Source organism: Amycolatopsis sp. NPDC001319, assembly GCF_042896185.1.
Taxonomy (GTDB): Bacteria; Actinomycetota; Actinomycetes; order Mycobacteriales; family Pseudonocardiaceae; genus Amycolatopsis.
The window spans coordinates 352,643-466,441 of sequence record NZ_JBIAWY010000008.1 but is presented as its reverse complement, the minus strand read 5'-3'; the positions used below and the strand labels follow the sequence as shown (position 1 = coordinate 466,441).

Sequence of the window (113,799 nt, the reverse complement as noted above, 5' to 3'; positions counted from 1 at the left end):
CCACGGATCGGCGACCGGGACCGTGTCGATCAGCCCCCGCGTGTACGGGTGCCGCGGACGGCCGTGCACCTCCGCGGCGGGGCCGACCTCCACGAGCTTGCCCAGGTACATCACGCCGATGCGCTGCGCCAGGTACCGCACCACGGACAGGTCGTGGGAGATGAACACGTACGTGAGCCCGTGGCGCTCGCGCAGGTCGTTCATCAGGTTCAGGATCTGCGCCTGCACGGACACGTCCAGCGCCGACACCGGCTCGTCGGCCACGATCAGCTTCGGCTCCAGCGCCAGGGCCCGCGCGAGCCCGACGCGCTGGCGCTGCCCGCCGGAGAACTCGTGCGGGTACCGCTGCGCCGCGTCGGCGGGCAGCCCCACCTCGCCCAGCAGCTCGCGGACCCGCGCGCTGCGCTGCGCCCGGGTGCCGGCGCCGTGGATCTCCAACGGCTCGGCCAGGATCGCGCCGACGCGCATGCGCGGGTCGAGCGAGGCGTACGGATCCTGGAACACCAGGTGCGTGTCGCGGTGGCGCTGCCGCAACTCGGCGCCACGCAAGGAAGTCAGCTCCGTGCCGCCGATCCGGATGTGGCCCGACGTCGGTTCGTCGAGCCCGACCACGGCCCGGCCCACGGTCGTCTTGCCGCAGCCCGACTCCCCGACGAGCCCGAACGTCTCCCCCTCCGCCACGGAGAAACTCACCCCGGCGACGGCGGACACCGTGCCTGTGCGGCGCCGCAGCACCGCGCCCTTGGTGACGGGGAAGTCCTTCACCAGGTTCTCGACTTCCAGCAGCGGCGCGCCCGTCGTCGGCTCCGAAGCCGGCGCGCCCGCCCGCTCGTGTACGCGGACCACGGCCGACGGTTCCTCGACCCGCGCCGAACCGACCGGGTGGAAACACGCGTACTCGTGCCCGGCCACGTCGGCGCGCAGCTCCGGGTCCTTCTCGACGCACTCCTCGGTCGCGTAGCGGCAACGCGGCGCGAAGCGGCAGCCGGCCGGCGGTTCGCGCAGGTCGGGCGGCAGGCCGGGGATGCTGTAGAGCTTCTCCCCCGACTCGGCCGAGTTCTCCGGCAGCGCCTCGAACAACGCCTCGGTGTACGGGTGGCGCGGGTTGCCGAACAGCCGGCGCGTGTCCGTGAGCTCGGCGATCTTCCCGGCGTACATCACGGCGACGCGGTCGGCGCGGCCCGCGACCACGCCGAGGTCGTGCGTCACGAGGATCACGGCCATGCCCAGGCGGAGGCGCAGGTCGTCGATCAGCTCCAGGATCTGGTGCTGCACGGTCACGTCGAGCGCGGTGGTCGGCTCGTCGGCGATGAGCAGCTCCGGCTCGCACACCAGCGCGCGGGCGATCATCACGCGCTGGCGCATGCCGCCCGAGAGCTGGTGCGGGTAGTCCTCGGCGCGCTTGCGCGCGTCCGGCAGCCGCACCAGATCGAGCATCGCGACGGCGCGCTCGTGCAGCTCGCGCCGGGACAGCGTCGAGTGCAGCTCCAGTGGTTCGCTCACCTGGCGCCCGATGGGCAGCGACGGATTGAGCGAGGTCATCGGGTCCTGGAACACCGTGCCGATGCGCTTGCCGCGGACCTCACGCAGCTCGGCGGGGGTCATGGCCGCGAGGTCGTCGTCGCCGAGCAGGATCCGGCCCGACGCGATGCGCCCGCCGGGCGGGAGCAGCCGCAGGATCGACAGGGCCGTCATCGTCTTGCCGCTGCCGGACTCGCCGACGAGCCCGAGCAGCTCGCCGCGGCCGACTTCCAGCGTCACACCGTCGACGGGGCGGACGACGCCGTCGCGGACGTCGATGGTGGTGTGCAGTTCTTCCAGGCGCAGAACGGGTTCCATGGGGTTCAGCGCCTCCGCAGCCGCACTTCGAGCGCGTCGCGCAGGGCGTCGCCGAGCAGGTTGAACGCCACGACCACGAGCATGATCGCGATGCCGGGCGGCAGGATCATCCACCAGTAGCCGTTCTGCACGAACTCGGTGCCGTTGGACAGCATGTTGCCCCAGTCGGCGTGCGGCGGCGCGATGCCGAGGCCGAGGTAGCTCAGCGCGGCCACGAGCAGGATCGCGTCGGCGACCTGGAAGGTCGCGTTGACCACGATGGTGCCGATCGCGTTGGGCATGATGTGGCGCAGCACCACGCGTTTCCCGCCGCCGCCCATCATCCGCACGGCCTGCACGTACTCGCGGGTACGCAGTGAAAGCGTCTCGCCGCGCACGAGCCGGGCCGGGCTGAGCCACGCGCCGAACGACACCACGACGATCAGCAGCCCCAGCGTCGGCGTGAAGATCGCGGCGAGGATCAGCAGCAGGAACAGCGTGGGGATGGCCAGCAGGGTGTCGACGATGCGCATCATCACCGCGTCGACGAACCCGCCGACGTAACCCGCGATGGCACCCCAGAACGTGCCGAACACGGTCGCGAGCACCGCCGCCGCGACGCCGATTTCGAGCGACGACCGGCCGCCGACCATGAGCCGGCCGAGCTCGTCGTAGCCCACGTCGTCGGTGCCCAGCGGGTGGCCCGCGCCCGGTGGCTGGTTGGCGCCCGAGAGGTTCGTCGCGATCTGCTCGGTGTGGTAGACGAGCGGGCCGAAGAAGCAGAACAGCACGAACAAGACGATCAACACGAGTCCCGCGACCGCCAGGCGGTTCTCGAGGAAGGCCCGCAGGGTCGCCCGCGCCGTGGAGCGCGGGGGTGCCACCGGAGCCGCGGCTTGGTCGGTCATCAGTACTTCACCCTCGGGTCGAGCACGGCGTAGCCGATGTCGGCGAGCAGGGAGCCGGCCACCGTCGCGAGCGCGACGACGAGCCCGATCCCCAGCAGCACCGGGTAGTCGTGCACCTGGGCACCCTGGATGAACGTGAAGCCCATGCCCGGGTAGTTGAACACCTGCTCGGTGATGAGCGCGCCCGCGAACAGCTGCGGCAGCGAAAGCCCCAGCAGCGTGACGATCGGGATCAGCGAGTTGCGCAGCACGTGGCGCGTGAGCACCTTGCCCTCGCTCGCCCCGCCCGCCAGCGCGGTGCGCACGTAGTCCTGGCTGAGGTTCTCCATCACCGACGAGCGCGCGTAACGGCTGAACGACGCGATGGTGATCAGCGCCAGCGTGAGCACGGGCAGCACGAGCGCCGGTGCCTGCGACAGGATCTCGCCCAGCGAGTCGCCGCTCGGTCCGAGTGGGGAGAACCACTGCAGCTGCACCGCGAACAGCAGCACGAGGATCTCGCCGAGGAAGAAGCTCGGCATCGAGTAGAACGCGAACGACAGGCCGGTCGCCACGTAGTCGCCCAGGGTGTTGCGCTTGCGCGCCTGGTACACGCCCAGCGGCACCGCCACCACGAGAGCGACCAAAGTGGACAGTGTCATGAGCAGGATCGTCTTGGGCAGGTGATCGGCGATCACGTCGGTCACCGGCTGGTTGAGCTTGTACGAGTAACCGAGATCACCGTGCAGCACGCGCCCGGCCCACGTGAGGAACTGCGTGACCAGCGGACGGTCGTAGCCGTTGTCGTGGAGGAACGTCCGGATCTGCAGCTGCGTGGCCTTCGGCCCGAGGATCGCGCGGGCCGGCCCGCCCGGCAGCAGCTGGAGCAGCACGAACGTGAGCACCGCGACCAGCACCACCACCACGACCGACTGCAGGACGCGGCGCGCCAGGTACCCCGCCATCAACCGTCCCCAGGATCGTTCCAGTACTTGCCCGATGCATAGACCTACACGGCGGAAGCTCACGTGTCCACGGCGCCCACGGAAACTGACGTGCCGTTGTCCCACCTGGTGATCTTCCTACTTTCGGCGCTACCGCCGCCGCAGTGTCCGATGTAGATGATCGGCAAACCGGACAATCCGGGGCACACCGTGATACACGGCCGGGCGTCCGCGTTGTACGGATCGTGTACGGATCGCGCACAGACTCCTCACCGTTCGCGACGGACGAGTGAAGGAGTTGGGTGTCGTGCTGGGGAAGACAGTCGGGAAGACAACGGCCCGCCGCGTGGTCGCGGCGGTCCTGGCCGCAGGCGCGGTCACCACGGGCGGGGTGGCGCTGGCGGCGCCCGCGAGCGCCGCGCCGGCCGGGTCCTGGCGCGCCGACCTGTCCCACGTCGACGGCGACGACGTCAACGTCGAGGCGGCGGGCGGAGCGCTGACGCTGAAGGATTCCGCTTGGCACAGAACGGATCTGCTCACCGCCGGCAGCCAGGGCTACCTGGTCTCCGCCGCGCAGCAGCTCGCCTCGCCGGTGAATCGCGTGACGACGAACGTCGCCGCGGACCTGCCGAAGGGCACCGACGTGCAGATCGACGTGCGCGGCCGCACCGGCGCCGACGACTGGACCGAGTGGACGCCGGCCGGCGCGCAGGCCGCCTCGTTCGGCCGCGCGGTGAGCGTGGTGCAGGCGCGGATCTCCCTGTCCAGCACCACCGACGGCGTGCGCCCGACCGTGCGCGAGGTCGACCTGACCGGCACCCTGGCCCCGCAGGCCAACGCGCTGGCGGCCACGACCCCGCTGACCTACACGATCTACGCCACCCGCGAGGGCCTCACCGGCCACACCACCGCCAACGGCCACGTGATCACCGCCAACGACCACTTCGTCGCGCTGCCCTCGGGCAAGGCGACCTCGCCCAAGGGCACCGGGAACTACACGGTGAAGGTGTGCCGCACCGACGGAAGCCGCTGCGAGTACGCGCCGGTGTGGGACGTCGGCCCGTGGAACACCAAGGACGACTACTGGAACCCGGCCTCGGTCCGCTCGGAGTACAAGGACCTGCCGCAGGGCCAGCCGGAGGCGTATGCCGCCTACCACAACCACTACAACGGCGGTAAGGACGACCTCGGCTACACCGTGGGCAACCCGGCCGGCATCGACCTCGCCGACGGCGTGTTCAACTCCGGCCTCGGGCTCGCCGACAACGGCAACGTGAAGGTGACCTACCTGTGGACCGGTTCGGCCGCCGCGACCGGGGTCGTGAGCACCGCCGGCGACCCGATGAACGTGCGGGCGAGCGCGAGCACCACGGCCGCCGTCAAGGGCCTCGCGGCGAACTACGCCAAGGTCAACATCGAGTGCTACGTCAACGGTTCTTCGGTGACCGGAACATTCGGCACCAGCACGATCTGGGACCGCATCGGCCCGGACAACTTCATCTCCGACGCCTACGTGAAGACCGGGTCCGACCTCCCCGTCGCCCCGCTCTGCTCCTGAGCTCGACGGTGAACGGTCCGGCGGGGACACTCCGCCGGACCGTTCACCTTTGCCCGCAACGCTTTTTTCCACCCGGTTCAGCGACATCGGTTTCCCCTCGGCCCGGCTATCGTGTCTGCCATCGTTTTCTTTGCGCCGAGGGGGTTTTCATGCCGAAGATACGACTGCCCGGAAGACGTCCGAACGCGGTGCTCGCCGCGGCGGTGTGGGCCACGGCGATGGTCGGCGCGGCGGCACTGACCACTGTGGCCACCGGACCGGAAGCGGCCGCGCAGGGCGCGATCGTCGGCGGGGAAAAGGCCTCACTGGCCGATCACCCGTACGCGGTGTACCTCGTGGACGACGCCGGCACGCAGTTCTGCGGCGGCGTGATCGTGGGCAGCTCGGCGGTCGCGACCGCGGCCCACTGCGCGGAAGCGGTGTCCACGAAGGACATCCGCGTCGTCGTCGGCCGCGAGGACAAGCGCACGGACGAGGGCAGCACGCTCTCCGTCACGAAAGCCTGGGTGCACCCGGACTTCGAGAAGGCCGAAGAGGGCGACGACATCGCGGTGCTGACCGTGCGCGGCCGCCTGCCGGGCCGTGCGGCGTCGATCGCCCGCGACACCGACGTGTACGCCGCCGGAACGAAGGCCACCGTGCTCGGCTGGGGCCGCGTCGCCGACGGCGGCGACCGCTCCGACTACCTGCGCAGCGCCGTGGTGCCGATGGTGAGCGACTCGACGTGCAAGCAGGCCTACGACTCCTACGACCCGGCGAGCATGGTGTGCGCGGGGTACCAGCAGGGCGGCGTCGACGCCTGCAAGGGCGACTCCGGCGGCCCGCTCGTCATCGGGGACACGCTCGTCGGGATCGTGTCCTTCGGCGACGGCTGCGCGAAACCCGGCAAGCCCGGCGTCTACACGCGGGTGACCACGTTCGCCGGCGCGATCGCGCAGCAGACCCGCGGCCGCTGACCGTCCACAGCGGACTTACCCGGCGCCGGCCGACGAGCGCAGTACCTCCAGGAAATCCGCCACCGGCTTCGACCGCTGCGCCTCGGGCAGCGTGACCGCAGCGACGCGCCGGGCGAAGCCGCGGCCGGCCAGCGGACGGTCGGCGAGGTCCTTGCGGTGCGCGGCCAGCGACAGCCGCGGCACGAGGCTCACACCCATGCCCGCGGCCACGAGTCCCTGCAGCGACTGGTAATCCGCCGCGCGGAAGGTGATCTGCGGTTCGAACCCGGCGATGCGGCACATCGTCTCGTACGCCTGCTCGTACGGCGCTCGGTGCGTGCGCGTCACCCACTGCTCGCCGGACAGGTCGGCCAGCGCCACCTCTTCGGCGTCGACGAGCGGGTGGTCCAGCGGCAGCACGACGTGCAGCGGGTCGTCCGGCAGCGCCACGTGGTGCAGCCCGCGGTCCACCGGCTGCGGCGCGAAGTCGTAGCCCCACACCAGGACCACGTGCGCGGCGCCCTCGCGCAGCCGGCTGAACGCGTCGTCGCCGTGGGTGGCCGACAGGCGCAGGCGCACGCCGGGGTGCTGTTCGCGGAACGCCTTCACCACCGGCGGCAGCAGCTCGACACCGGCGGTCGCGAACGCCTCGATCCGCAGCTCCGCCGGCTCGGTGCCGGACGAGCGCACCTCCTGCTCGATCGCCGAGAGCTCGCCGAACAGGCTCTTCGCGTGCGCGGCCAGCACCTCACCCGCCGGGGTCAGCTCGACCCCGCGCGGCAGCCGTTTGAGCAGCGACATGCCGACCTCGCGCTCGATCACCGACATCTGCTGCGAGACCGCCGACTGCGTGAGCTGCAGCCGGTGCGCGGCCGCGGTGAACGAACCCCCTTCGACCACCGCGACGAGGATCCGCAGGCGCCTGACGTCCAGCACCGGCGCCTACTCGCCCGTGACGGCGTACTGCGGTGCCCGCCCGCCGAGGGTCGCGTCCACGAACGCGACGGCCGCCCGCGCGTTCTCGATCCGGAAGGTGAGCAGCACGGTGTCGAACCCGTCGGAGGAGCGCTGCTGCTTCTCGAGCCCGTCGACGATCCGGTCCAGCACCCGCCGCTGCTCGCCGAGCAACGGCGCCGGGTCGGCGCCGCGCCGCTCCAGCAGCGCGAGCTTCACCAGCAGCTCCGAACGCACGTCACGCACGTGCCGGGCCGGGCGGGCGAGCCACTCGCCGACGGCGGCGTGGCCTTCGGGCGTGGCCTGCACGAGCGCGCGCGGCGGGCCGGAGTCGCCGGGCTCGGTGCCCGCGCCGACGACGAACCCGCGGGCCAGCAGCCGATCGACAGCCCGGTAGACGACGGGCTTCGGCAGCCGCCAGACCCGGCCGACCTCGCCGGCCTCCGACGTGAGCCGCACGAGGGCGAAACCGTGCGTCGGGGACTCCGCCACCAGGCAGAGCACGATCCACTCGCTCAGTGACAACCCAGCCGACAACCCGGCCGACAACCCGGCTCCGTCTTCCACGTCCGACACTGTAGCTCGTGAGTAGTCTCGGTGAGACTAGTCGCGGAAGATCGGGCCGGGCCGCCCGTCGCCATCGGGTCCTGCCAGGCCTTTTCAGCCCCGCAGCGTGGCGCGGCCCGCGTACCGGGCCTCGGTGCCGAGCTCCTCCTCGATGCGCAGGAGCTGGTTGTACTTCGCCGTGCGGTCCGAGCGCGACAGCGAACCGGTCTTGATCTGGCCGCAGTTGGTGGCCACGGCGAGGTCGGCGATCGTGGTGTCCTCGGTCTCGCCCGAGCGGTGCGACATGACGGCGGAGTAGCCGGCCTTGTGCGCGGTCTCGACGGCGGCGAGCGTCTCCGTGAGCGTGCCGATCTGGTTGACCTTGATGAGGATCGAGTTCGCGATGCCGCGCTCGATGCCGTCCTTCAGGATCTCGACGTTGGTGCAGAACAGGTCGTCGCCCACGAGCTGCACGCGGTCGCCGATGGTGTCGGTGAGCTGCTTCCAGCCGGTGTAGTCGTCCTGGGCCAGACCGTCCTCGATGGACACGATGGGGAAGCGCCGCGTGAGGTCTTCGAGGTAGGCCACGTGCTCTTCGATGCTGCGCTTGCGGCCTTCGCCGGCGTAGTCGTAGACCTCGCCGGTGTAGAACTCCGACGCGGCCGGGTCGAGCAGCAGCGCGATGTCCTCGCCCGGCGTGTAGCCGGTCTGCTCGATCGCGCGCACCACGAACTCGAGCGCCTCGTCGGCCGAGCCGAGCTGCGGCGCGAAGCCGCCTTCGTCGCCGACGTTGGTGTTGTGCCCGGCCTCGTGCAGCGACTTGCGCAGCGTGTGGAAGACCTCGGAGCCCATGCGCACGGCGTCGGCGAACGTCTCGGCGCCGACCGGGCCGATCATGAACTCCTGGAAGTCGATCGGGTTGTCGGCGTGGGCGCCGCCGTTGATGATGTTCATCATCGGCATCGGCAGCAGGTGCGCGTAGACCCCGCCGACGTAGCGGTAGAGCGGCAGGTGGTTGGCGGCCGCGGCGGCCTTCACCACGGCCAGCGACACGCCGAGCGTCGCGTTGGCGCCGAGACGGGCCTTGTTCGCGGTGCCGTCGAGCGCGATCAGCGCGCGGTCGACGTCGGCCTGCGCCTCGGCCGCCAGGCCGGTCACGGCTTCGGCGATCTCGCCGTTCACCGCGTCGACGGCCTTGCGGACGCCCTTGCCGTGGTAGCGGGACTTGTCGCCGTCACGCAGCTCCACGGCTTCGCGCGTACCCGTGGACGCCCCCGACGGCACGGCCGCGCGCCCGCGCGACCCGTCGGCCAGCTCCACGTCGACCTCGACCGTCGGGTTCCCGCGGCTGTCCAGCACCTCGCGGCCCTTGACCCGGACGATGCGTGTCATGTCACTCCTTGCGAAGGTCTGGCCGGAGCGCGTTCGACGAGAACCGTGGGCACTGCGGCGGCAGCGGCACCACGGTGAGCCGCGAATCACGGGGAGGCTAGCAGAAAGCACTGAATCGATCCTGAACTCCGGGCGACGACTCGAGCGTCGTACCGCTGAGCGGCACAGGATCAGAACTTGGCGGTCTCGCGGACGAACTCGAACAGCTCCGCGTCCCCCGTCACGGTCAGCCCCGCTTCGGCCGCGGATCGCCGGCCGTAGAGCACGAGCGCGAGGTCGGCGGCCGGGCCGTGCACCGTCACGGCGGGCGGCTCGGCCGGCTGCTCGTGCGTCATGGTGAGGCCCTCGGGCGTGCGCGTGAGCAGCCACTCGCCCGCGCCGTCGGTCGCCGACAGGTGCAGCACTTCCCCCGCGCCGGCCAGCTGCCCCACCGGCGAAGCGGGGTTGTACCGGATGCGGTCGGGCAGCAGCTCGACGAACTCGGTGATCGCGTCGGCGGCGAGGTCGGGCTCGACGGTGAACGGCACGCCGAGCGCGGCGGCCGCGTCGGCGCGGTGCACCACCAGCTCGTGGGTCATGCGGCGCAGCCAGAACCCGGCCCGCAGGTCACTGCTCCACGTCCACGTGTCCCGCTCGGCGCCGATCCCGGCGACGGCCGCGACGAGCGTCTCCCCCGCCGAGCGCACCCACTGCGCCGGCTCGGCGGGCACCGCCGCCTCCGGCACCAGCCGCGGCGGCACGAACTCGCCCTTCGCCGTCACGGCGGCGGCCCAGCGCACCGCTTGCCCGACGTGCCCCACAAGTTCACCGAGTGTCCACTCGGGACAGGTGGGAACCGTTACCGCCGGGTCGGCACCGTCGACGAGTGCCGCGAAAGCGTCGCTCTGCGCGAGAACTTCACGGGCGTAGCGGTCGGTCCCCAGGTTCATGGTCCCGATGCAACCACGAACCGCGGCACGATCACCACGGCTTTTGGCGGAGATCCACACGCGGGGCGAGGTCCCGGTCACCGGTACGGCACTCCTCCGACCGGGTTGAGCCAAGGGACGTACGGAGTTCTACTCAGCGTAACCGCGGCTTCTCCTCACCTGCATCGACCGGAACGACTCTCAGGGCGTCAACACCATGCCGCCCTACCCGGGCGAAAAAAAGGAGAGTCCCCGATGTCCCGTCTCCCCCGGCGCACGGCCGCGGCCGTCCTCGGCGTGGCCGCCGCCTTCCTGCTGGCCGCGTGCGGCCAGAGCGCGGCGACGAACACCGGCAACGCAGCCGATGGTGGTGGTCGCAACCCCGACGAACTCACGTTCTCGGCGGTTCCGTCCGAAAACGCGCAGAGCCTCCAGCAGTCCTTCCAGCCGGTGATCAACCTCCTCGAGAAGGAAACCGGCAAGAAGATCAAGTTCCAGCCGGCCACCGACTACGCCGCGGTGATCGAGGCGCAGCGCAGCGGCAAGGTCGACATCGCCAACTACGGCCCGCTCTCCTACGTGCTCGCCAAGAACAGCGGCGTGAAGGCCAGCCCGGTCGCCGCCGGCATCACGACCAAGGGCGAAACGCCCGGCTACAAGTCCTACGGCATCACCAAGGCGGGCTCGCCGATCAAGAGCATCGCCGACTTCAAGGGCAAGAAGATCTGCTTCGTCGACCCGGCGTCGACCTCGGGCTACCTGTACCCGAAGGCGGCGCTGCTGCAGGCCGGCATCGACCCGGTCAAGGACATCACCCCGGTGATGACCGGTGGTCATGACGCGTCCGTGCTCGCCGTCAACAGCGGCCAGTGCGACGCCGGCTTCGCCGAGGACGTCATGGTCGACAAGATCCTGATCGACAAGGGCCAGCTGAAGCAGGGCGACATCAACACCGTCTGGAAGTCCGACATCATCGCCGGCTCGCCGGTCGCGATCGACGACGACCTCTCCGCCGACCTCAAGGCGAAGATCACCGACGTGTTCCAGAACAAGGCCAACGTCGACTACCTCAACGCCAACGGCTTCTGCTCCACCACCTGCAAGGCGGTCGACGACGCCGGCGACTGGGGCTACGCGAAGGTCGACGACGCGTTCTACGCCGGTGTCCGCAAGGTCTGCGCGACCACCAAGGACAAGCAGTGCACCGCGTCGTGACCGACGAACCGGTCATCGTCTTCGACGGCGTCAGCAAGCACTTCGGGCCGGAGGTCCGGGCGCTGGACGAGGTGTCGCTGAAGGTTCACCCCGGTGAGGTCGTGGTGCTGCTCGGGCTTTCGGGCTCGGGCAAGTCCACGCTGCTGCGCCACGTCGACGGGCTGCAGCGGCCCACCGGCGGCTCGGTCACGGTGCTCGGCACCGACGTCGGCCGGGCGCGCGGCGGTGAGCTGCGGCGCCTGCGCCGGCGGATCGGGTTCGTGTTCCAGCAGTTCCACCTCATCGGCAGCCTCACGGTGCTGGAGAACGTGTGCGCGGGTGCCCTCGGGCGCCTGCGCGGCCCCCGGCTGGGCCTGTTCACCTACCCGAAGGCGGTACGGCTCGAAGCGCTGGGCCACCTCGAGCGCGTGGGGCTGCTGGACCGCGCGTTCCAGCGGGCCGACACGCTCTCGGGCGGCCAGCAGCAGCGCGTCGCCGTGGCGCGGGCGCTGATGCAGCGCCCGGAGATCCTGCTCGCCGACGAGCCGGTGGCCTCGCTCGACCCCGAGTCGTCGGCTCAGGTCATGGCCCTGATCCGGGAGATCGGGGCCGAGCAGAAGCTCACGGTGCTCTGCAGCCTGCACCAGGTCGACCTGGCGCTGAGCTGGGGCGACCGCGTGGTCGGGCTGCGCGGCGGCCAGGCGGTGCTCGACACCCCGGTCGCCGGCCTGGACCGCGACGCGGCCATGGGTCTGTACGCCAAGGTGGCCGCGGCCCCGCTGCCCGTGCCCGCGGCCGTCGGATGACCGCCGCGCCGCCGCTGTCCGCCAACCGCGTGGCGCAGCGGACCCTGGCCCGGCCGCGCGCCGGTGGCACGGCGGCGTGGCTCGTCCTCGCCGCGATCGTCGCCGTCGGCGTGTGGGCCGTGGCGGACCTGAAGATCAACGTCGCCACGTTCGTCGACAGCGCCGACAACGCCGTCGACTTTGCGGGCCGGATGTTCCCGCTCGACTTCCCGCCCGTGGGCGAGCTGCTGGAGCTGTGCGGGAAAACGCTGGCGATCGTGGTGTCCGCGACGGTGCTGTCGGTGATCATCAGCGTGCCGCTGGCGATCCTCGCGGCGGTGAACACGACGCCGCACCGCGCGGTGCGCGCCGGGGCCCGCACGCTCATCGTGCTGGCCCGGGCGGTGCCCGACGTGGTGCTCGCCATCGTGTTCTTCCGCATCTTCGGCCTCGGCGCCATGACCGGCGTGCTGGCGATGGGCCTGCACTCGGTCGGCATGGTGGGCAAGCTGTACGCCGACGCGGTCGAGCAGATCGACGAAGGCGCCCGTTCCGCCGTGCGGGCGGGCGGCGCCGGGACGTTCCAGGAGCTCGTGACCGGCGTGCTCCCGCAGGTGCTGCCGGCGTTCGTCGCGACCGCGCTGCACCGGCTCGACATCAACCTGCGGGTCTCGGTGGTGCTCGGGTTCGTCGGCGTCGACGGGCTCGGCTACGCGATCGCCACGGCGTTCCAGCAGCTCGACTACCCGCGCGGGATGGCACTCGCGCTCGTGGTGCTGCTGCTGTGCGTGGCGGTGGAGCTGCTCTCGGGCGCCATCCGCCGCGCGCTGCTGCGCGGGCAGGACACCCGCAAGACCGTGGCGATCCCCGTGCAGCGGGGGAACCAGGTCAGTCCCGGGTGGACGTTCCGCCGGGTCCGCCAGGCCGCCTACGCGCTGGTGACCGTGCTGGCGATCGCGGCGTCCGCGTGGGGTGCCGACCTCGACCCCGCGCAGTTCTTCGGCGCGCTGGGCAACCTCGGGCAGACGGCGGGGTTGTTCTGGCCGCCGGAAACGTCCGGGATCTTCGGGCAGCTGCTCGACGACCTGTGGGTCACCGTGCAGATCGCGCTGGGCGCCACGGTGCTCGGCGCGGTGCTGGCGGTGCCGATCGGGTCGCTGGCCGCGCGCAACGTGGCGCCGGCCGCCTGGGTCGCGCGCACGTTCCGGATGATCCTCGTGCTGATCCGCGGCATCCCGGAGCTGGTGCTGGCGATCGTGTTCGTGGTGATCACCGGCCTCGGCGCGGTGGCAGGCACGCTCGCGCTCGCCGTGGGCGCGATCGGGCTGCTGGGCAAGCTCGTGGCCGACTCGCTGGAGGAGGTCGACCCGGGCGTCGAGCAGGCGGTCCGGGCCACCGGGGCCGGGCGGTGGCAGGTGTTCTTCACCGGCACGCTGCCGCAGGCCGCGCCCGCGTTCGTGGCCCACGTGCTCTACCAGCTCGACACGAACATCCGCTCGGCGACGCTGCTGGGCATCGTCGGGGCGGGCGGGATCGGGTTCGACCTGCTCAGCGCTTCCCGGGTGATCGAGTTCGGCGTGGTCACCACCGTGCTGCTGCTGGTGTTCGCCACGGTGCTGCTCGTAGAACTGCTCTCGGTCTGGCTCCGGCACGTCGTGCGCTGAGCCGCGGGCAACAACTGTCGCTGATGTTCACCTTCGGGCGTGCGGGCGTTGGCCACGGCGCAGTTGTCCGGACAAGCCCGGCGAGCACTGTGGGTGACATGACCTCGACGAGGTACCTCGACATCGCCGACCAGCTGGCCGCCGAGCTGGTGGCCTACGCACCCGGGACGCGGGTGGCGAGCGAGCCGGAGCTCGCCACCCGCTTCGGGGTCGGCCGGGCGGCCGCCCGCTCGGCCCTGCAGGAGCTGGAACGGCGGCTGCTCGTGCGCCGCGTGCAGGGCGCCGGCACGTTCGTGAGCCGGCGGATCGACTACGTGATCTCGCACAGCCGGCCGCCCTCCTGGCACGCCACGGTGGCCGCGGCCGGAGCCACGCCCCGGTCTCAGATCAAGGACGTGGAGCGCGTCGAGGCCTGCGAGGCGGCGGCCCGGAAGCTGGAACGGCCGCTGGGCTCGCCCGTGCACCGGGTGATCCGCCACTTCTACATCGACGACCTGCTCGCCTCCTGGACCGAGGAGCTGATCCCGGTCGACGTGGCCCCGAACCTCGACCTCGCGCTGCACAGCGTGGAGTCGGTGGACCTGGTGCTGCGGCAGCTGGGCGGCGTGCAGCCGGTGCGCGCGTGGTTCCGGGCGAGTGTGGACATCCCGCCCGCCGAGGTGCTGCGCGGCCTGCAGATCGAAGCCAGGGTCCCGGTGTGGTGCATCGAAAGCGTCAACCGGGACGCCGAATCCGGCCGGGTCCTCATGACCAGCACCGCGTGGACGCGCATGGACGCCGTCCGCGTCGTGGTGGAGCTGGAAGACCCCGCCTTCCCCCCGAAACGTGAAGGAGAACAGGGTGACTGACCCCTTGGGCCGGGAGGAGCGCTGCGGCCTGCTGGCCGAAGCCGAACCCGGCGAACTGCGGGCGCTCGCCGACGCCTGCCTCGCCGACGGCGCCGACGTGCGCGTGCTGCTCGCGCCGGAGGTCGGCACCGTGCAGACACAGGTGCGGGAACCCGTGGCGGGTGAACGGTTCCTGCTCGGCGACGTGCTCGCGTGCCGCGCCGAGGTGGAGCTCGCCGGCCACCGCGGCTGGGCCATGCGCCTCGGCGACGACCGCGCGGCCGTGCTCGCCGCCGCGGTGCTCGACGCCGAGGTCGAGGCCGGCCGGGCCCGTGCGGCCGAAGTGGACGAGCTGTGCCGGGAGGTCGCCCGCCGTCTCGTCGAGCGGGAAGAACGCGAATGGGCCGAGCTGGCCCCGACCGTCGTCGAGTTCGAGGAGCTGACGTGATCGCCATGACGTCCACCGCCACCGCACCCGCCGCGGTCCTGCGCCCCGCGGAGTCGCAGCAGGTGTTCCGCACCGTGCTGGAAGCGCTTTCCCGGCCAGGCGCGCCGCAGGATCTTCCGCAGGATCTGGTGCACCGCACGGATCCCGCGGTGCTGCCGGTCCTCGCGCTGGCCGACCTCGGCACCGGCGTCTGCGTGCTCGAAGAAAGCACGAAGTGGGCCGACGCCGTCGCGCTGGCGACGTCCGCGCCGATGCGGCCGCTCGAGCTCGCCCGGCTGGTCGCCGCCGTGCGCCCGGTGACCGCAGATGAGATCACGCGCCTGTGCCGCGGCACCGCCCCGGCCCCGGAGGACGCCGCACTGGCCGCCCTCGCGGTGTCCGATGTGGACGGTGGCGACCGCCGCTGGCGGATCTCCGGACCGGGTGTGCCCGGCGAACTGACTCTGGCCCCGCGCGGCCTGCCCGAGGGCTTCGTCGCCGCGCGCGCCGAAGCCGTGGCCGGCTACCCGGCGGGGATCGACGTGCTGCTGGTGACGGACGACGGCCGCGTCGTCGGCCTGCCCCGCACCACCACGATCATCGAGGAGGACTGATGGGGTACTCGGGAGCCCGGGGCGGGCTCGAAGCCATCCTCGCGGCCGAAGACCTGGTGCGCCGCGCCCGTGACCACGCGCCGGTGGCGTGGGCCGACACCGAGCAGATCGTCGCGCGGTTCCGGCTCGCGGTCGACCGCGTGATGGGCGAGGCCGGCCTGTTCGACGAGGACACCGCCGCCGCGGCGTTCCGCCAGGCCGAAGGCGACCCGCTGGAGGCGTCACACCTGCTGCGCGCCTACCGCTCCACGTTGCCGCGCCTGGCCGTCGGCGAGCCGGTGGACCCGGACGACATGCTGATCCTGCGCCGCATCGTGCCGGCGTTCCGCGAGCCGGACGGCCCGCAGCTGCTGGGCCGCACCACCGACTACACCGGGCGCCTGCTGGAGAAGCCGGCCGGGCAGCCCGGGGCCGACGAGCACGTGGCCGGCACTCCGAAGCCGCGCACCGACGAGCAGCGCCGGCCGCGGCGATTCCTCGACCTGCTGCGTGAGCTCGACCTCGCCGTGGACCACCGTGGTGAGGCCGAGGACGCCGAGCCGTTCGACCTCACGCGCAAGCCCGCCCGGCCGCCGGCCCCGCGCTCGGCCGCGCTGGCCGCCATGGCGCGCGCGGAGACCGGCGCGCTGGTGTCGCTGTGGTACCGCTCGATCCTCGGCCCCGACGGCAACCTCCACGAGGTTACGCTCGGCGAGGTCCGCCACGGCCGGCTGCCGCTGCGCGTGAAGCACCCGCACACCGGAAACCCCGTGTCCGTCGGGAACTTCCGCGTGACCGAGGCCGAGGCCATCGAGGACCTCAACGGCGCCGAGGAGGACCGCAGCCGCTTCGACGTGGGTTACGGCCTGTGCTTCGGCCACAACGAGCGCAAGGCCATCGCGATGGCGAACCTCGACATCGCCAACCGCCGCTTCGGCAAGTCCGGCCCGCTGGAGCAGCTGCTGCTGCTGACCACCGACGGGCTCGACTCCGGCGGTTTCCTGGAGCACCTCAAGCTCCCGCACTACGTCACGTTCCGCTCGATGGTGGAACGCAAGCGGGCTCTGCAGGCCGCGGCCGCCGCCGGTGAAGGACCGGCGCCCCGGCAGTCCGAGCCCTTCGGAGGAGAATGCTGATGAGCACGACCGAACAACTGCTCACCGACCTGGAAGCCGTCGCCGAACCGGCGGGCATCCTCGACGAGGGCGGCAAGCGCGAGGTCCGCCGCGCCGCGCTCACCGCGGTGTGCGTGCCCGGCTACCAGGTGCCCTTCGGCTCGCGCGAGATGCCGGTGGCCCGCGGCTGGGGCTCGGGCGGCCTGCAGGTGACGCTCGCCGTCGTCGGCACGGCCGACACGGTGAAGGTGATCGACCAGGGTGACGACGCCGGTGTCAACGCCACCAACCTGCGCCGGATGATCGCCGCCACCACGGGCGCGACGGAGACGGCCGACACGCGCGAGGCGACGATCGTCCAAACGCGACACCGCGTGCCCGAGGAGGCGTTGTCGGAGGGCGACGTGCTCGTGTACCAGGTGCCGGTGCCGGAACCCTTGCGAGGCGTCGAGAAGTCCATGGCCGAGTGCGGCCGGATGCACGCCGAGGGCGACTACTCGGCGATGTGGGTGAGCCTGTACGAGGACATCGTCCGCAACGGCATGATCACCCGCACCACCGGCTACCCCGTGCTCGTCGGCGGCCGGTACGTGATGGCCACGACGCCGATCCCGCGCTGGGACGTGCCTCGGCTGCACCAGTCGCCGCACCTGAACCTCTTCGGCGCGGGCCGCGAGAAGCGCATCTACGCCGTGCCGCCCAACACCGACGTGACCCCGCTGACGTTCGACGACGTGCCGTTCGAGGTCGAGTACACGCCCGGCGCGGTGTGCAAGCTGTGCGGCCGCGACGATTCGTTCCTCGTCGCGGCGGGCACCAAGGGCGACTACGCCTGCAGCGACACCGAATGGTGCGCCCGGGTGCGCGCCGGCGACGCCGACGTGAGCGCCCACTACCACCGCGCACCGCTGAGCCTGCTGCCGGATCCGAGCCGACGCGCCCGTGCCGCCGTGACGGCGGAACACCGCGAGATGCCGCGGCGCGAGATCGCCGCGGACGCACCCGAGTGGGCGCTGAAGGTCACCGGCATCGGCAAGGTGCACGGCGCGGGTGGCGCGGGCGCCGTGCCCGGGACCGGCCCGGAGCACGGCACCGCGGTCAGCCCCGCGACGGGCGCGATCGTGGCGGCCTGGGACGTGTCCTTCGACGTCGCGCCGGGCGAGGCGCTGGGCGTGATCGGCGAGTCGGGCTCGGGCAAGTCGACCGTGCTGGCGTGCGTGATCGGCGACGAGCGCGCCACCGCCGGCGAGGTGCGGCTGGCCACTGTGGACGGCGGCCGCACCGACCTGCTGACCCTGCCGGACGCGCAGCGGCGCGGCCTGCGCGTGGACTCGATGGCCGTGGTGCACCAGAACCCGGCCGACGGGCTCGACCTGCGCGTGAGCGCGGGCGGCAACATCGCCGAGCGCCTCACGGCGGCGGGCTGGCGCGGCTACCACGACATCCGCCGCCGCGCGGCCGAGCTGCTCGACCGCGTCGAGGTGCCTCTGTCGCGAATGGACGACCCGGTGGGCACGTTCTCCGGCGGCATGCGCCAGCGCGTGCAGATCGCCAAGGCCCTGGCCACCGAACCGCCGGTGGTGCTGCTCGACGAGCCGACCACCGGGCTCGACGCGTCGGTGGCCGCGGGTGTGCTCGACCTGCTGCGCGGCCTGCTGTCCGAACGCGACATCGCGGCCGTGGTGGTGAGCCACGACTTCTCCGTGATCGACGCGCTCACCGACCGCACGATCGTGATGCAGCTCGGCCGCGTGGTCGAGCGCGGCCTGACCGACCAGCTCTTCCACGACCCCCACCACCCCTACACCCAGCGGCTCGTCGCCGCGGCCCGGAGGTGACCCCCGTGTCCCCCGTCCTGTCCCTGCGCGGCCTGCGCAAGTCGTTCACGCTGCACACGATCGACGGCCGCACCGTGCACTCGCTGCACGGCGTCGACCTCGACGTGCGTGCCGGCGAGCACGTGGCGCTCGCCGGGCCCAGCGGGGCCGGCAAGTCGTCGCTGCTGCGCTGCGTGAACCGCACCTACCTGCCCGACTCCGGTTCGGTCGGGCTGCGCACCGCCGACGGCACCGAGCTCGAGCTGACGGAGCTGCCCGACCGGGCGATGGCGCGGGTGCGCGGCCGCGAATTCGGGTACGTGTCCCAGTTCCTGGCCGCGCCCCCGCGCACCGGGCCGCTCGAGGTCGTGGCCGCGACGGCCCGGCGCCGGGGTGTGGACCGCGCCGAGGCGCGGGAAGCTGCGGCCGAAGCGCTGAAGCGGCTCAACCTCGACGAGGCGCTGTGGGACGTCGACTGCTCGGTGCTCTCGGGCGGCGAACGCCAGCGCGTGAACCTCGCGGCGGGCACGGTCCGCCCGCCGCGGCTGCTGCTGCTCGACGAGCCGGTGTCGGCGTTGGACCCGGCCAACCGCGAGTCCGCCCTGGAGCTCATCGCCTCGCTCACCGCGCAGGGCGTGGCCGTGCTGGCGGTGTTCCACGACCTCGACGCCATGCGGCGACTGGCTTCCCGCGTCGTGCTGATGAGCGACGGCCGCATCGCTCGCGACGGCGCGCCCGATGAAATCCTGGAGGAAGTGGCATGACGACGCCGGTTTTCGAGTCCAGAATGGACCAATGGACGCTCGGCGCGCCACCGCCGAGCTACGTACTCGGGCACGTGCGTGCGGTACTGGCAGACCGGGTGCTCGACGACGCACTGGTGGCGGTGCGCGACGGCGTGGTCGCCGCCGTGGAGCCGCACGCGCCCGGCGTCGAGGCCGACGTGGACGGTCAGGGCCTGCTGTGCATCCCCGGTCTCGTCGACGTGCACAGCGACGGCCTGGAGAAGGAACGCCTGCCACGCCCCGGCGCCGAGCTGCCGATGGAGTTCGCGTTGCTGTCCTTCGAGGGCAAGCTGCGCGCGGCGGCCGTGACGACCGCGTTCCACGGGGCCGGTTTCGAGCAGAGCCACGGCCGCGGGCTGGCCCGCACCGTCGAGCGTGCGCACGACGTGTGCCACGCGGTGGACGAGCGCTCGGCGAGCCTGGTCGACCACCGGATCCTGTACCGGCTCGACGTCCGCTCCCCCGAAGGCCTGCAGGCGTTGCAAGAGCGGATCGCGGTGGCCCCGGACACCGGCGTCGCGCCGCTCGTGTCGCACGAAGACCACACGCCGGGTCAGGGCCAGTACGCCGACCGCAGCTACTACGAGCGGTACCTCATGGGCGTGCGCGGGCTCTCGCAGCAGGAAGCGGCCGACCACGTGACCAACCTGATCACCGAGCGCGACGGTCGGCTCGGCGTGCGCGAGGACGCCATGGCGTGGCTGGGCGAGCAGGCCCGCGCGGGCCGGATCCGGTTGCTGGGCCACGATCCCGCGTCGGCGAAGGAGATCGGCGAGCTGGTGGACCGCGGCGGGTCCGTCGCCGAGTTCCCGACCACGGTCGAGGCGGCGCAGGAGGCGCGCGACCGCGGGCTGCCCGTGGTGATGGGCGCGCCGAACGTGCTGCGCGGTGGTTCTCACAACGGCAACGCCTCCGGGCGGGACCTCGTGGCGCTGGGCCTGGTCACGGCGCTGGCGTCGGACTACCTGCCTTCAGGGCTGCTCGCGGCGGCGTTCGCGCTCGTCGAAGACGACCTGGTGTCGCTGCCCGAAGCCATCGGGCTCGTCACGAGCGGTCCCGCGGCCGTCGCGGGGCTCGACGACCGCGGCCGGCTCGAACCCGGCCGGCGCGCCGACCTCGCCCTCATCGCGGCGGGCCCGCGGTGGCCGGTCGTCCACACCACCCTGGTGAGTGCCGCATGAGCTTCATCGGCTGGCCCGTGCCCGAGCCCGTGATCCCCGAGGGCACCCACCCCGCGCTCGCCGACGCCACGCGCGCGGCCGTCGCCGCGTTCGCCGCGGCCCGCGCGAAGCACACCCGCGCGGAACTGGCCGAAAAGGTGCAGATCGGCGCCGACGGCACACCGACGATGCGGCTGGACATCCTCGTCGACACCGCCGTCGCCGAGGTCGTGGACAAGCACCGCGTGAACCTGCTGAGCGAAGAGATCGGCGTGATCGACCACGGTTCGTCGGTGACGCTCGTGGTCGACCCGGTCGACGGCACCGCCAACGCGGCCGCCGGCGTGCCGCTCTCGGCGTTCGCCGGGGTCGTGGCCGTGGACGGGGTCGCGACCGAGGCCCTGACCTGCTGGCTCGACACCGGCCGCTGCTGGCACGCCGTCGCCGGGCAGCGCACGCCGTACCGCACCACCGGCCGCCGCGAGCTCGACGGCGCGGCCGTGAGCCTGCTGCGCCCGCACGGTTCCGACGACGACGCGTGGTGGCGGGTGGCCAAGCGCGCCGCGCGCGTGCGGATCCTGTCCACCAGCTGCCTGGAGGCGGCCCTGGTCGCCGAGGGCTCCACCGACGCGTTCGCCGACGCGGGCTCCGACACCCACCGGATCATGGACCTCGCCGCGGCGATGGTCATGGTCCCCGCCGCCGGCGGCGCCGTGCTCGACGTCAACGGCCGTCCGCTGGAGATCGACCCCGATCTGACGCGCCGCTGGTCCGGTGTCGTCGCCGCCACCCGCGAGCTCGCGGAAGAGCTCGCGAGCACCCTGAAGGAGAAGCCGTGACCCTCACCCGAGAAGCGCTGGCCGGGCTCGTCGACGGGCTCGCCGGCCTGCCGTACGGCGGCGAGGCGGTGGACCAGCGCACCCACGCCCTGCAGGCCGGCTGGTTCGCCGCGCAGCACGGCGGGGACGACGAGCTCGTGCTCGCCGCGACGCTGCACGACATCGGCCGCGCCCGCGCCGTCCGCGAGGAGTGGCCGGGCCTGCCGCACGAGCTGTCCGGCGCCGAGTTCGCCCGCCGCCACCTCGGCGAGCGCGCCGCGTGGATCATCGCGCAGCACGTGCCGGCCAAGCGCTACCTCGTCGCCACCGACGCCGAGTACCACGACCACCTCTCCCCCGCGTCCGTCGCGTCGCTCAAGGTCCAGGGCGGCCCGATGACCCCCGAGGAGGTCGCCGAGTTCGCGTCCCACCCGAACGCCGAGGAGGCCGTGCTCGTCCGCCGCTGGGACGACGACGCCAAGGACCCGGACGGCCCGGCTTTGGACACCGAGGACGTGCTCGCCGCGTACGACCGGTTCCTCGCGAGCCGCTGACGCGGTTCGCCGCCTATGCCCGAAAGTTCCGGTGCGCGGGTGTCCTGATTGGACCGTCCGGCCCAGCACGGACACCCGCGCTTCGGACACTTCACGCGGCTGACAGGTCTCGTTCATCGCCGCGTCGGGCGGCACGCCTAGGTTCTGCTGGCCGAAGCCGAGGAGGGTCATGTCCGAGACCAGCAAACACACCGTCAGCCGCAGAGGGGCTCTGGGCCTGCTGGGCGCGGGCGCCGCCGTGCCCCTGCTGGGCACCGGGGTGGCCGCCGCCGCGCCGCAGAGCGCCGCGTTCGTGCCGCAGGTCGGGTCCGGCACCACGCCGGTGCAGGGCCTGCACCTCACGTTCGGCCGCGACCCCGCGCGCCAGATGGTGGTCTCGTGGATCACCGAGGCCTCCGTGCGCAAGCCGCGCGTGCTGTACGGGACGCTCGACGGTGGCTTCGGCGCCGTGGCGCAGGCCGACACGCGCACGTACGTCGACGGCACGTCCGGCCGCACCGTGTGGGTCCACCACGCGATGCTCGACCGGCTGCGTCCCGGCACCGAGTACATCTACGCCGCGCAGCACGACGGCGCGACGCCCGACGCGGCCACCTTCCGCACCGCCCCGAGCGGCCGCTCGGCCTTCACGTTCACGAGCTTCGGCGACCAGTCGGCGCCGCAGGTCACCTGGAACGCCGCGGGTGCCGTGGGCCTCGACGCGAACTCCACGCCGGCGACCAAGGACATCGTCACCGGCATCGAGACGGTCGCGCCGCTGTTCCACCTGCTCAACGGCGACCTGTGCTACGCGAACCTCGACGTGGACCGCGTGCGCACGTGGAACAACTTCTTCACCAACAACACCCGCTCCGCGCGCTACCGGCCCTGGATGCCCGCCGCGGGCAACCACGAGATCGAGAAGCTCAACGGCGAGATCGGCCTCGGCGCGTACCAGGCCTACTTCCAGCTGCCCTCCACCGAGACCGACCGTGAGCTGGCCGGCCTCTGGTACGGCTTCACCGTCGGCTCGGTGCGCGTGATCGTGTTGCAGAACGACGACAACGCCCTGCAGGACGGCGGCGACGTCTACATCAACGGCTACTCCGGCGGCCGCCAGCTCGCGTGGCTGAAGAAGGAGCTGGCCGCGGCCCGCGCGTCGCACGACATCGACTGGATCGTCGTCGCGATGCACCAGGTCATGATCAGCACCTCGGACGCCAACGGCGCCGACCTCGGCCTGCGCGAGAAGTACGGGCCGCTGTTCGACCAGTACGGCGTGGACCTGGTGCTGTGCGGCCACGAGCACGACTACGAGCGTTCGCTGGCCGTGCACGGCGTGGTGTCCGGCAGCGAGACGCTCACGCCGAACCCGGTGTCGAGCGCCACCGACAACATCGACGCCTCGCACGGCACCGTGCACATGATCCTCGGCGGCGGCGGGGTCTCCGGCACGACCAACGGCAGCTTCTTCAAGGACGGCACGGGCAAGGTCATCACCGCCGTCTCCGCGAAGGCCGACCCGGGCACGGGCAAGCGCGTGTCGACCTACGTGAAGGAGCAGGCCGTGTGGAGCGCGGTCCGCGACGAGGAGCACCCGTACGGCTTCGCGTCCTTCACCGTGGACCCGGGCCGCCACCGCGGCGACACGACGACCATGCACGTGACCTACTACAACGTGAACAAGCCGCACGGCGAGCTGTCGGTGTTCGAGAAGTTCTCGCTGCACCGCCGCCGTTCCGACGGCTGAGCGGAAATTCCAGGGCGGGGCGCCATCCGGGTGGGCCGGGATGGCGCCCTTTCCGCGTTCACGGCCGGGTCAACCCCTCTTGCCGCGCTTCACCCGGAATGATCATCCGCACCCCTTCCCGGGGCCCGGTCCGGGCCGGGCGCGCGCTACGGTTCCCGGGACCGGTGCCCGGCGAGGACAACCGTCCTCTGTGGACACACCGGCCAGCGAGGAGCGCCCGCCGATGGACCACACCGCGACCCCCTTCCCGCTCGACCCCGCCGCGCGCGACGTGCACGGCGAAGGCGCGCGGCTGCGCGAACGCGGGCCGCTGACGCCGGTCGAGCTGCCGGGCGGCGTGCGGGCGTGGGCGGTCACGAGCCCCGCGGTGTTGAAACAGCTGCTCACCGACCCGCGCGTGTCCAAGGACCCGCGGCGGCACTGGCCCGCCTACCGCGCCGGCGAGATCCCCGAAGACTGGCCGCTGCACATCTGGGTGTCCGTGCAGAACATGTTCACCGCGTACGGCAGCGAGCACCGCCGGCTGCGTTCGCTGGTGTCGCAGGCCTTCACGCCGCGGCGCATCGAGAGCATGCGCCCACGGATCGAAGAGCTCACCAAAGCCCTGCTCGACGACCTCGCCGCCGGGCCCGCGCACACGGACCTGCGCGAGAACTACTGCTACTCGCTGCCGATCGAGGTGATCTGCCGGCTCGTGGGCGTGCCGGAGGAGTCACGGCCGGGGTTGCGCGAGGGCGTGGCGGGACTGTTCGCGACGTCGGCCACGGCGGAGGAGGCGACTGCCAACGTCACGCGGCTGTACGAGCTGCTGGGCGACCTCGTCGAGGCGCGCCGCACCGAACCCGGCGACGACCTGGCCACCGTCCTCATCTCCGCCCGCGACGACGACGGCTCCGCCCTGACCGACGCGGAACTGCTCGACTCGCTGATGCTCGTGATCACGGCCGGGCACGAGACCACGGTCAACCTCCTCGACCAGTCCGTGACCGCGCTGCTCACCCACCCCGCGCAGCTGCGCCTCGTGCTCGACGGCGACCGCGGCTGGCCCGACGTGATCGACGAAACCCTGCGCTGGCAGTCGCCCGTCTCCCACCTGCCGCTGCGCTACGCCCTGGCCGAGCTCGACGTCGCCGGCACCACCATCCACGCCGGCGACCCGATCCTGGCGTCGTTCGGCCCATCCGGCCGCGACGAGGCGTGCCACGGCCCCGATGCCGCGGTTTTCGACGTGACGCGGGAGAACAAGTCGTCACTGGCGTTCGGCCACGGCGTGCACTACTGCCTGGGCGCCCCGCTGGCCCGGATGGAGGCCGAGATCGCGCTGCCCGCGCTTTTCGCCCGGTTCCCGGAGCTGGCGCTGGCCGTGCCCCCCGAAGACCTGCGCCCGGTGGCCTCGTTCATCACCAACGGGCACGAGTCGTTGCCGGTGCGGCTGTTCTAGTCCGCGTCTTCGAGAGTGGTGATGACCGGCGAGAGGAGAGGCTCGCGGTGTTCGGTGAGGATCCCGCGAGCCAGCCGGTAAACGCGGAACTCGTCGGCGTGGAGGGGATCCTCGTCGTCGTGGACGTGGAGGAGCCCGTACGAACCGGGGGCGAGCCGGCCAACCTTCCTGAACAGGTCGAGGATTGCCGGGCCGTGCGTACCTCGATGGTTCGGTTTGCCCCCGAGGTGGATGGAGTACTGCCCGTTGAGCGGCTGGAGATCGAGCAGCGCGTAGCCGGCGAGCTCGTCGGTCGCAGCCCGGATCTCGGGCAAGCGCAGGGGCGGTTCGTCGTCGACCGCTTCGGCGGTGGAGCGCAGCGAGATCCAGCCGTGGTACTCGAACATGCCCGGGAGGCTAGGTCAGGCCGCCGGGCCGTGCAGCCGAGTTTCTCGCCGACGGCCCACCGAGCGGCTGCGTCAGCCCATCGAGCCGATGTGCTCCGCCTCGATGCGCAGGATCAGCCGCACCTGGTCACGGCCGCCGTACCAGGGATAGGGGCGGCCGGTGTAGCGGTGGGCGAGCTTGTCGATGTGCTCGGCCGCGCCTTCGGTGGTCGTGTCGAGCACGCGGCCGCGGACGGTGAAGTAGCGGAACGGGTGCGTCGCGTCGGCGATGTTCAGCGCCACGCGGGGGTCGCGCGCGATGTTGCGCACCTTGCGGAAACCCTCGACCGTGTTGACGAGGATGTGCTTGCCGTCGGTGTCCACCCACGTCTGCGTCAGCTGCGGCGAGCCGTCGGGCATGGTCGTGGCGATGAAGCAGAGGCTCGGCTGTTCGAGCAGAGCGCGCAGGTCGTCGGGGAGATCCATGGGTCTCACGCTAGCCGCCGGTGGCGGGGGTGACCGAATCAGGTTCGGCGCTGGTTTCCCGGGTTCCGGGGACCAGGAGCAACGGGACGCTGAGGACACAAAGGACACCCGCGGCGGCGATCGCGACGCGGACGTCGCTGACGCTCGCGAGGATGCCCGCGGCGACGATGAACAGCGGCCGGACCAGGCGGCCGCCGGCGGACCAGCCGGCGAGGACGCGCGCCGTCATGTCCTCGCGCGTCAACGTCATGCGGTGGGCGCTGAACAGCGGGTTGAACACCCCGGCGGCGAGCAGCAGCAGGGTGTCGATCACGAGGAACGCGAGCACGCCCCCGAGGCCACGCGGCACGAACGGGATGGCCAGCACCCATGGCGTCCGGGCGATCCCGGCCCAGATCAGCACCCGGCGCGTGCCGAAGCGGGCCGCCAGGCGGGGTGCGAGGGCGGCGCCCAGGACGCCGCCGAGGCAGGGCAGGCCGATGACGAGTCCGTACTGCCACGGGGCGAAACCCAGGTCGTCGAGCATGAACACGGTTTCGAGCGGCGAGATGGCCAGCACGGCGGAGCCGAAGAGCAGCGCGTTGGCGAACAGCAGCGCGAGTTCGCGGCTGTGCAGCACGTAGCGCAAGCCGTCGAGCAGGTCGCGGCCGGCGTGCGCCGGGGTGGTGCGCGCGGGTGGCGGGGGCTCCGGGGCGCGGAGCGAGCGCACGCCGAGCGCGGAGGCGAGGTAGGAGACGGCGTCGATCAGCGTCGTCACAGCCGGGCCGGTCAGCGAGACCAGCACGCCGCCGACGGGTGGGCCGGCGGAGTTCACCGTCCAGCTGGCGGCCTCGAACCGGCTGGCGGCTTCGGCGCGTTGGCGGACGGTGACCAGCGCGCGCAGGTGCGCTCCGCTGGCGGCGGTGAAGGCGACGAGCGCGACCGTCTGCACGACCCCGACCACGTACAGCTGGGCCAGCGACACCACGCCGAACCCGATGGCCGCCGGCACGCTCGCGAGGGCGGCGAACCGCACGACGTCGGCGGTGATCATGACCGGCCGCTTGCGCCGGAACTCCACGAACCCGCCGATCGGCAGCGAGATCAGCGCGCCGGCGAGGCCGGGGATCGCGGCGAGCAGCGACACCTCGGCGGCGGACGCGTGCAGGATCAGCACCGCCACGAGGGGCATCGCGCCGTAGCCGATCGCCGAGCCCGTCTCGCTCGCGGTGAACGCCCACCACAGCCGTCGGAAATCCGCCCCCAGCCCCCGCATCCGGTTGACGATAACGGGATCGGGCCGCCGAAATGACCATCGGGGCAGCGGCACCGGTACTTTCGGACCCGTCTCCCACATCGCCCGGCACTTCCATCGCCACTGGTGGAACGACATCCCGCACGACCAGGCCGAAAACGTGACATTCGCAGCGACATCCGTCACCTCGGCCCTCGGCGGATAATCGGACGGGTGGACGACGGACGCGCCGGCAAGGTCACTTTCGCGGACCTGGAGCTGCTGCTGAGTTTCGCCGACACCGAGCACTTCGGGCAGACCGCCGCGGAGCTCGGCGTGAGCGTGGCGACGGTCCAGCGCGGGATCCGCGCGCTGGAGCGGAAGCTGGAGATCCGCCTGGTGGAGCAGGACGGCCGCCGCGTGCGCATGCTGCCGGCGGGACACGTGCTGGTGCGCGAGGCCCACGCCGTGCTGCGCGCGCGGTCCGACGCCGTCGGCGCGGCGCTCGCGGACGCCGGCGAGCCGCACCGGCTCCTGCGCATCGCGCACACGTACTCGCTCGGGCTGGGGTTCGTGCCGTGCGTGCTGGCCGATCTGCTCGCCGAACGCCCCGAGCTGCGCCTGCGCTGCACGCAGAGCCCGGCCACGGGTGTCGTCGAGATGCTGCTGCGCGGAGACGCCGACGCCGGCTTCTCGTCGGTGGCACCGACCGAGACGGACCTCGTGGTGGAGCCGCTGTTCACCGAGTCGCTGCTGCTGGCCGTCCCGGTCGGCGACGCCCTCGCCGGGCGCGAGCGTGTGTCCCTGCGGGAGGTGAGCGAGCGGCCGTTCGTCGCGATGGAACCGGGGTCCAGCAGCCGCACGCACATGGTGAACGCGTGCGCGCGGGCCGGCTTCGTCCCGCGGATCACGGTGGAGGGCAACGACCTGTTCGTCGTCGAATCCATGGTCGGCGCGGGGATCGGCGTGTCGGTGGTGCCCGAGGGCATGAACGACCACCAGCACCCCCGCATCACCCGCATCCCCATCGACGACCCGTCGTTCTCCGGCCGCACGATCTTCCTGGCGCGCCACCGCAGCTCCACCGTCGCCGACAGCGTGCAGACCCTCGCGCGCCTCGCCCGCGCCCACGGCCAACGCATGTCCCGACCGTTGCGTCGCGCGCAATGATCCCGCCGCGCGATGGCGTTGTTCGCCGCCAGACGTCTCCCTACGCTTCGTGATCATGGTCGCCGGTTTCGTTCACCCGAGGGCTCCCGAGTCCTCCGCACGGGTGCGCGTGACCCCTTCCGAGGCAACCCTGCGCAGCCTGCGGTCCGCCGACGGACTCCTCGCGGGAGTGCCCGACGTTCTCGGCCCCGGGGCGACACGGCGGTCCACCGCCGCGCGGGGCCAGGGCGCGGTACCCGATCGTGCGGTGCTGCTCGTGGCGGACCCGGCCGGCCGAGGGGGCCGACCGGTGACCGCGGGCAGGGCCGACGGGCGCGTGCCGCGGCCATGCCACCGTCTCCACCTCCCGCTCCGAGCTTCCCGATCGCGAGTTCTCCCTCGGGGAGACGCTGGTTCCGAACCCTGCGCACTGTCCCCGGGGAAACCGCTGATCCCGAGAGCGCCCTTTCCGACACCTCGCTTTCGGAGACCTCAGCATCCGAGACCCCGCACCGCCCGCACCTTCCACACCGAGACTTCCCCTCTCCCCGCTCGTGCCCCATCCGCCGATCGAGCAAAGGAGCCTGTCCCGTGACGACGAACCTCATTTCCTCCGCCCGCAAGGCCGACTGGTGAACCCGCCGGCTCAACCCCGCGAGGCCGCCGAGCTCGCCGCTCTAGCGTGCGCGCTCGGGGCCGAGACCACGCCGCCCGTCGAGGTGGTGTCCGGCGCCGATTGGTGACCCCACCACCGCGCCCGGTCAGGTGCCGCCCCGCCACCACCCTCGGCGGGGCGGTGCCGCGGTAACCGAAGCGGCCCCGGCACTTCCGCTTCGCACTGAGGTCCGAAAGGGACTGACGTGACGCTGCCCGCCCGGCTCGGCCACCTCCCGTGGACGCGCTACCACCGGAAAGTGGCCGGCACCCTCGCGCTGTGCTTCGCGTTCGAGCTGGCTGACATCAACTCCTTCGCCTACGTCGCCCCGGCCGTCCACCACGCGCTGAACCTCGGCCTGCGCGGGATCTCCGTCGTGACGGCGGCGGGGTTCCTCGGCATGTTCGCCGGCGCCACGGCCGGCGGCCGGGTGGCCGAGCGAGCCGGACGCAAGCGCGCGCTGCGCGGCTCCGTGCTGTGGTTCTCCGTCTGTTCCCTGACCACCGCGGGCGCTTTCGACACGGTCAGCCTGCTGGCCACCCGTTTCCTCACCGGCTGCGGGCTCGGCGCGATGACCGTCGTCGCGGTCACCTACCTGACGGAGCTCATCCCCGAGCACCAGCGCGGCCGGGTCCAGGCCGGCACGCTCGCCGTGGGGCTGCTCGGCATCCCGGCCGTGGCGTTCTTCGCGAGAGCCGTGGTCGGGCTGGGCCCGCAGAGCTGGCGGCTGGTGTTCGTCTTCGGCGCGCTCGGTGTCGTCCCGCTGGTGATCACTCGGTGGCTGCCGGAATCACCGGCGCCGCGGCGCGTCCCCGGCGCACCGCTGCGGCTGTTGCGTGGCAGCTTCGCCCGCCGCACGATCATGCTCGCGAGCGTCTGGATCTTCCTCACCCTCAGCTACTACGGGTTCGCCTCGTTCGCGCCGGCCCTGTTGCACGAACACGGTTTCACCGTCACCCACAGCGTCGGCTACACCGCGCTGACCGCCCTCGGCGCGGTCCCCGGCGCGCTCCTCGCCTGGCCCGTCGCCGACCGCTTCGGGCTGCGCGGCCCCGTCACGGTGTTCAGCCTGATGTTCGCCGGTGCGGGTGTCGCGTATGGACTGACGTTCGCCCCCGCCGCCATCGTGGTCTTCGGCTTCCTCGTGGCCGCGCTGAACCAGACGCTCGTCGCGCTCCTCTACTCCCACACGCCGCGCCTGTTCCCCGGGGAGATCCGCGCGCGGGCCACCGGCCTCTGCTACGGGGCCGGCCGCCTGGCCAATGCGTTCGGCCCGCTGCTGGTCGGCCAGATCTCCCTGTCGCTGGGCTACACCGCGGTGTTCGTCTTCGTCGGCACGTGCGGCGCCGCGATCGCGGTGGCCGTGCTGACGCTGGCCCCGCGACGCAGCGAGGAACCGGTCACACTCCCCAGTCGGCGATGACCGCTTCCGTGTCGGCGCCCGGCTTCGGCGGCGAGGACGGCAGATCCGGTGCCGTCCGCGAAAACCGCGGCGCCGGAGCCGGCTGCAGGATCCCGTCCAGCTCGACCAGGCCGGCGCGCGCCGCGATGTGCGGGTGCGCGGCGACCTCGTCCGGCTCCAGCACCGGGGTGACACACGCGTCGACACCGCCGAACACCTCGGCCCACTCGTCGCGGGTGCGCGAGAGGAACGCCTTGGTGAACTCGGCCCGCAGCGTCGGCCAGCTCGTTTTCTCCAGCTGCGGCGGGAGATCCGCGGCCTCCAGGCCGAGCCCGGCGAGCAGCGCCGCGTAGAACTGCGGCTCCAGCGCGCCGACGGCGACGTAGCGGCCGTCCGCGCACACGTAGGTGTCGTAGAACGGCGCGCCGCCGTCGAGCAGGTTCACGCCGCGCTCGTCGGACCACACGCCGAGGCCGCGCAAGGACCACACCATGAGCGCGAGCACGCTCGTGCCGTCGACCATCGCGGCGTCCACGACCTGGCCCAGGCCCGTGCGTTCGCGTTCCCACAGCGCGGAAAGCACGCCGACGAGCAGGAACATCGACCCGCCGCCGAAGTCGCCCACGAGGTTGAGCGGCGGCACCGGCCGCTCGCCCGCGCGGCCGATCGCGTTGAGCACGCCGACGAGCCCGATGTAGTTGATGTCGTGCCCGGCGCGCTGCGCGAGCGGGCCGTCCTGGCCCCAGCCGGTCATGCGGCCGTAGACCAGCCGCGGGTTGAGCGCGTGGCAGTCGGCCGGGCCGACGCCGAGCCGCTCGGTGACGCCCGGACGCAGGCCTTCCACGAGCACGTCGGCCTTCGCCGCGAGCCGCAGCACGAGGTCGCGGCCCTCGGGCGTCTTCAGGTCGGCCGCGACGGAACGCCGGCCGCGCAGCAGCGGGTCCGCCTTGCCGCCGGTGAGGTCGAGCGAGCCCGACGGGCGCTCCACGCGCACGACGTCGGCACCCAGGTCGGCGAGCACCATGCACGCGTGCGGACCCGGGCCGATCCCGGCCAGCTCCACGACCTTCAGTCCGCTCAGCGGTCCCGCCACGTGCCCTCCTCAGCTCCGGTGCCGATCGCCCGACCCTACCGGGCCTCAGATCGCCAATTTGGTGAGCAGCGCCACCAGCTGACGGCGTTCGTCGTCGTCCAGCGGGGCGAGCATCGACTCGTTCACCCGATCGACGACGGGCATCGCCGCGGCGAGCAGTTCCTCCCCCGCCGGCGTGAGCCGCAGCTCGCGGCGGCGCCGGTCGGTGCCCACCGTACGGGTGATCAACCCGCGTTCTTCCAGGCGCAGCAGCAGGTTCGCGAGCGTCGCCTTGTCCGTCGCCGCCCGCTGCCCCGCCGCGCCCTGATCGAGGCCCGGCGTCTCCGAGATCGCCACCAGCACGGCGTACTGGGGCTTCGTGAGCCCCGGCAGCTTCGCCTGCCAACGGGCGCCGTGCTCCTGCATCGCGCGCCGCAGCGCGTGGAAGACCGACTCGTCCATCCGGCTCGTCATGATCGCCATGTTAGTATGAATGCGAACGGTTCGTATACGAACTTATTGAGCCGGGGAACCGGAGGAGCCGCCGCCGATGCCGGCCTTCTCCCACCACCCGCAGGAGGACCCATGCCGCACGACGACCTCAGGTCGTTCCTGACCAAGCTCGACAAGGAGGGTCAGCTGGTTCGGGTGACCGAGCCGGTCTCCCCCGAGCCGGACCTCGCCGCGGCCGCCAACGCCGCGCCGAAGCTCGGTGACGCCGCCCCCGCGTTGTACTTCGACAACCTCGAAGGCTTCACCGACGCCCGCGTCGCCCTCAACGTCCACGGCTCCTGGGCCAACCACGCGCTCGCGCTCGGGCTGCCCGCCGGCACGGGCGTGAAGGACCAGGTCGCGGAGTTCATCCGCCGCTGGGAGACGTTCCCGGTGCCCGTGGAGCGCCGCGAAAACCCGCCGTGGGCGGAAAACGTGCTCGAAGGCGACGACGTCGACCTGTTCTCCGTGCTGCCCTTGTTCCGCCTCAACGACGGCGACGGCGGCTTCTACCTCGACAAGGCCGCCGTCGTCTCGCGCGACCCCGAGGACCCCGGCAACGACGGCAAGCAGAACGTCGGCATCTACCGCCTGCAGGTGAAAGGCCGCGCCGAGCTGGGCATCCAGCCCGTGCCGATGCACGACATCGCGCTGCAGCTGGCCAAGGCCGAGCGCGCGGGCGAGGACCTGCCGGTGGCGATCGCGCTGGGCAACGACCCGGTGATCCCCATCGTCGCCGCCACGCCCCTGGCCTACGACCAGAACGAGTACGAGCTGGCCGGCGCCCTGCGCGGCGCGCCCGCCCCGGTCACGGCCGCGCCGCTGACCGGCCTCGACGTGCCGTGGGGCGCGGAAGTGGTGGCCGAAGGCGTGATCGTCGGCCGCCGACGTGAGCTGGAAGGCCCGTTCGGCGAGTTCACCGGCCACTACTCGGGCGGACGCAGCATGCCCGTGATCCGCATCGACCGGATCTCGTACCGCACGAACCCGGTGTTCGAGTCGCTCTACCTCGGCATGCCGTGGACCGAGATCGACTTCCTCATGGCCGCCAACACCTGCGTGCCCGTCCACCAGCAGCTCACGGCGGAGTTCCCCGAGGTGCAGGCCGTCAACGCGATGTACACCCACGGCCTGCTCGCGATCATCTCGACGAAGTCGCGCTACGGCGGTTTCGCGAAAAGCGTCGCCATGCGCGCCATGACCACGCCGCACGGCCTCGGATACCTCAAGACGGTGATCGTGGTCGACGAGGACGTGGACCCGTTCGACCTGCCCCGCGTGATGTGGGCGGTCTCCACGAAGGTCAACCCGGCCGGCGACGTGATGGTGCTGCCGAACCTGCCCGTGGTCGCCCTCGATCCGGCGGCCGACCCCGCGGGCATCACCCACAAGATGATCATCGACGCGACCACCCCCGTCGCGCCGGACGCGCGCGGCCACTTCAGCCAGCCGGTGAAGGACCTGCCGGAAACCGCCGCGTGGGTGGACAAACTGCGCAGGCTGGCCGCCCGATGACCGCCCCGGAAGGAGCCCCGCCCGTGACCTGCCCCCGGTGTGACCACCCCGACATCCCGAAGCTCGCCGACTCCCCCGTGGCCGGCGTGTGGACCGTGCACCAGTGCGCGCGCTGCCGCTACACCTGGCGCAGCACGGAACCGGCCCGCCGCACCGAGCGTGAGCACTACCCCGAAGCGTTCCGCCTGACCGCCGAGGACATCGCGTCGGCCACTGCCGTGCCCGCGGTGCCGCCGTTGCTGATCCGGCCGGAAGCAAGCCGGTCCCCGCGCGGCACGTAACCGTTGCTGCGAAGCCATTCGGCCGTGACTGCGGTCGAATCGGCGACGATCGGCGCAGTAGAGTCGCGGCCATGAGCGACACACTGATGTGGGAAGTCCGCGCCGCGCCGGGCCGCCAGCAGGACCTGCTGGCGTGGGTCGAGGCCACCGCCGTGCCGGAACTCACCGCCACGGAGCACTTCGCCGGCGCCGACGTCTACCTGGGCGGCCAGGACCGCGTCGTGGTCATCGCGCGCTGGAACGCCACTCCCCCGCGGCTGCCCGACCCGCCCGAGGAGCTGCTGGCGCGTCCGGTGGCGCAATGGCCCTTCCAACACCACAGCACCGTGAAGCCCTGAACCCAGTAGGTTTGACGAGCCGGGAACACCCTCGTCTTGGAGGTCAGGAATGACAGTCGCGCAGATCGCCTACATCCGTCCCAAAGCGGGCAAAGAGGCGGAGGTGGAGCAGCTGCTGCGCGGGCTCGTCGACGCGGCTCGGCAGGAAGAGGGCACGCTGCTCTACCTGCTGAACAAGCGTGAGGACGAGTTCGTCTTCTACGAGATGTTCGCCGACCTCGACGCATTGAAGGTCCACAGTGGCAATGACGCGCTGCGTGGCCTGGTCGCGCGGGCCGACGAGCTGCTCGAAGGCGGGATCACCGTCGAAAAGGTGTCCTACCTCGACGGAGCCGGTCGCTTCAACTGAAAAACCTTCCGCTCCCATCTCACCCGATGAGGGGACAATGGGGCTGACCCGGTGAACTGCTGGGTACTCCTCGGAACGTCCACCCGAATTCGGCACGACGGAAGGGAGCGCGAGATGGACGGCATGTTCGACAAGGCCAAGGAGAAGCTGCAGGAGTTCGCGGGCCAGCACCCGGACAAGGTCGGCCAGGGCGTCGACAAGGCCGCCGACTTCGCCGACGAAAAGACCGGCGGCAAGCACGGCGACCAGATTCACCAGGGTGCCGACAAGCTGAAGGAACGCTTCGGCGGCGACGACCAGCAGCAACAGTAGTCGCGGCCGCACCACAGAGGGGCCTCCCCGCCGGTATCCCGAGCCGGCCTGGGGAGGCCCCTCGTGGTCATTTCCCGAGGTTTTTCAACGCCTCTTCGACATTCACGACGTCGGCGTACTTCGCGTCGAGATCCACCAGATTGTTGTCGTGCACGGCTTCCGTGCGGTCCGCACACGCCTGGCGCACCACCTTGGGCCGGAACCCGTGGTTGAGTGCGTCCATTGCGGACGCTCGCACGCAGCCGGAGGTGGAAACCCCGGTGACGACGAGAGTGTCCACACCGGACGCGTGCAAAGTGGACGCAAGCGAGGTGCCGAAGAACGCCGACGCGTACTGCTTGGTCACGACGGCTTCCCCCGGTTCGGGTTTCAGCGGGCCGATCTCGCCCCACCCGCCTTCGGCGCCTTCCTCGAACGCTTTGAGCGCCGGGACTTTCTCCACGAACAGCCCACCGTCGGCGAGGCCGCGCGTGTAGACCACCGATGTCCACACCACCGGGTGCCCGGCCGTGCGCGCGGCTTCGAGCAACGCGCGGGTCGCCTCGATCGCGGGCCCCGGGCTGGGGAGTTCGAAAGGACCGCCGGCTTCGGTGTACGCGCGCACGAGGTCGATCACGAGCAGCGCGGGCCGCGCCCCCCAGCCGAGCCGGCCGGAGAACGCGGACCCGTGCGGCCCGCTCACGACGCCGACCAGACCGGGCGCTGCGGCGCCGGCAGGCCGGTCTCCGCCTCGCAGTTGGCCAGCAGCTCCTCGATCGGCGGGCCCATGTCGAACACCGGCAGCTCCGCCGGCCGCGAGGCGCGCAGCTGATCACGCAACGTCTTCGTCGCGTCGGCGTCCACCGTGCCGTCCGCCGCGACGACCACGCCGTAGGCGCGGGCACCGTCGGGCGTCACGAGGCCGCGTTCGACCTCCAGGCCCACCAGCGCGGGGTCGCGCTCCAACGGGTCGCCCCAGCCGCCGCCACCCCAGGTGACGAAGTGCAGCACGTCGCCGGTGTGCACCGGGACGTCGTGGCACTTGCTGGGCAGGACTTCCCTGGTGCCGTCGGCGCGGTCGATCCACTTCGTCCCGCGCGCGCCGGGTGCGCCGCCGTTGACGCCCCACGGGTAGGTGAGCCAGCGGTCGTCGTGGATGGCGATGGTGCCGGGTTCTTCGAAGACGTAGGTCACGTCGACACCGTTGCCGCCGCGGTGCAGCCCCGCGCCACCGGTGTCGGCGACGGTCTCCCAGCGTTCGATGCGCAGCGGGTAGTAGGACTCCAGGTACTCGCACGGGATGTTCACGAAGCTCGGCCACAGCGAGTGCCCGTCGGGCCCGTCGCCCAGCGGCCGGCCGGGGATGCCGCCGAAGCCGATCGAGTACAGCTGGAACCACTCGCCCTTGCGCTCGCCGCTCGAGTAGTTGCCGGAGTACATGAAGTGCGGGCTGGACGAGAAGCCGGCCGCGTTGAGCAGAGCCGGGTTCGTCTGGCCGAGCAGGCCGCCGAACAGGTCGAACACGCGGCCGATGCCGTGGTTGCGGCCGTTGAGCGACGCCGGGTGCTTCGGCTTCCAGTAGGAACCGTCCGGAATGGTCACGTCGACCAGCGGGTAGAACCCGTCGTTCCACAGGATCTGAGGGTCGGCCACGGTGATCATGTAGATCCCGAAGAACATCCGGGTGAGGTTCTCGTTGATGTAGTAGTTGATCGGCCCCGCGGCCTGCGGCGAGCTGCCCGTGAAATCCAGGTGCACCTTCTCGCCGGTGCGGGTGAGCGAGAGTTTCAGCTCGTACGGGCCGAAACCCACGCCGTCGTCGCAGATGTAGTCGGTGAAGCTGATCGTCTTGCCGTCTTCGAACACCGTCTGCAGCAGGATCTTCATGGCGTCGTAGTTGCGCTGCAGCAAAGCGTCCAAAGCGGACAGGTAGGTCGCCGTGCCGAACCGGTCGCACATCTCCACCACGCGGCGCGACGCCGTGCGGCAGGCGGCGACGAGCCCGTTGAGGTCGGCGCGGTTCCAGTCGGGCATGCGGACCTGGTTGAGGATGATCCGCAGGGCGTCCTCGTTGAGCTTTCCCTTGCGGTACAGCTTGAACGGCGGGACGACCACACCTTCCTCGTAGATCGTGCGTGCGTCGGTGGGCATCGACGACGGGGTCTTGCCGCCGACGTCGGACATGTGCCCGAACATCGAGGCCCAGCCGACGAGCCGGCCCTCGTGGTAGATCGGCATCACGATCAGCCAGTCGTTGGCGTGGCTGATCGCCGCGCCGCAGGCGTACGGGTCCGACGTCATCAGCACGTCGCCCTCTTCGATGGTGTCGTCGAAGCCCTCGAGGAAGTCCGGGATGGACAGTCCGAACTGGCCGACCACCATCTTGCCGCTCGGGTCGCCGATGAGCGGGAACTCGTCGTGCTGCTCGCGGATGCCGGGCGAGAGCGCGGTGCGGAAGAGCACCTCGTCCATCTCATAGCGGGCGTTGCGCAGCCCGTTCTCGATGAGGTCGAGGGTGACGGGGTCCACTTCGGACTTGGTGATCGCGCCGGTGGCGGTCTCGATGATCTCAGCCAAGGTTCAGCCCTCCAGCGGGGTGATCAGCAGGCTGCCGGACGCGTGCACGGTGGCGGCGTGCTCGGGCAGCACGAGGGTCGTGGAGTCCATTTCGGTCACGATGGCGGGCCCGGCGACGACGTCACCGGCGAGAAGCTTCGCGCGGTCGTAGACCTTCGCGTCGAGCTGTTTGCCCGACACGTGGATCGGGTGCGTGTCCACCAGCGCGGCCGCCGGGTCGCCGGTGCCCTCGGCCAGCGTCACGGCCGCCACCGACGGGCGCGGGCCGGTGACGGTGGCGCGCGCGTTGACCAGCTCGTGGTCCACGTTGAGCAGGAAGGAGAACAGCCGGTCGTGCTCGGCGTCGAAGTGCTTGGCCAGCAGGTCGAGCGCGGTGCCGGGCGCGTCCAGCGACGCCGGGTCGACCTCGACCGGGATCTCGAAGCCCTGGCCGTGGTAGCGCACGTCGACCTGGAACCCGAGGGTCTGGTCGGCGCGGTCGAGCCCCTGCTCCACGAGCCGGCCGCCGGCCTCGTCGCCGAGCTCGCGCAGGATCTGCACGAGCTCGGCGCCGGTGAGGTCGGCGAAGCGGCGCAGCACCGTGCGGGCCGACACGTCACGCAGGCTCGTGGTCGCGTCGCCCAGCGCGCACAGCACGCCCGGCGACGGCGGCACGATCACGGGCCACGCGCCGGTGAGCTTGCCGAGGGCGTTGGCGTGCAGGGGACCCGCGCCGCCGAACGTGACGAGCGCGAAGTCGCGCGGGTCGAAGCCCTGCTGCACCGAGACCAGGCGCAGGCCGCCGAGCATGTTCTCGTTGACGATGTCGATGATCCCGGCCGCCGCGGCTTCGACACTGGGCAGGCCCATCGCGTCGGCCACCTTGGCGACCGCCGTACGAGCGGCCTCGACGTCGAGCGTGATCTCGCCGCCCGCCAGCTGCGCGGGCAGGTAGCCGAGGACCACGTTGGCGTCGGTCACCGTCGGCTCGGTGCCGCCCTTGCCGTAGGCGGCCGGGCCGGGGTCGGCGCCGGCGGACTGCGGGCCGACGCGCAGCGCCTTCGTCAGTTCCGGTACGTGGGCGATCGATCCGCCGCCGGCGCCCACAGTCCGAACGTCCACACTGGACGCTCGCACGGTGAGGTCACCGACCTGCGTCTCCCGGCCGATGCGCGGGTTGAGGTCCTGCACGAGCGCGACGTCGGTGGACGTGCCGCCCATGTCGAACGTGATGAGGTCGCGGTGGCCGCACTGCTCGGCCACCCACACCGCGCCGGTCACGCCGCCGGCTGGACCGGACAGCAGCATCGTCACGGGGGCGGCGACGGCGGCGTCGGCGGCCGAGAGGCCTCCGTCGCTGCGGAGGATGGCCAGCTCACCGGCCACGCCGCTGGCGGCGAGCTCACTGGCCAGGGTCTCGACGTACTTTTTCACCTGCGGCTGCACGTAACCGTTGGCGACGGTGGTGACCGTGCGCTCGTACTCACGCAGCTCGGGCAGCACGTCCGACGACAGCGACACCGGGACACCGGGCAGCACCTCGGCGGCTATCTCGCCCACACGGCGTTCGTGCGCGGAGTCGGCGAAGGAGTTGATCAGCGACACGGCGAGCGCCTGGATGTCACGGCCTCGCAGCTTCTCCAGCTGGGCCCGTACGTCGGCCTCGTCGAGCTCGCGGATCACCGCGCCGTCGCTGGCGATGCGCTCGTCGACCTCGACGGTGTTCTCCAGCGCCGCCAAGGGTTCCGGCTTCGGCCAGATGATCCAGCCGGCCAGCCCGCCCGGGACGTAGGAGCGCGCGATCTGCAGCACCTGGCGGAACCCGCGCGTGGTCACGAGCCCCACGCGGGCGCCCTTGCCTTCGAGGATGGCGTTGGTGGCCACGGTCGTGCCGTGCAGCACCTGCGCGACCTCGCTCAGCGCGATGCCCGCGTCGGCGCACACCTTCGCGATGCCGTTGCGGACGCCGACCGACTGGTCGGCGGGGGTCGACGGGGTCTTCGCCCGCCAGGTGCCGCCGGTCGTCTCCTCGACCAGCAGCACGTCGGTGAACGTGCCGCCGACGTCGACACCAAGCCGGTAATTTGGCCTCGGCTCCGCCGACGCCGGCGCGATCTCGCTCTGTGGTTGCTGTTCAGAGGACGGGCTGTCCGCCGTGGCGGTGTCGCTGGGGAGATGAGTCATGCCTTCTCCTGTGTTGTCTGGTTCGCACCGTTACGGCGCGGGCGTTACGTCCGGCTACCACAGCGCGAGATCGCGCCGGCGTTTCGACTGGACGGTGCGATCGGCCCCGGCCGATCCGACCGTTCAGTCGAGACGCCGGCTTCCCGGCGATCTCGCACGCCCCGGCGAAGCCGGGGCCAACATTGCAGCGCGGGCGTTGCGGATGTGGGCGGTCATGGTGGCCCGCGCCCAGTCGGAGTCACCGGCGCGGAGGGCGGCGACGATCTCGACGTGGTGCGCGAGGCTGCGCCGCAGGGACTGTTCGTCGTAGGTGTGGAAGTTGCGCAGCACGATCGGCGCGTGGATGGCGCTCGCGAGCGCGCCGGCCAGGGCCGGGTGGCGGGCGAGCTCCACGAGCTTGGCGTGGAAGTCGCGGTTCATCGGCACGAGCGCGTCGAGGTCCTGTCCCGGTCCGGGGCAGCCGACCTCGACCATGCGCGCGGCGAGCTCGTCGAGCGCGGCCAGGTCGGCCTCGGTCGCGTGGGGCACGGCGAGCGCCGTGAGCTGGGGTTCCAGCAGCGTGCGCAGCTCGAAGACGCCTTCCAGCTCGGCGACGGTCCACCGGCTGACCCGCGCCCCGCGATTGGGGACGATCTCCACGAGGCCCTCGGCCGCGAGGCGGGTCAGCGCCTCGCGCACCGGGGTCCGGCTCACGCCGAGCCGGACGGCCAGCTCGACCTCGCCGAGCCGGGCGCCCGCCGGGAACTCGCCCTTCAGGATCAGCTCGCGCAGTGCGTCCACCGCGCGTCCCGATGAAGTCGCCGCCTGTGTCACCCGTCACCCCGTCTCGAAGATTGTGTGCAATCTAGGCCGGAGTCTTGTCCGCCGCAAGGCGTGCGGCGTAGTTTTGCTCTGGATGTATACAAGGAGGAATTCCGTGGGAAATCTGCTCGGTACCGTCGGAACCCCGCGCAAGCGCCTGCGCGAGCTGCTGGCCGCGGGCCCGCCGCTGGTCGCGCCCGGGGCGTACGACGCGCTTTCGGCCCGGCTGGTGGAGCAGGCCGGGTTCGACGTCGTGTACATGACGGGCTTCGGCACCACCGCGTCGCTCATCGGGCGCCCGGACGTGGGCCTGCTCTCCGCCGCGGAGATGATCGACAACGCGACGCGCATCGTCTCGGCCGTCGACGTGCCGGTGATCGCCGACGCCGACACCGGCTACGGCAACGCGATCAACGTGGTGCGCACCGTGCGGGCGTACGAACAGGCCGGCGTCGCGGCGATCCACCTCGAAGACCAGGTGATGCCGAAGAAGTGCGGCCACATGTCAGGCAAGGCCGTGATCTCGCGCGAGGAGATGGTCGGCAAGATCGCCGCGGCCGCCGCCGCGCGGCGCGACCCGGACTTCGTGCTCATCGCCCGCACGGACGCCGCCGCCGTCCACGGCCTCGACGACGCGCTCGGCCGCGCCAAGGCCTACGCCGACGCGGGCGCCGACGTGCTGTTCGTGGAAGCGCCGACGAGCGAGGAGAGCATCGAACGCGTGGCCACCGAGCTGCGCGGCGTCGCGCCCCTGGTGTTCAACTGGGCCGAAGGCGGCCGGACCCCGCCGCTGCCGCTGTCGCGTATCACGGACCTGGGTTTTTCACTCGTGCTCTACCCGATCGGCACCCTGCTCGCCGCGACGGCCGGGATCCGCTCCCTGCTGGACGTCATCCGCCGCGACGGCACGCCCACGGCCGCCCTGCCGGGCGTGCCGACGTTCGACGAGTTCACGACGCTCATCGGGCTGCCCGAGGTGAACGAGCTTTCGCAGCGGTTTTCCGGGGAGTGATCAGGGTTTCCGTGCGGTGATCAGGAAGTGCTCTTCCGGCTCCGCGCCGGGCTTGCCGGGCTCGAAGACCTCCGACCGCGTCCCGGTCACCTCGAGCCCGGTGGCCCGGACCCGGCTTTCGAGATCACCGGCCGCGAAACTGGTGAGACGCACGGCGTGGCCGAGGAACTCGAGCGGCACGTCTTCGATGTCCTTCGGCACGGTGATGAGCGAGAACCGTCCGCCCGGCTTCAGCCACCCCGCGATCTTGCCCAGCACGGACTCCGTTTCCGCGCGAGTCATCTGCAGGAACGGGAAGAACGCGCACACCGCGTCCCCGCTCTCGGGTTCGGACTCCCACTCCCGCACGTCCACGTGCCGGAACTCCGCGGCCGGCACCTGCTCCCGCGCGATCCGGACCATCTCGCCCGACACGTCAAGCCCCGTGACCCGGTGCCCGGCTTTCGCCAGGTCCTCGGCGACCGGCCGGCCGGTGCCACTGCCGACGTCGAGCACCCGCGCCCCCGGCGGCAGCACCGCGACCAGCTCCCGCACCGCCACTTCGACCACCGGCGGCCGGCCGAAGGCCTCCTCGTACCCGGCTCCGATGGCGTCGAACAGCTCCTGCGCCGTGGCGGCTTCCTCGCCCATTCCCGGACTCCCCTCGTTCGGGAATCCACTTTCGCACAACGCCGCCGCGAATTCCGCCAGCCAGCTCGCTTCGGAACCGGCTATTGTCGGCCGCCGCGAACGACGCCAAAACCAGGCAGGGTGATGGGAAGGAGCCCAATGGAACGGTTGATTCGCCACCACCTGAGCGAGACGGATGTCCGGCCCGGCTCGACGCTCCGGCCGATCGTGCGGTTGGAGCTGGATCGGCACGGCGACATCGTGGCCGGAGTGACGCTCGGGCGGGCGGAGGTGTTCGAGCGGCAGCCGTTGGCGTACACCTTGGCCCGGTGGTCCTTCCCGGCCGGCGACACCGCCACGGGGGCCGTCGTGCTCTCCGCGGGCGCGGATCCCGCTCTGCGTTGCGCGCCGCTGTATCTCGACATCAACGACTCGGTCCACGAGGACGCCGACGACCGATGCACGATCGCACGAGACACCGGCTTCGAGCTGGCCGTCGAAAGGCATCGTCTCGCGTGGGTCGATACTGGGCAACCGTTGATCGTGTCTCACGACCTCAGGTTTCGGACTCTGGCCGAAGTCGGCCGTGAGCGGGTGGCCGAGGTGATGGCGAGCGCCGCGACAACCACTCTCGACCGCAGCGATCGCCGCGGCTTGACCCGGCAGGCCCCACGAGACTGGGCCGACAGTTTTCTCCGTCAGGACGTGCAGCCCGCCGACGAGAAGTCCTGGCTACTCGCCGAGTCACCGGAGGGCGAGTCAGCCGGAGTTGTCGGAATCAGCGCCGCAGGCGACTCCGCCGTACTCTGTTATCTCTCTGTGGCGTACGAGCATCGCGGTCGCGGGCTGGGTGAGCAGCTTGCCTACGCGGGTTACCGAGCGGCTCGCGAACGCGGTCTGGCCACGGTTCATGCGTACGTGGACGCCATGAACCGTCCCATGATCGCGGCGCTCGAGCGGAGTGGCGCCAAAGCCGAGGAATGGCACCGGCGGTTGTTCGTCCGGCCCTAGTGCCTCGGTTCCTCCGCCCAGATTCCCCGCACGTGCCGGATGTGGCGGGTCATCAGGGCCTCCGCGCCGGCGGCGTCGCGGGCTTCGATGAGGTCCAGGAGTTCCGCGTGTTCGTGGGAGGAGGGGATGAGCTCGTCGCGGTCGGCGAGGCCGCGGAGGCCGTAGATGCGGGAGCGGGAGCGCAGGGAGCGGACGGTCTCGACGAGGTGGGGGTTGCCCGCCTGTTCGAGCAGGCGCAGGTGGAACTGCATGTCCGTGGCGACGTGGGCGATGAGATCGTGCGCGGCGGCCGCGTGTTCGATGCCGGTGGCCAGCGGGCGCAGCTCGGCGATCACGGCGGGGTCGACGCCGGTCTCGGCGAGGCGGCGGACGGTGGGCACCTCGATGAGGGCGCGCAGCTCGCTGAGGTCGTCGAGGTCCTTTTCGGACGGTTCGGTGACGCGGAAACCCTTGTTGCGCACCGTGTCGATCAAGCCCTCTTTGACGAGGTCGAGCATGGCCTCGCGCACGGGTGTCGCGGAGACGCCGAACTGCGTGGCGAGGCTGGGCGCCGAGTACACAACGCCGGGGCGCAGCTCGCCGGAGATGACGGCGGCGCGCAGCGTCTGCGTGATCTGGTCGCGCAGGTTCCGCTGCACGCCGAAGGTGGGGAGCGTCAGCGTGAGGTGCTCCTGGCTGGTCAACGTGACTCTCCCCGGGCGGCCTCGTAGGTGGTGGCGGCGACCACCAGATCCTCCCACGCCATTCCCACACTCTTGAACAGCCGGGGCCCCGACCCGGGCAGCGCCGCCCCGCGGACCACATCGGACAGCGGCACCAGCGCGTCCGGCGCCAGTGCTCCTTCGGAAACCGCCAGCACGACGTCGCCGGCCTCGCGCAGGGCGGTGTCGACCGCTTCGACGACCACCGTCGCACGGCCCATCAACGCGGCGTCGATCTCACGCACGTGCGGTTCGTGCGAACCGACCGCCACCACCGTCGCCCCGTCCGGAACCAGGGCGCCGTCGAACAACGGCGTCGACGAAGTCGTGCAGCACACCACCAGGTCGGCCGAAGCCACGTCCGCCGCAGTGCCGACGCGCGCGCCCTGAGCCGCCGCGAAAGCCGCGGTACGCGCGGCCGAACGCCCCACCACGACGACGTCGCGCACCGGCCGGACCTGCCGCAGCGCTTCGAGGTGGCTCGCCGCCTGCGGGCCGGTCCCGAACACCACCAGCCGCGACGCGTCCGGCGCCGCCAGGCAGTCCACGGCCAGGGCCGACACCGCCGCCGTGCGCACGGACGTCACCGCCACCCCGTCGAGCAGGGCCAGCGGCGTCAACGTCGCGCCGTCCAGCAGCAGGTACTCGCCCTGGATCCGCGGCAGGTCACGCGCCGGGTTCCCGGGCGCGACCGTCGCCACCTTCACCCCGGCGAACGCACCCCAGAACGCCGGCATCAGCAGGAACTGCCCGCTCGGCACCGGAACGACCGCGCGCGCCGGATCCGCCGAAGGGTCGAGACCGTCGGCCAGCGCTGCCCGCAGCGCAGCGATCGCCGCGGGTATCGACGGCCGCGCGGCCAGGACCTCGATCACAGTTCGAACCCCGCCGGGAACGGGTCGTCGGGGTCGAGGAAGTACTGCGCCGTGCCGGTCAGCCACGCGCGGCCGGTGATGGTCGGGATCACGGCCGGCAGCGAAGCCACCGTCGTCTCCTCCACCAGCCGGCCGATGAAGTGCGTGCCGATGAACGACTCGTTGCGGAAGTCGGTGTGCAGCGCCAGCTCGCCGTGGGCGTGCAGCTGCGCCATCCGCGCGCTCGTGCCGGTGCCGCACGGCGAACGGTCGAACCAGCCCGGGTGGATCGCCATGGCGTGGCGCGAGACCCGCGCGTCGGAACCCGGCGCGGCGAGGTACACGTGGTGGCAGCCCGAAATCGCGGGGTTCTCCGGGTGCACAGGGAGGTCCTGGACGTTGATCGCGTCCATGATGGACAATCCCGCGTCGAGCAGCTTCTGCTTTTCCGCGCGGTCGAAGGGAAGCCCGAGCTCCTCGAGCTCCACGATCGCGTAGAAGTTGCCACCGAAGGCCAGGTCGTAGCGCACCTGGCCGAGCCCCGGCACGGCCACCTTGCGGTCGAGCCCGACCGAGAACGAGGGCACGTTGCGGATCGTCACCGACCGCGCGGCGCCGTCCTGCACCGCGACCTCCGCGACGACGAGCCCGGCCGGGGTGTCGAGCCGGATCGTGGTGACCGGCTCGACGACCTCGACCATGCCCGTCTCGACCAGTACCGTCGCGACGCCGATGGTGCCGTGCCCGCACATCGGCAGGCAGCCCGACACCTCGATGAACAGCACGCCCCAGTCGGCGTCCGGGCGCGTCGGCGGCTGCAGGATCGCGCCGCTCATCGCCGAATGCCCGCGCGGCTCGTTCATCAGCAGCTGCCGGAGGTGGTCGAGGTGCTCGACGAAGTACTGCCGGCGCTCGAACATCGTGGCACCCGGCACGACGCCGACCCCACCCGTGATCACCCGGGTCGGCATGCCCTCGGTGTGGGAGTCGACCGCGTGGAACAGCCGCTTGGCGCGCATGGTCTAGGAAAGCCCTTCCTCGAGCGCTCGTTCGGTGGCCTGGCGGACGGCCTTCTCCTGCTCGGGCGTGAGCGGCACCCGCGGCGGACGGCAGGGCCCGCCGTAGCGGCCCGCGATGTCCATGCTCAGCTTGATCGCCTGCACGAACTCCGTGAGCGAATCCCAGCGCAGCAACGGGTGCAGCAGCCGGTAGAGCGGCACGGCCTTCTTCAGGTCGCCGGCCGACGCCGCGGCCCACAGCTCGCTGGTGGCCTTCGGGAACGCGTTGGGGTAGCCCGCGACCCAGCCGGGCGCGCCGGCGGTCGCCAGCTCCAGCAGCACGTCGTCGGCACCGCACAGCACGTCGAGCTCCGGCGCGAGCTCGGCGATCCGGTACGGCCGGCGCACGTCGCCCGAGAACTCCTTCACACCGACGATCAGGCCCTCGGCGTGCAGCTCGGCCAGCAGCTCCGGCACGAGGTCGACTTTGGTGTCGAAGGGATTGTTGTACGCGACGATCGGCACACCCGCCTTCGCGACCTCGCGGTAGTGCTCGACCACCGCGCGCTCGTCGGCCCGGTAGGAGTTGGGCGGCAGCAGCATCACGGCGGAGCAGCCCGCCTCGGCCGCGCTTTCGGCCCAGCGCCGTGCTTCCGTCGCGCCGTACGCGGCGACGCCCGGCATCACCGTGAAGCCCTCGGGCGCCGCTTCGACCGCGGTGCGGACCACGCGCGTGCGCTCTTCGACGCTCAGCGTCTGGTACTCCCCCAGCGAACCGTTGGGCGTGACGCCGTCACAACCGCTCTCGGCCAGCCACGCGACGTGCTCGGCGTACGCGTCGAAATCGACGGTCAGCGCACCCGGCTCGGTCTCCCGCAAGGGAAGTGCGGCCGCCACCAGCACGCCGTGCCATGGCTTTTCGCGCCCGGTCATGAAACCTCCACGAAATCGATGTTACTCAGAGCCGTGCTCCCGAGCCGAACGTGTAAACGCTCGGAAATTCATCGTGCCATGTGTCATGTGACATTGTACAGTGTCCTGACCTCGTCCCCCATCGTGGGAGGCTCCATGTCAGAAACGACCGGCGCGCCCCCGAAGCTCACTTCGCACGTGCTGGCGGCCCGGCTCGAACGCCTGCCGATCTCCCGGTTCCACTACAAGCTGCTCTTCGCGGGCGGCCTCGGGTACACCTTCGACGCGATGGACGGCGCGATCGTCGCCTTCATCCTCCCCTCCGTCACCGCCGAATGGGGCCTGTCCAGCGGAGCCACCGGCATCCTGGGCAGCAGCCTGCTGATCGGCTTCCTCTTCGGCGCGTTCGGCGCCGGGGTGCTCGGCGACAGGATCGGCCGGCGCGCGGTCATGGTCAGCGCGCTGATCCTCTACGCGGCCGCGAGCCTCGTCGCGGCCGTCGCGCCGAACTTCGCAGTGTTGTTCGTCGCGCGCGTCGTGGCGGGCATGGGCACCGGCGCGGAGAGCGCGATCATCGCGCCCTACCTGTCGGAGTTCGTGCCCTCGCGCGTGCGCGGGCGCTACATCGGTTCCCTGGCCGGGTTCTTCGCGTTCGGCTACGTGTTCGCGAGCCTGCTCGGCTACTTCGTGGTCAGCGACGTACCGCACGGCTGGCGCTGGGTCCAGGTGCTCACGGCGGTGCCGATCGTGATGCTGCTGTGGTGGCGCCGCTCGCTGCCGGAGTCGCCGCGGTTCCTGCACGTCCACGGCCGCGTCGCCGAGGCCGAGCTGGTGGTCGCCGACATCGAGCGCCAGGTCGGCGCCCGCGTCGGCCCGCTGCCGGCCCCACAACCGTCCACACAGGACGAAGAGGTGCAGGTGTCCTCGGGCACGATCCTGTCGAACCTGCGCGCACTGGTGTCGTCCGGGCTGCGCAAGACCACGATCACGTCGTGGGTCTACTGGTTCGTCGCCATCTTCACCTACTACGGCTTCTTCACCTGGATCCCGTCGCTGCTGGTGAAGCAGGGCTTCGACATCTCGAAGAGCTTCCTGTTCTCCATCGTCATCTACCTCGCGCAGATCCCCGGCTACTACTCGGCCGCATTCGTGAGCGAACGGATCGAGCGCAAGTGGACGATCGTGATCTACCTGGCGGGCGGCGCGCTCGGCGCGTTGGGGCTGGCGTTCGCGGGCAACAGCACGCAGATCCTGGTCTGGGGCATCGTGCTGTCGTTCTTCATGAACGGCAACGCGGCGCTCGAGTACTCCTACACGTCCGAGATCTACCCGACGATGATCCGCACCACCGGCCTCGGCGTCGCGTCGGCGGTCGGGCGGATCGGCGGCATCATCGCGCCGATCGTGATCGGTTTCTCCTACAGCAACGTCGGGTTCGGCGGCGTGTTCACCATGCTGCTGGTCCTGCTCGTGATCGGTGCCGGGGTGGTGGCCGTGTTCGGCCAGCGCACCACCGGCCGCTCGCTCGAGACGATCGGACAGGAGACGATCGGACGTGGCTGAACCCGACGAACCCTCTGGAGGTGCCCGCATGCCCGCCGACCTCAGCGTCCGGCACGTCAGCGTTGTGGATCCCGAGTCCGAGCAGGTGACCGGCGACCAGGTCGTCCGCATCACCGGCGGGCGGATCACGGCGATCGAAGCCGATCCCGGTGGTCCGGCCGGGGACGGCGAGCTGGACGGCACGGGGTTGTTCGCCGTGCCGGGGCTCATCGACTGCCACGTGCACGTGAACGCCGTGAGCGCGGCGCTCGGCACGGTCGCGGACGAGTCGCCCGCGTACGTGGCCGCGCAGGCGTCGCACCTGCTGAAGGACATGCTGGCCCGCGGCTTCACGAGCGTCCGCGACGTCGGGGGCGCCGACTTCGGCATCGCCGCCGCCGTGGCCGAAGGCCTGTTCACGGGGCCGCGGATCTTCTTCGGCGGCAAGGCGCTTTCGCAGACCGGCGGGCACGGCGACCTGCGGCCGGCCGGGCGCGACGTGCACGACCAGCACTACGCGATCCCCGTGCTCGGCCGCGTGTGCGACGGCGTGGACGAAGTGCGCCGCGCCGCCCGCGACGAGATCCGCCGCGGCGCGCACCACCTCAAGATCATGCTGTCCGGCGGCTGCGCGAGCCCCACGGACCGCGTGGACTCCCTGCAGTTCTCCGACGAGGAGGTGACCGCGATCGTCGAGGAGGCGGCCGCGGCGAACCTCTACACGGCGGGCCACGCCTACACCGCCGACGCCGTGAACCGCGGGCTGCGCCTCGGCGTCCGCACGATCGAACACGGCAACCTCCTCGACGCGACGTCGATCGACCTGTTCCTCGCGCACGACGCGTTCTACGTGCCCACGCTGATCACCTACCAGGCCTTGCTGGAGCAGAGCCGCGAGCTGGGTTTCACGGCCGAGCAGTACGAAAAGGTCGTGCGGGTGACGGAAAACGGCTACCAGGCGTTGCAGCTCGCCGACGCCGCCGGCGTCCGCATCGCCTACGGCAGCGACCTGCTGGGCGCGATGCAGGCGCGGCAGTCGGAGGAGTTCTCGTTGCGCGCCAAGGTGCAGAAGCCGGCCGCGGTGCTGCGCTCGGCCACCACGGTCGCCGCCGAACTGCTGCGGCAGGTGGGCACGGTGGGCACGCTCGCACCCGGCGCCCGGGGTGACGTCGTGCTCGCACGGGCGAACCCGCTGGCGGACCTCGACGTGCTGGCGAATCCGGCGACCGGGCTCGCGGCCGTGGTGCAGGACGGGGTGGTGCGCGTGCGGCGGTGACGACGCTGTTCCGGCCTGGTCCGGACCGGGCCGTGGAATTCCGGGCCAGAGGGGGCCTGACAGGTCCCCTCTGGGCGCCGGATCGGGCCTCGCGCGTCGTTAGCCTCGGTCGTGGATCGCAGCCGCACCAGGAGGAACGCACCCATGAAGGCCATGTTCATCACCGCGTACGGCGACCCCGGCGTCATCGAGCCGGCCGAGGTCCCCGAGCCCGTCCCGGGGCCTGGGGAACTCAGTATCACCGTGTCCCACTCGGCCGTCGGGCTGGTCGATGCGATCATCCGCCGCGGCGAACTGGCCGACTACGACTACGCGCCACGACCGCCGGTGGTGCCAGGGCTCGAGGTGGCGGGCAACGTGCGCGCCGTGGGCCCGGGCGTCGACCGGTTCGCCGTCGGCGACGAGGTGGCGACGCTGACCCTGCCGCGGATGGGCGGATACGCGGAGGTCACCGTCGCGCCCGCCGACCTGGTGGTGCCGCTTGCGGGCACGGGTGTGAGCCGCGAACAGGCCGTCGCAGGGTTCGCGAACGCGGTTACTGCGTACCTGTCCCTCACCGAGGCGGTGCGCCCGCCGGACGGCGGCAAGGTGCTGGTGCACGGCGCGCTCGGCGGACTGTCGTCGGTCTACCCCGAGGTGGCGCGGCTGCTCGGGGCGAACGAGGTGGTCGGCACCGTGCGCCGGGCCGGGCAAATCGACGCGGCGCTCGCGCTCGGGTTCGACCGGGTGGTCCTCTCCGGTGAGTTCACCGAGGCGCTGGGAGACGAGCGGTTCACCGTGATCGTCGATCCGGTGGGCGGCGACGTGCGGCGGGCCTCGGTCGGCCTGCTCGCACCGATGGGCCGGCTGCTCGCGGTCGGCAACGCGGGCGGCGAGCACGGCGCAGCGCTCGACTCGAACGCGGTGTGGGGCGGCAACATCGGCGTCGTCGGGTTCAACGTGGGCGGCTACCTGGCCGCCGGCACCTCACCGGCCGTGCCTGCGGCGCGGGCGGTGCTGCCGCTGTTCACCGAGGGGAAGATCAGCCTGCCCGTGACGACGCTGCCGTTCGCCGAGGCCCGCGAAGCGCACCGGCGGATCGACGCCCGGGAGGTAAGCGGGCGGCTGGTTCTCGCTTCGCTCTAGGCTCGGGCGCATGGAGCGGGACGACGAGCTGAGCAAGTTCCTGCGCTCGCGCCGCGCCCGGGTCACCCCGGCCGAGGCCGGGCTGGGTCCGGGTGCCGGCGTTCGCCGCGTCCCCGGCCTGCGGCGCGAGGAGGTCGCGCGCCTGGCCGGGGTGAACGTGGACTACTACGTGCGGCTGGAGCGCGGCCGCCGGATCAACCCGTCCGATTCGGTGCTCGACGCGGTGGCCCGCGCGCTGCGGCTGAACGCCACGGAGCGGGCGCACCTGTTCGCGCTGGTGCGCCCCGGGGGCACTCGCCCGGTGCGGCGCTCGGTTCCGCCCCAGCGGGTGCGGCCGTCGGTGCACCGGATCCTCGATGCCCACGAGCCGCTCCCGGCGATGGTCCTCGGCCGCCGGATGGACGTGCTCGCCGCGAACCGACCGGCCCGCGCGCTGTACACGGACTGGGAAGCCCTGCCCGGACCGTCACGCAACATGGTGCGGTTCCTTTTCACCGACCCGGCGGCGCGCAGCGTGCTGGTCGACTGGGCGGGCAGCGCGACCGAGGCCGTCGCGCACCTGCGCCTCTACCAGGGCCGGTACCCCGCCGACCCGCTGCTGGCGGACCTGATCAGGGACCTGTCGGCCGCGAGCGAGGACTTCCGCGGCCGGTGGGCCGACCACGACGTGCACCAGCACACCTACGGAGCCAAGAGCTTCGACCATCCGGTGGCGGGCCGGTTCACCCTGGCGTACGAACTGCTCGGCGTTCTGGACGACGCGGACCAGTTCCTCACGCTCTACACAGCGGAACCGGGCTCGGCGTCGGAAGCCGCGGTGCGTCACCTCCGCACGGCGTCCACCACGGATGCCTGAACGCGTTGGGCCCAGCCGTCAGCCGAGCCGGATCGTCGCGGTTTCCGGACCCGCGCTGACTTCCACCGGGCCACGGGAAGCCGCGAGCCGGGCGTAGTCGGGCCGGGTGAGTACCACGATCGGCAGCCGCAGGTCGTACAGCTCGGCCGCGACCCAGGCGCCGAGCATGAGGATGGCGTCGGGTTCGGTGAGCACGAGAGCGGCGGGCGCGGTGCCGCTGCGGATCTGCTCGGCCAGGACCGACGACGAGGAGCTGGAGCCGCGCGCCTGCGGCAGCACCAGAACGCGACCGGTGAGCGTGGCGCCGCGCTGGGGGTGGTGTTCGTCGACGATGCGGCCGGACAGGTCGGTGCCGCCCCAGAACGACAGCGGCGCGTCGAGCACGAGTGGTTCCCCCGTCGCTTCGCCGGGGAACACGGTGCGGCCGGTCAGCTCGCCCACAGCGCCTCGTCCCGCACGATCCGGCCGGCCCGCGCGGACGCGACGCATTCGGCCAGCGAACCCAGCGCCACGTCGACACCGATGTTGCCAGGCGCGTACCAGGCCCACTTGCCGGAGTTCGTCATCGCCGTGCGCAGGCCGGCGTCGAGGATCGGCGTGAGGTAGGTGCAGGTGTCGACGACGATCCGCGCCCCGGCGGAGCGCACGGTTTCCGCGTAACCGAGCCGGTCGGCCTCCGCGAGCACGGCGCGGCTCGTGGTCACGTAGGCGCTCACGGAGTGGTGGAACGGCCCGCCGTCGGCGAGTAGTGCGGCCAGGCGCTCGAACTCCGTGAGCGAGAAGTGCGGTGTGCCCAGGCAGAGCGCGTCGAGGTCCGGGCCGTGGGCCGTGGTCAGCTCGTCGCGCAGGGCGCGCACCTGGTCCGCGTCCACCACGTGCGTCACGAGGTCCGGCGACGCGACGGCCGCGAGCTCGGGCGCCTCCGGAGTCACGCCGACGGCGTGGAACAGCCCCACTCCCCCGCTCGACGCGGCGGCGGCACCGAAGGCCTTCAGCTGGTCCTCCGTCACGGTCGCGGGCACGCCCGTCAGCACCGGCACCCCGCTGCCCGCGAGCCGGCCCGCGAGGTGGCCGAGCACGCCCCACGCCGCGTCCTCGCCGAGCAATCGCCGGGACAGGCCCGCGCAGTCGAGCCGGATCGTCGCGCGACGGTCGGCGTCGCGGTGCAGGCCCGCGTCGGGCACGCGGCCCGTGATGGCGGCGCCGATGTCGAGGAAGTCGCCGTAGCGGTCGGTGCGGGCACCGAGCACGGAGTTGGCGAACACGATCGCGTTGGACTCCGCCCACGCCACGTGCGTGCCGAACGCCGGCCGGTGCGTGAGCTGGTACGGCGCGCAGGTCCACGTCGGCTTGCAGCCCAGCGCGGTGTACCCCGCCATCAGGCGGCGCGCGTTGGCGGTCGTTTCGGCATCGGCGTGCACGAGGTCGGGGTGGCGCAGGTCGAGGGAGCCGACGTTGAGCGTGGTCGGCACGGCGACGCGGCCGCCGAGCGCGCCCAGGCGTTCGACGAAGTCCAGGCCGGCCTGTCCGTGGTAGAGGCAGCCGTCGACGTGGGCGGACTCGACCGTCAGCAGCCGGGTGGCGCCCCGGACACGCGCGAGTGCGACGACCATGCGCAGGCACAGTTCCGCCGCCGCACCGTACTCGCCGGCGAGCATGGCTTCGTCCTCTTCGGACAGTTGGAGGTCAGCCACGCGCGAGGTCCCCGAGCGTCACGGGCTGCGCGATCGGCCGGGACGCGACGCCGGCGAGGTCGGCAGCCGTCGGTTCACGGCCGCATTCGGCGGCGACGAGGCACGCGGTCGCGTAGCCGCACACGCGGCCCTGGCACAGGCCCATTCCCGGGCGGGCGAGCAGCTTCACCGTCCGCGCGTCCGTGGCGCCCAGGTCCTTGACCGCGCTGCGAACAGTGCCGACGGACACCTCCTCACACCGGCAGATCTGCGTCTCGGCGTCGAGCCACGTCTGCCAGCCGGAGCGCACGGGGTGGGCGGCGTGCATCGCGTTCGCGAAGGCGCGCAACGACTTCCGCTGCCGCAGCAACCGCGCGACGGTGTCCCGGTTCGGCTCGGCTCCGACCGTGGTGAGTGCCGCGTGCAGGCCGGCCAGCTCACCCTCCACCAGCGACAGCGCGGAACCGCCGACGCCGCAGACCTCACCGGCGAGGTACACGCCGGGGGTGGTGGCGCGCTGCCGGTCGTCGGCCACGGCGACGAGACTGCCGTCCGCGCCGAGGCGGGTTTCGCAGCCGAGCTGTACCGGCAGCTCCAGCTGGGGCGTGAAGCCGTAGCCGACGGCGACGGTGTCACACGCGACCGTCCGTTCACTGCCCGGCACGATCCGCCACTGCCGATCGAGCGACGCGACCGTCACGCTCTCGACCTCGTCGGTGCCGTGCGCGGCGACGACCGCGGTGCGCGTGCGGTACGGAACCCGTTGGCGCATCAGCGTTTTCAGGTAACCGGCGCCTTCGGCGAGCTTGCCGGCGTTGGCCAGCACGGCCAGCGGCGAGCGCGCGAACCCGGCGGGCGAACCGGCCTCGAACACCCCCGCCACCTCGGCACCCGACTCGACCAGCCCGGCGGCGACGGGCAGCAGGAACGGCCCCGTCCCCGCCACCACGACCCGGTGCCCCGCGCGCACGCCATGGCCTTTGAGCAGCGCCTGCACGCCACCGGCGGTGTAGACGCCCGGCAGCGTCCAGCCGGGGAACGGCACCTGCCGGTCGTAGGCGCCCGCCGCCACGATCACCGTGCGGCAGGTGATCTCGCCGCGGTCGGTGTGCACCGTGAAGCCGCCGTCGGTGCGCTCGACGTGCCAGATCGCGTGCCGCGTCCGGACGTCCACTCGGGACAGTCCCGCCCGCAGCCGCACGAGCGTCGGCCAATCGTGGTGGCCCACGCCGTCGTCACCTTCGCGGTGACGCCAGAACTGCCCGCCCACGCGCGCGCCGGCGTCGATCAACGTCACCCGCGCCCCGGCCGACGCGGCCGTCACCGCGGCGGCGAGCCCGGCCGGGCCGGCCCCCAGCACCGCGATCTCCGCCGCTTCAGGAGGAAAGCTCACCACGGCCCGCTCCTTCCTGCGGCTCGACGACGTCACCCGGCAGTACCTCGGTCAGGCACGCGCGCCGGCCGGGTTTGCCGTTCACCACGACCAGGCAGTCGAAACACACGCCGATCCCGCAGAACACCCCGCGGGGCGCGCCTTCGCGGCGCGTCGTGCGCCACGACCGGTGGCCTGCGGCGATCAACGCGGCGCCCACGCTCTGCCCGGCTTCCGCCACGATCTCCTGGCCCCGGAAGGAAAACTTCACGCGCTCGCTCACGCGACCTCCTCGAACCGGTCCGCCCGGAACGGCATCAAGTCCAGCTCCGGCCGTACCCCCGTGGCCACCTGCGCGATCAGGTGTCCCGTGGCCGCGGCCAGCCCGATGCCCGCCCCTTCGTGACCACACGCGTGCAGCAGCCCCGGCAGCCGCGGGTCCTCGCCGATGACCGGGAGGTGGTCCGGGCAGTACGGCCGGAAGCCGAGGTAGCTGCGCAGCAGGGAAACGTCGGCCAGGAACGGGAAAACCCCGATCGCCTGGGCCGCCAGCTTGCGCACCACGGGCAGCGAGAACTGCCGGTCGAACCCGACGCGTTCGCGGCTGGCGCCGATGAGCACCGTGCCGGCCTGCGTGCCTTCGACGACCACGGACGTTTCGAGTCCGGCATCGCCGCTGGAGACGTTGGCGACGTAGTCGGCGGTGTAGACCTTGTGCCGGATCACGCGCGGCAGCGGCTCGGTGACCAGCACGAACCCGCGCCGCGGCAGCACCGGGATCGGCGCGCCCGCGAGCTTCGAGACTTCGCCGCCCCACGTGCCCGCGGCGTTGACCACCCACGGCGCGGAGAACTCGCCGGCCGACGTGCGCACCCCGCCGACCGCACCGTCGGCGCGCCGCCGGAACGCCCGTACCTCCACGCCCGTGTGCAGCTCCGCCCCGAGCCGAACCGCTTGGCGCAGCAGCGAAGCGGCCGCGAGCATCGGCTGCACCTGCTTGTCCTGCGGGTAATACGCGCCGGAAGCGATGTCCGGCGTCAGGTTCGGCTCCAGCTCGGCGACCTCGGCCGGCGTCAGGTCGTCGACTTCGACGCCGCGCGCGCGTTGCTCGGCCGCCAGCTCCGCCAGGCCCCGGGCGGCGTCCGCGGACTGCGCCACGACCACGCCGCCCTTGTGCTCCAGCTCCAGCGAAGCGGGGCCGAACTCCTCCCCCAGCCGCGCCCACAGCCGGATCGACAGCAGCGCCAAGTCGAGCTCCGGCCCGAGCTCCTTGTCCGACACGAGGATGTTGCCCTCGCCCCCGCTTGTCGTCCCGCCGGCGACGCCGCCGCGGTCGACCACCGCAACGTGCAGGCCCGCGGCCGCGCAGTAGTACGCGCACGCCGCCCCGACCACTCCGGCGCCCACGACGACCACGTCGGGGGACCTTCCCGTCGCCACCATGGCCAGTAGTATGTCACATTGCACAACCTCGGGACGTGCGGTTCCCCACACCCGCCACCCCCACCGCACCCCATGCGGCGTTCGGTGCGGTCAGTGCACCGAACGCCGCGTGGGGGCGCTGGAAGCCCGGGCTCAGCAGCCGGCCGGTTTGAGGACGAAGTCCGCCGTCGCCGGCTGTCCCTTGACCAGTTTGACGGTGCGCGTCTGGGGCTGCCAGCCGTCGCGGGCCGCGATCAGCGTGAGCGGGTTGTTGCGGCGGTCGAGCCACAGTGTGTAGTGGCCCGCGGCGTCGGTCCGGAGCGTGTAGCTCGCCGTCCAGCTGTCGACCTGCACGGTCACCGCGGCGAGCGGTCCCGCCGTCGCGCCGCAGCGCGCGCCGGTGACGGTGCCGGTCAGCTTGCTCCACGTGGCCGGCGGCTTCACCGTGAACGACACGGGGATCGCCGCCACCGCCTTCGGCACCTGCGCCCCGACGACGAGCTGCGCCGTGTACGTGCCCGGCTGCGTGATCGCCGCGACGCTCGCGTCCAGCGTCACCGTGAACGTCGCCGTCTTGCCCGGCGCGATCGTGGTCACCGCGGGCGTGGCCGACAGCCACGGGATCGACACGTACTCCCCGCATTCGCCGTAGCCCGGCAGCAGCAGGTCGTGGCTGGTCGGGTTGAAGCTCGCGTTCGCCGAGCCGCCGATGCGGTAGAAGCCGCAGGTGCTGCCGCCGCGGAACAGCGTCTCGTTCGAGTTCGGCAGCGCCGACCACTGGTTGGCCGCCGGGTCGTACGCGTAGCCGGCGTTGGTGAGCTCACCGTCGGCGATGCCACCAGAGAGCAGCAACTGTCCATTCGCGACGGTCGAGGCCGAGCCCCACATCTGCACCGGCAGGTCGGCGACGCGCGACCACGTGCCCTTCTCGACGTCGAGCTTGTACGCGGTCTTCAGGTTGTCCAGGCCGCTGACGCCACCGGCGCAGTAGATCGAGCCGGCGATGGTGCCGCAGTTGGTCCAGCCGATCGGCGCGGGCAGCGCCGGGCCCGCCGACCACTTGTCCACGGCCGGGTCGTAGACCTGCACCCGCGTGACGCCGCAGTTGCCGCCGTCGCAGCCGCCGACCGTGTAGATCCGGCCGCCGGCCACGGCGACGCCCATCGCGGACGTGGCCGTGGGCATCGGCGCGCCCGTGGTCCACGTGTCGGTGACGGTGTCGTAGATGTCGGTGTTCGTCACCGGGATGCTGCCGTCGGCCCAGCCGCCGGTCACGTAGATCTTGGTACCGACGGCCGCCACCGCCGGGGTTTCCCGCGGCGTCGCGAGGTCGGCGATCGGGGACCACGCGAGCGTGCCCGGGTCGTAGACGAAGTTCTTGGTCGTCAGCTCCGCGCCGTTGAGGCCGGTGAAGGAGTAGACCTTCCCGTTCACGCTCGCCACGCCGTTGTCCATGATCTTCGTCGGATAGTCGGCCACGGTCTGCCACGCGTCGCCCGCCGCCAGCGTCTCTGCCGGCGCCGCCTGCTTCACGTGGCCCAGCAACGGTCCCGTGCTGAAGTCGCCCTTGATCCGCTGCAGCGGCGCCGACTGCGCCACGGCCGGGGTGAACGCGCCGGACGACGGGTTCAGCCGCACGTCCACCGGTGCCGTGCCGGTGTTGCGCACCTTGACGTTCGCGGTCGCCGTTCCTTGCCACGCCACGGTTTTGGTCACCGCGCCGGTGGTCACCTCGAGCTGGCCGGCGTCGAGCAGGAAGTCGGCCAGGGTCACGGCGTCGGGTGCGACCACGGTCTTCTGCGTGCCCGGCACGAAGTTCGTCGCCGACGCGGTGACGGGGTGGCTGCCGGTGACGCTGGAGAAGAACCAGTACGAGCCGTCGGCCTGCGTCGTCGCGCCCTCGCCGGGCCGGTCGACGCTGTCCACCGAGGCCCCGCCGAGCGCGGCTCCGGTCACGTGGTCGTGCACCGTGCCGGTGACGAGCCCGCCGGGCACGACGTCGCACGCGTGGTCGCCGATCAGCACGTCGTCGACCTGCCACCAGAAGCCGAACAGCTGGTCGCGGTAGTGGAAGCGCACCTGCACGGCCTTCTGGCCCGCCGCGCCCGGCAGCGGCACGACCTGCGTCGACGGCCCCGCCAGAGTGTCGCTGCCGTGCTGCCACACGGTGGTCCAGGTGGCGCCGCCGTCGGTCGTGAAGTCCACGGCCGCCTGCTGGCCCTGCGTGCCCTGGTAGTCGGACGCGAACCGCACGGTCGGGTTCGCCGTGCCGCTCAGGTCGACGACGGGGCTGACCAGCGCCGTGTCCTGGTCGCCGCCGATCGAGTTGCTGTCCACGGTGGCGAACGCGCCGCTACCGCCGGTGTAGTTGTCGCGGCCGCCCGGGTTGTCGAACGCCCACGTGGCCGCGCCGTCGCCGAGGTTGTTCACGACCTGCCACGTCGAGGGCGCCTCGAAGTCCTGCGCGTCGCCGGTGAAGCGGTTGGTGTACCCGGGCGCGCCGCAGGTCACGGGATCGACGGTCACGACGGCGTCGTGCGTGGCGGCTGTGTCGCCGACCGGGACGGACGCGGAGGCCGGCAGGTAACCGGGGTAGTCCGGGTCGACCTGCACGGAGTAGGTCGCGCCCTCGGGCACGGTCATCGAGTACCGCCCGGTGAGCGGATCGGTCTGCACAACCGTGGTCGGCTGCCCGGCGACCTGGACGTGCGCGGCCACCGGCCAGCCGTGGCCGCTGCCGTCGCGCACGGTCCCGCTCAGCTGCACCGACGGCACGGACGCCAGCGTGAAGTCGGCGGTCGCGGTCTTGCCCGCCTCGACGGTCACGCTGCCGACCGTGGTGTCACGGTAGGAGAACTTGCTCGCGGTCACGGCGTAGGTGCCCACCGGAACGCCCAGGGTGTAGTGGCCGTCGGCGTCCACTGTGGTGGCGAGATCACCGGCCTTCACCTGCGCTCCGGCCAGCGGAGCCCCCGCGGAGTCGCGGACCGTGCCGGAGACGAGCCCGGTCGCGCCGGGCGTGAAGGCCGAGATGCCGCGCGGTGTGCCCAGCCCCGTGGGTCCGTCGAAGCCCGGGCCCGCGGTGCAGAGGTACGCCGGGGCGCAGGTGCCGTTGGCGCCTTCGGTGACGTCGTTGAAGGTCGCGCCGGAGCGGTAGGGCAACGCGTTCGGGTAGGTGCCCGCGGCGGGCGCGCCGGCCAGCGCGTAGGCCGCGGCGACGATCGGCGACGACGCGCTCGTGCCGCCCGCGAGGCCCCACGCGCCGTGCACGAACACCGCGACACCGGTCGCGAGGTCCGCGACCGCGGAGACGTCGGCGATGGTCCGGTTGGCACAGCCGGAATCCGTCTGCGCCGGGGGCTTCGGCTCGTACGCGGAACAGCCGCTGCCGGTGCCGGACCACACCGTCTCGCGCCAGCCGCGGGCGTTCGCGTCGCGGTAGAGCGAGGTGCCGCCGACCGACGTCACGTGCGGCGACGCGGCGGGGAACTGCGGGCCGTAGCCGTAGTCGCCGGAGCTGGCGGTGACCACGACGCCGGGGTGGTCGTAGTAGGCCTCGTCGAGGTCGAGCTCGGCCGGGTCCTCGTCGGCGCCGTAGCTGTTGGACACGAACTTCGCGCCCATCGCGACGGCCTGGTTCACCGCGGCGCCCATGTTCGGCACGAGCGAGTCGTCGGCCTCGACGAGCAGGATGTGGCAGCGCGGGCAGACCGCGGAAACCATGTCGAGGTCGAGCATCGTCTCCTGCTGCCAGCCCGCGTTCGGAGCCGGGAAGTCCTGGCCGCCGCGCTGGTCCACGCGTGTGAAGCAGCCATTGGCGACGGTGCACGAGGGCAGGCCGAACTGCGCGCGGTACACGCCCATTTCGGCTTCCGCGTCGGGGGTGTCGTAAGCGTCGACGATCGCGACCGTCATCCCGTCGCCGCCCGTGGCCGTCGGGAGCTCGTACGCACCGGCGAGGTCCGCCGGGCCGTAACCCTGCGGCGCCGCGGCGCGCTGCATCCCGTGCGCGTCGCCGCGGAAGAGCGCGAAGCACGTGACCTCACCGGGTTTCGGCTGTTCGGGGCACGCCTTGCGCCCGACCACCGGCGCCGGGGCCGCAGCGGCGGCCGGCGCGGCTTGGGCGGCCGCGGGCACCACCACGAACGCGACCACCGCCAGGAGGACCGTGAGGAGGATCTTCAGTGCCGCTTTGGCGAACGACATGCGCGTCCCTTTCGCTGACGAACCGGCCTCGGCTGCTCACCCGACGTCGCGGAATTCTGGCAGCGCCGCCCCGGGAACGATCACGCCCGAACGGACAGAAAGCCGGACAGGATCAGGGTTTTCCCGGTGTCCGGGACCTTCGCCCGGCGAAGAGAGCAATGGTTCAGACCATAAGGAGCAGCGCGTTCGCGGTCCCTCGTGGCGGTGGACAACAACGAGACAAGGCAAAATCGCGCGGACGGGCCCGGAGAGAGGACGGCGAGGCATGCGGATGGACCTGACGCGGTGGACGGTGCGGGCGACCGGAGACCTGGGCGAGGTGCCCGCCGAGCTCGTGGAGACGCTGCGCGCCGGGGTACCGGCGACCGTGCCCGGCTCGGTGCACACCGACCTGCTCGCCGCCGGCCTGATCCCCGACCCGTACCTCGACCGCAACGAGGACCTCGTGCAGTGGATCGGGCTCACGGACTGGCGCTACGAGACCGAGTTCGACCGCCCGGCCGCCCCCGGTGCGGCCGCGCTCGCGTTCGACGGCCTCGACACCATCGCCAGGATCGAGCTCAACGGCAACGTGCTCGGCGAGACCGAGAACATGCACCGCTCCTACCGCTTCCCCACCGGTGAGCTGCGGTCCGAGGGCAACGAACTGTCGGTCACCTTCGCCTCCGCCGTGCACTACGCCCGCGCCCGGGCCGAGGCCCACCCGCTGCCGCGCACGAACGACGGCGAGCCGTCGAACTTCATCCGCAAGATGGCCTGCAACTTCGGCTGGGACTGGGGCCCGTCGCTCGTCACCGCCGGTCTCTGGCGCCCGGCACGCCTGGAGGTCACCACGGGCCGCCTCGCGTCGGTCCGCCCGGTGATCACCGTCGACGGCACCGACGGCGTGGTCACGGTCCACACCGAGGTCGAGGGCGAAGGCACCGTGCGCATCCGCGTGGCCGGCGTCGAGGCGACCGGCGACACCGTGCGAGTGCCCTCGCCTGAGCTGTGGTGGCCGCACACGCTCGGCCAGCAGCCGCTGTACCCGCTGGAGGTGACGCTGGAGGCCGCCGACGGCAGCGTGCTCGACACCTGGACCCGCGAGATCGGCTTCCGCACCGTCGCGCTCGACACCACCGACGGCGCGTTCACCCTGTCGGTCAACGGGACGCCGCTGTTCGTCCGCGGCGCCAACTGGATCCCCGACGACTGCTTCCCCCACCGCGTCGACGCGCAGCGCTACGCCCGCCGCATCGAGCAGGCCAAGGACGTGAACATCGACCTGCTGCGCGTGTGGGGCGGCGGGATCTTCGAGAGCGACGAGTTCTACGCCGAGTGCGACCGCGAAGGCGTGCTCGTGTGGCAGGACTTCCTGTTCGCCTGCATGCCGTATCCCGAGGACGTGCTGGCCGAGGAGGTCGAGGCCGAGGCGCGCGAGAACGTCGTCCGGCTCGCACCGCACCCGTCGCTGGTGCTGTGGTGCGGCAACAACGAGAACTACCTCGGCTGGTTCCACTGGGACTGGCAGGAGCGCCTGGCCGGGCAGCCGTGGGGCGCGACGTTCTACGAGAAGCTGCTGCCCGCGGTCGTCGGCGAGCTCGACCCGACGCGGCCGTACGTGCCGGGCAGCCCGTGGGCGCTCTCGCCGGAGCGCGACGCACTGGACCCGGACTACGGCTGCCAGCACGTGTGGGACATGTGGAACGAGCGCGACTACCTCGGCTACCGCGACACCGTGCCGCGGTTCGTGTCGGAGTTCGGCTGGCAGGCACCGCCGACGTTCGCGACGCTCACCGAGGCCGTGCACGACGAGCCGCTCGCTGCCGACTCCCCCGGTGTGCTGCACCACCAGAAAGCCTTCGACGGCAACGGAAAGCTCGCCCGCGGCCTCGCGCCGCACTTCGCCGAGCCGGAGACGTTCGACGACTGGCACTTCCTCAACCAGGTCAACCAGGCGCGCGCGATCCGGCTCGCCGTGGAGCACTACCGCTCGCACGCGCCGCGCTGCATGGGCGCGATCGTGTGGCAGCTCAACGACTGCTGGCCCGTCACGTCGTGGGCCGCGGTCGACGGCGCCGGCCGGCCGAAGCCGCTGTGGTACGCGCTGCGCGAGGTCTACGCCGACGAGCTGCTGACGATCCAGCCGCGCCCCGAAGGCCTCACGATCTTCGCGCTGGGCTTCACCCCGGAGACGGTCGACGTGCGGCGGATGTCGGTGACCGGCGAGGAGCTGGCATCGGCCTCGGTCGCGCCCGGCACCGCGCTGGGCCCCGAGTTCGCGGCCGGCGACCCGGCCCGCGAGTTCCTCGTGGCCGACGCCGGCGACGAGCGCGCGTTCTGGTTCTTCGTCGAGGACAAGGACTTCGCCTATCCCCAGGCCGAGTTCACGCAGTCCGTCACCGGCTTCGACGGCGGCTACGAGGTCACCGTCGTCGCCGACACGCTCATGCGCGACGTCTGCCTGTTCCCCGACCGCCTCGCCGCCGACGCGACCGTGGACTTCGCCCTCGTGACGCTGCTGCCCGGCGAGTCGGCCACGTTCACCGTCGAGACGGAGGCCACGCTCCAGCCGGGCGCGCTGACGTCGGCTCCCGTCCTGCGCTGGATCGAGTGAGCCGCAGGTCACAAGGTCTTAGATACAAGCTTGGACGCATGCTAGCTTCGCCTGTGTGACACCTGCCAAGTACACCGCGCCCGGCGCTGCCGACCGCGCGTACCGGCTCACGAAGGAGCTCGTCCTCACGGGCGAGCTCCCCGGTGGGCACCTGTTCAGCGAAGGGGAGATCGCCGAGCGGCTCGGGGTGAGCCGCACGCCCGTGCGCGAGGCGTTCCTGCGCCTGCAGGTCGAGGGGTTCCTCAACCTGATCCCGAAGCGCGGCGCCGTGGTGGTGCCCGTGCCGCCGGGTGAGGCCGAGGACGTGCTCGACGCGCGGGAGGCCGTGGAGGGCGCGGCCGTGCGCCGCCTCGTGCGCCGGCCCGACCTCATCCCCGACGCGCTGGAGCAGCTGCGCGAGGTGCTCGGCACCCAGCGCGGCCACGCGGACTCCGGCGACCTGCACGGCTTCGCCGAGGCCGACGAGCTGTTCCACCGCACCATCGTCGCGGCGGGCGGCAACGCGTTGCTGCTCGACTTCTACGCCACGCTCGCCGACCGGCAGCGCCGGATGAACGTGCACGCCCTGCGTCCGATCCCGGACGTGCTGCCCGTGGTGCTGCGCGAGCACGAGGACCTGCTCGCCATCATCGAGCGCGCCGACGGCGACGCGTTCGGCCCCGCGCTGCGCGCCCACCTGGACCAGGTGCACCGCCGATGACCGCCACCGCCGAAAGCACCCCGCTCCCCCGTGAAGCCACCGCGCGCCCGGCCTGGTTCGGCGCCGCCGCCGCGGTGTTCGTCGTCGGCTGGGGCGGCAACCAGTTCACGCCGCTCCTGGTGATGTACAAGGAAGCGGGCTACTCCACCTTCACCGTCGACGCGTTGCTGGGCGCGTACGTGGTCGGGCTGGTGCCCGGGCTGTTGCTCTCGGGTGGACTGTCCAATCGCTACGGTCGCCGGCCCGTGATGCTCGCCGGCACCGTGCTGTCGCTGCTCGCCAGCGTGCTGATCGCGCTCGGCCCCGAAGGCGCCGGCTGGATCGCCGCGGGCCGGTTCCTCACCGGCGTCGCGGTGGCGGCCGCGATGGCCGTGGGCTCCACCTGGATCAAGGAGCTCGCCGACGCCGACCCGCGTGGCGCGGCCGACCTCGGCACCCGGCGCGCGGCCCTGTGCCTCACGCTCGGGCTCGGCATCGGGCCCGGTGCCGCCGGCGTGCTCGCGCAGTGGGCACCGTGGCCGATGGTGCTGCCGTTCGCCGTCCACATCGGACTGACGCTGGTGGCCTTGCCGTTCATCCCGCGCAGCCCGGAGACGCTCGGCACCGAAAGCCGCAAGCCGGCGCTGAGCCGGCTGCCCGTGACGACCCGGCACCCGCGGTTCCGCCGGATCATCCTGCCGATGGCGCCGTGGATCTTCGGCTCGTGCGGGGTCGCGTACGCGATCATGCCGCAGCTGGTGCAGGACAAACTCGGTTCGTGGTCACTCGCCTACTCAACGCTGCTGACGGTGTGCGCGATCGGCGCGGGCGTGGGCATCCAGCCGATCGCCAAACGCGTGGACCGGACCACCAGCGCCCGGGCGGTGCTCGTCGGGATGGCCGTGATGTGCACTGGTCTGGTCCTCGCCGCCGTGGCCGCGGACCTGCGGTCACCGTGGCTCGCGCTGGTCACGGCCGTGGTGCTCGGCACCGCGTACGGCATCGTGGTGGTGTCCGGACTGCTGGAGCTGCAACGGCTCGCGCGGCCCGAGGAAATCGCGCAGCTGACCGGGGTCTACTACGCGCTGGCCTACATCGGCTTCCTGCTGCCGTCGCTGCTCGCGGCGCTCAGCGGGTTCGCGAGCTACCCGATGCTGCTCGGCTGCCTGGCCGTGGTGGCGTTCGCGGGGACACTGACCGTTGCCCGAAACTCCCGCAGTCACCTTCCCGTGACCTGAGCGGGAATTCGCTTCACCGACAAATGGGACACCGATTCCGGGCATTCCGGAAATGGTGTCCCATTTGCGTGGATATCTTCACCACTATTGTCGCTTGTGGATCGTCGAGGCGCGCGAAATAGTTCTCCGGCATGGGAAATCGGGCCGGCACGACCGTGCTCGATTTCGTCGGGGCCGGTAACTTTCGAACCCTTCGAGAAGGAAGTGGGAGCTGCACATGCGGCGTTCCTCGCGATCCGTTCGCGCGCTCGTCATAGCCGCGACAGGCGGTCTGGCACTGGCCGGGGTCACCCAGCTCGGCAGTCAGGCCGCCGTCGCCGCGCCCACCGCTCAGGCGAGCACCGCACCGCAATCGGTGATCGTGGTCCTCAAGGACCAGCTGCCCGACGCGCCCGCCACCAAGGCGGCCTCGGGCACCCGGCGGGACAAGGCGACCCAGCAGCAGGAGTCGGTGCTGGCCAAGCTGGCCGGCACGGCGCCGGCCAAGGTCAAGCACTTCGCGCTGGGCAACGCGTTCTCCGCCACCGTGACGCCGGACCAGGCGGCGCAGCTGGCGGCCGACCCGGCCGTGGCACAGGTGCTGCCGGACAGCAAGGTCACGCTGCCCGACGCGAACCCCGCGAAGTCGACGGACGCGAACGCGCCGAAGGCCGGCGGCGGCACGGCGCAGAACCAGGACCCGAACGCGATCTGCCCGACCGACCCGGCGAAGCCGTTGCTGGAGCCCGAGGCGCTGACCTCGATCCACGCGTACAGCACCGACGGCTCCAAGGCCGCTTCGGACCTCGCCGACGGCTCGGGCGTGAAGGTCGCGTTCCTCGCCGACAACATGGACCCGAACTACGCGGACTTCATCCGTCCCGACGGTTCCCACGTCTTCTCCGACTACCAGGACTTCTCCGGCGACGGTCCCGCCACGACCGAGTCGGGCGCCGAGGCGTTCGGTGACGCGTCGTCCATCGCCGCGCAGGGCGTGGTGGTGCACGACCTGTCGAAGTTCGTGAACGAGAAGCACCCGCTGCCCGCGGGCTGCAACATCGTGGTCAAGGGTGTTTCGCCGGGCGCGAGCCTGGTGGGGCTCAACGTGTTCGGCTCCACCGCCACGAACTCCGCGGTGCTGCAGGCGATCGACTACGCGGTGACCGTGGACCACGTCGACGTGATCAACGAGTCGCTCGGCCTGAACCAGTACCCGGACGCGAGCTCGCGCAACCTGTTCCAGGTGTTCAACGACGAAGCCGTGGCCGCGGGCGTCACCGTCACCGCGTCCAGCGGCGACGCGGGCATCACCTCGACCATCGGCAGCCCGGCCACCGACCCGCTGGTGATCTCCGCCGGCGCGACCACGGACAACCGGCTCTACGCGCAGACCACCTACGCGGCTTTCCCGTTCTCCAACGGGAAGTGGACGAGCGACAACATCTCCGCGCTGTCGTCCTCGGGCATCACGCAGAACGGGCGCACCATCGACCTGGTCGCCCCGGGTGAGGGCAACTGGGCCGACTGCGCGCCCGCGTACGCCGAATGCCGCGACTTCAAGACCGTGCCGCAGCCGACGGACCTCGAGTCCTTCGGTGGCACCAGTGAGTCGGCCCCGCTGACCGCGGGCGTCGCCGCGCTGGTGATCCAGGCCTACCGCGGCACGCACCACGGCGCCTCGCCGACGCCCGCGCAGGTGAAGCAGTTCATCACCGGCACCACGCGTGACCTCGGGCTGCCCGCCGACGAGCAGGGCTCCGGCCTGCTCGACGCGCGCGCGGCCGTGGAGGCGGCGCTGACCTCGCCCGGCACTTCCGGTGCCCCGGCGGGTGTCTCGTCGAACATCGCGCTGTCGGCCGACCAGCTCACGCTGGAAGGCGCGCCGGGCAGCACGCAGAAGGCCACGGTCAACGTGACCAACGTCGGCACCAAGCCGCTGACGGTCACGGCGGGCACGCGCTCGTTCGCGCCGCTTTCGGCGCAAACGCAGACCACCGCGTTCGACTCGACGAAGCTGCCGACGTTCCCGTACTACAACGGCACGGACTGGGCGTACAAGAAGGTCACCTTCTCCGTGCCGGCCGGTGCGCAGCGCCTGCTCGCGCGGATGGCGTGGCAGGGCAGCCCGAAGACGGTGAACGGCCAGTCGGTGACGCCGGTCGTGCGCGTGTCGCTGCTGGCGCCGGACGGCACGTTCGTGGCCAACAGCCGCCCGCAGGGTGGCGCGGCCACGGCGAACTACGCCAATGTGGACGTCACGCGCCCGGTCGCTGGCACGTGGACCGCGGTGCTGTACTCGGCGGGTGGCCCGACCGGCTACACCGGGAACATCCAGCTCGCCACGTCGACGCAGCGGGCGATCCCGTACGGCCAGGTCTCCCCGGCCGTGCTGTCGCTGAAGCCGGGCCAGACCAAGCCGGTCAAGGTTTCGCTGCAGACCCCGGCGACGGGTGGCGACGCGGACTACTCGATCACGTTCGGCAGCTCCGACGGCCACCAGACCACGGTGTCCGCCGTGCTGCGCGCGCTGATCCCGACCAAGAACGGCACGGGTTCCTTCGGCGGCACGATCACGGGCGGCAACGCCCGCGCCGTCTCGCCGGCGCAGACGTTCAGCTACGAGTTCGACGTGCCCAAGGGCAAGAAGGACCTCGACGTCGCGGTGAAGCTGCAGGACCCGGGCACCGTCGTCGACGGCGTGCTCGTGGACCCGAACGGTGAGCTCGCGGACGTGAACAGCAACGTGTTCCTCAGCTCCGCGAACCAGCTTTCGCAGGGCACCACGCTGCAGCTCACCGACGCGAACCCGCTCCCGGGCCGCTGGCACTTCGTGGTCGTGGTGCAGAACCCGGTGACGGGCAAGCAGATCGAGCAGCCGTTCACCGGCACGGTGGGCTTCGACCAAGTCGTGGTGAGCGCTCCGGCGCTGCCGAACTCGGCCTCGAAGAAGCTGGCCGCCGGCCAGGCCGTGAAGGTGCCGGTGACGGTGCGCAACACGGGTGTCGAGCCGATCGCGATCGGCGTGGACGCGCGGACGAACGCGCAGCAGACCCTGCAGCCGCAGCCCATCCAGGGCTCGACCGAGGTCGACCTGCCCGAGCTCGGCGCCAACGCGCCGATCTACTCGATCCCGCCGGACACGAGCAAGTTCACCGTCGCCACGTCGTCCTCGGTGCCGGCTCAGGTGGAGCTGCAGGGTTCCGCCGCGGGCATCGACGTGCTCGGTGACCTGAAGGCCGCTCAGGCCGGCAGCACCGTGTCCGTCGCGACGATCGGCGAGAAGCAGGGCTACGTCACCAAGGGCATCTGGTTCGCCGACGTGCAGGAGATCGGTCCGTTCGGCCCCTCGGGCGCTCCGGCCGGCCACGCCTCCTACACGGCGTCGATCAAGACGGCGGGCTTCGACTCCGCGGTGACCTCGTCCACGGGCGACCCGTACGACCAGTCCGTCGACCCCAACGGCACGGGCGGCACGCCGCTGCTCGTCCAGCCGGGCCAGACGGTGACCGTCACCGTGACGATCACGCCTTCGGGCAAGCGCGGCGCGTCGGTGGCGGGTCACCTCAACCTGGTGACCGTCCCGACCCTGCCGACCGGCGTGACCGGCCTGCCGCAGGTCGGTACCGGTGAAGTGATCGCGACGCTGCCGTACAGCTACAAGATCGGCTGAGTGTCGCAGTAGGACAACCGGGCCGTCAGTCCTTTCCGGACTGGCGGCCCGGTTTTCTCTGTCCGCGGGGGAAGGATCACTCCGCCGGTTCGGCGGTTTTGCGCCGGTTGGCGTTGAAGCGCGCCTTCTTCTGCCGGTTCCCGCACGTGTTCATGTCACACCACCTGCGGGTGCGGCTTTGGCTGGTGTCGAAGAAGGCGGCCTGGCAGGTCGGCGAGGCGCACAGGGCCAGTTTCCCGTCGCGTTCGCCCGCGAGGATGCCGATCGCGTCGGCGGCGATCACACTGAGGGCGTCTTCCACGAGGGAACCCGAGCCGAGCTGCCATCGCCGCTCGCCCTCGGGCGTCAGGACGGCCGCGGCCCGGCCCTGAGCGCTGCGGTCGTTGATGACCTGGACCGCCGATGCGGGGAGCGCTTCCTGGTTCGCTGCCGCGGTCGCGGCGGCGTGGATCGACTCCCTCAGCTCCCGGGCGAGGTCGAGCTGGGCGGTGGTGCAGGAGTCCACGGCGAGGCCGTTCACCGCCAGCCAGTCGACGAGCCGTTGCGGCGTGGGAATGCGCTCCACGGCATCGCCACGACGCTCCGTGAGAGTCCCCGTGAAGCTGGTCGCCAGCACGGTACCGAGGCGAAAGTCGGGGAACTCGGCACGCATGGAACCAGCTTAGCAGGTTGCGCTCAGGCCGGACGGCCTGTTAGAACCATCTAAGCCGGTTCCACGATGGCAGGAGGTCTCATGCCCCGTCCCACCAGCGACGTCCGAGCATTCGACGCCCACGCACCTGACGCCGACCTCGACGAACTGCGCGCGCGACTGGCTGCGGCGCGGTTCCCGGAGCCCGAAACGGTCCACCGCGCCGCGCCCGGCCCACGCCGATGGGACCAGGGCGTTCCGCTCGCCGACCTCGTCGAGGTCGCGGACTACTGGCGCACCGGATACGACTGGCGGTCGTTCGAAGACCGCCTCAACCGGATCGGGCAGTTCCGCACGACCGTCGACGATCTGGGCATCCACTTCCTGCACCGCCGATCCGCGCGCGCGGACGCCACTCCGCTGATCTTGACGCACGGCTGGCCGGGCAGCATCGCCGAATTCGTCGATGTGGTCGACGAAATCGCCGATCCGAAAGACGCGGACGCGCCGGCGTTCCACGTCGTGGTTCCTTCGCTGCCCGGCTTCGGTTACAGCGACAAACCGGCCATCACCGGATGGGGAACCGAAAAGATCGCGGCCGCCTGGGTGGAATTGATGGGAAAGCTCGGTTACCACGAATTCCTGGCCCACGGCGGTGACTGGGGCGGCAATATCACCACGGTTCTCGCGGGCCGGTTCCCGGAGCACGTTCTCGGCATCCACACGACGTTCGCGGAAGGACCGCCCGGGCTGACCACGGACGGGCTGACGGCCCTCGAGCGCCAGTGGACCGAGGAAACCCACGATTTCTGGCACCACCGCGCGGCCTACGCGAAGCAGCAGGCGACCCGGCCACAGACCATCGGCTACTCGCTCGTCGACTCCCCGGTCGGGTTGCTCGCCTGGATCCTCGACAAGTTCGCCGAGTGGTCCGACACCGAAAACAGCCCGTTCGAGACGATTTCCCGGGACCGCGTTCTCGACGACGTCACCTTGTATTGGCTGACTCGGACCGGCGCTTCGGCGGCCCGTATCTACTACGAAAGCCACAACTCGCTCGATCCCGAACTCCGGGTCGACGTCCCCTCGGCGATCACCGTCTATCCGCGCGACATCGAGAAGTATCCGCGGCCCTGGGCACAAGAACGGTTCCGGCAGATCGTCCGGTGGCGGTCACCCGAAAACGGGGGACATTTCCCGTCGCTGGAGGTTCCCGGGTATTTCGTCCAGGATCTGCAAGAAGGCCTCGCGGCGGTGCTGGCCGTTCATCGGTGAACGCGGCTCGCCGGTTTCCGTCAGCCGGTCGCCGCGGCGTGGCCGGCGCCGAACCCTTCGGCACGGCGCACCACCCGCCCGGACGTGATGCGCACAGCCGTTTCCGTCGCGTCGCTCACCGCCGAAACCCCCGCCGCCGACGCGACCGCGCCTGTGTCGTCGCGCAGCACCTGCAAACGCGGCCAGGCCGAAGCCGGGAAAGCCTGGCGCAGGTGACCACGCAGCTCGGCCAGCGCGAGGTGCGTCAACGGCGCCAGTTCCGGCGCCGAACCCGTGACCACGGCGACCGTCACGGCGGCGTCCGGCGGAGCGGCCCGGACGGCCTCCTCCGCGGCGGAAAGCCGGTGCAGCCCCAGAATCGCGACCACGCCGTCACCGGACAGCTCGGCCGGCTGCGAACGCAGTGAGTCGAACGCCGCGGGCGGAACCCACGGCTCGTCGACGGCCTGCGCGTGCGCCACGATCGGCGGCACCGCCGGCCACGTGTCGGCCAACCCCAGTGCGGGCAGGGCTTCGCAGGCGCGCACGACGTTGAACGGTTCCCCGAACCCGGGCGCGGCCGCGGCGAGGCCCGTGGCGCCGTGCAGCGTGGTCAGCGCGAGTTCGGCCACGCGCACGAGGCGGCCGGCGGACGGGGCGAGCCGCTCGAGGGCCAGGCCGAGGACGACGGCTTCGAGGCGCAGGAGCTGGGCGTACGGGCGGTGGGTGAGCTCGTCGGCGAGGATCTCCGGCCCGAGGTCCACACCGAGGCGCGAGCCGGGGTCGGTGGCGAGCGGCAGGCGGGCAACCCAGGCGCGGGCGAGGGCGCCCAGGGCCTCCGCGGTCGTCAGCCCGGGATCCGAGGCCGAGGGCTCCGCGGCGAGGCGCTCGGCCTCCTCCGCGAGCACGGCGAAGTACAACGCGCGCTTGCCGGGGAAGTTCGAGTAGACGGCGCCGCGGGTGAGCTCGGCGCGTTCGGCGATCACGTCGATCTTCGCCTCGCGGAAGCCGCGCTCGGTGAACTCGTCACGCGCCGCGGCGAGCACCTTCGCGCGGTTGAGCTCCTGCGCCTCCGCTCTGGTCAGCCGGGCCATCGTCCTCCTCGTGCTCCCGTGCTGGTCAGGATAGCGTCTGTGTACATATGATGAGACCATCTGATTTCACCATCCATAATGAGGAGCGCTCGTGACCGACGTCCCCGCGATCGACCTGACCGACCCCGCGGTGCACCGCGACCCGTTCGCCGTCTACGGCGCCGCCCGCGAGCACGGCCCCGTGGCCAAGCTCGTCGGCCCCGGTTTCGGCCCGCTGTGGGTGCTCACCCGCCTGGCCGACGCGCGCGCGATGCTCACCGACCCGCGTTTCGCGCTCGGCCCCGGCAGCTACCAGGCGCTCGACGTGCCCGACCACTGCCGGCCGTACCTGCGGACCATGCAGGAGATGGAGGGCGCGGAGCACCGGCGGCTGCGGGGCCTCGTCTCCCCCGCGTTCACGGCGCGCCGCGCGGCGGACTTCCGGCCGCGGATCGAACCGATCGTCGGCAAGCTGCTCGACGGCCTCCCGGCCGGCGGCGCCGACCTGCTGGCCGCGTTCGCGCAGCCGTTGCCGATGGAGGTGATCTGCGAGCTCGTCGGCGTGCCCGAGTCGGATCGGCCGCGCTGGCACACGTACGGGCAGAACGTGGTCGCCGGCTCGGGCGAGAGCTTCGCCGCCGCGGTGCCGGGCATCATCGACGGCGCGCGCGGCCTCACCACGCCGCCGGCGAGCGAGTTCCTCGCCCTGCTGGCCGGCACGGACGGGTTGTCCGAACCCGAGCTCGTGACCCTGGTCTGGCAGCTCGTGCTCGCGGGGCAGACGCCGGCGAACTTCGTCGCCAACGCCGTCGAGGCACTGCTCACCCATCCGGACCAGCTCGCCGTGCTGCGCGCGGAACCCGGGCTGTGGCCGACGGCGGTCGAGGAGCTGATGCGGTGGTGCGGACCTCAGCTGCTGACGATTCCTCGGCAGGCCACCGAGGACCTCACCCTGCACGGTGTCGCGATCCGGGCGGGCGAGCCCGTGTCGGCCGCGATCGCGTCGGCCAACCGCGACCCGCGCGTGTTCACCGATCCCGACCGGCTCGACGTGCGCCGCACCGAGGGCGGGCACCTCGGGTTCGCGTACGGGCCGCACTTCTGCCTCGGCGCGGCGCTCGCGCGCGTGGAGGCGGAGGTGGCGTTGCGGGGGCTGCTGGAGCGCTTTCCCGCACTGCGCCTGGGCGACGTGCGGCGCGCGGCCGACCCTGGCACGTGGCGGCTGGCGGCGCTGCCGGTGAGCTTCTGACGTCCTCTTCGGACACTTCGTCACCGACGGGTGAACAACGAAGCGGTGTGTCGATCTTCTTGCGCTGCTAACGTTTTCCCAGGTCAGCATCGTGCTCGGGAGGCAAGCATGTCCGCACACATCTCCGCCGGAGCCGGCGGTCTCGTGATGGACCCGCGGCAGACGTGGCCGCTGGTGCTCGTGCGCGGGGTGCTGGCGGTGGTGTTCGGCGTGATCGCGCTGATCTGGCCCGGCGGCACCGTGCTGGCGCTGGCGTTGGTGTTCGGCATCTACGCGCTCGCCGACGCGATCGGTGCGTTCATGCAAGCGTTCCGCCCGGGCGACGGTGCGCACCGGTTCGCGTACGTGTTGCTGGGCCTGCTCGGGCTCGCCGCGGGGGTGCTCGCGCTGGTGTGGCCCGGCGCGACCATCCTCGTGCTGGCGACGCTGGTCGGCGCGTGGGCGGTGGTCACGGGCATCGCCGAGATCGTCGCCGCGATCCGCCTGCGCAAGCAGATCACGGGCGAGGCGTTCCTCATCCTGGCCGGCACGGTGTCCGTCATCGCGGGGGTGCTGGTGCTTTTCCACCCGATCGCGGGGGCGTACGGAATCGCCTTGCTCGTGGGCATCTACGCGCTGCTGTACGGGATCATGCTCGTCGTCCTGTCCTTCCGCCTGCGGCGCGTCGCGAAACTCGAGCAGGCGAACGAGCCCGGTTAGGGCGACAATCGAGGGGGACAGCTTCGTTGACGGAGGGATCCGTGATGGCGCAGAACCCGTACGATCAGGACACCCGGCCCGGCATCGACGCGGCGCGGCTGTGGGCGGGCGGCGTCGCCACGGCGGTGGTGGCGGCCCTCGTCGCCATCGTCGGCCTGCTGATCGCCCGCGGCATCTTCGACGTCCCCGTCCTCGCGCCCAAAGGCGAGGGTGCCTGGGGCAGCGCCAGCACCACCACGTACGCCCTCGCCGCCGCGGCCGCCGCCCTGCTCGCCACGGGCCTCATGCACCTGCTGAGCATCGCGACCCCCGCGCCCAGCCAGTTCTTCGGCTGGATCATGGTGCTCGTGACGCTCATCGCGGTCGTCCTGCCCCTGACCCTCACGGTCGAACCCAGCGCCAAATACGCGACGGCCGCGATCAACCTCGTGATCGGCCTGGTGATCGCCATCGTGGTCAACAGCATGGCGGCGAACGCGCGGACTTTGCACCGTCGTAAGCGCGCTACGCGCCCGGACGCGCCGACTCAGCAGTGGAATGAACCACCGTCGAACTTCTACGACCGTTAGAGGCACGGTCGTCGGCGGATGTGGTCCGCACGCAGCCCGGGGAGGGCGATTCCTCACGGGCGCGGGCTTGTTGAGCGCACCTGTCACGACCCCGGCTGACGTCGGCTGGTCCCGTAGCCCTCGAAAGCGGCGCCGGGTGGCGAAATGCACGCGGAAACGCATGCGGCCCAAAGCAACGGCTGCAGCTTCTCCGGCCCCCTCACCTCGCCCGGTTTCGCCACCTCGTTCCCGCGGACCACAGGCCGCAACTGGGGCCGCGTCGGGCAACCGGCACCGCCACCACCCCGCACCTACACCGCCTTCCCTGCACCGACCGCCGCGCGGCGACCGTGACATTCACTGTCGTGGAGACTCCGCCATCTTCGATTACTCCGCCGCATTCCACTTCCCCAAGCCTCTGCGGCAGGTCGTGGTCCGGCCGGTGGGCGCCCCGCAAACGGGCGGTGGCAGGTTGGCAGCTTGGTTCGCGGAATGAATGTCCACTGAGGACAAATCCCACGGCGACACCCGGGTTCGGGTTCATCACCCGATAGCGCCTCCCCGGTCCCGGGAACTGCGACCGTGGGGCCGACGGGGACGACCGGTTCTGGGCCGGCATCGAGCTCGACCTCTCCGGGGCGGTGCTCATCGACTTTCCGCTCAACGGCTGTGAGCTGCACAACGCCCGCTTCGCCGGCACGCGCTTCGCCGGGGACGCGTGGTTCCACGAGGTGCGGTTCACCGGCACCACGCGGTTCGACGGCGCCACTTTCGGCGCCGACGCCTGGTTCACCCGGGCGACCTTCAAAGGCAGCACGCGCTTCGAGAGCGCCCAGTTCGGCGGCGAAGCCCGCTTCGAAGACACGGAGTTCGTCGGCACCACAGCGTTCCGCAGCGCGCGCTTCGCCCACAACGCGCGGTTCGACAAAGCCCTCTTCCGTGGCGTAGTGCGGTTCAGCGACGCCACCTTCGCGCGCAGTGCGAACTTCGACCGAGCGGGATTCATGGTCGCGCCGGCGTTCGACGACGACGTGGCGATGCAGAGCGCCTACTTCGACCGCGCGAGGTTCGGGGAGCGGGCGTGGTTCGAGGGGGTTTCGTTCGCCAGCTACACGACCTTCGTGGACGCCACGTTCGACGGTGACATCAGGTTCGAAGGCGCGCGGCTCGACGAAATGCCCTACCGGCCACCGCAGTTGCAGGCGGATGACATCGAGTTCGCCGACGAGAGCTGAATCGTCAGCCCACCGAGACCCGGCTCCGCGGAATCCACGGCACCACAGCCGAAGTCCGCTTCTGGTACTCCGCGTACTCCGGGTAGCGCCCGCGCGTGATGGTCTCGGTGAAGATCGTCGAGCCGACGAACAGCAGGGTCAGCAGGACGGCCCCGGCGATCGTCCAGGGGATGCCGCCGAAGGACAGGGCGCCGAAGGCGAACACGAGCCACCACTGGGCCTGCTCGAAGAAGAAGTTCGGGTGCCGCGAGAAGCGGAACAGACCAGTTTGCAGGAAGCGCGGCGAAGGCTCGCGCCCGGCGGACTGCTCGCGCTTCTTCCACTGGTGGAAGTTCCACTGCTGCTGATCCGCCACCGTCTCCCCCGCCAGGCACGCGACGAAGATCACCGCGACGATCACGTCACCCGCGCCGAAGGCCGAGCGGTGCGAAAGAGCCGTCCACGCCGGCAGCGTGATCAGCAGCAGAATGGCGTTCTGGTAGATCGTGATGAAGAAGAAGTTGAAGACCTGGAACTGCCAGGGCGCCATCTTCCCGCGCAGCACCACCCAGCGGTAGTCCTCGCCGCCGCGGGCGTAGCCGCCCTTGCGGGCGAAGTTGAAGGTGAGGCGCAAACCCCAGAGCAGCACCAGGACGAACATCACGTCGAGGCGTGCGTCGGCGAAGCCCGCGAAGGCGGCGAAGATCGCGACGTACGCCACGGGCACCAGGGACCAGATCCGGTCCACCCACGAGTACTCGCGCGTGATCACCGACAGCACCCAGCACAGGGCACAGACGCCCGCGAAGACGCAAAGGCAGACCTGGAACGCGTTCATGCCGGCACTCTAGCGCTCGAGACGTCCGCTTAGGATCATCACATGAACCTGCCGCTGCGCCGACGCGGGATCGACATCTTCTTCGCGATCGTGTTCGCCGCGTTCACGATCACCTCGCTCATCAGCGACCTGCTGCCGACCGTGGGCGTCGACTTCTCGCGCCCGTCGGACAACTTCTTCGTGAACTCCAACTACTGGTACGCCCACGACGCCGACATCCTCTTCATGCACCCGCCGGACTGGATGCGGATCGTCACGGGGCTCTCGGCGTTCGTGTACATGCCGTTCTACGTCGTGCTCGTCGTGTGCCTGCTCGCGGGCAAGAACTGGATCCAGCTCTTCGCCGTGATCTACGCGACGATGATCGTCACGCTCACCGGCGTGGTCGTGTTCGGCGTGGAGTTCTTCGGCGACCCGGCGATGCGCACCGGCAACCCGGTCAAGTTCCTGGCCTTCAACATCTGGTACGTCCTCGTGCCCCTGCTCCTGCTGATCCGCATGCGCAAGCCGATGCCGTTCACCCGGCGGTTCTGACCAATACGGCCGCGCCCGGGTGCGGCAGGCGGATCGGGAGCGTGTCGGCGTGGTACTCGAAGTGCCACCACTCGTTGTCGTAGCGGCGGTGCAGGCGGTACGCCGCGCCGTGGCGCTCCAGCCAGGCCGCGCCCTCCGTGGGCCGCACGTCGAGCGCGAAGCCGCCGACGTGGGCCGACTCCTCGGGCGGCAGCACGAGCCGGCGGGCCGCCCACGCGGAACCCGTGCGCCGGACCTCGGCGGTGAACATCGCGTGCTGCTCGGCAGCGTCGCGGTGGCCTGAAGTGAGGCCGATCAGCTGCCCGTCGCGCCAGAACGCGTCGGTGCGCGCCGCCACGAACGCCTCGCGCGCCGCGGGCGTGAGGCCCGCCAGGTCCTCCGCCGGGTAGCGCAGCGCGAGCGCCCACTGGCAGGCGAGCCGGCGGGTGTGGCGGGGCGAACGCACGAAGGCCACCGGCAGCAGCAGCACGGCCAGCAGCCGGGCGGCCGCGGCGTAGGCCGCGGCACGGGAGCGGAGCAGTTCGGTCATGGTGTCCACGGTCGCGGCCCCGTGTGCGCCGACGGTCGAAGCCGTGTCCCCGGAGCCCGACAGTTCTGTAACAGCTGCGCACGGACCAGGCTGTTACGCAACCATGACATTCCGCGCACCCGGCGATGAGACCGGACGCGGATCCTCTCGGAAGGTGTCCGCTGTGGACTGTCCGGGGAATCCGGACGGGCGGACGCGGAAGTGCGCTGCGATAGTGGGAGACATGCCCCGGGTGCTGTTGATCGAAGACGACCAGGCCGTGCGAGACGGCCTGCAGATCGCCCTGACCTACCAGGGTCACACCGTCGACGCGGTGGAAAGCGGTGAGGAAGGGCTCGCGCGGCTCGGCGCGGGCCCGGCCGATGTCGTCGTGCTCGACCTGATGCTGCCCGGGATGGACGGGTTCGAGGTGTGCCGGCGCATCCGCGCGACCGGTGACCTGCCGATCATCATGCTCACCGCGCGCAACGACGACATCGACGTGGTCGCCGGGCTCGAGGCCGGAGCGGACGACTACGTGGTGAAACCCGCCCAGCCGCGCGTGCTCGAGGCCCGGATCAAGGCCGTGCTGCGGCGCACCGGCGGCGAGCAGCGCCAGGCGGGCACGCCGAAACCCGAGGTCGAGCGCCACGGCGACCTCACCATCGACCGCGACGGGCTCGTCGTGAGCAAGCACGGCCGGCCCGTCAGCCTCGCGCCCACCGAGATGCGGCTGCTGCTGGAGCTGTCCGCGTCGCCGGGCCGGGTGCTCAGCCGCCAGCAGCTGCTGGAATCCGTGTGGGACCAGGGTTACCTGGGCGACTCACGGCTCGTCGACGCGTGCGTGCAGCGGCTGCGCGCGAAGATCGAGGACGACGCCGCGGCCCCGGTGTACGTGCAGACCCTGCGCGGGTTCGGGTACCGCTTCGGGCCCCTGTGACCGGGCTCCGCAAGCTCTGGCCCGGCTGGGGCCTGCGCACGCGGCTGCTGCTCGCGTTCGTGCTGCTGAGCGTGCTCACGACCATCGCCGTCGCCGGGGTCGGCTACCGGACCGCGCGCAACACCATCCTGAAGAACACGCAGGACAACGCGGTGCGGGAGCTGACCAGCCGCATCCAGCTGCTCTACCCGCTGCCCGCGCGCGAGCCGTCGAAGGGCATGCTCCTGAACGCCGCGGGCAAGCTCGCGGACCGCGATTCCACCGCATTCGTGACCGCGGGCACGGTCTCCGGCGGCGACCTGGACGGGGCGGTGATCTCCGATGAGCTCAAGGAGCTCGTGGCCCAGGGCAGAATCGCCTGGCAGCGGGTGGACGTCGGCGGCGAGACCCGGCTGCTGATCGGCACCCAGCTGCGGCTCACGACCAGCACGTCGCACGAGACGGAACCGTCCGGGATCGAGATCTTCGTGCTCGAGCCGTTGCAAACCGAGAGCGCGGACATCGCCTCGCTGGCCCGCAGCGCGTGGCTGACCGGCACCGGCGCGGTGGTCCTGGCGCTGCTGCTGGCGTTCGCGGCTGCCCGCAGTGTGCTCGGGCCGGTGCGCGAGCTGCGTCGCGCGGCCCACCGCCTCGGCGAGGGCGACCTGAACACCCGCCTGACCATCCACGGCACCGACGAGCTGGCTGAGGTCGGCAAGACGTTCAACACCACGGCGGAGTCGCTGCAGCACCACGTCGGCGAGCTGGAACGCATGGAGTCCGACGCGCGGCGGTTCGTGGCCGACGTGTCCCACGAGCTGCGCACCCCGCTCGCCGCGATGACCGCGGTCACCGAGGTGCTGGAGGCCGAGGTCGCCGGCCTGCCCGAGATCGCCGGGCGCGCGGTGCGGCTGGTGAGCCAGGAGACCCACAACCTCACGCGGCTGGTCAACGACCTCATCGAGGTCACCCGCTTCGACTCCGGGTCCGCGTCGCTCGCGCTCGACGAGGTGGACGTCGCCGAGGCGATCGGCGCCACCCTGCGCGCCCGCGGCTGGGTCGACGAGGTGACCACCCAGCTGCCGCCGGGTGTCCGCGCGCGGCTCGACCCGCGCCGGCTCGACGTCGTCGTCGCGAACCTCGTCGGCAACGCGCTGCGCCACGGAGCGCCGCCCGTGCGGCTGCGGTTGAGCACGGCGGAGGGATCGCTCATGATCGAGGTCACCGACGAGGGCCCGGGGCTGAAGGAAGAGGTGCTCCCCCACGTGTTCGACCGCTTCTACAAGGCCGACACCGCGCGCAGCCGCTCCGAGGGCAGCGGCCTCGGGCTCGCGATCGCGTGGGAGAACGCCAAGCTGCACGGCGGCGAGCTCACCGCGGCCAACCGTCCGCAGGGCGGTGCGATCTTCACGCTGCGGCTCCCGCTGGACCCCGGCGGTGACGCGTGATCCGGCGCGTCGCGGCGGCGCTCGTGCTGGTCGCGCTGGTCGCGCTGGCCGCCACCGCGTGCGGCGTGCAGCCGAGCGGCGCGATCTCGGGCGACCTCGCGCCGAGCGGCCCGGCGTCCACCGTGCCCGGCGCGCCGGGCGTCAGCTCGATCTACCTGGTGGCCAACGGCGTGGTCGTCCAGGTCCAGCGCCCCGGTCTGGACCAGACCGACGACGCGCTGATCGACGCGCTGGTGCAAGGGCCGACGTCCGCGGAGAAGGCGTCCGGCTTCACCACCGAGGTCCCGCAGTCCGCCCTGCCGGCCGCCGTGTCGGTCTCCGCGTCGGAGGTCACCGTGCAGCTGGCCACGGACGTGCTGACGCTGTCTTCCTTGGCCGTGTCGCAGATCGTGTGCACGCTGCACCTGCGCGACGCCCCGGAGGGCAGCGTGTTCACGCTCGTCGGCGGGGGCAACGTCCGCAGCGGCGAACGCTGCGGCTGAACCGCCTCAGCCCACTTCGGCCGGTTCGCGGGCCTGCCGCGGGGCGATGACCGGCGCCGCCACCACCGCGGCCACGCAGAGCGCGAACGGCACGGCGAAGGCGACGTTGAGCGGCATCCACCGCGTGAGCCCGCCGATGAGGGCGGGACCGGCGAGCAGCCCGACGTAGCCGAGGCCGACGACCCGGGCCATCAGCGCACCCGACGCCCGCGTGTCGAGGTTGCCCGCCGCGGTGAACAGCTGCGGGACGCCACCCGCGAGACCCAGGCCGAAGATCGCCCAGCCGGCCAGCGCGAGCGGCACCCACGGCGACAGCGACGCGGTGGCGAGCCCGACGGCGGCGAGCGCCGACCCGTAGCGCACCACCGCGACCGGGCCGGCCAGCGCCGCGACGCGGTCGGTGGCGAAGCGGCCGACGGTCATGGCCACGGCGAAGGAGCCGTACGCGAGTGCGGCGGTGCTCGCCGACGTACCCAGCACGTCCTGCAGATGCAGCGCGGCCCAGTCGTTCGCGACACCCTCGGCGAGCATCAACGCGAACGCCAGCGCGCCGAGCAGCCAGACCACCCGCGCCGGCGTGCGGCTGCGGACCGGTGCGACCGGCGTGGTTTCGACGGGCGCCGGACGTCCGGAGTCGAGCAGGAGCCGTCCGGCGGCCAGCGAAGCGACGACGCACAACGCGCCGGTGGAACTCAGCGTGACGGCCGTGGGAACGCCCGCGCCCAGCACCGCCGCGCCGACCACCGCGGCGAGCGCGCCGCCGATCGACCACATCGCGTGGAACGCCGCCATGATCGGCCGCGGGTAGGCCCGCTCGACGACCACGGCCTGGGCGTTCATGGCGACGTCGAGGGAACCGTTGAAGAAGCCGAAGACGAGCAGCGAAAGCCCGAGCGCCCACCAGCTGGTGGCCAGCCCGGGCAGGAACAGCGCGAGCCCCAGCAGCACCCCGGCCGCCGGCACCACGCGGCGGTGCCCGAACCGATCGGCGAGCGGCCCGGACACCTGCATCCCGACGAAGGCCGCCCCGCCGAGCACCAGCAGCAACGCGCCGAGCGTGGTGTGCGCAATCCCCGTGGCCCGCTCCACGACGGGGATGTGCACCACCCACATGCCCACGGCGAACCCGTTGAGCGCGAAGAAGCTCCACGTCGCAACACGAGCGGCGCGCGGCAGCGCCCGCGCGGATGATTCGGTCATATCAGACGGGTCCTCCTGTGGCTCGGCCCTCGCATGGTCGCACAGCAGCCAAGGAAACGCACAATCCTTTTGTTCGAACGATCACGTCGGACGATCGAACACGGTATTTTCTGCCCCGGCTCCGCCGAGGGGTGCGAGATCGCCTTTGAGCCGGCGATCTCGCGGGTGGGCCAAGGGGCAGAGAGTGAGCGGGCCGGCGCAACACGCGGGCACGGCCCATCTCGTCATCGCGCCTGCGGCACAATGACGAGATGGCCGCCGAACCGAGCTCGCTCCCGTGACCGGGGGTTACCTGAAGGGCCGGATCCGCCGCGAGGACATCATTTCCGCGGCCGCCGTGGTGTACGGCGAGGCCGGGTACCACGGTTCGTCGTTGCGGGAGATCGCCAAGCGGGTCGGGATCAGCCACGCCGGGCTGCTGTACTACTTCCCCACCAAGGAGGCGCTGCTCGCCGCCGTGCTCGAGCGGCGGGACGCGGAGGACTCGGAGCGCGAGCAGCTGACCGTGCCGCCCGGACTGGAGGTGCTGCGGCACTTCGTCGCGCTGGCCGCGCACAACGTGCGCCACCCGGGCATCGTCGACCTGTACTCGCGGCTGGCGGCCGAGGCCGTGGCGCCCGACCACCCCGCGCACGAGTACTTCGAACTCCACTACCGGCAGGCGCGCGAAAGCGTGATCGGCTCCTTCCGGCTGCTGGCCACGACGGGCGAACTGCGCGAAGGCGTCGACCCGGACTTCGCGGCGCTCACGTTCATCGCCCTCATGGACGGGTTGCAGGTCCAGTGGCTCACCACCCCCGGCGACGTCGACCTCGTCGGCTCCTTGCGGTTCTACCTGCGCACCCTGCTGACCGTCCCCCTGGATCCCGAGGACTGACCGCTAGAGCGTGCGCGCGTAGGGGTCCCAGCCGTCCGGCAGGGCGGGCGGGACATCGACCGTGCCGGCCACCTCCACGGACTGGCCGCGCGTGATCGACTCGTCGATGGCGAGCATCGCGTCGAGCACGTGGTAGGCCAGCTCCCCGGACGCGCGTTCGGGCACCCCGGCCCGGATCGCGCGGGCCAGCTCCAGCGCGCCCGTGCCGCGCGAGGCCGCGTGTCCTTGCGCCGCAAGCTCTTCCGGCTCCGCCGCACCCAGCAGATGCAGCTTCGTGGAGCCGTCGAAGCGGTTCGGGTCCGGCAGCACCGCGGTGCCGAGCGCGCCCGACACCTCGACGAAACCCGTGCGCGCCAAGGCGGAATCGAAGCTCAGCACGATCTGCGCGCTGCCGCCGCGGGTGAACTCGACGAGCGCGGTCACCGTGGTCGGCACCGTCACCGCGAACTCCGTGCCGGCCCGCGGACCCGAGCCGATCACGCGCGTGTCCCGCGCGCGGCCGCCCGCGCCGGTCACCTTGCGGATCGGGCCGAACAGCTGCACGAGCTCCGTGAGGTAGTACGGCCCCATGTCGAGCAGGGGGCCTCCGCCGTGCTGGAACAGGAACTCGGGCGCCGGGTGCCAGCTCTCCGGCCCCGGTGTCTGGAACAGCGCGAGAGCCGTGCGCGGTTCGCCGATACGACCGGCCTCGATCGCGCGCCGCGCGGTCTGCAGGCCGGCGCCGAGCACGGTGTCGGGCGCGCTCGCCACCCGCAAACCCTTCTCCCGCGCGCGATCCAGCAGTTTGCGGCCCGTCTGCCGGTCGAGCGCGAGCGGCTTTTCCGCCCACACGCTCTTGCCCGCGTCCAGCGCCGCGAGGCCGACCTCGACGTGCGCGGCCGGGACCGTGAGGTTCACGACCAGCTCGATCTCCGGGTTCGCCAGCAGATCGGCGACGGTTTCCCCTTGCGGCACACCGTGTTTCGCCGCCTGCGCCCGCGCGCGGGCCACGTCGAGGTCCGCGACGGAGAGCACCCGCACGTCGGGGAAGCCCGTGAGGTTCTCGAGGTAGGTGTCGCTGATGACCCCCGCGCCGATCACGCCGACGCCGACGGGGCCCGTGGTCACTTCGCGCCCTCGGTGAGGTAGGCGAAGCTGGCGGCGATGCCGTCGAAGATGTCGCCGTCGAAGCGGTCGAACTCCACCACGCGCAACGCGTCGGGCGCCGCGGCGAGGACCTCCGGCAGCGGGACGCTGCCCTGGCCCGCCGGAACCTGACCGGACGCGTCGGTGGCGAGCGCGCCGTCCTTCACGTGGATGGCGTGCACGCGCGAGCCGAGCCGGGCGAGCAGCTCCGGCGCGTTCGCCCCGCCCGCCGTGGCCCAGTAGGCGTCGACCTCCAGCGCGACGGCCGGGTCGAGCTGGTCGGCGAACACCTCGAACGCGTGGCGGCCGTCGATCCGGGACTCCAGCTCCCACCAGTGGTTGTGGTAGCCGACCCGCACGCCGTGCTCTTCGGCGATCTTCGCGGCGGCGTTGAGCGCTTCCGCGGTGGCCGTGATGTCCGCGGCGTTCTGCCACTGCTCGGGCTTCACGAGCGGGTCGATGACCACGGCGATGCCGAGCTGCTTCGCCGCGGCGAACACGGCGTGCTGGTCCTCGCCGATGAGCTTGGCGTGGGCCGTGGGCGCGGTCAGCCCGTTGGCCGGCAGACCGGCGCCGAGCGCGGCCACGTTCTCGACGACGCCGTACGGCTCGACCTGCGTGAACCCGATCGCGGCGAGGCGCCGCAGGGTGTCCGCCGGGTCGGCCGCGAACGCGTCGCGGACCGAGTACAGCTGCACGGAAGGCTTGCCCATTCCAGCTCCTTGGCTTCGCGGTTCGGCGCCCGGAGCGCCGCGTCGCCTGAATTTCTACCACCTGGTCAAAATTGACACCAGGCGTTTGCGAGAGGTCCACACGTTCGCCCGCCCGTTTGAGGAGAGCCCGCGGCGGGCAGCAGTCACCAGGGGCCGAAACCACGGAAAGGGACGGCGATGACCCACCAGGGCATGGACGACTTGATGGTGAAGGGTGAAGAGGAGAGTTTCTCCGCGCTGAAGTCACGGCTCGTCGACGAGTACGGCAGCGCGCGCGAACCCGAGATCAACCGCACGATCACCGCGCAGCGCCGCCACTTCGACGACGCCGGCGTGCGCAGCTTCCTGCCCGTCCTCGTCGAGCGGCAGGTGCGCGACCGGCTCGGTGAGCCCCAAGGGCGCTGACCTACGGGAGGATCGAGTCGACGTACCCGCCGTCGACGCGGAGGGCGCCGCCGGTGGTGGCGGAGGCGAGCGGTGAGCTGAGGTACACCACGAGGTTCGCGATCTCCTCGGGCTCGATCAGCCGCTGCAGCAACGACTGGGGGCGGTGGGTCTTCATGAACTCCCGCTGCGCCTGCTCCCACGGCAGGTTCTTGTCCACGAGCTGGTAGACGAAGTCCTCGACGCCACCGGTGTGCGTGGGGCCGGCGATCACGGAGTTGACCGTGACGCCGGTCCCCGCCGCCGCTTTGGCGAAGCCGCGCGAGACGCCCAGCAGGGCCGTCTTCGACATGCCGTAGTGGATCATCTCGGCGGGGATCACCACGGCCGAGTCGCTCGCGATGTTCAGCACGCGGCCCCAGCCCTGCTCGGTCATCGCGGGCAGCGTCAGGCGCGTGAGCCGCACGGCCGCGAGCACGTTGACCTCGAAGTAGCGCCGCCAGTCGTCGTCGGTGATCTCCAGGGGCTCCTGCGCACCGAAGATGCCGAGGTTGTTCACGAGGACGTCGACGCGCCCCGCGCGGTCGAGGACCTGGTGCGCGCCTTCGTCGGTGGTCACGTCGCCGGCGCCCGCCACGAACTCCCCGTCGGGCACCTGGGTCCCGAGTTCCTCGATCGCCTTCGCGACTCCGGCGCCGCCGCGCCCGTTCACCACCACGCGCGCGCCCGCCTTGGCGAGGCCCGCGGCGATCGCCGCGCCGATCCCCTGCGTGGAACCGGTGACGAGGGCCGTCCTGCCGTCGAGGTCGAGCTTCATGGGGTTTCCTTCCGCTCGGGTGATCTTCGGAGCCCATCATGCCCGCGCCGGCTCAGCTCAGCAGGGCGGCCAGGTGGCCGGTCTCCTGCGCGAGAGTGACGTGGAAGGCGCCTTCGAGGTCGCGTTCCCAGGCGGTGACGGAACCGTTGGGGACGTCGGTGCGCGCGGCCGTGACCAGCAGTTCCGGCTCCGGGACGGACTCCAGGACGTACCGCAGCGCGAACACCGTCATCTCGTGCGCCACGAACAGCACGCGCAGGCCCGGCGTCTCGGCGCTCAGCTCCGCGAGCAGCGACCGAACCCGCAGCACGACGTCGGCCCAGGACTCGCCGCCGGGCGGCCGGTAGTAGAACTTGCCGAGCCGCTCCTTGCGGCGCAGTTCGTCCGGCAGGCGTTCGGCGACGCCGTGACTGGTGAGCAGGTCGAGCACGCCCAGCTCCCGGTCGCGCAGACGCTCGTCGACGCGCAGCCCGCCGGGGACCTCCACGCCGCGTTCCTTCGCGACGGCCAGCGCGAGCCGCGCCGTGTCCAGGGACCGCAGGTACGGCGACGCCACCACGAGCTCGGGCGGATCCGTCGCGAGCCACTCCCCCACCGCGTGGGCCTGCCGCACGCCCAGCTCGCTCAGCGGCACATCGGCGTCGCGCTCGGCGATGTCGATGACCTCGTGGCCCGCGGCCTCGGCGGCCTCGCGGGCGACGTTGCCGGTGCTCTGGCCGTGGCGTACCAGGCCCACCCAGTCCAGTCGTGTCGTCACAGGTCCTCAGTACCCGAAACGCGCCGGTTTCACAGCAGCACCGGGCCCCACGGCGTGTCACGAGGCCGGCTGGTCACAGGTCCTTGCGGTACACGAGGAAGTCGCACTCCGTCGCCAGCAGGGGCGCCAGGTGCGGGTAGGCCTCCTCGATCGTCGACTTCTCCTCGAGGCGGTAGCCCAGGCGCGTGTACCAGGCGGCGAGGAACGCCTTCGACGGGTGCGTGAACGACCGCGGCACCAGCAGCTCGAGCTGCATCCGCCGCCGGCCCAGCGCCCGGCAGCGGTTTTCGGCGAAGCGCACCAGCTCACGCCCGATGCCCGCGCCCTGCAGCCGCGGCGCGGCGGCCAGCAGGCCGAACTCGCCGACGCCGTCGGCGACCGTCCGCACGCGCACGCAGCCGACCACGCAGTCCGCCTGGCGCGCCACGGCGATCTCGCCGGCCGCGACGAGGCCCGCCACCTCGGCCGCGCTCGTCCGGTCCGCCTCGCCCGCCCACAGGCCGGCCTCGGCGGTCGCGTACACGGCGTTCACCAGGGCGGCGACTTCGGCCGCGAGCACCGCGTCGGCCGCGGCGGAGTGCGGCAGCATCTCGACCTCGACTGCGTCCAGGGCGCACCTCCTCGTCGGCCGCCCAGTGTACGAACCGATCAACGCCCGGCCGCACTGCCGACGAGCTACGAGTTCACCGCCGCGGAATCGGCCTCCACCGGCCGCGCCTCGCCGAACCCGCCGTATCGGCCGGCCTTCGCGCGCTTGCGCACTTCGTCGAAGTGCCGGTGCACGGCTTCGGCCGCGGCGTCGCCGTCTCGGGAGACCAGGGCGTCGACGATCACCTGGTGGCGCTTCGCCGTGCTCGCCGCCGACGACACCGGCCCGCCGAGCTCGCCCTCGGCCGCGCGGTAGACGTCCCAGAACAGCCCCGTGAGCTCGCGCGCCAGGTCGAAGCCCGCTTCGGCGCAGATGAGGTCGTGGAACTCCCGGTCGGCGACCGCGGCGTCAGGGCCTTTTCGGCGCATCCGCGCGACGCAGGCCTCCAGCTCGGCGATCAGCTCGGGGCGGTGCTCCAGGGCGACCCGCCGGGTCAGCTCCGTCTCGATCATCTCGCGGACCTCGAGCAGGTCGCGCAGGCGCCCGGCGTCGCTGGCGCCGCGAGTGCGCGTGCGGAACAGCAGCCACGTCTGCAGCGCCTCGGAGCCGGCCGAGCCGACGAAGGTGCCGTAGCCGTGGCGGATCTCGACGATGCCGAGCGCCTGCAGCGCCTTGATCGCCTCCCGGATCGAGTTGCGGCTCACGCCGATGTCTTCCATCAGGCTGAGTTCCGTGGGCATCGGCGCGCCCGGCGGGAGGTCGCGGTCGATGATCAGGTCGATGATCCGCTTGGTGATCTCTTCACTGCGTTGCGGGCGCGCCAAAACAGTCTCCCCGGATGTTTCTTTCCTTCGCTGGCACGTCGCCATCGGAGGACATCCTACGTCATACCTCGCCGATCTCGGCCCGGCGGCGAAAAGCCGGGTCCCCTTGACCGGTACCCGGAGGAGTTCTAGGGTTCGGCGCAGTCATAGGACGTCCCACGTCCTATGACCTCTGGTGGGCGAAACACACAGTCAGGAGACACCGATGTCCCGAACCGCCATGGGGACCGGCCCCTCGTTCGACCGGCGCACGCTGCTGCGCTACGCGGGCCTCGTGGGCGCCACCGCCGCCTTCTCCTCGACGCTGGCCGCGTGCGGCGGCCCCGCGTCGACGAACAAGACGGGCAGCTCCACCGACTCCCTCACCGCAGTGATCGGCTACGGCAACAACCAGTCCTGGGACCCGTTGCAGACCGCCTCGGCATTCTCCATGGCCGCCATCCTGCACAGCTACGAATCGCTCGTCGAAGGCGACCCCGTCACGCGCGCCCCGTTCCCCGGCCTCGCGAAGGCACTGCCGGCCGACGTGAGCGGCACCAGCATCAAGTTCGAGCTGCGCGACGGCGCCAAGTGGCACGACGGGCAGCCCGTGACCGCCGACGACGTGGTGTTCACCTACGCCCGCGCCCTGGACGCGAAGGAGAACGTGCTCATCCACAGCTTCTTCGCCCAGTGGCTGCAGGAGGTGAAGAAGGTCGACGACCACACCGTCGAGTTCGTGCTGAAGTTCCCCTTCCCGTACGCGCTGCAGCGGATCCAGATCTGCAAGATCCTGCCGAAGCACGTGTACGAGAACAACTGGCCGCTCGCCGCGGGCGGCAAGGTCGTGGGTTCCGGGCCGTACAAGGTCACCGAGCAGGCGCCGCTGTCGCACACCTCGTTCGAGAAGTTCGCGGACTACAACGGCCCCCGCCCCGCCGCGTACCAGAAGATGCTGTGGAAGTCCATTGTGGACTCCGCCCCGCGCGTGGCCGCGATCTCGGGCGCGAAGCCCGACGCGCAGATCGTGGAGAACATCCCGGCCGCCAACGCCGACCAGCTGCGCAAGGCCGGGCGCACCGTCGAGTTCGCCGACGGCGGCAACAACCTGTACCTGATGTTCAACACCGCCCACGCGCCCTTCGGCGACAAGCGCGTGCGCCAGGCGCTGCACTACGCCATCGACAAGAAGAAGATGATCGACATCGGCCTGCGCGGCACCGGCACCGCGGGCACGTCGTTCATCAACCCGAAGCTGCCGCAGTCGCAGCCGGCGTCGCAGAGCTTCACCTACGACCCGGCGAAGGCCAAGCAGCTGCTGGCCGAGGCCGGCGTCAGCAACCTGAAGATCGCGCTGTCCACCACCAACACCTCGCTCGTGCTCGACTGCGTGAAGGTGATCAAGGAGGGCTGGGACGCGATCGGCGTGGAGACCACTCTGGACTCCCAGGACACCAAGGCGCTGTTCTCCAAGCTGGACAACGGCAACGACTTCCAGGTCGTGTCCACCACGAACAACCCGATGCAGTTCGGCAACGACCCCGACCTGCTCATCCGCTACTACTACGACGCGCAGTCGCTGATGATGACGAAGTACGCGCGCTGGAACAACGCCGACACCCAGGCCCTGCTCGGGCTGCAGAACCAGGCGGCCGCGGAGCCCGACGAGACCAAGCGCAACGGGCTGTACAAGCAGCTGCTGGACCTGATCTCCGAGCAGGCCGTGATCTACCCGATCGTGTTCACCCAGCTCGGCACGGCGTGGGACCCGACGGCGATCACCGGCGTGCGCGCGCAGGGGTACCCCGGCATCTACCTCAACCAGGCCAAGCCGGTCTGACGCGGGAGGACCACCCACCGTGATCGTCGTCGTGCGGATGCTGGCCTCTCGCATCCTCGCCCTGATCCCGCTGCTGCTCGGCGTGATCCTGTTCGTGTTCATCGTGATGCAGTTCTCCCCCGTGGACCCGGCGCTCGCCGCGTTCAACGGGGCGAACGCGACCGAGGCGCAGCTGGAGCAGTTCCGCCAGGCCAACGGGCTGCTCGATCCCCTGCCCCTGCAGTACGTGCACTTCGTGTGGCACCTGCTGCAAGGCGACTTCGGCACCAGCGTGATCACCAAGGAGCCGGTGGGCCAGACCATCGCCACCGCGCTCCCGCTCACCGTGCAGCTCACGCTGTTCGGGCTCGTGATCGCGCTCGTGCTCTCGGTCGTGCTCGGTGTGACGTCGGCGCTGTTCCGCGGCCGCTGGCCCGACCACCTGATCCGGGTGGTCACGCTGGCGGGCGTCGCGGCGCCCGCGTTCTGGATCGCGCTGCTGCTCGTGCAGTGGCTCGCCGTGGGCAAGGGCCTGTTCCCCACCAGCGGTTACGTGAGCCCGGCCGACTCGGTGTCGGGCTGGCTGAACTCGCTGACGCTGCCGGCGATCTCGCTGTCGCTGCCGGTCGCCGCGCAGCTCACGCGCGTGATCCGCACGTCGATGGTCGAGGAGCTGGACAAGGACTACGTGCGCACGGCCCGCGGCGGCGGCCTGCCGCCCGTGGTCGTGGTGGGCCGCAACGTGCTGCGCAACGCGCTGGTCAACCCGCTCACCGTGCTCGGCCTGCGCGTGGGCTACCTGCTCGGCGGCGCGGTGGTGATCGAGACGATGTTCGCGCTGCCCGGCATGGGCCAGAACATGATCCAGGCCGTGCAGGACGGCGACACGGCGAAGGTCCAGGGCTTCGTGATCACCATCGCCGTGGGCTTCGTGCTCGTGAACCTCATCGTCGACGTGCTCTACCTCATCGCCAACCCGAGACTGCGGAGCCACTCCTGATGCGCCCCGTCCTGCACGCGAACCTCACCGACCGGCTCTCGCGGCCCGGGGTGCGGTTCCGGAAACTCCCGCCCACGTCGTGGCTCGCGCTCGGCCTGCTCGTGGTGCTCGCGCTCGTCGCGATCCTCGGCACGCTGCTGGCAACGCACAACCCCGACGCGCTCAGCACCGACACCGGCGGCCCGAGCGCCGAGCACTGGTTCGGCACCGACCAGTCGGGCCGCGACATCTTCTCGCGCCTGGTGGCCGGTACGCGCTGGTCGCTCGCGATCGGCCTCGGCGCCACCGTGCTCGCGCTGATCGCGGGTGTGGTGATCGGCTCGTTCGCCGCGACGTCCGGGCGCAAGACCGACGCCGTGGTGATGCGCGTGATGGACGTGATCATGGCGTTCCCCGGCATCGCGCTCGCCGCGGTGCTGGTGGCCGTGTTCGGCCGCGGCATCCTCGTGCTGATCCTCGCGATCGGGTTCCTCAACATGGCCCCGGTCGCGCGGGTGGTGCGGGCCAACGTGCTCGCGCAGTACGGCGAGGACTACGTGGCCGCCGAACGTGTGCTCGGTGCGAAACGGCTGTTCATCCTCGCCCGCCACGTCGCGGTCAACTGCGCGGCGCCGATCCTCGTGTACTGCACGGTGACGGTGGCCGACGCGATCGTGTTCGAGGCGTCGCTGTCGTTCATCGGCGCCGGCATCCAGCCGCCCAACCCGTCGTGGGGCTCGGTGCTGGCCGACGGCAAGGACCTCGTGCTGACCGGCGGCTGGTGGGCCACGTTGTTCCCCGGCCTGCTGATCTTGATCACGGTGCTGGCGCTCAACATCCTGTCCGAGGGGATCTCCGACGCGTGGGCCGCGCCTTCGGCCCGCAACGCGAAGGCCGGCGAGGTCGCCAAGAAGATCGAGGCGGAGAAGGCGGCCGAGAACACCGCACCGGTGCTGCCGCTCGCGGGCCTGCTCGAGGCCGGCGAACGGCTGGCGGCCAAGGCCCGGGACCTCACCGGCCGCCGGGCCGTGCTGGAGGTCAAGGACCTCGCGATCAGCTTCCCCGACCGCCACAACGGCGTGAACGTGGTCGACGGCGTGTCCTTCACCGTGCGGTCCGGCGAGGTGCTGGGGCTGATCGGCGAGTCGGGGTGCGGCAAGTCGCTCACCGCGCTGTCGATCATGGGCCTGCAGCCGGCGGCCGCGCGGCTGTCCGGGGAGGTCCTGTTCGAGGGCGCCGACCTGCTCACCATGAAAGCGGGTACGCGGCGACGCCACCTCGGCCACGACATCTCGATGATCTACCAGGACGCGCTGAGCTCCCTGAACCCGGCGATGACGATCCGCGCGCAGCTCAAGCAGTTCACCCGCCGCGGCGGCACGCGCACGCCGCAGGAGCTGCTGGAGCTGGTGAACCTGGATCCCGGCCGCACGCTGCGGTCCTACCCGCACGAGCTGTCGGGCGGACAGCGCCAGCGCGTGCTGATCGCCATGGCCCTGTCGCGCAGCCCGAAGCTGATCGTGGCCGACGAGCCGACCACGGCGCTTGACGTGACCGTGCAGGCGCAGATCATCAAGCTGCTGCTGCGCCTGCAGGAAGAGCTCGGCTTCGCGCTCATCCTGGTGTCGCACGACCTGGCGCTGGTCTCCGACGTCGCCGACCGCGTGGTCGTGATGTACGGCGGGCAGGTGGCCGAGACGGGTGCCACGGCGGAGGTCGTGGGCTCGCCGCGGCACCACTACACGCGCGGGCTGCTGTCCGCCGTGCTGTCGCTGGAGGAGAACGAGGCCACGCTCACCCAGATCAAGGGCGTCGTGCCCGCCCCGGCGGACTTCCCGCCCGGGTGCCGGTTCGCCGACCGCTGCCCGGCCGCGCGCGGCCACTGCTTCGAGGTGGCGCCGGAACCGGAAGGGAACGGCCACCTCGTGGCTTGCCACTACCCCGCCGAACGCACGACCCCGGCCGTCGTGGAAGGAGCCCAGGTATGACGCTGGTCGAAGTCGACGGCGTGCACGTGGTCCACCGCGTCCGCGCGGCGAGCCTGTTCGGGAGCGACAACGTCTACGCGCTCACCGACGCGGACCTGGAGATCGCCGCGGGCGAGACGGTGGGCGTGGTCGGCGAGTCCGGCTGCGGCAAGTCCACGCTCGCCAAGGTGCTCGTCGGGTTGCAGAAACCGACCCGGGGCACCGTCCGCTACGGCGGCAAGCCGCTGTCGGGGCTGCGCCCGGGCGAGCTGGGCCGCCAGGTCGGCATGGTGTTCCAGGACCCCGCCACGGCGCTCAACCGGCGGCTGCCCGTCGCGAAGATCCTGCGCGACCCGCTCGACGTGCACCACGTGGGCACGCCCGCCGAACGCGCCGAGCGCGTGCAGGAGCTGATGGGCCTGGTCGGCCTGCCGAGCAGCGTCGCGGACGCGTTGCCCGCGCAGCTTTCCGGCGGGCAACGCCAGCGCGTGGCCATCGCGCGGGCGCTGGCGCTGCGGCCGGCGCTGTTGGTGGCCGACGAGCCGACGTCGGCGCTCGACGTGTCGGTGCGCGCGCAGATCCTCAACCTGCTCATCGACCTGCGCGAGAAGCTCGGTCTCGCCATGGTGTTCGTGTCGCACGACATCCAGACCGTGCGGCGCATGAGCGACCGGATCGTGACGATGTACCTCGGCCGGATCGTCGAAGAAGCCGCGGCCGAGGACCTGCCGGGCGACGCACGGCACCCGTACACGCGGGCGCTGTTCTCGGCCACGCCGAGCCTGCTGCACCCCGTCGAGCCGATCGTCCTCAGTGGACCCGTGCCCTCGGCGACCGCGCCGCCGAGCGGCTGCGCGTTCCACACCCGCTGCCCGAAGGCCACGGCCGAGTGCGCGTCGGCGCTGCCGCCGCTCACCGAAGCCGCCGGGCACAGCTACCGCTGCATCCACCCAGAGATCACCACCGGAGTGAACGCCTCATGACCGCGACGAAGTTCGCCGGCATCATCCCCCCGCTGTGCACGCCGTTCAACGACGACTTCACCGTGGACACCGACTCGCTGCGGCGCCACATCGAGTTCCAGCTCGACGCCGGCGTCCACGGTATCTTCGTGCTCGGCTCGTCCAGCGAGGTCGCCTTCCTGCCCGACGCACAGCGCCGCGTGACGATCGAGACGGCCGTGGACCACGTCGCCGGCCGCGTGCCGGTGCTGGCCGGCTGTATCGACATGACGACCTTGCGCGTGGCCGAGCACGTGAAGACCGCCGAGGAGGCCGGCGCCGACGCCATCGTCGTCACCGCCCCCTACTACACGCGCACGCACGTGGCCGAGATCGACCGCCACTTCCGGCTGCTGCACGAGAAGACGGCACTGCCGATCTTCGCCTACGACATCCCCGTGGCGGTGCACACGAAGCTCGACCGCGAGCTCGTGCTGAGCCTCGCGGCCGACGGCGTGATCGCCGGCCTGAAGGACTCCAGCGGCGACGAGGCCGGCTTCCGCTACGTGCTCAAGGAGCGGCGCGAACGCGGCCTCGACACCTTCGCCGTGTTCACCGGCTCGGAACTGCTCGTGGACTCCGCGCTCGCGCTGGGCGCGGACGGCGCGGTGCCCGGGCTCGGCAACGTCGACCCGGTCGGCTACGTGCTGATCCACGACCACGTCCGCTCCGGCAACCCCCACGCGGCGCGGCGCGAGCAGGACCGGTTGCTGACGCTGTTCACCATCACCGACGTCGCGCCGCCGAGCCGGATGGGACGCGGCTCGGCGGCGCTCGGCGCGTTCAAGGCGTCGATGAAGATGCGCGGGTTCATCGACAACGCCGTGATGGCGCCGCCGCAGCTGCCGCTCAACGGCGACGAGCTGCTGCGCATCAAGGAGAAGCTGGCGGAAGCGGGGCTGCTCTAGATGGACCGCGTCTACTACGGCGGCGACTACAACCCGGAGCACTGGTCCCCCGAGGTGTGGGACGAGGACCTGAAGCTCATGGCCGAGGCGTCGGTCTCGATGGTCACGGTCGGGATCTTCTCCTGGGCGCAGGTGGAACCGCGGCCCGGCGAGTACGACTTCGGCTGGTTCGACACGGTGCTGGACAAGCTCGCGGCCGGGGGCGTGGACGCGTGCCTGGCCACCATGACGGCGTCGCCGCCGCCGTGGCTTTCCCACCGCCATCCCGAAATCCTGCCCGTGCGCGTGGACGGGACCCGGCTTTCGGCGGGAGCGCGGCAGCAGTTCTGCCCGTCGAGCCCCGTGTACCGCGAGCACGCGGCCCGGCTGGTGGAGCAGGTGGCCACGCGGTACGCCGGGCACCCGGCGCTGAAGATGTGGCACATCGGCAACGAGTTCGGCTGCCACATCCGGGCGTGCTACTGCGACGTCTCGGCCGCCGCGTTCCGCGAGTGGCTGCGCGAGCGGTACCAGAGCGTCGAGGCGCTGAACGCGGCCTGGAGCACCACGTTCTGGTCGCAGCGTTACGACGACTGGGCCGAGATCGAGCCGCCGCGCGTGGCCCCGACGTTCCCGAACCCCGCGCAGCAGCTGGACTACCATCGCTTCTCCTCCGACGCGTCGCTCGGCTGTTACCTCGCCGAGCGCGAGGTGCTTTCGCGGCTGACGCCGGACGTGCCGGTGACGACCAACTTCGTCGGCCTGGTGCAGAAAGCGCTCGACTGGCATTCCTGGACACCGCACGAGGACGTGGTGAGCCTGGACTCCTACCCCGATCCCTACGATCCGCGCGGGCACGTCGAAGCGGCGTTCGCCTACGACCTCGTCCGGTCCACGAAGGACGGACAGCCGTGGCTGCTGCTGGAGCAGGCCCCGAGCGCGGTGAACTGGCGCACGCGCAACGGCCCCAAGCCACCGGGCTCGATGCGGCTGGGCAGCTGGCAGGCCGTGGCGCGCGGCGCCGACGCCGTGCTGTTCTTCCAGTGGCGCCAGACCGCCGGCGGCGCCGAGAAGTTCCACTCCGCGATGGTGCCGCACGGCGGGCGCGACACCCGCACGTACCGCGAGGTGGCCGACCTCGGCCGGGAGCTGGCGTCGGTGCCGCAGCTCGCCGGCAGCCGCGTGAAGGCCGACGTCGCGATCCTGCACGACTGGAACAGCTGGTGGGCCCTGGAGCTCGACTCGCACCCGTCGGACGACCTGCGCCAGCTCGACGCGCACCTCGCGCACTACGCGCCGCTCTTCGACGCCAACGTGACGTGTGACGTCGTGCGCCCGACCTGCGAGCTGTCCGGGTACAAGCTCGTGGTGGTGCCGAACCTGTACCTGATGGACGCGGGCGTCGCGGAGAACCTGCGGTCCTATGTGGCCGGTGGCGGGCACCTGGTGGTGTCGTTCTTCTCCGGCATCGTCGACGAGAACGACCGCGCCTACCTCGGCGGGTACCCGGCGCCGTTGCGGGACGTGCTGGGCTTGAAGGTCGACGAGTTCCGGCCGCTGCCCGAGGGCGGTTCGATCGGGCTCTCGCTCGAGGGGTCTTCCGCCACCATCTGGTCGGAGTGGGTGGAGACCGAGGGCGCGGTCGTGGTCGCGACCTTCGGTGAAGGTGAGCTCGCGGGCCACCCGGCCGTCACGAGGAACCCCTTCGGCGCCGGCGTCGCCTGGTACCTCGCCACCCGGCCCGACGCGGCCGCGATGCGCGCGTTGTTCGACCGGATCACCGCCGAGGCCGGGGTTTCACCCGTGCTGCCCGGCCTGCCCGAAGGTGTCCAGGCCGTGGTCCGGCACGGCGCCGAGGGCCAGTACCTGTTCCTGCTCAACCACGGCGCCGAGGCGACGACGGTCACGTTGCCCTCGCCCGCGCCCGATCTGCTCACCGATCCCGGCCGCCCGACGGAAGCGGTGCTCCTCGCGCCGCGTGGGGTGGCCGTTCTACTGGGGAGTTTCACTTAGCCGAAGGGAAGAACGGGACATGAGACCGATCATCCGCTGGGCACTCGCGTTCGCGGTGCTGGTGTCCGGCGTGAACGCGGCGGCGGCCGCGCAAGCCGCGCCGGCACCGGTTCCGCAGTTCGACCAGCAGGTGCTCTTCAACCCGCACCAGGAGACGGGCTACGCCTGTTTCCGCATCCCGGCCATCGTCCGCAGCACGCACGGCACCCTGCTCGCTTTCGCCGAGGGCCGGCGCGACAACTGCGGCGACACCGGCGACATCGACCTCGTGCTCAAGCGCTCCACCGACGGTGGGCAGACGTGGTCGCCGCTGCAGGTCGTCAACCCCGGTGGCGGCGACACACACGGCAACCCGGTGCCCATCGTGGACAGTCGCACCGGCCGGATCGTGCTGATCACCACGTACAACAAGGGCCGCGACGACGACAAGGCCTGCGACGTGCCGTGTCCGCGGACGCCGCACTCGCAGTACAGCGACGACGACGGCCTGACCTGGTCGGCGCCGGTCGACATCAGCGCGCAGGCGAAGCTGCCGGCGTGGGACTCGTGGTACGCCTCGGGACCGGTGCACGGCATCCAGCTCACGAAGGGCCGCCACGCGGGCCGGCTGGTGTTCGGCGTGAACGCGGAACGCAGCGACGGCACCAATTCCATCGAGAACTACGCGGCGCTGATCTACAGCGACGACTCCGGGCGCAGCTGGCACGTCGGCGCCGTCGACAGCTACCCGCATCCGGTGGGCGGCACGTATGCCCAGAAGCCTTCGGAGGTCAGCGTCGTCGAGCTGCCGGACGGCACGATCTACGCCGGCGGCCGCGAACAGGGCGGCACCGACGTCGGCAACCGCGACTACGCGCTGAGCCGCGACGGTGGCCAGACGTTCAGCAAGCGCTTCACCACCATCCCCGACCTGGTGACGCCGATGGTGCAGGGGTCCCTGCTGCGCCTGCAACGGCCGGGCGGCGAGCGGATCCTGTTCGCCTCGCCGTCGGACACCGACCGGCGGCGCTGGATGATGGTCCGCTCGTCCTACGACAACGGCCGCACGTGGGAGGACGCGGAGCAGGGCACCCGGGTGACCAGCGACTGGTCCGGCTACTCCGACCTCGTGCAGCTGAGCGGCCCGCTTGAGCGTGACGCGAAGATCGGCCTGATGTACGAGGGCGGCGCGGTCGACGCCCGTGACGAGATCCGCTTCGCGCGCTTCGACGAGAACTATCTGGGGTGGCAGCGTTCCGCCGGCCCGACGACCCCGGACGTGGCCCGGCCGGGCGCCGTCGCATACGTGCTCGGGGGTGCGTCGGTGTCCCACGGCGCGCTGCAGCTCGACGGGGTCGACGACTTCGTGCGGGTGCCTTTCGATTGGTCGCAGCTGCCGGGTTCGGGTGACTTCACCTTCACGACGTCGTTCGACTACGGCGCTTCGAAGGACCCGCAGGCGTTGCTGTGGCTCGGCGGCATGGGCACCACGGCGCCGCAGCTGTGGCTGCGCGGTGAGCCCGCGTCGCACCGGCTCATCGCCATGATGACCACGGCGGCGGGCAGCAAGTCGGTGACCACCACGCAGGCCTACGACGACCAGCAGTGGCACCACCTCGCGCTCGAACGCACCGGCGGCCGGCTGAAGATCTGGGTCGACGGCGTGCTCGCCGCGGCCGGACCGGACTCGCCCGGTTCGGTCAGCGAGACCGTCTCGTTCCAGCTCCAGCTCGGCGAACGGCTCGACGGCGCCTACCACTTCGCCGGCTCCCTCGACGACACGCGGCTCTACCGCCGGGCGCTGTCAGAGTCCGAAGTGGACGCTGTCGCGGCCGGCCGGACGGTGCGCCCGGGTCCGGTGGTGCAGCTGCCGTTCGACCGGGTGCGCTGAGGTTCTGTTCTTGAAGGGCGCCTTGAGGGACCTTCCTCAAGGCGCCCTTCACTACTTCAGCACCAGATAGGGCGCCACGGCGACCAACGCGACCACGAGCGCGATCCGCAGCCGTTTCGTCGGCAACGCGTGCGCGATCTTCCAGCCGACGACCACCCCCGCCAGCTCCGGCACCCCGACGACGGCCGCCAGCCGCCAGTCGATGGCCCCGCTCGCGAGATACCCGACCGCCCCGGCCGTCGCGATCACCACCGACTGCACCTGCGCCGCCGCCAGCGCCTCCAGCATCGGCAGCCCCACCACCACCAGCACCGGCACGGTCAGCATCGGCCCACCCACACCCACCAGCCCCGCCGCAACCGCCACCGCCGCGCCGATCCCCAGCACCAAACCCGCCGACGGCTCCCGCTCCGCCGCCGGCCGCCGCACCACCACCAACGCCGCCACCACAACGGCGAACACCCCGAGCATCACGCCGAACCACCGCGCGGACACCAGCGAATTCAGCAGCACCCCCACCGGCGTCCCGACAACGGCGACACCCGCCAGCAGCACCGCGACCCGCCTCGTGTGCCGTTCCCGCAACTGCCCGGACCGCACATAGGCCGCGCTCCCGGCCAGCCCCGTCGCCACATGCGTCACGATCGCCGTCCCCGCCACCTGCGCCGGCCCCAACGGCGTCAGCAAGAACAACGCGATCGTCGGCAGAACCCCACCCGGCCCGACCGCCGTGATCCCGATCCCGCCGGCCAGCCCGAAAAGCGCCAGCAGAACGTCGGTGGTCACGCTCGTCATGCCGGTCCCCCGGCCAGGACCGCACCCGACCGCGCCGGCAGCCACACCCCGCCGCCCACCGCCTGGCGCGCGGGGGCCGGCCGCCGCTCGCCAGATCGAACCGCAAAGCGAGACCATGCACGGCAACCGATCGCCAAACGCCCCATGCCAGCATCCCGGGCAAGACCTCGGAACGCCGGCGGCACTGCGCCGCCGGCCGCCCTGCGGCGCACAACCGGCCGCAGCGAACCGAACCGAGCCGCGAATCGAAGCCATGCGCGGCAGCCAATCGCCACACCCGTCATGTCGGTCCCCCGACCAGGACCGCACCCGACCGCGCCGGCAGGCGGACCGACCGCGTTCCACCGCTCGCCGTCGTGCGGCCTGCGACCGGTCGCGGCGAGCCAGGCCGAGCCGCGAAACCAAGCCGGGCGTGGCAGCCGATCGTCGTGCTCGTCATGCCGGGCCCCGGTGCAGTGTCGCGCGCAAGGTGAGCCGGTCCGCGCGGATGTGGAGGGTTTCGGCGTCGACGGGGCGGCCGTCGTCGAGGTGGGTGAGGCGGTCGAGGGCGAAGACGGCCGTGCCGGGGGCGATGTCCAGCAACGCGGCGGTGTCCGGGCCGGCGGTGACGGCGTGGACCACCACGTCGGCGCGGCCGAGGCGGCGGCCGCTGGTTTCCTCGATGAGGGCGAACAGGTCGCGGCCCGCGAGGTCGTGGTCGAGCAAGGGGACGCCGATGTCGGCGGTCAGGTAGGTGGTGTCCAGTGACAGCGGCGCTCCGCCGAGGCGGCGCAGGCGTTCCAGGTGAACGACGGGCGCGCCGGGGACCAGCGCCAGCCGCTCGGCGATGGCGGGCGGGGGCGTGACGATGGCGGCCGAGCGGACCTCGTTCACGACGTCGCCGTAGCCGTCGAGGGCTTCGGCGAGGCCGGCGAGCCGGTCGAGTCCGTGGCCGTACTTCGGGTGCACCACCAGCGTTCCGACGCCCTGGCGCCGCTCGACGAGGCCTTCGGCGCGGAGCAGGCCGAGGGCCTCGCGCACGGCGTTGCGGGTGGCGCCGAGCTGGGTGCCGAGGGTGTGCTCGTCGGGCAGCGGGCCGTCGTCGAAGGCGCCCGCGGTGATGCGCTGGCGCAGGACGTCGGCGATCTGCCGGGCACGCTCGGCGCGGGGCCGGGAAGACGGAGGTTCCACCTGCGCGACCGTACCCGGATCCGCATTACGCCAGAGTTACGCCACCCACCCTGACCTGCGTAAACTCGGTGACCAGCGGCAAAGACCGAAACCTGAGGAGTTCCGCCACCGCCGCCGGATCGCAACCCGGCAGACCTTGCGAAAACGATCTATCTGTGCTATCCTTGCACTATTCCTGAGCTAGGGTCGGCCCGTGACCGAACCCAGCTTCACGGCCCTCACCGCGGCCGCCGCTCGCGCCGCGCACCTGATCGTCGACGCGGAGCCCAAGATCTTCACCGACGAGTTCGCCGCACCCCTGCTCGGCGACTACGGCGACCAGCTCCTCGCCTACCACCGCGACAACCCCGAAGACCCGATCCTCGCCGGCGGCCGCACCCAGGTGCTCTGCCGCAGCCGCTACGCCGAGGCCCAGTCAGCGCCCCAAAGCGTGGTCATCGGCGCCGGCCTCGACACCTCCGTGTACCGCGCGCCGCACACCCACGTGTTCGAAGTGGACCTCCCGCGCACGCAGGAGTGGAAACGCGCGCAGCTGGCGAACGCGGACCTCCCCGAACCCGCGAACCGCACCTTCGTCCCGCTGGACCTCACGACCGGCGACCTCCTCGAAGCCCTCGTCAAGCACGGCTTCGACCTCGCCCGCCCGGCGCTGGTCAGCTGGCTCGGCGTCACGATGTACCTCACCGAAGCCGCCATCACCCGCACGCTGCGCGCCGTCGCCGGCCTCGCCCCGGGCACGCAGCTCGTCGCCGACTACGTGCTCCCGGCACACCTGCGGAACGACGCCGGCGCGCACTACGCCGACGCCGTCTCCCAGGTCGCCGAACGAGCCGGCGAACCCTGGCGCAGCTGCTTCTCCCCCGCCGAGCTCACGGACCTGCTGCGGGACAACGGCTTCGGCACCGTCCGGCACGTCCACCAGCGCGACCACGACGTGTGGCCGCGCCGCGACGCCCTGCGTCCCGCGGAGCTGTTCGTGCTCGCCCACGCGAGGGTCTGATGGAACCTCAGCCGCAGATGCTGCCCAGGCTCGCGGTCCAGCCCCACCACATGCCGTACTCCGCGAGGTTGCCCGCGTCGTTGAGGTGGATGTTGTCCGATGTCCACGGGCTGGGGTTGGGCAGGTTCGCCGCGCCGGCAGGCGGGATGTACTGGCGCAGGTCCACGAGCGCCGTGCCCTTCGCGACCGCCGTCTGGTAGATCACCGACGCGTACTGGTCCCAGGTGTACTTCTGGGTGTTGCCGCCGTACGGGTTCGGCGTCCACTTGAGCTGGGCGTAGATCGACATGAGGATGTCGACACCCGGCCGAGCGGCGCGGATGCCGTCGATGACGTTGTTCAGGTCGGCCTGGAACTTGGCCGGGTCGTTCTGCGCCCACAGGTCGTTGCCGCCGAGGTCGACGAGGACCAGGTCGGGCTGCTTGGTCTCCATGTCGGCGATCGCGCCGGTGGTGCCCGCCCAGCGCCCACCGGGCAGGTAGTCGGCGGCGAGAGCGCCGTTGTGCGAGTAGTTCTGCACGTTCGTCTGCCACTCGGAGTGGACGTCGTTGGCGAACTTGGTCGTCCAGCCGTAGGTGGTGGGGAACCAGGTGTCCGTGGTGGACTGGTAGCCGGTGGTGCCGTACCCGGTGTCGGCCGAGGTGCCGACGATGGCGATGTTGGCCTTGCGGGTGCACCAGGTGCTTTCCTGGGCGGCGTCGGCGGAGGTGACCACCGTGGACATGCCGATGCCGAGACCCACCAGCGTCAGCAGCGCGGTGAGTCTGGCGATCGTGGTTTTGCGCATCGTCGGGGGACCTTTCGGGGATGCGGGAGCGTCTGCGCCTGAATCGCTCCACACCGGACAGTTGTTACCCGATCAGGTGAGCTTCGGGTGCGAACCGCGATCGCCCGGGCAGCCGGTATGCCCGCGCGTTACCCCGAACGAAGTGCACGAAACGTTTTCTTTCCGGGGTCACCCACCGGCACAACGGAGAGTTGCCGTGATCGACGACACGTCCGACGGTGGAGATCACCAGCGGAAATCCCAGTGAGAGAGGACGTGAGTGTCATGGCCGGCACCCTGCAGCCCCAGCAATTGATGGACAGCGCGGTGGTGGACCCGGATGGCAACAAGATCGGCAAGGTCGGCAACGTCTACCTCGCCGACACCACCCGGGAGCCCGAGTGGATCACCGTGAAAACAGGGTTGTTCGGCAGTAAGGAGAGCTTCGTGCCGCTCTCGGGCGCGAACGTCGACAACGACGGGATCCACGTGAACGTCGCGAAGGACCAGGTCTCGGAGGCGCCGCGGATCGACGCCGACGGGCACCTGTCGTCCACGGAGAGCGCCGAGCTGTACCGCCACTACGGCCTGCCGATGCCGCGCACGGCACCCGACGCGAATGCGGGCCAGAGCAACCAGGACAGGGCCGCGGGCCGCGGGAAGCAGGACACGGCGGCCGGCCGGGGCAAAATGGACACCGCCGATCGCGGGAAGCAAGGCATGGCGCCCGGCCGGGACAAAATGGACGCTGCCGCCGGCCGCGGCACGCACGGTCGTGGCGAGCGCTCGATGGCCGACGCCGGCTCGGGCACCCGCGGCGAGGAGATGATCCGGTCCGAGGAGCGCCTGCACGTCGGTACCGAGCAGGTGGAGACCGGGCACGTGCGGTTGCGCAAGTACGTCGTGACCGAAGAGCAGCAGGTCACGGTCCCGGTGAGCCACGAGGAGGTCCGCCTGGAGCGCGAGCCCATCACCGAAGCGCGCGGCGGAACCGGTCGCGCCGAGCTGGGCGAGCAGGAGCAGGACGTGGTGCTGCACGCCGAGAAACCGGTCATCAGCAAGGAAACCGTACCCGTCGAGCGCGCGCGGCTGAACACCGAGACGGTCACCGAGGAGCAGACCGTGACGGGCGAGGTCCGCAAGGAGCAGTTCGACGTGCAGGACGACGCCGGGAAGCGCAAGCACTGACGCCCGGAATACCCGCCTCCCGCTCCCGGTTCAGTTGATGCATCAACTTCGGGAGCGGGAGGCGGTCATGCAGTTCGGGATCTTCACGGTGGGCGATGTGGCGCGCGACCCCGTGTCGGGGCAGACGCCGAGCGAGGACGAGCGGCTCAAACGCATGATCGAGACCGCCGTGCGCGCGGAGCAGGCCGGGCTCGACGTGTTCGCGATGGGTGAGCACCACAACCCGCCGTTCGTGCCGTCCTCGCCCACGACCGTGCTCGGGTTCATCGCCGCGCAGACCAGCCGCATCCTGCTCTCGACCTCCACGACGCTCATCACCACCAACGACCCGGTGAAGCTCGCCGAGGACTACGCGATGCTCCAGCACCTCGCCGACGGCCGCGTCGACCTCATGATGGGCCGCGGCAACACCGGCCCCGTCTACCCGTGGTTCGGCAAGGACATCCGCGACGGGATCGCGCTCGCGGTGGAGAATTACGCCCTGCTGCGCCGGCTCTGGCGGGAGGAGCTCGTGGACTGGGAAGGCAAGTTCCGCACCCCGCTGCAGGGCTTCACCGCCACCCCGCGCCCGCTCGACGGCGTGCCCCCGTTCGTCTGGCACGGCTCGATCCGCAGCCCGCAGATCGCCGAACAGGCCGCCTACTACGGTGACGGTTTCTTCCACAACAACATCTTCTGGCCCGCGGACCACACGCGGCGGATGATCGAGCTCTACCGCACCCGCTTCGAACACTACGGCCACGGCACGGCCCAGGAAGCCATCGTCGGGCTCGGCGGTCAGACGTACCTGCGCCCGAACTCCCAGGACGCGATCCGCGAGTTCCGGCCGTACTTCGACCACTCCCCCATCTACGGCGGTGGCCCGTCGCTCGAGGAAACGATGGACCAGACCCCGCTCTCGGTCGGCAGCCCGCAGCAGGTCATCGAACGCACCCTCGCGTTCCGCGACTACGCCGGGGACTACCAGCGCCAGCTCTTCGCCGTCGACGGCATGGGGCTGCCGCACAAGGCGGTGCTGGAACAGATCGACATCCTCGGCGAGCAAGTGGTTCCCGTGCTGCGCGCGGAGTTCGCCAAGAATCGACCGGCGAACGTCCCGGACGCCCCGACGCACGCCTCCCTCGTGGCGGCGGCCGACCGGGCCTAGATCGCCGATTCTCCCTTGCCCAGCACCACGATCCCGCCCGGGCTCACGTGGTAGTGCTCGCGGTCGCGGGCCAGGTCGACGCCGATGTGGGCGCCCGGCGGGACGACGACGTTCTTGTCGAGAATCGCCCGGCGCACCACGGCGCCGCGGCCGATGCGGGCGCCGTCCAGGATCACCGAGCCCTGGACGACCGCGCCGTTTTCGACGACGACGTCCGGGGAGAGCACGGAGTCCACGACCTGCGCGCCGGAGATGATGCAGCCGTTGCTGATGATCGACTGCCCGGCGGTGCCGCCCTCCACGAACTTCGCCGCGGCGCGCTGTCCCGGGTAGGACAGGATCGGCCACTTGCGGTTGTAGAGGTTGAAGATCGGGTACGTCGAGATCAGGTCGGTGTGGGCGTCGTAGTAGCTGTCGATGGTCCCGACATCACGCCAGTAGCCGTGGTCGCGCTCGCTCTCACCGGGGACGACGTTGCCGCTGAAGTTGTAGACGGCCGCCTGGCCCTTGTCCACGAGCGCGGGGATGATGTCGCGGCCCATGTCGTGTTTGGACCCGACGTTCTTCGAGTCCGCGTGCAGCGCGTCGAGCATCACCTGAGTGGTGAATACGTAGTTGCCCATCGACACGTACGCCTCGTCGGGCGAGTCCGGCAGGCCCGGCGGGTCCTGGGGCTTTTCGAGGAACGCGTCGATCTTCGTGCCGTCGCCGGTCTGGATCACGCCGAACGCGCTCGCCTCCGCGCGCGGCACGCGGATGCCCGCCACGGTCACGCCGGCGCCCGACGCGATGTGCTCGTCGATCATCTGGCGCGGGTCCATGCGGTAGATGTTGTCGGCGCCGAACACCGCGATGTAGGCGGGAGACTCGTCGTAGACCAGGTTGAGGCTCTGGTGGATCGCGTCGGCGCTGCCCTGGAACCACCGCGGGCCCAGGCGCTGCTGCGCGGGCACCGGCGTCACGTACTCGCCGGTCAGCGAGGAGAGCCGCCACGTGGTGGAGATGTGGCGGTCGAGCGAGTGCGACTTGTACTGCGTGAGCACGCAGATCCGCCGGATCCCGCCGTGGACGAGGTTGGAGAGCACGAAGTCGATGAGGCGGTGCACCCCGCCGAAGGGCACGGCGGGTTTGGCCCGGTCGGCCGTGAGCGGCATCAGCCGCTTGCCCTCGCCACCGGCCAGCACGATCCCCAGGACATCCGATCCGTCGATCACGAAACCCTCCCGCACGCCTCGTAGATCGCGACCGTCCTCGCGGCGATCGCCGCCCAGCCGAACTCTCCCACGGCGCGGTCGCGCCCGGCCAGGCCCAGCGCGGCGGCCCGGGCGGGATCCGCGACCAGCTCGTTGATCCGCCGCGCGAGCCCCGCCTCGAACGCCGCGGTGTCGTTCTCGTCGTAGTGCACGAGCAGTCCCGTCGCGCCGTCGTCGACGACCTCGGGGATCCCGCCGACGTCGCTGGCCACCACGGCCGTGCCGCACGCCATCGCCTCGAGGTTCACGATGCCCAGCGGCTCGTACACCGACGGGCAGACGAACACTGTCGCGTGCGTCAGCAGTTGCACGACCTCGGGGCGCGGCAGCATCTCGGGAATCCAGTGCACACCGGTGCGCTTCTCCTGCAGCTCGGCGACGAGGCCGCGGAACTCGGCGTCGAGCTCCGGTGTGTCGGCCCCGCCGGCGCACAGCACCAGCTGCAGGTCCTCGGCGAGCTCCGAGCCGGCGCGCACGAGGTGCGGCACGCCCTTCTGCCGCGTGATGCGCCCGACGAACAGCGCATACGGCCGGTCCGGGTCGATGCCGTGCTTGGCCAGCACGTCACGGCCGGGGTCGGGACGGTAGAGCGTGGTGTCGATCCCGTTGTGCACCACGTGCACCCGCGAGGGGTCGACGGCCGGGTACGCGGTCAGCACGTCTTCGCGCATGCCCGCGCTCACGGCGATGATCGCGTCGGCCGCCTCGTACGCGTCCTTCTCGATCCACGAGGACACGCGGTAGCCGCCGCCCAGCTGCTCGGCCTTCCACGGACGCAGTGGTTCGAGCGAATGCGCGGTGATCACGTGCGGGATGCCGTGGGCGAGCTTCGCGAGGTGGCCGCCGAGGTTCGCGTACCAGGTGTGGCTGTGGGCGAGGTCGTGCCCGGCCAGCGCGTCGGCCATCGACACGGCGATGTCCATGGTCGCGAACGCGGTCTGGGCGTAGCCGTGGAGGTCGCGGTGGCCGTGGGCGCCGTCGTCGCGGTCCGGTCCCCAGCAGTGCACGTCCAGGTCGACCAGCGACCGAAGTTCGCGGGCGAGGAACTCGACGTGCACCCCCGCTCCACCGTAGACGTCCGGCGGGTACTCCCGGGTGAGCAGGCCGACCTTCATGCCCCGACCCTAAACGGCGCGGCCCGGGAAGTGCAGTACGGGGAAGCGACCAATCCGTGTCGTGATCGACTCACTTCGCGTTCGTCCCGATGACCGGACCGATCCGGTCGGCAGCGGGCAGGCGCAGCCCGTGGTGCGCGAGCTCGCGCGCGGCCAGGTCCGCGACGACGTCGGGATCGCGTTCGCGCCAGCCCGTGGTGAGATCGCCGGCGCGGACCTTGCGCGGCAGGGGCCGCGTGACGAGCGCGCGCAACGCGAGCAGGTCGAGTCCTTCGGCGCCCTGGCGACGCAGCCGGGCCGCCGCCGTGGCGCCGCGCGTGAAGCGCCACCGCAACGGCAGCCACGAGACCAGCAGGAACACCAGCGGCACGGAGACCACCAGCACCGCGAGCCACCACGCGAGGTCCTCGACGGCCGTGATCTGCCAACGGCCCGCGTCGGCGAGTTCGGTGCCCGCGGCCGAGCCGGAGTGCAGCGCGTCGGCGAGCGGGTGGCCGATCAACGGCACCTGGCCGGCCTTGTCGGCGGCCGAGTCGAACGTGGCGCGCAGCCCGGAACCCGCGTCGACGAGCCCGTCGCCCGGCGCGCGCAAGCGCATCACCTCGTCGTACACGCGCACGGCCAGCCACACGGCGAACGCGAGCAGCCCGAACGCGAACACGTCGCTGAGCACTTGCGCGGTGCGGCGGACCGGGCGGTCGGCGTAGACCTTCATCGGGGCCCCTCACTCTCGCGGCCCCGGCCAACTACCCGGGCCGCCACCCGGCGAATCACGATTACTCCTTGTGCAGCAACGGCTTCCGCTCGCCGACGACCACCGTCGCCCCGAGATCTTCCGATTCTTCGACCCACGCGCGCAGCCCCACCTGCGCCAATGCCGCGACGGCCGGCTCCGCCTGCCGCTCGCTCGTCTCGAACAGCACGCGGCCGCCGGGCGCCAGCCATTGCGGCGCCTCCGTGACGACGCGCCGCAGCACGTCGAGCCCGTCGGCTCCCCCGTCCAGCGCCACGAGCGGCTCGTGCTCACGCGCCTCGGGCGGCAGCAGCGCGACCTCGCCGCTGGGCACGTACGGCACGTTCGAAATCAGCACCTCGACCCGGCCGCGCAACCGCTCGGGCAAAGGTTCGAACAGGTCACCTTCGTAAACCGCACCGTCGACGTTCGACCGCGCACACCGCACCGCCACCGGATCGACATCCGCTGCGTGGAGTTCCACACCGGGCACCTCGGCCGCCACCGTCGCCCCGAGCGCGCCGGACCCGCAGCACAGGTCGAGCACGACCGCGCCCGGCCGCGCGAACCCGGCCGCCAGCCGCACGAGCAGCTCGGTGCGGTGCCGCGGCACGAACACGCCCTCGGCCACCACGAACCGCCGCCCCGCGAACTCCGCCCAGCCGACCACGTACTCCAGCGGCTCGCCCTCGACGCGCCGCCGCACCAACGTCTCCAGCGCCGCCGCGTCCCCCGCCGCCGCCTCCCCGAGCACCCGCGCCTCCTCCTCGGCGAACACACAGCCCGCCGCCCTCAACCGCGCGACCACCGACTCGACATCCCCGGACCCGAACAACCAGAAGCCTTTCCACCACACGAAGAAACTGCTCGAACCTCGGCAATCGACCACTGTAGTGACCCTCGGCCTTCGGCAGCGCCGTCCCCTGGCGGGTCGCAGCGGCCTTCGGGATCGAGCGCAGCACGATCACCGGGCTCGGCATCGGCACCGATCCCGCGAACGCCCGGCGGAACTGGAAATCTCGATGCTCTGAAACGCTCAGCCGCCGGCACGAAAACGTCCGGGGAAATTCAGCCAGGAGGCCTTGCCAGGAGAGCAACCGTTCTCCCCCGGGTCGCACGCTCAGGCACCGTCAACCGGGTAATCTGACCAGACGCTTGTACCAGTTTTTCTCCCGGAAGGCGGTGATCCGCAGGTGGCGGCCACCCGGCCCACCGTCTCGCGACGGCGCGAACTGGCGCACACGAGTGCGCGGTCGCTGCTCATGACGGTGCTCGGCGAGTACGTGCTGCCTCGCCAGGAGCCGGTCTGGACGTCGTCGCTGGTCGACGCCCTCGCGTTGTTCAAGGTCGAGGAGAAGTCGGCCCGCCAGGCGCTCGCCCGCGCGTCCGGCGAGGGCTGGCTGAAGTCCGAACGCGCGGGCCGGCGCGTGCGCTGGCTGCTGACGCCGCCGGGGCGCCGTCTGCTGAGCGAAGGCGCCGAGCGCATCTACGGCTTCGGCCGGCAGACCGGTGAGTGGGACCGCACGTGGCTGGTGCTGCTCGTGTCGGTGCCCGAATCCCAGCGCGACCTGCGCCACCGCATGCGCACGCGGCTGAGCTGGGCGGGCTTCGGCTCGCCCGCGCCGGGTGTGTGGATCAGCCCGAACGTCGGCGCGGAACCCGAGGCCGCCCGCCTCGTCGCGGAGCTGACCGACGGCGGCCAGGCCATGTCGTTCGTCGCGAGCTACGCCGAGATCGGCGACGAGCAGCAGATGGTCGCGCGCGCCTGGGACCTGCGCGAGCTCGAACACCACTACGAGCGCTTCATCGACGAGTTCACCGGCCTCGCGCCGCGCTCGGGCGAGGCCGTGCTCCTCGCGCAGACGCGCCTGGTGCACGAGTGGCGCCGCTTCCCGTTCCTCGACCCGGATCTGCCGCGCACCCTCCTGCCCGACCGCTGGAGCGGCACGCAGGCGGCCGAGCTGTTCCACACCCGCCACACCGAATGGCGCGACGAGGCCCAGCACCACTGGGACTCCTTCGTCGAGAGCGGCGGCTAGCGCGGACCGTACTCGGCGACCAGCGCCGTGTCCGCGCCGGCGGGGCCGAACGACATCGCGCCGCCGGGCTGGCCGATCGGCGCGTCGCGGCCGGGCAGGGCTTCGGTGAAGAAGCGGCGGTTGTCCTCGGCGAAGGCGGCGTACTCGTCGGGCACGTGCCGGTCCTGCGAGATCGCCTCGACCGGGCACGCGGGTTCGCAGTTGCCGCAGTCGATGCACTCGAACGGGTTGATGTAGAGCTTGCGCTCGCCTTCGTAGATGCAGTCGACCGGGCACTCCTCCATGCAGGAGCGGTCGGTGACGTCGATGCACGGTTCGGCGATGACGTACGGCATGTTGTTCTCTCCCAACGGTTTTCAGACGCGAGCGGGGGCGGGCTCGTCGGTGGAGTGGCCGGGGAAGACCGGCGCGGCGGGGTCGAGGTGGTGCGCGGCGTTGTTCACGGCCGTCGCCGCTTCGCCGAAGCCGACGGCGATGAGCCGCACCTTGCCGGGGTAGTCGTTGATGTCGCCGGCGGCGAAGATGCCGGGGACCGAGGTGGCCATGGCCGCGTCGACCGGGATGTGCCGGCGGTTCTCGACGTCGATGCCCCACTGCAGCAGCGGCCCGAGGTTGGCCGTGAACCCGAGCGCGGCGATGATCCGCCCGCACGGCAGCGTCCGCGCGCCTTCCTTGCTCTTCAGTTCGACGCCGAGGACGTCCGGCCCGCCGAGGACCCGCGAAACTTCCGCGTTGACGACCAGCTCCACACCGAGTTCCCGCACGGCCGCGACGGTCGCCGGGTGCGCGCGGAAGGTTTCGCGCCGGTGCACGAGCTTCACGGACTTCGCGACCGGGTGCAGTGCCAGCGCCCAGTCGAACGCCGAGTCGCCGCCGCCGACGATCACCACGTCGGTGCCGGCGTAGTCGTCGAGGTGGCGCACGAAGTAGGCCAGGCCGATGCCCTCGAATTCGGCCGCCGGGACGAGCGGGCGGGGGGTGAAGGTGCCGATGCCGCCGGTCACGATCACCGCGCGCGCCTCGACGCGCGTGCCGAGGTGCGTGGTCACGGCGAAGCTGCCCGGGCCGCGTTCCAGCACGTCGGCGCGATGGCCGAGAAGGTACCGCGGCCCGAACGGCGCGGCCTGCGCCAGCAGCCGCTCGACCAAGTCGCGCCCGCGGACGGACGGGAACCCGGCGACGTCGAAGATCTGCTTCTCCGGGTACATCGCGGTGATCTGCCCGCCCGGCTCGGGCAGCGAGTCGACGACCGCGACCGACAGGCCGCGGAAGCCGGCGTAGTAGGCGGCGTAGAGGCCGGTGGGTCCGGCGCCGACCACGAGCACGTCGGCGCGGACGACCGGCGGAGTGTCCGGAGTGGACATTCTGCGCTCCTCGGGGGTGCCTCAGGGAAGGTGGACGTACTCGTACTCGAACGGCCGGCCGTTGATCCCGATGCCCGGCGGCGCGACCCAGCTCGCGATCTTGCCGCGCTCGTACACCGGGTGCATGAGCGAGCGGACGAACGCGAGGTCCTCGTCCGTCGGCAGCCAGTTGCGGCGGTTGGCTTCCCACGCGGCCTCGTCGACGATGGTGCCGTCGGGCGTGATGTGGTGGCCGGCGTTGAGGCCGACCTGGCGGTTGAAACCGGGGTGCGGCAGGGCGAAGCGGAAGTCGATGCCCGCGTCGGCGAGGATCTTGTTCCAGCGGTTGAGGCCGTTGCGGCAGTCGGCGATGTACTCGCCGCGCAGGTCCAGGTTGAGCGCGAGCAGGGTCTGCACTTCCTCGGTGTCCCAGGTGCCGTCGGCGCGCGGGCGGTCGAGGAAGGTGCTGTCGGTGGTGAGCTGGTGATCGTCCTTGCGGCGGGTCTCGTGCCAGCGGCCCTTGAGCCCGGCGGTGTAGTAGTTCGCCGCGTTGGTGGAGGTTTCGCTGCCGAACAGGTCGAGCGAGACGGTGTAGTGGAAGTTCAGGTAGCGCTGGATGATGTCGAGCGGGATGCCGCCGTGCGAGGCGATGTCGAGCGTGTCGTGCTCCCGGATCAGCTCCGCGCTGCGGGTCACCACGCGGTCGATGCCGGTGGTGCCGACGAACATGTGGTGCGCTTCCTCCTTCAGCATGAACTCGCAGGTGCGCGAGAGCGGGTCGAAGGAGGATTCCTTGAGCGTGCCGAGCTGGTACTTGCCGTCGCGGTCGGTGAAGTAGGTGAACATGAAGAAGGCCAGCCAGTCGGCCGTTTCCTCGTTGAACGCGCCGAGGATGCGCGGGGTGTCGGGGCTGCCGGAGTTGCGGAAGAGCAGGCCTTCGGCCTCCTCGCGGCCTTCGCGGCCGAAGTAGGCGTGCAGCAGGTAGACCATGGCCCAGAGGTGCCGGCCCTCTTCGACGTTGACCTGGAAGAGGTTGCGCAGGTCGTAGAGACTGGGTGCGGTGAGGCCCAGCAGGCGTTGCTGCTCCACGGACGCCGGTTCCGTGTCGCCCTGGATCACGATCAGGCGTTGCAGATCCGCGCGATACTCCCCCGGAACCTGGTGCCACACCTCGTTTCCCGCGTGCTCGCCGAACGCGATGCGCCGGTCCGGGTCGCGCTCGGCGAGGAAGATGCCCCAGCGGTAGTCGGGGACGTTGACGTGTCCGAAGTGGGCCCAGCCTTCCCGGCCCACGCTCACGGCCGTGCGCAGGTACACGCCCTGGGTCTCCAATGTCGGGCCCATCTCGCCCCACCAGTTGAGGAACTTCGGCTGCCAGCCCTCCAGCGCGCGCTGCAGCCGGCGGTCGTCGGCGAGGCCGACGTTGTTGGGGATCTTGCCGGAGTAGTCGATCTTCTCGGGCACGGTCAGACTCGCTTCCGGTCGAAGGTCGCCTTCTGGCCCGTGCCGTAGCGGCGCAGCGCGCCTTCGGGACCCGAGGCGTTCGGTCGGGTGAAGATCCAGTTCTGCCACGCGGTGAGGCGGCCGAAGATCTTCGTTTCGATCGTTTCGGGGCCGACGAACCGGTGGTTCGCCTCCATGCCCGTGAGGGAGTCGGGGCTCAGCGCGGCGCGGCCCTCCACGACGATGCGGATCTCGTCCTCCCAGTCGAGGTCGTCGGGGGCGTCGGTGACGAGGCCGAGCTCGACGGTCTCCCGGGGCGTCAGCGGGCGGCTCTATTCTCGGCGGAGCCACGCGAAGTGGTCGTGTTCGCCGTAGAAGCGGGATTCCAGGCGGGACAGGCCGTTGCCCATGGGGAAGGTGCCGAAGTTGGCTTCCGACAGGGTGATCGCGGCGCGTTCTTCGGATTGTTCGTCTTCGAGCGGCGGACCGTCGAGAATGTACTGCCGGTCGGCCGCGAGGGCGAGCTCCAGCAGGACACCGGCGAAGCAGCTGCCCGGTTCGATGAGCGCGATGAGGCTGCGGCTGGTCACGTCGAGCCGTTTGAGGACCCGCTTGGTGTAGTGGCGGATCTCGTTGCACAGCCAGTCTTCACCGGCGCGGCCGAGGACGGCGCGCTCGTGGGCCAGCACCTTTTCGGCGTCACCGCTGGTGCGCAGCAGCCAGGTGCCGAGGCTCGATTCGTTGGTGCGCAGGCGGAGGATGAGGTCGTCGAGCTCGCGCGTGACGGCCAGCAGCCAGTTCGCGGCGCCTTGCTCGTGGATCTCCTGGGTGGTCTGGGGCCCTGCTTCCTCCGGCCCGTGCACGGTGATCTCGACGGTGCCGGCCGGGCGGTCGAACACGGCGGTGACGTGTGGGTAGGTCAGGCCCGACTCCGTCGCGCTGCGGTCGAGCGGCGTCAGCTCGATGCCCCGCGCGTCGGCGGGCCGTGTGCTGTTCTCGGCCAGCTCCAACGCCCGCTTCTCGACCGCCTGGCGGAAGTCGCGGCGCGGCGCCAGCTCGTCGACGAGCTTCCAGTCGACGGCCGTGTTCCCCTTCACCCCGTCACTTCGCGTGGCGAACACGTCGGCGCGGTCCTTGCGCACACCGCGCTTGTCGACCACCCGCGTGAGCCCGCCCGTCCCGGGCAGCACACCCAGGAGCGGGACCTCGGGCAACGCGACAGTCGACGAATTGTCGTCGATGAGGATGATTTTGTCACACGCGAGCGCGAGTTCGTAGCCCCCGCCGGCGCACGCCCCGTTGACGGCCGCGAGGTACGTCTGGCCGGAGTTCTCGGTCGCGTCCTCCATGCCGTTGCGCGTCTCGTTGGTGAACTTGCAGAAGTTCACCTTCCACGCGTGCTCCGACGCCGCCAGCATCCGGATGTTCGCGCCCGCGCAGAAGACGCCGTCCTTGCCGCTCGTCACCACGACCGTCCGGACGCCCGGGTGCTCGAAGCGAAGCCGTTGCGTGGCGTCGTAAAGCTCGATGTCCACGCCGAGGTCGTAGGAATTGAGCTTGAGCTCGTAGCCGGGCACCAGCCCGCCGTCCTCGGCCACGTCGAGCTCCAGCCACGCCACGGGCCCGTCCACGCGCAGCCGCCAATGCCGATACTCCTCGGGCCTCCGGTCGAAGCCCACGCCGCCTTCTGCGGCGGGGGCCGCCACCTCGGCACCCTGCGCGACAACCGTCATGGCGAACGCCTCCTCAGTCGGTTCGGTGGACATAGTTTCTACACAAGTCGTTATGTTCGTCAAGCTTGTGTAGAACATTGCACTCGACCCGCCGCTGCTCCGTCCGGGCAAATCCCCTGGCCTGCCCCTGCCCGGCGGCGCTACTTTCTTCCCTGATCGCAGTCACCACTGCGCAACCACGCCGGCCCGGCAAGCGTGCGTCGGGGGACGCCCACGGACGGCCTGTTTCCAGGGGGAAACACTTGTCCCGCAGATCCCCGCGCGGGGTCTTCCGGCTGCTCGCCGGACTGACCGCCGCGCTGACCCTCGGTGCCCTCGTGACACCCGCCGCGTCCGCGGACCCGGCGAAGCTGGTGATCACAGCTTCCGTCGACAGCGGCGTGCACCTGGTCGGGAAGCCGTTCCCGATCACGGTGACGGTGCACAACGCCTCGGCTGAGACGCTGACCGCCATCAGCCTGTACACCGACCAGAACTCCGGCTCGTACGTGTCCACCGACGGCTGGGGCGACTTCGGCTACCCCGGCGCCACACTTGCCCCGGACGAGACCCGGACCCTCGCGCTCAACGCGACCGTCTACAGCTGGGGAGGCGGCTCGCCCGAGTTCGACATCACCAGCACGAGCATCCCGTCGTGGGACGTGCAGCCGGCGCATCTGAGCGTGCCGTTCGTGGACCCGACCACGACCACGGGCACGCTGCACGGGGTCGTGTACGGCGACGCCAACGGCAACAACGCGTTCGATCCGGGCGAAGGCCTCGCCGGGGCGCCGGTGCGGATCTACGGCGACCAAACGCTCGACACCGTGACCGGCGCGGACGGCAGCTTCACCTTCGCCGACCTGCCCGCGCGGTACTACCAGCTCTTCTCGACGACGCTGCCCGACGGCTGGTTGTTCGCGGAGGCCAACGGCGGCTTCGGCGTCACCGGCGGTGACCAGAACGTCGAGGTCCGGGCTGTTCGGCCGTTGTCGGACCAGTTCCACGCGACAGCGACCCTCGACCGCGGCACCTACGCGCCCGGGGACCAGGCACAGGTGACGATCACACTGACCAACACGGGATCCCAGGCGCTCTCCGGCATCAGCGGCTGGTGCGACCGCCTCGGCGGCAGTCAGCAGGAGCTCCAGGGCTGGCAGTCCTGG

104 protein-coding genes and 1 pseudogene (2 of these 105 only partly in view) are annotated in these 113,799 nt (G+C 71.4%); 56 read left to right on the top strand and 49 right to left on the bottom strand.

Annotation, left to right across the window (positions count from 1 at the left end):
- The 3 genes in view from ACFY1H_RS30945 to ACFY1H_RS30935 are tightly spaced (at most 5 nt apart) and all read right to left on the bottom strand, a layout consistent with a single transcriptional unit that may run on beyond the window.
- Positions 1 to 1,839: the 5' portion of a dipeptide ABC transporter ATP-binding protein gene (locus tag ACFY1H_RS30945; RefSeq protein ID WP_386952143.1), read on the bottom strand. The gene continues 225 nt to the left of window position 1, outside the view; 1,839 of the gene's 2,064 nt are visible here — the first part of the coding sequence; it begins with the start codon at positions 1,837 to 1,839; the stop codon falls past the left edge of the window.
- A 5-nt stretch (positions 1,840 to 1,844) separates the two neighbouring features.
- Complete coding sequence (locus ACFY1H_RS30940) at positions 1,845 to 2,726, bottom strand: ABC transporter permease (protein ID WP_366587861.1); 882 nt, start codon at positions 2,724 to 2,726, stop codon at positions 1,845 to 1,847.
- Complete coding sequence (locus tag ACFY1H_RS30935) at positions 2,726 to 3,670, bottom strand: ABC transporter permease (protein WP_366587859.1); 945 nt, start codon at positions 3,668 to 3,670, stop codon at positions 2,726 to 2,728. The genes ACFY1H_RS30940 and ACFY1H_RS30935 overlap by 1 nt, the downstream gene beginning before the upstream one ends.
- Before the next feature lie 286 nt (positions 3,671 to 3,956).
- Here ACFY1H_RS30935 and ACFY1H_RS30930 point away from each other — a divergent pair, with 286 nt between their 5' ends.
- Positions 3,957 to 5,207: a hypothetical protein gene (locus ACFY1H_RS30930; protein ID WP_386952139.1), complete on the top strand. Its 1,251-nt coding sequence runs from the start codon at positions 3,957 to 3,959 to the stop codon at positions 5,205 to 5,207.
- 149 nt (positions 5,208 to 5,356) lie between these two features.
- Positions 5,357 to 6,163, top strand: coding sequence for a S1 family peptidase (locus tag ACFY1H_RS30925; RefSeq protein WP_386952137.1), 807 nt, complete (start codon positions 5,357 to 5,359; stop codon positions 6,161 to 6,163).
- A 15-nt stretch (positions 6,164 to 6,178) separates the two neighbouring features.
- Here ACFY1H_RS30925 and ACFY1H_RS30920 read toward each other — a convergent pair whose 3' ends face one another.
- The 4 genes from ACFY1H_RS30920 to ACFY1H_RS30905 form a co-directional block, all read right to left on the bottom strand.
- On the bottom strand, positions 6,179 to 7,078 hold the full coding sequence (locus tag ACFY1H_RS30920; protein ID WP_386952133.1) for a LysR family transcriptional regulator: 900 nt from the start codon (positions 7,076 to 7,078) through the stop codon (positions 6,179 to 6,181).
- Positions 7,079 to 7,084: 6 nt separating this feature from the next.
- Positions 7,085 to 7,663: a PadR family transcriptional regulator gene (locus tag ACFY1H_RS30915; protein WP_366587850.1), complete on the bottom strand. Its 579-nt coding sequence runs from the start codon at positions 7,661 to 7,663 to the stop codon at positions 7,085 to 7,087.
- 93 nt (positions 7,664 to 7,756) lie between these two features.
- Entirely contained in the window at positions 7,757 to 9,034 is a 1,278-nt protein-coding gene (gene eno / locus ACFY1H_RS30910; protein WP_366587847.1) for a phosphopyruvate hydratase, read from the bottom strand.
- Between the two features lie 170 nt (positions 9,035 to 9,204).
- Positions 9,205 to 9,963: a maleylpyruvate isomerase family mycothiol-dependent enzyme gene (locus ACFY1H_RS30905; protein ID WP_366587845.1), complete on the bottom strand. Its 759-nt coding sequence runs from the start codon at positions 9,961 to 9,963 to the stop codon at positions 9,205 to 9,207.
- A 234-nt stretch (positions 9,964 to 10,197) separates the two neighbouring features.
- Between ACFY1H_RS30905 and ACFY1H_RS30900 the strand changes: the two genes are divergently transcribed.
- The 14 genes from ACFY1H_RS30900 (at position 10,198) to ACFY1H_RS30835 (ending at position 24,851) form a co-directional block, all read left to right on the top strand.
- A complete protein-coding gene (locus ACFY1H_RS30900; RefSeq protein ID WP_366587842.1) occupies positions 10,198 to 11,157 on the top strand; it encodes a phosphate/phosphite/phosphonate ABC transporter substrate-binding protein in 960 nt (319 codons plus the stop codon).
- Positions 11,154 to 11,942: a phosphonate ABC transporter ATP-binding protein gene (phnC, locus tag ACFY1H_RS30895; RefSeq protein ID WP_366587840.1), complete on the top strand. Its 789-nt coding sequence runs from the start codon at positions 11,154 to 11,156 to the stop codon at positions 11,940 to 11,942. Before ACFY1H_RS30900 ends, phnC begins: the two co-directional genes overlap by 4 nt.
- Positions 11,939 to 13,585, top strand: coding sequence for a phosphonate ABC transporter, permease protein PhnE (phnE, locus tag ACFY1H_RS30890; RefSeq protein ID WP_386952126.1), 1,647 nt, complete (start codon positions 11,939 to 11,941; stop codon positions 13,583 to 13,585). The genes phnC and phnE overlap by 4 nt, the downstream gene beginning before the upstream one ends.
- Before the next feature lie 98 nt (positions 13,586 to 13,683).
- Positions 13,684 to 14,433, top strand: coding sequence for a GntR family transcriptional regulator (locus tag ACFY1H_RS30885; RefSeq protein WP_366587835.1), 750 nt, complete (start codon positions 13,684 to 13,686; stop codon positions 14,431 to 14,433).
- Positions 14,426 to 14,860 (top strand): phosphonate C-P lyase system protein PhnG, encoded by a 435-nt coding sequence (locus ACFY1H_RS30880; RefSeq protein ID WP_366587832.1) that lies wholly within the window; start codon positions 14,426 to 14,428, stop codon positions 14,858 to 14,860. Before ACFY1H_RS30885 ends, ACFY1H_RS30880 begins: the two co-directional genes overlap by 8 nt.
- A gap of 5 nt (positions 14,861 to 14,865) precedes the next feature.
- A complete protein-coding gene (phnH, locus tag ACFY1H_RS30875) occupies positions 14,866 to 15,453 on the top strand; it encodes a phosphonate C-P lyase system protein PhnH (protein ID WP_386952188.1) in 588 nt (195 codons plus the stop codon).
- Positions 15,453 to 16,568 (top strand): carbon-phosphorus lyase complex subunit PhnI, encoded by a 1,116-nt coding sequence (locus tag ACFY1H_RS30870; protein WP_386952123.1) that lies wholly within the window; start codon positions 15,453 to 15,455, stop codon positions 16,566 to 16,568. The genes phnH and ACFY1H_RS30870 overlap by 1 nt, the downstream gene beginning before the upstream one ends.
- Positions 16,568 to 18,385 carry an alpha-D-ribose 1-methylphosphonate 5-phosphate C-P-lyase PhnJ gene (locus ACFY1H_RS30865; protein ID WP_386952120.1) on the top strand — a complete coding sequence of 606 codons (1,818 nt, stop codon included), beginning with the start codon at positions 16,568 to 16,570 and terminating at the stop codon, positions 18,383 to 18,385. Before ACFY1H_RS30870 ends, ACFY1H_RS30865 begins: the two co-directional genes overlap by 1 nt.
- Before the next feature lie 5 nt (positions 18,386 to 18,390).
- Positions 18,391 to 19,128, top strand: a complete 738-nt coding sequence (locus ACFY1H_RS30860) for an ATP-binding cassette domain-containing protein (RefSeq protein ID WP_386952117.1) — start codon at positions 18,391 to 18,393, stop codon at positions 19,126 to 19,128.
- Entirely contained in the window at positions 19,125 to 20,330 is a 1,206-nt protein-coding gene (locus tag ACFY1H_RS30855) for an alpha-D-ribose 1-methylphosphonate 5-triphosphate diphosphatase (protein ID WP_386952114.1), read from the top strand. Before ACFY1H_RS30860 ends, ACFY1H_RS30855 begins: the two co-directional genes overlap by 4 nt.
- Entirely contained in the window at positions 20,327 to 21,148 is an 822-nt protein-coding gene (locus ACFY1H_RS30850; RefSeq protein ID WP_386952111.1) for an inositol monophosphatase family protein, read from the top strand. Before ACFY1H_RS30855 ends, ACFY1H_RS30850 begins: the two co-directional genes overlap by 4 nt.
- Positions 21,145 to 21,681, top strand: coding sequence for an HD domain-containing protein (locus ACFY1H_RS30845; protein ID WP_366587816.1), 537 nt, complete (start codon positions 21,145 to 21,147; stop codon positions 21,679 to 21,681). The genes ACFY1H_RS30850 and ACFY1H_RS30845 overlap by 4 nt, the downstream gene beginning before the upstream one ends.
- A gap of 169 nt (positions 21,682 to 21,850) precedes the next feature.
- Positions 21,851 to 23,410, top strand: coding sequence for a metallophosphoesterase family protein (locus tag ACFY1H_RS30840; protein ID WP_366587814.1), 1,560 nt, complete (start codon positions 21,851 to 21,853; stop codon positions 23,408 to 23,410).
- 223 nt (positions 23,411 to 23,633) lie between these two features.
- Complete coding sequence (locus ACFY1H_RS30835) at positions 23,634 to 24,851, top strand: cytochrome P450 (RefSeq protein WP_386952107.1); 1,218 nt, start codon at positions 23,634 to 23,636, stop codon at positions 24,849 to 24,851.
- Here ACFY1H_RS30835 and ACFY1H_RS30830 read toward each other — a convergent pair.
- From ACFY1H_RS30830 to ACFY1H_RS30820, 3 genes are all read right to left on the bottom strand, one after another.
- Positions 24,848 to 25,237 (bottom strand): Imm7 family immunity protein, encoded by a 390-nt coding sequence (locus ACFY1H_RS30830; RefSeq protein ID WP_386952104.1) that lies wholly within the window; start codon positions 25,235 to 25,237, stop codon positions 24,848 to 24,850. The genes ACFY1H_RS30835 and ACFY1H_RS30830 overlap by 4 nt on opposite strands.
- 72 nt (positions 25,238 to 25,309) lie before the next feature.
- Positions 25,310 to 25,702, bottom strand: coding sequence for a PPOX class F420-dependent oxidoreductase (locus ACFY1H_RS30825; protein WP_386952101.1), 393 nt, complete (start codon positions 25,700 to 25,702; stop codon positions 25,310 to 25,312).
- Between the two features lie 10 nt (positions 25,703 to 25,712).
- Positions 25,713 to 26,957, bottom strand: coding sequence for an MFS transporter (locus tag ACFY1H_RS30820; RefSeq protein ID WP_386952098.1), 1,245 nt, complete (start codon positions 26,955 to 26,957; stop codon positions 25,713 to 25,715).
- 192 nt (positions 26,958 to 27,149) lie between these two features.
- Between ACFY1H_RS30820 and ACFY1H_RS30815 the strand changes: the two genes are divergently transcribed.
- Both ACFY1H_RS30815 and ACFY1H_RS30810 read left to right on the top strand, forming a co-directional pair.
- Complete coding sequence (locus tag ACFY1H_RS30815; protein WP_366585507.1) at positions 27,150 to 28,085, top strand: LysR family transcriptional regulator; 936 nt, start codon at positions 27,150 to 27,152, stop codon at positions 28,083 to 28,085.
- A gap of 839 nt (positions 28,086 to 28,924) precedes the next feature.
- Positions 28,925 to 30,142: an MFS transporter gene (locus ACFY1H_RS30810; protein ID WP_386952095.1), complete on the top strand. Its 1,218-nt coding sequence runs from the start codon at positions 28,925 to 28,927 to the stop codon at positions 30,140 to 30,142.
- Here ACFY1H_RS30810 and ACFY1H_RS30805 read toward each other — a convergent pair.
- Positions 30,120 to 31,214, bottom strand: a complete 1,095-nt coding sequence (locus tag ACFY1H_RS30805) for a CaiB/BaiF CoA-transferase family protein (RefSeq protein ID WP_366585503.1) — start codon at positions 31,212 to 31,214, stop codon at positions 30,120 to 30,122. The genes ACFY1H_RS30810 and ACFY1H_RS30805 overlap by 23 nt on opposite strands.
- A gap of 45 nt (positions 31,215 to 31,259) precedes the next feature.
- Positions 31,260 to 31,667: a MarR family winged helix-turn-helix transcriptional regulator gene (locus ACFY1H_RS30800; protein WP_366585501.1), complete on the bottom strand. Its 408-nt coding sequence runs from the start codon at positions 31,665 to 31,667 to the stop codon at positions 31,260 to 31,262.
- A gap of 111 nt (positions 31,668 to 31,778) precedes the next feature.
- Between ACFY1H_RS30800 and ACFY1H_RS30795 the strand changes: the two genes are divergently transcribed.
- The 5 genes from ACFY1H_RS30795 (at position 31,779) to ACFY1H_RS30775 (ending at position 34,480) form a co-directional block, all read left to right on the top strand.
- Positions 31,779 to 33,200 (top strand): non-oxidative hydroxyarylic acid decarboxylases subunit C, encoded by a 1,422-nt coding sequence (locus tag ACFY1H_RS30795; protein WP_366585499.1) that lies wholly within the window; start codon positions 31,779 to 31,781, stop codon positions 33,198 to 33,200.
- A gap of 23 nt (positions 33,201 to 33,223) precedes the next feature.
- The gene (locus ACFY1H_RS30790) at positions 33,224 to 33,481 is read left to right on the top strand and encodes a non-oxidative hydroxyarylic acid decarboxylases subunit D (protein ID WP_386952086.1); all 258 of its coding nucleotides are present in this window, start codon (positions 33,224 to 33,226) and stop codon (positions 33,479 to 33,481) included.
- Between the two features lie 71 nt (positions 33,482 to 33,552).
- Positions 33,553 to 33,819, top strand: a complete 267-nt coding sequence (locus ACFY1H_RS30785) for a hypothetical protein (RefSeq protein ID WP_366585495.1) — start codon at positions 33,553 to 33,555, stop codon at positions 33,817 to 33,819.
- Positions 33,820 to 33,868: 49 nt separating this feature from the next.
- Positions 33,869 to 34,168 (top strand): putative quinol monooxygenase, encoded by a 300-nt coding sequence (locus ACFY1H_RS30780; RefSeq protein WP_386952082.1) that lies wholly within the window; start codon positions 33,869 to 33,871, stop codon positions 34,166 to 34,168.
- 114 nt (positions 34,169 to 34,282) lie between these two features.
- On the top strand, positions 34,283 to 34,480 hold the full coding sequence (locus ACFY1H_RS30775) for an antitoxin (protein WP_285968502.1): 198 nt from the start codon (positions 34,283 to 34,285) through the stop codon (positions 34,478 to 34,480).
- Positions 34,481 to 34,547: 67 nt separating this feature from the next.
- On the opposite strand, the gene ACFY1H_RS30770 is transcribed toward ACFY1H_RS30775, so the two are convergent.
- From ACFY1H_RS30770 to ACFY1H_RS30755, 4 genes are all read right to left on the bottom strand, one after another.
- On the bottom strand, positions 34,548 to 35,162 hold the full coding sequence (locus ACFY1H_RS30770; RefSeq protein ID WP_386952079.1) for an isochorismatase family protein: 615 nt from the start codon (positions 35,160 to 35,162) through the stop codon (positions 34,548 to 34,550).
- Positions 35,159 to 37,036 (bottom strand): hydantoinase B/oxoprolinase family protein, encoded by a 1,878-nt coding sequence (locus ACFY1H_RS30765; protein WP_386952076.1) that lies wholly within the window; start codon positions 37,034 to 37,036, stop codon positions 35,159 to 35,161. The genes ACFY1H_RS30770 and ACFY1H_RS30765 overlap by 4 nt, the downstream gene beginning before the upstream one ends.
- A gap of 3 nt (positions 37,037 to 37,039) precedes the next feature.
- Complete coding sequence (locus ACFY1H_RS30760; RefSeq protein WP_386952074.1) at positions 37,040 to 39,199, bottom strand: hydantoinase/oxoprolinase family protein; 2,160 nt, start codon at positions 39,197 to 39,199, stop codon at positions 37,040 to 37,042.
- Positions 39,200 to 39,322: 123 nt separating this feature from the next.
- A complete protein-coding gene (locus ACFY1H_RS30755; RefSeq protein WP_386952071.1) occupies positions 39,323 to 39,979 on the bottom strand; it encodes a GntR family transcriptional regulator in 657 nt (218 codons plus the stop codon).
- 136 nt (positions 39,980 to 40,115) lie between these two features.
- On the opposite strand from ACFY1H_RS30755, the gene ACFY1H_RS30750 reads away from it, so the two are divergent.
- A complete protein-coding gene (locus ACFY1H_RS30750) occupies positions 40,116 to 41,012 on the top strand; it encodes an oxaloacetate decarboxylase (RefSeq protein ID WP_386952068.1) in 897 nt (298 codons plus the stop codon).
- On the opposite strand, the gene ACFY1H_RS30745 is transcribed toward ACFY1H_RS30750, so the two are convergent.
- On the bottom strand, positions 41,013 to 41,642 hold the full coding sequence (locus ACFY1H_RS30745; protein ID WP_386952066.1) for a class I SAM-dependent methyltransferase: 630 nt from the start codon (positions 41,640 to 41,642) through the stop codon (positions 41,013 to 41,015).
- Between the two features lie 138 nt (positions 41,643 to 41,780).
- On the opposite strand from ACFY1H_RS30745, the gene ACFY1H_RS30740 reads away from it, so the two are divergent.
- Positions 41,781 to 42,632 carry a GNAT family N-acetyltransferase gene (locus ACFY1H_RS30740; protein ID WP_386952063.1) on the top strand — a complete coding sequence of 284 codons (852 nt, stop codon included), beginning with the start codon at positions 41,781 to 41,783 and terminating at the stop codon, positions 42,630 to 42,632.
- On the opposite strand, the gene ACFY1H_RS30735 is transcribed toward ACFY1H_RS30740, so the two are convergent.
- The 4 genes from ACFY1H_RS30735 to ACFY1H_RS30720 are packed head-to-tail and all read right to left on the bottom strand — an operon-like array spanning position 42,629 to position 46,118.
- The gene (locus ACFY1H_RS30735; RefSeq protein WP_366585475.1) at positions 42,629 to 43,315 is read right to left on the bottom strand and encodes a GntR family transcriptional regulator; all 687 of its coding nucleotides are present in this window, start codon (positions 43,313 to 43,315) and stop codon (positions 42,629 to 42,631) included. The genes ACFY1H_RS30740 and ACFY1H_RS30735 overlap by 4 nt on opposite strands.
- On the bottom strand, positions 43,312 to 44,208 hold the full coding sequence (locus ACFY1H_RS30730) for an ornithine cyclodeaminase family protein (RefSeq protein ID WP_386952060.1): 897 nt from the start codon (positions 44,206 to 44,208) through the stop codon (positions 43,312 to 43,314). Before ACFY1H_RS30730 ends, ACFY1H_RS30735 begins: the two co-directional genes overlap by 4 nt.
- On the bottom strand, positions 44,205 to 45,206 hold the full coding sequence (locus ACFY1H_RS30725; protein WP_386952058.1) for a proline racemase family protein: 1,002 nt from the start codon (positions 45,204 to 45,206) through the stop codon (positions 44,205 to 44,207). The genes ACFY1H_RS30730 and ACFY1H_RS30725 overlap by 4 nt, the downstream gene beginning before the upstream one ends.
- A gap of 3 nt (positions 45,207 to 45,209) precedes the next feature.
- A complete protein-coding gene (locus ACFY1H_RS30720; protein ID WP_386952055.1) occupies positions 45,210 to 46,118 on the bottom strand; it encodes a dihydrodipicolinate synthase family protein in 909 nt (302 codons plus the stop codon).
- Between the two features lie 135 nt (positions 46,119 to 46,253).
- Between ACFY1H_RS30720 and ACFY1H_RS30715 the strand changes: the two genes are divergently transcribed.
- The 4 genes from ACFY1H_RS30715 to ACFY1H_RS30700 all read left to right on the top strand — a co-directional run bounded on the left by ACFY1H_RS30715 (position 46,254) and on the right by ACFY1H_RS30700 (position 50,896).
- Positions 46,254 to 47,660, top strand: a complete 1,407-nt coding sequence (locus tag ACFY1H_RS30715; RefSeq protein WP_366585467.1) for an MFS transporter — start codon at positions 46,254 to 46,256, stop codon at positions 47,658 to 47,660.
- Between the two features lie 28 nt (positions 47,661 to 47,688).
- Positions 47,689 to 48,915, top strand: coding sequence for an amidohydrolase family protein (locus tag ACFY1H_RS30710; protein ID WP_366585465.1), 1,227 nt, complete (start codon positions 47,689 to 47,691; stop codon positions 48,913 to 48,915).
- Positions 48,916 to 49,059: 144 nt separating this feature from the next.
- The gene (locus ACFY1H_RS30705; protein WP_386952051.1) at positions 49,060 to 50,040 is read left to right on the top strand and encodes a zinc-binding alcohol dehydrogenase family protein; all 981 of its coding nucleotides are present in this window, start codon (positions 49,060 to 49,062) and stop codon (positions 50,038 to 50,040) included.
- A gap of 10 nt (positions 50,041 to 50,050) precedes the next feature.
- Positions 50,051 to 50,896 carry a helix-turn-helix domain-containing protein gene (locus ACFY1H_RS30700; RefSeq protein ID WP_386952048.1) on the top strand — a complete coding sequence of 282 codons (846 nt, stop codon included), beginning with the start codon at positions 50,051 to 50,053 and terminating at the stop codon, positions 50,894 to 50,896.
- Between the two features lie 18 nt (positions 50,897 to 50,914).
- Here the strand turns inward: ACFY1H_RS30700 and ACFY1H_RS30695 are convergent, their stop codons facing one another.
- The 6 genes from ACFY1H_RS30695 to ACFY1H_RS30670 form a co-directional block, all read right to left on the bottom strand.
- The gene (locus ACFY1H_RS30695; protein WP_386952045.1) at positions 50,915 to 51,337 is read right to left on the bottom strand and encodes an aconitase X swivel domain-containing protein; all 423 of its coding nucleotides are present in this window, start codon (positions 51,335 to 51,337) and stop codon (positions 50,915 to 50,917) included.
- Positions 51,325 to 52,590, bottom strand: coding sequence for an aconitase X (locus tag ACFY1H_RS30690; protein ID WP_386952042.1), 1,266 nt, complete (start codon positions 52,588 to 52,590; stop codon positions 51,325 to 51,327). Before ACFY1H_RS30690 ends, ACFY1H_RS30695 begins: the two co-directional genes overlap by 13 nt.
- Positions 52,583 to 53,962, bottom strand: coding sequence for an FAD-dependent oxidoreductase (locus tag ACFY1H_RS30685; protein WP_386952040.1), 1,380 nt, complete (start codon positions 53,960 to 53,962; stop codon positions 52,583 to 52,585). The genes ACFY1H_RS30690 and ACFY1H_RS30685 overlap by 8 nt, the downstream gene beginning before the upstream one ends.
- A complete protein-coding gene (locus ACFY1H_RS30680) occupies positions 53,946 to 54,224 on the bottom strand; it encodes a (2Fe-2S)-binding protein (protein WP_386952037.1) in 279 nt (92 codons plus the stop codon). Before ACFY1H_RS30680 ends, ACFY1H_RS30685 begins: the two co-directional genes overlap by 17 nt.
- Positions 54,221 to 55,384, bottom strand: coding sequence for an NAD(P)/FAD-dependent oxidoreductase (locus tag ACFY1H_RS30675; protein ID WP_386952034.1), 1,164 nt, complete (start codon positions 55,382 to 55,384; stop codon positions 54,221 to 54,223). The genes ACFY1H_RS30680 and ACFY1H_RS30675 overlap by 4 nt, the downstream gene beginning before the upstream one ends.
- 132 nt (positions 55,385 to 55,516) lie before the next feature.
- Entirely contained in the window at positions 55,517 to 59,569 is a 4,053-nt protein-coding gene (locus ACFY1H_RS30670; RefSeq protein ID WP_386952031.1) for a carboxypeptidase regulatory-like domain-containing protein, read from the bottom strand.
- Positions 59,570 to 59,834: 265 nt separating this feature from the next.
- Between ACFY1H_RS30670 and ACFY1H_RS30665 the strand changes: the two genes are divergently transcribed.
- From ACFY1H_RS30665 to ACFY1H_RS30650, 4 genes are all read left to right on the top strand, one after another.
- On the top strand, positions 59,835 to 62,165 hold the full coding sequence (locus ACFY1H_RS30665) for a glycoside hydrolase family 2 protein (protein ID WP_386952029.1): 2,331 nt from the start codon (positions 59,835 to 59,837) through the stop codon (positions 62,163 to 62,165).
- A gap of 55 nt (positions 62,166 to 62,220) precedes the next feature.
- Complete coding sequence (locus ACFY1H_RS30660) at positions 62,221 to 62,865, top strand: GntR family transcriptional regulator (protein ID WP_366585445.1); 645 nt, start codon at positions 62,221 to 62,223, stop codon at positions 62,863 to 62,865.
- On the top strand, positions 62,862 to 64,082 hold the full coding sequence (locus tag ACFY1H_RS30655) for an MFS transporter (protein WP_366585443.1): 1,221 nt from the start codon (positions 62,862 to 62,864) through the stop codon (positions 64,080 to 64,082). The genes ACFY1H_RS30660 and ACFY1H_RS30655 overlap by 4 nt, the downstream gene beginning before the upstream one ends.
- Before the next feature lie 217 nt (positions 64,083 to 64,299).
- Positions 64,300 to 67,731, top strand: a complete 3,432-nt coding sequence (locus tag ACFY1H_RS30650; protein ID WP_386952025.1) for a S8 family serine peptidase — start codon at positions 64,300 to 64,302, stop codon at positions 67,729 to 67,731.
- A gap of 76 nt (positions 67,732 to 67,807) precedes the next feature.
- Here the strand turns inward: ACFY1H_RS30650 and ACFY1H_RS30645 are convergent, their stop codons facing one another.
- On the bottom strand, positions 67,808 to 68,383 hold the full coding sequence (locus ACFY1H_RS30645) for a CGNR zinc finger domain-containing protein (protein WP_386952022.1): 576 nt from the start codon (positions 68,381 to 68,383) through the stop codon (positions 67,808 to 67,810).
- 81 nt (positions 68,384 to 68,464) lie between these two features.
- On the opposite strand from ACFY1H_RS30645, the gene ACFY1H_RS30640 reads away from it, so the two are divergent.
- A complete protein-coding gene (locus ACFY1H_RS30640) occupies positions 68,465 to 69,637 on the top strand; it encodes an epoxide hydrolase family protein (protein WP_386952019.1) in 1,173 nt (390 codons plus the stop codon).
- A gap of 20 nt (positions 69,638 to 69,657) precedes the next feature.
- Here the strand turns inward: ACFY1H_RS30640 and ACFY1H_RS30635 are convergent, their stop codons facing one another.
- Positions 69,658 to 70,710, bottom strand: coding sequence for a TetR family transcriptional regulator (locus ACFY1H_RS30635; protein ID WP_386952017.1), 1,053 nt, complete (start codon positions 70,708 to 70,710; stop codon positions 69,658 to 69,660).
- Positions 70,711 to 70,801: 91 nt separating this feature from the next.
- On the opposite strand from ACFY1H_RS30635, the gene ACFY1H_RS30630 reads away from it, so the two are divergent.
- The 4 genes from ACFY1H_RS30630 (at position 70,802) to ACFY1H_RS30615 (ending at position 74,420) form a co-directional block, all read left to right on the top strand.
- Entirely contained in the window at positions 70,802 to 71,938 is a 1,137-nt protein-coding gene (locus ACFY1H_RS30630) for a cytochrome P450 (RefSeq protein WP_386952014.1), read from the top strand.
- A 108-nt stretch (positions 71,939 to 72,046) separates the two neighbouring features.
- A complete protein-coding gene (locus ACFY1H_RS30625) occupies positions 72,047 to 72,637 on the top strand; it encodes an HdeD family acid-resistance protein (protein WP_366585431.1) in 591 nt (196 codons plus the stop codon).
- A gap of 44 nt (positions 72,638 to 72,681) precedes the next feature.
- Complete coding sequence (locus tag ACFY1H_RS30620) at positions 72,682 to 73,206, top strand: DUF6069 family protein (RefSeq protein ID WP_366585523.1); 525 nt, start codon at positions 72,682 to 72,684, stop codon at positions 73,204 to 73,206.
- A gap of 620 nt (positions 73,207 to 73,826) precedes the next feature.
- A complete protein-coding gene (locus tag ACFY1H_RS30615; RefSeq protein ID WP_386952012.1) occupies positions 73,827 to 74,420 on the top strand; it encodes a pentapeptide repeat-containing protein in 594 nt (197 codons plus the stop codon).
- A 4-nt stretch (positions 74,421 to 74,424) separates the two neighbouring features.
- Here the strand turns inward: ACFY1H_RS30615 and ACFY1H_RS30610 are convergent, their stop codons facing one another.
- Positions 74,425 to 75,237, bottom strand: coding sequence for a DUF1295 domain-containing protein (locus ACFY1H_RS30610; protein WP_386952009.1), 813 nt, complete (start codon positions 75,235 to 75,237; stop codon positions 74,425 to 74,427).
- Positions 75,238 to 75,279: 42 nt separating this feature from the next.
- On the opposite strand from ACFY1H_RS30610, the gene ACFY1H_RS30605 reads away from it, so the two are divergent.
- On the top strand, positions 75,280 to 75,771 hold the full coding sequence (locus ACFY1H_RS30605) for an emopamil-binding family protein (RefSeq protein WP_364046391.1): 492 nt from the start codon (positions 75,280 to 75,282) through the stop codon (positions 75,769 to 75,771).
- On the opposite strand, the gene ACFY1H_RS30600 is transcribed toward ACFY1H_RS30605, so the two are convergent.
- Positions 75,755 to 76,300, bottom strand: a complete 546-nt coding sequence (locus ACFY1H_RS30600) for a D-alanyl-D-alanine carboxypeptidase (protein ID WP_366585424.1) — start codon at positions 76,298 to 76,300, stop codon at positions 75,755 to 75,757. The genes ACFY1H_RS30605 and ACFY1H_RS30600 overlap by 17 nt on opposite strands.
- Positions 76,301 to 76,523: 223 nt before the next feature.
- Here ACFY1H_RS30600 and ACFY1H_RS30595 point away from each other — a divergent pair, with 223 nt between their 5' ends.
- The 3 genes from ACFY1H_RS30595 to ACFY1H_RS30585 are packed head-to-tail and all read left to right on the top strand — an operon-like array spanning position 76,524 to position 79,128.
- On the top strand, positions 76,524 to 77,219 hold the full coding sequence (locus ACFY1H_RS30595) for a response regulator transcription factor (RefSeq protein ID WP_366585422.1): 696 nt from the start codon (positions 76,524 to 76,526) through the stop codon (positions 77,217 to 77,219).
- Positions 77,216 to 78,646, top strand: a complete 1,431-nt coding sequence (locus ACFY1H_RS30590) for an ATP-binding protein (protein WP_386952003.1) — start codon at positions 77,216 to 77,218, stop codon at positions 78,644 to 78,646. Before ACFY1H_RS30595 ends, ACFY1H_RS30590 begins: the two co-directional genes overlap by 4 nt.
- Positions 78,643 to 79,128, top strand: coding sequence for a hypothetical protein (locus ACFY1H_RS30585; RefSeq protein WP_386952001.1), 486 nt, complete (start codon positions 78,643 to 78,645; stop codon positions 79,126 to 79,128). Before ACFY1H_RS30590 ends, ACFY1H_RS30585 begins: the two co-directional genes overlap by 4 nt.
- A gap of 6 nt (positions 79,129 to 79,134) precedes the next feature.
- On the opposite strand, the gene ACFY1H_RS30580 is transcribed toward ACFY1H_RS30585, so the two are convergent.
- Complete coding sequence (locus ACFY1H_RS30580) at positions 79,135 to 80,328, bottom strand: MFS transporter (protein WP_386951998.1); 1,194 nt, start codon at positions 80,326 to 80,328, stop codon at positions 79,135 to 79,137.
- A 277-nt stretch (positions 80,329 to 80,605) separates the two neighbouring features.
- On the opposite strand from ACFY1H_RS30580, the gene ACFY1H_RS30575 reads away from it, so the two are divergent.
- On the top strand, positions 80,606 to 81,205 hold the full coding sequence (locus ACFY1H_RS30575) for a TetR/AcrR family transcriptional regulator (protein ID WP_386951995.1): 600 nt from the start codon (positions 80,606 to 80,608) through the stop codon (positions 81,203 to 81,205).
- Positions 81,206 to 81,208: 3 nt separating this feature from the next.
- Here the strand turns inward: ACFY1H_RS30575 and ACFY1H_RS30570 are convergent, their stop codons facing one another.
- On the bottom strand, positions 81,209 to 82,312 hold the full coding sequence (locus ACFY1H_RS30570) for a Gfo/Idh/MocA family protein (protein ID WP_386951992.1): 1,104 nt from the start codon (positions 82,310 to 82,312) through the stop codon (positions 81,209 to 81,211).
- Positions 82,309 to 83,043, bottom strand: a complete 735-nt coding sequence (locus ACFY1H_RS30565) for a TIM barrel protein (protein WP_366585410.1) — start codon at positions 83,041 to 83,043, stop codon at positions 82,309 to 82,311. The genes ACFY1H_RS30570 and ACFY1H_RS30565 overlap by 4 nt, the downstream gene beginning before the upstream one ends.
- Positions 83,044 to 83,220: 177 nt before the next feature.
- On the opposite strand from ACFY1H_RS30565, the gene ACFY1H_RS30560 reads away from it, so the two are divergent.
- Positions 83,221 to 83,448 carry a three-helix bundle dimerization domain-containing protein gene (locus ACFY1H_RS30560; protein WP_366585408.1) on the top strand — a complete coding sequence of 76 codons (228 nt, stop codon included), beginning with the start codon at positions 83,221 to 83,223 and terminating at the stop codon, positions 83,446 to 83,448.
- Position 83,449: 1 nt separating this feature from the next.
- On the opposite strand, the gene ACFY1H_RS30555 is transcribed toward ACFY1H_RS30560, so the two are convergent.
- From ACFY1H_RS30555 to ACFY1H_RS30540, 4 genes are all read right to left on the bottom strand, one after another.
- The gene (locus ACFY1H_RS30555; protein WP_386951987.1) at positions 83,450 to 84,244 is read right to left on the bottom strand and encodes an SDR family NAD(P)-dependent oxidoreductase; all 795 of its coding nucleotides are present in this window, start codon (positions 84,242 to 84,244) and stop codon (positions 83,450 to 83,452) included.
- 52 nt (positions 84,245 to 84,296) lie between these two features.
- Positions 84,297 to 85,001: a histidine phosphatase family protein gene (locus tag ACFY1H_RS30550; protein WP_366585404.1), complete on the bottom strand. Its 705-nt coding sequence runs from the start codon at positions 84,999 to 85,001 to the stop codon at positions 84,297 to 84,299.
- A gap of 73 nt (positions 85,002 to 85,074) precedes the next feature.
- A complete protein-coding gene (locus tag ACFY1H_RS30545) occupies positions 85,075 to 85,590 on the bottom strand; it encodes a GNAT family N-acetyltransferase (RefSeq protein WP_386951983.1) in 516 nt (171 codons plus the stop codon).
- An 86-nt stretch (positions 85,591 to 85,676) separates the two neighbouring features.
- Complete coding sequence (locus tag ACFY1H_RS30540; RefSeq protein ID WP_366585400.1) at positions 85,677 to 86,414, bottom strand: FadR/GntR family transcriptional regulator; 738 nt, start codon at positions 86,412 to 86,414, stop codon at positions 85,677 to 85,679.
- Between the two features lie 205 nt (positions 86,415 to 86,619).
- Between ACFY1H_RS30540 and ACFY1H_RS30535 the strand changes: the two genes are divergently transcribed.
- The 7 genes from ACFY1H_RS30535 to ACFY1H_RS30505 are packed head-to-tail and all read left to right on the top strand — an operon-like array spanning position 86,620 to position 96,929.
- Entirely contained in the window at positions 86,620 to 88,233 is a 1,614-nt protein-coding gene (locus ACFY1H_RS30535; protein WP_386951979.1) for an ABC transporter substrate-binding protein, read from the top strand.
- 19 nt (positions 88,234 to 88,252) lie between these two features.
- Positions 88,253 to 89,212 carry an ABC transporter permease gene (locus ACFY1H_RS30530; RefSeq protein WP_366585396.1) on the top strand — a complete coding sequence of 320 codons (960 nt, stop codon included), beginning with the start codon at positions 88,253 to 88,255 and terminating at the stop codon, positions 89,210 to 89,212.
- Positions 89,212 to 91,179 (top strand): dipeptide/oligopeptide/nickel ABC transporter permease/ATP-binding protein, encoded by a 1,968-nt coding sequence (locus ACFY1H_RS30525; RefSeq protein WP_366585394.1) that lies wholly within the window; start codon positions 89,212 to 89,214, stop codon positions 91,177 to 91,179. The genes ACFY1H_RS30530 and ACFY1H_RS30525 overlap by 1 nt, the downstream gene beginning before the upstream one ends.
- Positions 91,176 to 92,141, top strand: a complete 966-nt coding sequence (locus ACFY1H_RS30520; RefSeq protein WP_386951975.1) for an oligopeptide/dipeptide ABC transporter ATP-binding protein — start codon at positions 91,176 to 91,178, stop codon at positions 92,139 to 92,141. Before ACFY1H_RS30525 ends, ACFY1H_RS30520 begins: the two co-directional genes overlap by 4 nt.
- Positions 92,138 to 93,067: a dihydrodipicolinate synthase family protein gene (locus ACFY1H_RS30515; protein ID WP_386951972.1), complete on the top strand. Its 930-nt coding sequence runs from the start codon at positions 92,138 to 92,140 to the stop codon at positions 93,065 to 93,067. Before ACFY1H_RS30520 ends, ACFY1H_RS30515 begins: the two co-directional genes overlap by 4 nt.
- Positions 93,068 to 95,059, top strand: coding sequence for a beta-galactosidase (locus ACFY1H_RS30510; protein ID WP_386951969.1), 1,992 nt, complete (start codon positions 93,068 to 93,070; stop codon positions 95,057 to 95,059).
- A gap of 19 nt (positions 95,060 to 95,078) precedes the next feature.
- A complete protein-coding gene (locus tag ACFY1H_RS30505; RefSeq protein ID WP_366585386.1) occupies positions 95,079 to 96,929 on the top strand; it encodes a sialidase family protein in 1,851 nt (616 codons plus the stop codon).
- A gap of 51 nt (positions 96,930 to 96,980) precedes the next feature.
- Here the strand turns inward: ACFY1H_RS30505 and ACFY1H_RS30500 are convergent, their stop codons facing one another.
- Positions 96,981 to 97,724 (bottom strand): sulfite exporter TauE/SafE family protein, encoded by a 744-nt coding sequence (locus ACFY1H_RS30500; RefSeq protein WP_386951967.1) that lies wholly within the window; start codon positions 97,722 to 97,724, stop codon positions 96,981 to 96,983.
- A 435-nt stretch (positions 97,725 to 98,159) separates the two neighbouring features.
- On the bottom strand, positions 98,160 to 98,894 hold the full coding sequence (locus ACFY1H_RS30495) for a GntR family transcriptional regulator (RefSeq protein ID WP_386951964.1): 735 nt from the start codon (positions 98,892 to 98,894) through the stop codon (positions 98,160 to 98,162).
- A gap of 193 nt (positions 98,895 to 99,087) precedes the next feature.
- Here ACFY1H_RS30495 and ACFY1H_RS30490 point away from each other — a divergent pair, with 193 nt between their 5' ends.
- On the top strand, positions 99,088 to 99,894 hold the full coding sequence (locus tag ACFY1H_RS30490; protein WP_386951961.1) for a class I SAM-dependent methyltransferase: 807 nt from the start codon (positions 99,088 to 99,090) through the stop codon (positions 99,892 to 99,894).
- Positions 99,895 to 99,901: 7 nt separating this feature from the next.
- Here the strand turns inward: ACFY1H_RS30490 and ACFY1H_RS30485 are convergent, their stop codons facing one another.
- The gene (locus tag ACFY1H_RS30485; protein ID WP_386951959.1) at positions 99,902 to 100,681 is read right to left on the bottom strand and encodes an SGNH/GDSL hydrolase family protein; all 780 of its coding nucleotides are present in this window, start codon (positions 100,679 to 100,681) and stop codon (positions 99,902 to 99,904) included.
- Between the two features lie 264 nt (positions 100,682 to 100,945).
- Between ACFY1H_RS30485 and ACFY1H_RS30480 the strand changes: the two genes are divergently transcribed.
- Together ACFY1H_RS30480 and ACFY1H_RS30475 are read left to right on the top strand one after the other, a co-directional pair.
- A complete protein-coding gene (locus ACFY1H_RS30480) occupies positions 100,946 to 101,848 on the top strand; it encodes a PRC and DUF2382 domain-containing protein (RefSeq protein ID WP_386951957.1) in 903 nt (300 codons plus the stop codon).
- A 67-nt stretch (positions 101,849 to 101,915) separates the two neighbouring features.
- Complete coding sequence (locus ACFY1H_RS30475) at positions 101,916 to 102,995, top strand: LLM class flavin-dependent oxidoreductase (RefSeq protein ID WP_366585373.1); 1,080 nt, start codon at positions 101,916 to 101,918, stop codon at positions 102,993 to 102,995.
- Here ACFY1H_RS30475 and glgC read toward each other — a convergent pair.
- The 4 genes from glgC to ACFY1H_RS30455 all read right to left on the bottom strand — a co-directional run bounded on the left by glgC (position 102,992) and on the right by ACFY1H_RS30455 (position 106,952).
- Complete coding sequence (glgC, locus tag ACFY1H_RS30470; RefSeq protein ID WP_366585371.1) at positions 102,992 to 104,209, bottom strand: glucose-1-phosphate adenylyltransferase; 1,218 nt, start codon at positions 104,207 to 104,209, stop codon at positions 102,992 to 102,994. The genes ACFY1H_RS30475 and glgC overlap by 4 nt on opposite strands.
- Positions 104,206 to 105,363 (bottom strand): glycogen synthase, encoded by a 1,158-nt coding sequence (gene glgA / locus ACFY1H_RS30465; RefSeq protein ID WP_366585369.1) that lies wholly within the window; start codon positions 105,361 to 105,363, stop codon positions 104,206 to 104,208. The genes glgC and glgA overlap by 4 nt, the downstream gene beginning before the upstream one ends.
- 70 nt (positions 105,364 to 105,433) lie before the next feature.
- Entirely contained in the window at positions 105,434 to 106,078 is a 645-nt protein-coding gene (locus ACFY1H_RS30460; protein WP_386951952.1) for a hypothetical protein, read from the bottom strand.
- Between the two features lie 61 nt (positions 106,079 to 106,139).
- Positions 106,140 to 106,952 (bottom strand): putative protein N(5)-glutamine methyltransferase, encoded by an 813-nt coding sequence (locus tag ACFY1H_RS30455; RefSeq protein WP_366585365.1) that lies wholly within the window; start codon positions 106,950 to 106,952, stop codon positions 106,140 to 106,142.
- Positions 106,953 to 107,328: 376 nt separating this feature from the next.
- Here ACFY1H_RS30455 and ACFY1H_RS30450 point away from each other — a divergent pair, with 376 nt between their 5' ends.
- The gene (locus ACFY1H_RS30450; RefSeq protein WP_366585521.1) at positions 107,329 to 108,135 is read left to right on the top strand and encodes a PaaX family transcriptional regulator C-terminal domain-containing protein; all 807 of its coding nucleotides are present in this window, start codon (positions 107,329 to 107,331) and stop codon (positions 108,133 to 108,135) included.
- On the opposite strand, the gene fdxA is transcribed toward ACFY1H_RS30450, so the two are convergent.
- The 4 genes and pseudogenes from fdxA to boxC all read right to left on the bottom strand — a co-directional run bounded on the left by fdxA (position 108,132) and on the right by boxC (position 112,654).
- Positions 108,132 to 108,470: a ferredoxin gene (gene fdxA / locus ACFY1H_RS30445; RefSeq protein WP_386951949.1), complete on the bottom strand. Its 339-nt coding sequence runs from the start codon at positions 108,468 to 108,470 to the stop codon at positions 108,132 to 108,134. The genes ACFY1H_RS30450 and fdxA overlap by 4 nt on opposite strands.
- A gap of 21 nt (positions 108,471 to 108,491) precedes the next feature.
- The gene (locus tag ACFY1H_RS30440; protein WP_386951947.1) at positions 108,492 to 109,499 is read right to left on the bottom strand and encodes an NAD(P)/FAD-dependent oxidoreductase; all 1,008 of its coding nucleotides are present in this window, start codon (positions 109,497 to 109,499) and stop codon (positions 108,492 to 108,494) included.
- A 21-nt stretch (positions 109,500 to 109,520) separates the two neighbouring features.
- Positions 109,521 to 110,942, bottom strand: coding sequence for a benzoyl-CoA 2,3-epoxidase subunit BoxB (gene boxB / locus ACFY1H_RS30435; protein WP_386951945.1), 1,422 nt, complete (start codon positions 110,940 to 110,942; stop codon positions 109,521 to 109,523).
- A 2-nt stretch (positions 110,943 to 110,944) separates the two neighbouring features.
- Positions 110,945 to 112,654 (bottom strand): annotated as a pseudogene (gene boxC, locus ACFY1H_RS30430) (2,3-epoxybenzoyl-CoA dihydrolase).
- 242 nt (positions 112,655 to 112,896) lie between these two features.
- Between boxC and ACFY1H_RS30425 the strand changes: the two are divergent.
- On the top strand, positions 112,897 to 113,799 hold the 5' portion of the coding sequence (locus ACFY1H_RS30425; RefSeq protein WP_386951942.1) for an SdrD B-like domain-containing protein. It continues 483 nt past the right edge of the window; only the first 903 of its 1,386 coding nucleotides appear in the window; it begins with the start codon at positions 112,897 to 112,899; its stop codon lies off the right edge, out of view.

Coding starts and splice junctions, on each gene's coding strand:
- ACFY1H_RS30940 (WP_366587861.1), bottom strand. CDS start 2,726: ATGACCGACCAAGCCGCGGCTCCGGTGGCACCCCCGCGCTCCACGGCG.
- ACFY1H_RS30935 (WP_366587859.1), bottom strand. CDS start 3,670: ATGGCGGGGTACCTGGCGCGCCGCGTCCTGCAGTCGGTCGTGGTGGTG.
- ACFY1H_RS30925 (WP_386952137.1), top strand. CDS start 5,357: ATGCCGAAGATACGACTGCCCGGAAGACGTCCGAACGCGGTGCTCGCC.
- eno (WP_366587847.1), bottom strand. CDS start 9,034: ATGACACGCATCGTCCGGGTCAAGGGCCGCGAGGTGCTGGACAGCCGC.
- ACFY1H_RS30905 (WP_366587845.1), bottom strand. CDS start 9,963: ATGAACCTGGGGACCGACCGCTACGCCCGTGAAGTTCTCGCGCAGAGC.
- ACFY1H_RS30900 (WP_366587842.1), top strand. CDS start 10,198: ATGTCCCGTCTCCCCCGGCGCACGGCCGCGGCCGTCCTCGGCGTGGCC.
- phnE (WP_386952126.1), top strand. CDS start 11,939: ATGACCGCCGCGCCGCCGCTGTCCGCCAACCGCGTGGCGCAGCGGACC.
- ACFY1H_RS30885 (WP_366587835.1), top strand. CDS start 13,684: ATGACCTCGACGAGGTACCTCGACATCGCCGACCAGCTGGCCGCCGAG.
- phnH (WP_386952188.1), top strand. CDS start 14,866: ATGACGTCCACCGCCACCGCACCCGCCGCGGTCCTGCGCCCCGCGGAG.
- ACFY1H_RS30870 (WP_386952123.1), top strand. CDS start 15,453: ATGGGGTACTCGGGAGCCCGGGGCGGGCTCGAAGCCATCCTCGCGGCC.
- ACFY1H_RS30865 (WP_386952120.1), top strand. CDS start 16,568: ATGAGCACGACCGAACAACTGCTCACCGACCTGGAAGCCGTCGCCGAA.
- ACFY1H_RS30855 (WP_386952114.1), top strand. CDS start 19,125: ATGACGACGCCGGTTTTCGAGTCCAGAATGGACCAATGGACGCTCGGC.
- ACFY1H_RS30850 (WP_386952111.1), top strand. CDS start 20,327: ATGAGCTTCATCGGCTGGCCCGTGCCCGAGCCCGTGATCCCCGAGGGC.
- ACFY1H_RS30840 (WP_366587814.1), top strand. CDS start 21,851: ATGTCCGAGACCAGCAAACACACCGTCAGCCGCAGAGGGGCTCTGGGC.
- ACFY1H_RS30835 (WP_386952107.1), top strand. CDS start 23,634: ATGGACCACACCGCGACCCCCTTCCCGCTCGACCCCGCCGCGCGCGAC.
- ACFY1H_RS30830 (WP_386952104.1), bottom strand. CDS start 25,237: ATGTTCGAGTACCACGGCTGGATCTCGCTGCGCTCCACCGCCGAAGCG.
- ACFY1H_RS30825 (WP_386952101.1), bottom strand. CDS start 25,702: ATGGATCTCCCCGACGACCTGCGCGCTCTGCTCGAACAGCCGAGCCTC.
- ACFY1H_RS30820 (WP_386952098.1), bottom strand. CDS start 26,957: ATGCGGGGGCTGGGGGCGGATTTCCGACGGCTGTGGTGGGCGTTCACC.
- ACFY1H_RS30800 (WP_366585501.1), bottom strand. CDS start 31,667: ATGACGAGCCGGATGGACGAGTCGGTCTTCCACGCGCTGCGGCGCGCG.
- ACFY1H_RS30795 (WP_366585499.1), top strand. CDS start 31,779: ATGCCGCACGACGACCTCAGGTCGTTCCTGACCAAGCTCGACAAGGAG.
- ACFY1H_RS30785 (WP_366585495.1), top strand. CDS start 33,553: ATGAGCGACACACTGATGTGGGAAGTCCGCGCCGCGCCGGGCCGCCAG.
- ACFY1H_RS30780 (WP_386952082.1), top strand. CDS start 33,869: ATGACAGTCGCGCAGATCGCCTACATCCGTCCCAAAGCGGGCAAAGAG.
- ACFY1H_RS30775 (WP_285968502.1), top strand. CDS start 34,283: ATGGACGGCATGTTCGACAAGGCCAAGGAGAAGCTGCAGGAGTTCGCG.
- ACFY1H_RS30760 (WP_386952074.1), bottom strand. CDS start 39,199: ATGACTCATCTCCCCAGCGACACCGCCACGGCGGACAGCCCGTCCTCT.
- ACFY1H_RS30745 (WP_386952066.1), bottom strand. CDS start 41,642: ATGGGCGAGGAAGCCGCCACGGCGCAGGAGCTGTTCGACGCCATCGGA.
- ACFY1H_RS30740 (WP_386952063.1), top strand. CDS start 41,781: ATGGAACGGTTGATTCGCCACCACCTGAGCGAGACGGATGTCCGGCCC.
- ACFY1H_RS30725 (WP_386952058.1), bottom strand. CDS start 45,206: ATGCGCGCCAAGCGGCTGTTCCACGCGGTCGACTCCCACACCGAGGGC.
- ACFY1H_RS30720 (WP_386952055.1), bottom strand. CDS start 46,118: ATGACCGGGCGCGAAAAGCCATGGCACGGCGTGCTGGTGGCGGCCGCA.
- ACFY1H_RS30715 (WP_366585467.1), top strand. CDS start 46,254: ATGTCAGAAACGACCGGCGCGCCCCCGAAGCTCACTTCGCACGTGCTG.
- ACFY1H_RS30710 (WP_366585465.1), top strand. CDS start 47,689: ATGCCCGCCGACCTCAGCGTCCGGCACGTCAGCGTTGTGGATCCCGAG.
- ACFY1H_RS30705 (WP_386952051.1), top strand. CDS start 49,060: ATGAAGGCCATGTTCATCACCGCGTACGGCGACCCCGGCGTCATCGAG.
- ACFY1H_RS30700 (WP_386952048.1), top strand. CDS start 50,051: ATGGAGCGGGACGACGAGCTGAGCAAGTTCCTGCGCTCGCGCCGCGCC.
- ACFY1H_RS30675 (WP_386952034.1), bottom strand. CDS start 55,384: ATGGTGGCGACGGGAAGGTCCCCCGACGTGGTCGTCGTGGGCGCCGGA.
- ACFY1H_RS30670 (WP_386952031.1), bottom strand. CDS start 59,569: ATGTCGTTCGCCAAAGCGGCACTGAAGATCCTCCTCACGGTCCTCCTG.
- ACFY1H_RS30665 (WP_386952029.1), top strand. CDS start 59,835: ATGCGGATGGACCTGACGCGGTGGACGGTGCGGGCGACCGGAGACCTG.
- ACFY1H_RS30655 (WP_366585443.1), top strand. CDS start 62,862: ATGACCGCCACCGCCGAAAGCACCCCGCTCCCCCGTGAAGCCACCGCG.
- ACFY1H_RS30650 (WP_386952025.1), top strand. CDS start 64,300: ATGCGGCGTTCCTCGCGATCCGTTCGCGCGCTCGTCATAGCCGCGACA.
- ACFY1H_RS30645 (WP_386952022.1), bottom strand. CDS start 68,383: ATGCGTGCCGAGTTCCCCGACTTTCGCCTCGGTACCGTGCTGGCGACC.
- ACFY1H_RS30640 (WP_386952019.1), top strand. CDS start 68,465: ATGCCCCGTCCCACCAGCGACGTCCGAGCATTCGACGCCCACGCACCT.
- ACFY1H_RS30635 (WP_386952017.1), bottom strand. CDS start 70,710: ATGGCCCGGCTGACCAGAGCGGAGGCGCAGGAGCTCAACCGCGCGAAG.
- ACFY1H_RS30625 (WP_366585431.1), top strand. CDS start 72,047: ATGTCCGCACACATCTCCGCCGGAGCCGGCGGTCTCGTGATGGACCCG.
- ACFY1H_RS30620 (WP_366585523.1), top strand. CDS start 72,682: ATGGCGCAGAACCCGTACGATCAGGACACCCGGCCCGGCATCGACGCG.
- ACFY1H_RS30610 (WP_386952009.1), bottom strand. CDS start 75,237: ATGAACGCGTTCCAGGTCTGCCTTTGCGTCTTCGCGGGCGTCTGTGCC.
- ACFY1H_RS30605 (WP_364046391.1), top strand. CDS start 75,280: ATGAACCTGCCGCTGCGCCGACGCGGGATCGACATCTTCTTCGCGATC.
- ACFY1H_RS30600 (WP_366585424.1), bottom strand. CDS start 76,300: ATGACCGAACTGCTCCGCTCCCGTGCCGCGGCCTACGCCGCGGCCGCC.
- ACFY1H_RS30595 (WP_366585422.1), top strand. CDS start 76,524: ATGCCCCGGGTGCTGTTGATCGAAGACGACCAGGCCGTGCGAGACGGC.
- ACFY1H_RS30580 (WP_386951998.1), bottom strand. CDS start 80,328: ATGACCGAATCATCCGCGCGGGCGCTGCCGCGCGCCGCTCGTGTTGCG.
- ACFY1H_RS30565 (WP_366585410.1), bottom strand. CDS start 83,043: ATGGGCAAGCCTTCCGTGCAGCTGTACTCGGTCCGCGACGCGTTCGCG.
- ACFY1H_RS30560 (WP_366585408.1), top strand. CDS start 83,221: ATGACCCACCAGGGCATGGACGACTTGATGGTGAAGGGTGAAGAGGAG.
- ACFY1H_RS30555 (WP_386951987.1), bottom strand. CDS start 84,244: ATGAAGCTCGACCTCGACGGCAGGACGGCCCTCGTCACCGGTTCCACG.
- ACFY1H_RS30545 (WP_386951983.1), bottom strand. CDS start 85,590: ATGCTGCCGCACTCCGCCGCGGCCGACGCGGTGCTCGCGGCCGAAGTC.
- ACFY1H_RS30535 (WP_386951979.1), top strand. CDS start 86,620: ATGTCCCGAACCGCCATGGGGACCGGCCCCTCGTTCGACCGGCGCACG.
- ACFY1H_RS30525 (WP_366585394.1), top strand. CDS start 89,212: ATGCGCCCCGTCCTGCACGCGAACCTCACCGACCGGCTCTCGCGGCCC.
- ACFY1H_RS30520 (WP_386951975.1), top strand. CDS start 91,176: ATGACGCTGGTCGAAGTCGACGGCGTGCACGTGGTCCACCGCGTCCGC.
- ACFY1H_RS30515 (WP_386951972.1), top strand. CDS start 92,138: ATGACCGCGACGAAGTTCGCCGGCATCATCCCCCCGCTGTGCACGCCG.
- ACFY1H_RS30510 (WP_386951969.1), top strand. CDS start 93,068: ATGGACCGCGTCTACTACGGCGGCGACTACAACCCGGAGCACTGGTCC.
- ACFY1H_RS30505 (WP_366585386.1), top strand. CDS start 95,079: ATGAGACCGATCATCCGCTGGGCACTCGCGTTCGCGGTGCTGGTGTCC.
- ACFY1H_RS30500 (WP_386951967.1), bottom strand. CDS start 97,724: ATGACGAGCGTGACCACCGACGTTCTGCTGGCGCTTTTCGGGCTGGCC.
- ACFY1H_RS30485 (WP_386951959.1), bottom strand. CDS start 100,681: ATGCGCAAAACCACGATCGCCAGACTCACCGCGCTGCTGACGCTGGTG.
- ACFY1H_RS30480 (WP_386951957.1), top strand. CDS start 100,946: ATGGCCGGCACCCTGCAGCCCCAGCAATTGATGGACAGCGCGGTGGTG.
- ACFY1H_RS30475 (WP_366585373.1), top strand. CDS start 101,916: ATGCAGTTCGGGATCTTCACGGTGGGCGATGTGGCGCGCGACCCCGTG.
- glgA (WP_366585369.1), bottom strand. CDS start 105,363: ATGAAGGTCGGCCTGCTCACCCGGGAGTACCCGCCGGACGTCTACGGT.
- ACFY1H_RS30460 (WP_386951952.1), bottom strand. CDS start 106,078: ATGAAGGTCTACGCCGACCGCCCGGTCCGCCGCACCGCGCAAGTGCTC.
- fdxA (WP_386951949.1), bottom strand. CDS start 108,470: ATGCCGTACGTCATCGCCGAACCGTGCATCGACGTCACCGACCGCTCC.
- ACFY1H_RS30440 (WP_386951947.1), bottom strand. CDS start 109,499: ATGTCCACTCCGGACACTCCGCCGGTCGTCCGCGCCGACGTGCTCGTG.